This window comes from Mycobacterium sp. NGS63 (assembly GCF_059812295.1).
The window spans coordinates 506,979-622,321 of the sequence record NZ_JCALCJ010000001.1; the positions used below are offsets into that span (position 1 = coordinate 506,979).

Annotated in this window: 71 protein-coding genes, 1 tRNA gene and 6 pseudogenes (2 of these 78 cut by a window edge); 46 read left to right on the plus strand and 32 right to left on the minus strand. The window is 69.9% G+C overall.

Going from position 1 to position 115,343, the window contains the following annotated elements; genetic code table 11:
* Together AC5Y4Z_RS02390 and AC5Y4Z_RS02395 are read right to left on the minus strand one after the other, a co-directional pair.
* Nucleotides 1-783 carry the 5' portion of an Rv1490 family membrane protein gene (locus tag AC5Y4Z_RS02390; protein ID WP_499960644.1) on the minus strand. The gene continues 549 nt to the left of window position 1, outside the view, so the window shows 783 of its 1,332 coding nt (coding positions 1-783); it begins with the start codon at nt 781-783; its stop codon lies beyond the left edge, outside the window.
* Nucleotides 784-831: 48 nt separating this feature from the next.
* Nucleotides 832-10,500, minus strand: a complete 9,669-nt coding sequence (locus tag AC5Y4Z_RS02395; protein ID WP_499960645.1) for a fatty-acid--AMP ligase — start codon at nt 10,498-10,500, stop codon at nt 832-834.
* 305 nt (nt 10,501-10,805) lie between these two features.
* Between AC5Y4Z_RS02395 and AC5Y4Z_RS02400 the strand changes: the two genes are divergently transcribed.
* The 3 genes from AC5Y4Z_RS02400 (at nt 10,806) to AC5Y4Z_RS02410 (ending at nt 24,483) form a co-directional block, all read left to right on the plus strand.
* Complete coding sequence (locus tag AC5Y4Z_RS02400) at nt 10,806-11,930, plus strand: class I SAM-dependent methyltransferase (protein ID WP_499960646.1); 1,125 nt, start codon at nt 10,806-10,808, stop codon at nt 11,928-11,930.
* Nucleotides 11,930-13,198: a glycosyltransferase gene (locus AC5Y4Z_RS02405; protein ID WP_499960647.1), complete on the plus strand. Its 1,269-nt coding sequence runs from the start codon at nt 11,930-11,932 to the stop codon at nt 13,196-13,198. The genes AC5Y4Z_RS02400 and AC5Y4Z_RS02405 overlap by 1 nt, the downstream gene beginning before the upstream one ends.
* Nucleotides 13,199-13,413: 215 nt before the next feature.
* Nucleotides 13,414-24,483: a type I polyketide synthase gene (locus AC5Y4Z_RS02410; protein WP_499960648.1), complete on the plus strand. Its 11,070-nt coding sequence runs from the start codon at nt 13,414-13,416 to the stop codon at nt 24,481-24,483.
* Between the two features lie 76 nt (nt 24,484-24,559).
* On the opposite strand, the gene AC5Y4Z_RS02415 is transcribed toward AC5Y4Z_RS02410, so the two are convergent.
* Nucleotides 24,560-25,429 carry a class I SAM-dependent methyltransferase gene (locus AC5Y4Z_RS02415; protein WP_499960649.1) on the minus strand — a complete coding sequence of 290 codons (870 nt, stop codon included), beginning with the start codon at nt 25,427-25,429 and terminating at the stop codon, nt 24,560-24,562.
* A gap of 681 nt (nt 25,430-26,110) precedes the next feature.
* Between AC5Y4Z_RS02415 and AC5Y4Z_RS02420 the strand changes: the two genes are divergently transcribed.
* The 3 genes from AC5Y4Z_RS02420 to AC5Y4Z_RS02430 are packed head-to-tail and all read left to right on the plus strand — an operon-like array spanning nt 26,111 to nt 43,498.
* Complete coding sequence (locus AC5Y4Z_RS02420; protein WP_499960650.1) at nt 26,111-26,341, plus strand: MbtH family protein; 231 nt, start codon at nt 26,111-26,113, stop codon at nt 26,339-26,341.
* A 5-nt stretch (nt 26,342-26,346) separates the two neighbouring features.
* The gene (locus AC5Y4Z_RS02425; RefSeq protein ID WP_499960651.1) at nt 26,347-30,915 is read left to right on the plus strand and encodes an amino acid adenylation domain-containing protein; all 4,569 of its coding nucleotides are present in this window, start codon (nt 26,347-26,349) and stop codon (nt 30,913-30,915) included.
* Nucleotides 30,902-43,498 carry a non-ribosomal peptide synthetase gene (locus AC5Y4Z_RS02430; RefSeq protein WP_499960652.1) on the plus strand — a complete coding sequence of 4,199 codons (12,597 nt, stop codon included), beginning with the start codon at nt 30,902-30,904 and terminating at the stop codon, nt 43,496-43,498. Before AC5Y4Z_RS02425 ends, AC5Y4Z_RS02430 begins: the two co-directional genes overlap by 14 nt.
* 9 nt (nt 43,499-43,507) lie before the next feature.
* Here the strand turns inward: AC5Y4Z_RS02430 and AC5Y4Z_RS02435 are convergent, their stop codons facing one another.
* From AC5Y4Z_RS02435 to AC5Y4Z_RS02445, 3 genes are all read right to left on the minus strand, one after another.
* Nucleotides 43,508-44,182, minus strand: a complete 675-nt coding sequence (locus tag AC5Y4Z_RS02435; protein WP_499960653.1) for a methyltransferase family protein — start codon at nt 44,180-44,182, stop codon at nt 43,508-43,510.
* 167 nt (nt 44,183-44,349) lie between these two features.
* Complete coding sequence (locus tag AC5Y4Z_RS02440; protein ID WP_499960654.1) at nt 44,350-44,556, minus strand: hypothetical protein; 207 nt, start codon at nt 44,554-44,556, stop codon at nt 44,350-44,352.
* Nucleotides 44,557-45,179: 623 nt separating this feature from the next.
* Entirely contained in the window at nt 45,180-45,374 is a 195-nt protein-coding gene (locus AC5Y4Z_RS02445) for a hypothetical protein (protein ID WP_499960655.1), read from the minus strand.
* A gap of 182 nt (nt 45,375-45,556) precedes the next feature.
* Here AC5Y4Z_RS02445 and AC5Y4Z_RS02450 point away from each other — a divergent pair.
* From AC5Y4Z_RS02450 to AC5Y4Z_RS02475, 6 genes and pseudogenes are all read left to right on the plus strand, one after another.
* Nucleotides 45,557-45,778 (plus strand): annotated as a pseudogene (locus AC5Y4Z_RS02450) (PE family protein); the annotation flags it as partial.
* Nucleotides 45,779-46,087: 309 nt separating this feature from the next.
* A pseudogene (locus AC5Y4Z_RS02455) lies at nt 46,088-46,693 on the plus strand (PGRS repeat-containing protein); the annotation flags it as partial.
* Between the two features lie 490 nt (nt 46,694-47,183).
* A complete protein-coding gene (locus AC5Y4Z_RS02460) occupies nt 47,184-48,620 on the plus strand; it encodes a PE family protein (RefSeq protein ID WP_499960656.1) in 1,437 nt (478 codons plus the stop codon).
* 48 nt (nt 48,621-48,668) lie between these two features.
* Nucleotides 48,669-49,829 carry an 8-amino-7-oxononanoate synthase gene (locus tag AC5Y4Z_RS02465; protein ID WP_499960657.1) on the plus strand — a complete coding sequence of 387 codons (1,161 nt, stop codon included), beginning with the start codon at nt 48,669-48,671 and terminating at the stop codon, nt 49,827-49,829.
* A complete protein-coding gene (gene bioD, locus AC5Y4Z_RS02470; protein ID WP_499960658.1) occupies nt 49,826-50,500 on the plus strand; it encodes a dethiobiotin synthase in 675 nt (224 codons plus the stop codon). Before AC5Y4Z_RS02465 ends, bioD begins: the two co-directional genes overlap by 4 nt.
* Complete coding sequence (locus tag AC5Y4Z_RS02475; protein WP_499960659.1) at nt 50,500-51,006, plus strand: 2'-5' RNA ligase family protein; 507 nt, start codon at nt 50,500-50,502, stop codon at nt 51,004-51,006. The genes bioD and AC5Y4Z_RS02475 overlap by 1 nt, the downstream gene beginning before the upstream one ends.
* A gap of 434 nt (nt 51,007-51,440) precedes the next feature.
* Here AC5Y4Z_RS02475 and AC5Y4Z_RS02480 read toward each other — a convergent pair whose 3' ends face one another.
* The 6 genes from AC5Y4Z_RS02480 to AC5Y4Z_RS02505 form a co-directional block, all read right to left on the minus strand.
* Nucleotides 51,441-52,868, minus strand: a complete 1,428-nt coding sequence (locus AC5Y4Z_RS02480; RefSeq protein ID WP_499960660.1) for a mechanosensitive ion channel family protein — start codon at nt 52,866-52,868, stop codon at nt 51,441-51,443.
* Nucleotides 52,865-54,934 carry an adenylate/guanylate cyclase domain-containing protein gene (locus tag AC5Y4Z_RS02485; protein WP_499960926.1) on the minus strand — a complete coding sequence of 690 codons (2,070 nt, stop codon included), beginning with the start codon at nt 54,932-54,934 and terminating at the stop codon, nt 52,865-52,867. The genes AC5Y4Z_RS02480 and AC5Y4Z_RS02485 overlap by 4 nt, the downstream gene beginning before the upstream one ends.
* 144 nt (nt 54,935-55,078) lie before the next feature.
* On the minus strand, nt 55,079-56,434 hold the full coding sequence (locus AC5Y4Z_RS02490; RefSeq protein WP_499960662.1) for a hypothetical protein: 1,356 nt from the start codon (nt 56,432-56,434) through the stop codon (nt 55,079-55,081).
* The gene (locus AC5Y4Z_RS02495) at nt 56,431-56,784 is read right to left on the minus strand and encodes a hypothetical protein (protein ID WP_499960663.1); all 354 of its coding nucleotides are present in this window, start codon (nt 56,782-56,784) and stop codon (nt 56,431-56,433) included. Before AC5Y4Z_RS02495 ends, AC5Y4Z_RS02490 begins: the two co-directional genes overlap by 4 nt.
* A 1-nt stretch (nt 56,785) precedes the next feature.
* Nucleotides 56,786-58,603 (minus strand): hypothetical protein, encoded by a 1,818-nt coding sequence (locus AC5Y4Z_RS02500; RefSeq protein ID WP_499960664.1) that lies wholly within the window; start codon nt 58,601-58,603, stop codon nt 56,786-56,788.
* 81 nt (nt 58,604-58,684) lie between these two features.
* On the minus strand, nt 58,685-58,867 hold the full coding sequence (locus AC5Y4Z_RS02505; protein ID WP_499960665.1) for a hypothetical protein: 183 nt from the start codon (nt 58,865-58,867) through the stop codon (nt 58,685-58,687).
* Between the two features lie 145 nt (nt 58,868-59,012).
* On the opposite strand from AC5Y4Z_RS02505, the gene bioB reads away from it, so the two are divergent.
* Genes bioB through AC5Y4Z_RS02520 form a run of 3 tightly spaced genes read left to right on the plus strand, consistent with a single transcriptional unit; the run spans nt 59,013 to nt 60,953 of the window.
* Nucleotides 59,013-60,050 carry a biotin synthase BioB gene (gene bioB / locus AC5Y4Z_RS02510; RefSeq protein WP_499960666.1) on the plus strand — a complete coding sequence of 346 codons (1,038 nt, stop codon included), beginning with the start codon at nt 59,013-59,015 and terminating at the stop codon, nt 60,048-60,050.
* A 13-nt stretch (nt 60,051-60,063) separates the two neighbouring features.
* A complete protein-coding gene (gene bsaP, locus AC5Y4Z_RS02515; RefSeq protein ID WP_499960667.1) occupies nt 60,064-60,300 on the plus strand; it encodes a biotin synthase auxiliary protein BsaP in 237 nt (78 codons plus the stop codon).
* Entirely contained in the window at nt 60,249-60,953 is a 705-nt protein-coding gene (locus AC5Y4Z_RS02520) for a DUF2567 domain-containing protein (RefSeq protein WP_499960668.1), read from the plus strand. Before bsaP ends, AC5Y4Z_RS02520 begins: the two co-directional genes overlap by 52 nt.
* On the opposite strand, the gene AC5Y4Z_RS02525 is transcribed toward AC5Y4Z_RS02520, so the two are convergent.
* Nucleotides 60,919-62,259, minus strand: coding sequence for a lipase family protein (locus tag AC5Y4Z_RS02525; protein WP_499960669.1), 1,341 nt, complete (start codon nt 62,257-62,259; stop codon nt 60,919-60,921). The genes AC5Y4Z_RS02520 and AC5Y4Z_RS02525 overlap by 35 nt on opposite strands.
* A gap of 93 nt (nt 62,260-62,352) precedes the next feature.
* On the minus strand, nt 62,353-63,063 hold the full coding sequence (locus tag AC5Y4Z_RS02530) for an NUDIX hydrolase (RefSeq protein ID WP_499960670.1): 711 nt from the start codon (nt 63,061-63,063) through the stop codon (nt 62,353-62,355).
* Nucleotides 63,064-63,110: 47 nt separating this feature from the next.
* Here AC5Y4Z_RS02530 and nadA point away from each other — a divergent pair, with 47 nt between their 5' ends.
* Genes nadA through nadC form a run of 3 tightly spaced genes read left to right on the plus strand, consistent with a single transcriptional unit; the run spans nt 63,111 to nt 66,597 of the window.
* On the plus strand, nt 63,111-64,169 hold the full coding sequence (gene nadA, locus AC5Y4Z_RS02535) for a quinolinate synthase NadA (RefSeq protein WP_499960671.1): 1,059 nt from the start codon (nt 63,111-63,113) through the stop codon (nt 64,167-64,169).
* A complete protein-coding gene (locus tag AC5Y4Z_RS02540; protein WP_499960672.1) occupies nt 64,169-65,743 on the plus strand; it encodes an L-aspartate oxidase in 1,575 nt (524 codons plus the stop codon). The genes nadA and AC5Y4Z_RS02540 overlap by 1 nt, the downstream gene beginning before the upstream one ends.
* 2 nt (nt 65,744-65,745) lie before the next feature.
* The gene (gene nadC, locus AC5Y4Z_RS02545; RefSeq protein ID WP_499960674.1) at nt 65,746-66,597 is read left to right on the plus strand and encodes a carboxylating nicotinate-nucleotide diphosphorylase; all 852 of its coding nucleotides are present in this window, start codon (nt 65,746-65,748) and stop codon (nt 66,595-66,597) included.
* Nucleotides 66,598-66,797: 200 nt separating this feature from the next.
* Here the strand turns inward: nadC and AC5Y4Z_RS02550 are convergent, their stop codons facing one another.
* On the minus strand, nt 66,798-67,211 hold the full coding sequence (locus tag AC5Y4Z_RS02550) for a nitroreductase family deazaflavin-dependent oxidoreductase (protein WP_499960675.1): 414 nt from the start codon (nt 67,209-67,211) through the stop codon (nt 66,798-66,800).
* Nucleotides 67,212-67,257: 46 nt separating this feature from the next.
* Here AC5Y4Z_RS02550 and hisD point away from each other — a divergent pair, with 46 nt between their 5' ends.
* The 8 genes from hisD to hisI all read left to right on the plus strand — a co-directional run bounded on the left by hisD (nt 67,258) and on the right by hisI (nt 73,732).
* Complete coding sequence (hisD, locus tag AC5Y4Z_RS02555) at nt 67,258-68,604, plus strand: histidinol dehydrogenase (protein ID WP_499960676.1); 1,347 nt, start codon at nt 67,258-67,260, stop codon at nt 68,602-68,604.
* Nucleotides 68,601-69,731 (plus strand): histidinol-phosphate transaminase, encoded by a 1,131-nt coding sequence (locus AC5Y4Z_RS02560; RefSeq protein ID WP_499960677.1) that lies wholly within the window; start codon nt 68,601-68,603, stop codon nt 69,729-69,731. The genes hisD and AC5Y4Z_RS02560 overlap by 4 nt, the downstream gene beginning before the upstream one ends.
* Nucleotides 69,728-70,348 (plus strand): imidazoleglycerol-phosphate dehydratase HisB, encoded by a 621-nt coding sequence (gene hisB / locus AC5Y4Z_RS02565; protein WP_499960678.1) that lies wholly within the window; start codon nt 69,728-69,730, stop codon nt 70,346-70,348. Before AC5Y4Z_RS02560 ends, hisB begins: the two co-directional genes overlap by 4 nt.
* Entirely contained in the window at nt 70,345-70,965 is a 621-nt protein-coding gene (gene hisH / locus AC5Y4Z_RS02570; RefSeq protein WP_499960679.1) for an imidazole glycerol phosphate synthase subunit HisH, read from the plus strand. Before hisB ends, hisH begins: the two co-directional genes overlap by 4 nt.
* Before the next feature lie 85 nt (nt 70,966-71,050).
* On the plus strand, nt 71,051-71,794 hold the full coding sequence (gene priA / locus AC5Y4Z_RS02575; protein ID WP_499960681.1) for a bifunctional 1-(5-phosphoribosyl)-5-((5-phosphoribosylamino)methylideneamino)imidazole-4-carboxamide isomerase/phosphoribosylanthranilate isomerase PriA: 744 nt from the start codon (nt 71,051-71,053) through the stop codon (nt 71,792-71,794).
* Between the two features lie 8 nt (nt 71,795-71,802).
* The gene (locus AC5Y4Z_RS02580) at nt 71,803-72,603 is read left to right on the plus strand and encodes an inositol monophosphatase family protein (protein ID WP_499960684.1); all 801 of its coding nucleotides are present in this window, start codon (nt 71,803-71,805) and stop codon (nt 72,601-72,603) included.
* Nucleotides 72,603-73,388 (plus strand): imidazole glycerol phosphate synthase subunit HisF, encoded by a 786-nt coding sequence (hisF, locus tag AC5Y4Z_RS02585; protein WP_499960685.1) that lies wholly within the window; start codon nt 72,603-72,605, stop codon nt 73,386-73,388. The genes AC5Y4Z_RS02580 and hisF overlap by 1 nt, the downstream gene beginning before the upstream one ends.
* Nucleotides 73,385-73,732, plus strand: coding sequence for a phosphoribosyl-AMP cyclohydrolase (gene hisI, locus AC5Y4Z_RS02590; RefSeq protein ID WP_499960687.1), 348 nt, complete (start codon nt 73,385-73,387; stop codon nt 73,730-73,732). The genes hisF and hisI overlap by 4 nt, the downstream gene beginning before the upstream one ends.
* Here the strand turns inward: hisI and AC5Y4Z_RS02595 are convergent.
* Nucleotides 73,729-75,255 (minus strand): serine/threonine-protein kinase, encoded by a 1,527-nt coding sequence (locus tag AC5Y4Z_RS02595; RefSeq protein WP_499960689.1) that lies wholly within the window; start codon nt 75,253-75,255, stop codon nt 73,729-73,731. The genes hisI and AC5Y4Z_RS02595 overlap by 4 nt on opposite strands.
* Before the next feature lie 38 nt (nt 75,256-75,293).
* Between AC5Y4Z_RS02595 and AC5Y4Z_RS02600 the strand changes: the two genes are divergently transcribed.
* The 3 genes and pseudogenes from AC5Y4Z_RS02600 to AC5Y4Z_RS02610 all read left to right on the plus strand — a co-directional run.
* Nucleotides 75,294-76,400 carry a calcium:cation antiporter gene (locus AC5Y4Z_RS02600; protein WP_499960690.1) on the plus strand — a complete coding sequence of 369 codons (1,107 nt, stop codon included), beginning with the start codon at nt 75,294-75,296 and terminating at the stop codon, nt 76,398-76,400.
* A gap of 125 nt (nt 76,401-76,525) precedes the next feature.
* Nucleotides 76,526-76,814, plus strand: a pseudogene (locus AC5Y4Z_RS02605) (PE family protein); the annotation flags it as partial.
* 727 nt (nt 76,815-77,541) lie between these two features.
* Nucleotides 77,542-77,827: pseudogene (locus AC5Y4Z_RS02610) on the plus strand (PE family protein); the annotation flags it as partial.
* A 762-nt stretch (nt 77,828-78,589) separates the two neighbouring features.
* Here the strand turns inward: AC5Y4Z_RS02610 and AC5Y4Z_RS02615 are convergent.
* Nucleotides 78,590-79,054 carry a peroxiredoxin gene (locus tag AC5Y4Z_RS02615; protein ID WP_499960691.1) on the minus strand — a complete coding sequence of 155 codons (465 nt, stop codon included), beginning with the start codon at nt 79,052-79,054 and terminating at the stop codon, nt 78,590-78,592.
* A gap of 52 nt (nt 79,055-79,106) precedes the next feature.
* On the opposite strand from AC5Y4Z_RS02615, the gene AC5Y4Z_RS02620 reads away from it, so the two are divergent.
* From AC5Y4Z_RS02620 to AC5Y4Z_RS02650, 7 genes are all read left to right on the plus strand, one after another.
* A complete protein-coding gene (locus tag AC5Y4Z_RS02620) occupies nt 79,107-80,639 on the plus strand; it encodes an anthranilate synthase component I (protein WP_499960693.1) in 1,533 nt (510 codons plus the stop codon).
* Nucleotides 80,632-81,282 carry a TIGR02234 family membrane protein gene (locus AC5Y4Z_RS02625; protein WP_499960694.1) on the plus strand — a complete coding sequence of 217 codons (651 nt, stop codon included), beginning with the start codon at nt 80,632-80,634 and terminating at the stop codon, nt 81,280-81,282. Before AC5Y4Z_RS02620 ends, AC5Y4Z_RS02625 begins: the two co-directional genes overlap by 8 nt.
* 95 nt (nt 81,283-81,377) lie before the next feature.
* A complete protein-coding gene (gene trpC, locus AC5Y4Z_RS02630; protein ID WP_499960695.1) occupies nt 81,378-82,196 on the plus strand; it encodes an indole-3-glycerol phosphate synthase TrpC in 819 nt (272 codons plus the stop codon).
* 36 nt (nt 82,197-82,232) lie between these two features.
* Entirely contained in the window at nt 82,233-83,480 is a 1,248-nt protein-coding gene (gene trpB / locus AC5Y4Z_RS02635) for a tryptophan synthase subunit beta (protein WP_499960696.1), read from the plus strand.
* On the plus strand, nt 83,477-84,286 hold the full coding sequence (gene trpA / locus AC5Y4Z_RS02640) for a tryptophan synthase subunit alpha (protein WP_499960697.1): 810 nt from the start codon (nt 83,477-83,479) through the stop codon (nt 84,284-84,286). Before trpB ends, trpA begins: the two co-directional genes overlap by 4 nt.
* Nucleotides 84,283-86,067, plus strand: coding sequence for a prolipoprotein diacylglyceryl transferase (lgt, locus tag AC5Y4Z_RS02645; RefSeq protein ID WP_499960698.1), 1,785 nt, complete (start codon nt 84,283-84,285; stop codon nt 86,065-86,067). Before trpA ends, lgt begins: the two co-directional genes overlap by 4 nt.
* A gap of 123 nt (nt 86,068-86,190) precedes the next feature.
* On the plus strand, nt 86,191-87,552 hold the full coding sequence (locus AC5Y4Z_RS02650) for an HNH endonuclease signature motif containing protein (protein ID WP_499960699.1): 1,362 nt from the start codon (nt 86,191-86,193) through the stop codon (nt 87,550-87,552).
* A 23-nt stretch (nt 87,553-87,575) separates the two neighbouring features.
* Here AC5Y4Z_RS02650 and AC5Y4Z_RS02655 read toward each other — a convergent pair whose 3' ends face one another.
* Nucleotides 87,576-88,466: an alpha/beta hydrolase gene (locus AC5Y4Z_RS02655; protein WP_499960701.1), complete on the minus strand. Its 891-nt coding sequence runs from the start codon at nt 88,464-88,466 to the stop codon at nt 87,576-87,578.
* Nucleotides 88,467-89,020: 554 nt separating this feature from the next.
* On the opposite strand from AC5Y4Z_RS02655, the gene AC5Y4Z_RS02660 reads away from it, so the two are divergent.
* From AC5Y4Z_RS02660 to AC5Y4Z_RS02675, 4 genes and pseudogenes are all read left to right on the plus strand, one after another.
* Nucleotides 89,021-89,458, plus strand: coding sequence for a DUF2752 domain-containing protein (locus AC5Y4Z_RS02660; RefSeq protein ID WP_499960702.1), 438 nt, complete (start codon nt 89,021-89,023; stop codon nt 89,456-89,458).
* A 35-nt stretch (nt 89,459-89,493) separates the two neighbouring features.
* The gene (pyk, locus tag AC5Y4Z_RS02665) at nt 89,494-90,912 is read left to right on the plus strand and encodes a pyruvate kinase (RefSeq protein WP_499960704.1); all 1,419 of its coding nucleotides are present in this window, start codon (nt 89,494-89,496) and stop codon (nt 90,910-90,912) included.
* Nucleotides 90,913-90,914: 2 nt separating this feature from the next.
* Complete coding sequence (locus AC5Y4Z_RS02670) at nt 90,915-91,793, plus strand: acyl-CoA thioesterase II (protein WP_499960705.1); 879 nt, start codon at nt 90,915-90,917, stop codon at nt 91,791-91,793.
* 607 nt (nt 91,794-92,400) lie between these two features.
* Nucleotides 92,401-93,198: pseudogene (locus AC5Y4Z_RS02675) on the plus strand (bifunctional lysylphosphatidylglycerol flippase/synthetase MprF); the annotation flags it as partial.
* Between the two features lie 50 nt (nt 93,199-93,248).
* On the opposite strand, the pseudogene cydC reads toward AC5Y4Z_RS02675, so the two are convergent.
* The 7 genes and pseudogenes from cydC to AC5Y4Z_RS02710 all read right to left on the minus strand — a co-directional run bounded on the left by cydC (nt 93,249) and on the right by AC5Y4Z_RS02710 (nt 101,265).
* A pseudogene (gene cydC / locus AC5Y4Z_RS02680) lies at nt 93,249-94,966 on the minus strand (thiol reductant ABC exporter subunit CydC).
* On the minus strand, nt 94,938-96,515 hold the full coding sequence (gene cydD, locus AC5Y4Z_RS02685; protein WP_499960927.1) for a thiol reductant ABC exporter subunit CydD: 1,578 nt from the start codon (nt 96,513-96,515) through the stop codon (nt 94,938-94,940). Before cydD ends, cydC begins: the two are co-directional and overlap by 29 nt.
* A 68-nt stretch (nt 96,516-96,583) precedes the next feature.
* Nucleotides 96,584-97,633 carry a cytochrome d ubiquinol oxidase subunit II gene (cydB, locus tag AC5Y4Z_RS02690; RefSeq protein WP_499960706.1) on the minus strand — a complete coding sequence of 350 codons (1,050 nt, stop codon included), beginning with the start codon at nt 97,631-97,633 and terminating at the stop codon, nt 96,584-96,586.
* A gap of 27 nt (nt 97,634-97,660) precedes the next feature.
* Entirely contained in the window at nt 97,661-99,103 is a 1,443-nt protein-coding gene (locus tag AC5Y4Z_RS02695; RefSeq protein WP_499960708.1) for a cytochrome ubiquinol oxidase subunit I, read from the minus strand.
* Between the two features lie 67 nt (nt 99,104-99,170).
* The gene (locus AC5Y4Z_RS02700) at nt 99,171-100,499 is read right to left on the minus strand and encodes an adenylate/guanylate cyclase domain-containing protein (RefSeq protein WP_499960710.1); all 1,329 of its coding nucleotides are present in this window, start codon (nt 100,497-100,499) and stop codon (nt 99,171-99,173) included.
* Between the two features lie 32 nt (nt 100,500-100,531).
* Nucleotides 100,532-101,029 carry a DUF488 domain-containing protein gene (locus AC5Y4Z_RS02705; protein WP_499960711.1) on the minus strand — a complete coding sequence of 166 codons (498 nt, stop codon included), beginning with the start codon at nt 101,027-101,029 and terminating at the stop codon, nt 100,532-100,534.
* An 80-nt stretch (nt 101,030-101,109) separates the two neighbouring features.
* On the minus strand, nt 101,110-101,265 hold the full coding sequence (locus tag AC5Y4Z_RS02710; RefSeq protein ID WP_499960713.1) for a hypothetical protein: 156 nt from the start codon (nt 101,263-101,265) through the stop codon (nt 101,110-101,112).
* Between the two features lie 200 nt (nt 101,266-101,465).
* On the opposite strand from AC5Y4Z_RS02710, the gene AC5Y4Z_RS02715 reads away from it, so the two are divergent.
* Complete coding sequence (locus AC5Y4Z_RS02715; RefSeq protein WP_499960714.1) at nt 101,466-102,140, plus strand: hypothetical protein; 675 nt, start codon at nt 101,466-101,468, stop codon at nt 102,138-102,140.
* A gap of 1,766 nt (nt 102,141-103,906) precedes the next feature.
* Here the strand turns inward: AC5Y4Z_RS02715 and AC5Y4Z_RS02720 are convergent.
* Nucleotides 103,907-103,980, minus strand: a tRNA-Leu gene (locus tag AC5Y4Z_RS02720).
* Nucleotides 103,981-104,053: 73 nt separating this feature from the next.
* Between AC5Y4Z_RS02720 and AC5Y4Z_RS02725 the strand changes: the two genes are divergently transcribed.
* Nucleotides 104,054-104,668, plus strand: a complete 615-nt coding sequence (locus tag AC5Y4Z_RS02725; RefSeq protein ID WP_499960716.1) for an ANTAR domain-containing response regulator — start codon at nt 104,054-104,056, stop codon at nt 104,666-104,668.
* A 74-nt stretch (nt 104,669-104,742) separates the two neighbouring features.
* On the opposite strand, the gene AC5Y4Z_RS02730 is transcribed toward AC5Y4Z_RS02725, so the two are convergent.
* Both AC5Y4Z_RS02730 and AC5Y4Z_RS02735 read right to left on the minus strand, forming a co-directional pair.
* Entirely contained in the window at nt 104,743-105,945 is a 1,203-nt protein-coding gene (locus AC5Y4Z_RS02730; protein WP_499960718.1) for a lipid-transfer protein, read from the minus strand.
* On the minus strand, nt 105,942-106,385 hold the full coding sequence (locus AC5Y4Z_RS02735; RefSeq protein WP_499960719.1) for a Zn-ribbon domain-containing OB-fold protein: 444 nt from the start codon (nt 106,383-106,385) through the stop codon (nt 105,942-105,944). Before AC5Y4Z_RS02735 ends, AC5Y4Z_RS02730 begins: the two co-directional genes overlap by 4 nt.
* Nucleotides 106,386-106,519: 134 nt before the next feature.
* Here AC5Y4Z_RS02735 and polA point away from each other — a divergent pair, with 134 nt between their 5' ends.
* From polA to coaE, 4 genes are all read left to right on the plus strand, one after another.
* The gene (gene polA, locus AC5Y4Z_RS02740) at nt 106,520-109,180 is read left to right on the plus strand and encodes a DNA polymerase I (RefSeq protein ID WP_499960928.1); all 2,661 of its coding nucleotides are present in this window, start codon (nt 106,520-106,522) and stop codon (nt 109,178-109,180) included.
* Nucleotides 109,181-109,294: 114 nt separating this feature from the next.
* Complete coding sequence (locus AC5Y4Z_RS02745; protein ID WP_499960720.1) at nt 109,295-109,741, plus strand: DMT family transporter; 447 nt, start codon at nt 109,295-109,297, stop codon at nt 109,739-109,741.
* 130 nt (nt 109,742-109,871) lie between these two features.
* Nucleotides 109,872-111,317 (plus strand): 30S ribosomal protein S1, encoded by a 1,446-nt coding sequence (gene rpsA / locus AC5Y4Z_RS02750; RefSeq protein ID WP_499960722.1) that lies wholly within the window; start codon nt 109,872-109,874, stop codon nt 111,315-111,317.
* A 12-nt stretch (nt 111,318-111,329) separates the two neighbouring features.
* Nucleotides 111,330-112,508, plus strand: coding sequence for a dephospho-CoA kinase (gene coaE / locus AC5Y4Z_RS02755; protein WP_499960724.1), 1,179 nt, complete (start codon nt 111,330-111,332; stop codon nt 112,506-112,508).
* Nucleotides 112,509-112,518: 10 nt separating this feature from the next.
* On the opposite strand, the gene AC5Y4Z_RS02760 is transcribed toward coaE, so the two are convergent.
* The 4 genes in view from AC5Y4Z_RS02760 to ligD (AC5Y4Z_RS02775) are tightly spaced (at most 11 nt apart) and all read right to left on the minus strand, a layout consistent with a single transcriptional unit that may run on beyond the window.
* Nucleotides 112,519-112,935: a hypothetical protein gene (locus tag AC5Y4Z_RS02760; RefSeq protein ID WP_499960725.1), complete on the minus strand. Its 417-nt coding sequence runs from the start codon at nt 112,933-112,935 to the stop codon at nt 112,519-112,521.
* Nucleotides 112,936-112,946: 11 nt separating this feature from the next.
* Nucleotides 112,947-113,738 carry an Fpg/Nei family DNA glycosylase gene (locus AC5Y4Z_RS02765; protein ID WP_499960726.1) on the minus strand — a complete coding sequence of 264 codons (792 nt, stop codon included), beginning with the start codon at nt 113,736-113,738 and terminating at the stop codon, nt 112,947-112,949.
* The gene (gene ligD, locus AC5Y4Z_RS02770) at nt 113,731-114,618 is read right to left on the minus strand and encodes a non-homologous end-joining DNA ligase (protein WP_499960727.1); all 888 of its coding nucleotides are present in this window, start codon (nt 114,616-114,618) and stop codon (nt 113,731-113,733) included. The genes AC5Y4Z_RS02765 and ligD (AC5Y4Z_RS02770) overlap by 8 nt, the downstream gene beginning before the upstream one ends.
* Nucleotides 114,618-115,343, minus strand: the 3' portion of a protein-coding gene (gene ligD, locus AC5Y4Z_RS02775) for a non-homologous end-joining DNA ligase (RefSeq protein WP_499960728.1). The gene runs 285 nt beyond the window's last position; 726 of the gene's 1,011 nt are visible here — the last part of the coding sequence; its start codon lies off the right edge, out of view — the gene reads right to left on this strand; it ends in the stop codon at nt 114,618-114,620. Before ligD (AC5Y4Z_RS02775) ends, ligD (AC5Y4Z_RS02770) begins: the two co-directional genes overlap by 1 nt.

Consider the following 115,343-nt stretch of genomic DNA (forward strand, 5'->3'; position numbering starts at 1 on the left):
AATGGCCCTGTGCGGCAACCGATGACAGTGCGATGACACGTCCTGCCGCCGCAGCAGCGCTATCGCCAGCGCGACGGCCAGGCCCGGAGCCACGGCGAGCAGCGCGCTCACGCGCCGGATTTTGGTGGAGGTGCGCACCAGAACCACGATCGCCAGGATCGCGCCGAGCGCCTGCAGAAACGGAACCGCCTCGTGGATCAGCGTCAGCACCGCAATCGTCGCGCCATAGACGCCGCTCGCCACGGTGAGCGATCGGTCCGTCTTCGTCGAGGCGAGCACCACCGCGAACACCGCCAGGGCCGCCTCGCCGATGAGGTCGGGAGTCGGTAGCACGACGGCGTGCACGAAGCCCAGCGGCAGCATGGGGGTGAGCAGGGCCAGCATCAGCCGGCGTTCGGAGCGGCCGAATCTGACCGCCACCGTCCACGCCACCGCCGCGATGCCGATTCCGAAGAGCGTCGGCACCAGCCAGCGCAAAATCAACAGGCCGGTGAAGTAGAGGCTCGCGGGAAAGAGGTCCAGAAGCTCGCCGCCGAGTCCCCGCCGGACCAGACCGCCTTGGCTGTAATCGACGGCGTAGTAGGGAAAGAATTGCAAATTGGGTTGGTAGACGCTCGCGAATACGACCCACGAAGCCAGGTACAGCAGCACCAGCAGCCCGATGATCGCGTAGGCGAGTCCGCGCCGGGTGCTCGGCTCACCCGGCCGCGAAGCTCGTGTCGGTTCTTCGGTTTCGACCGCACCGGCGGCGTGCGGATCCAGCCGCTGTGCTTCAGCGCTCATGCCGGGGCCCTGAGCATGCGTTATGACGGGCCACGCGAATCATTAAGGCTAGCAATCGATTTCTGCAATCAGATCGAATTCGGCGAATGTTTGCGACACCATCTCCCGAAGCTCGTCGTGGGTGTTTGGCCGGCCGAGAACATATGCGGAGATCCTGAAGAAGATCTTCCCGCGGCTGCGCCCCGAACCCACGAACAGTTGTCCGCCGATGTGCTCGAGCGTGCTTTCCTTGATGTCGGGTTCGACGGATCTGATGTACGCGTAGCCGGCGTCGGTACCGTCGGGGCGGTTCACCGCCGGGGGCAGGTCGCCGACGTTGGAGACGGTAACCGGAACGCTCGCGCCGCCGGCCGCCAACGCCGCCAGCCTCCGGTTCAGCCGCCGCGGCACCAACGGTGCCAGCGGGAACGTCGACAAGTACTCCTCGTCGGGGTCCTTCATCGCCGCCAGGATTGCCCGCGTGATCTCGGCGTGCATGTCCCCGAGGTCCGTCGCCGCGTGCGTCGGGTCGACTGCCACGTCGACCACCGTGAGCGCGTTGCCCCGGGTGTCGTCTTCGGTCCGAAGCGTCACCGGAAATCGTAGGGTGACCGTTCCGTCGTCGTGCACGCGCCCCGCCCGCACCGCGAGCCGGCACGCGACCGCTGCCACCAGCGAGTTGCTGCTGGCGCCAAGGGCTTTCGCGCGCGCATCCCATTCCGCGAGGTCGACGTATGCGGTCAGACCGGGCACCTCTACTACCTGATCGTTGTAGACGGTCCTGGGGGCGGGTGGTGCCGCCTTGACCGAGGAGCTGAACTGTTTGCGGTCGCCCCAGATTTTTCCGGCCGCGGAGGCGAAGGCCTTCCTGATGGCGGGCAGTTCCTTGGCGGTGTGCCGCAGGTCCTCACGCACCGCGCGCCCGCGGGTGCGCGATCGCGCGGGCGGGTAGCCGAAGTCGCGCATCCTGCCCTCGGCGGCCTCGGCTATCGCCTGGCCGAGCCCGATCCCGTCGACGAGCGTGTGCGAGACCACCAGGCTTACCGCGGCCCCGCCGTCCTCGAGTGGAAGCACCCCGAGATGCCAGCCGGGTCCCCACTCGGGATCGATGGGGATGCGGGCCCGCTCGTCGAGCCAGGCGTTCACCTCGGCGCGCGGCCGTGGCGTCGCGGCGACAGCGACGTCGCCCGTCGCCGGAGCCATGACCCAGTGATCCCGCGCGAACGGTACCGGCGACCGTTCGATCAGCCGTCCCAACAACCCCTGTCCGAGGTTGCGGTGAAAACGCCGCAACGCGTCGACGTCGACGGCATGGTCATACAGCCACGTGAACTGAGTCAGCGTGTCGTGCACCGCCCGCATCGCGCGAAACATCGCCTGATCCACGTAGGCGAGCCTGTTGTCTACCGGCTCGTCGCTGCGCGTGCTGACCTCAGCGGCCGGAATCGGGGGCGCGGCGGTGTCGATCAACAGGTCGGCCAGGTGAGCGGCGAGCGTGGCCGGGGTGGGGTGGTCGAGGGCCACGGTTGCCGGCAGGGCCAGGCCGGTGTGTTGGTTGAGGGTGTTGCGCAGTTCCAGGGCGGTCAGTGAGTCGATGCCCAGGTCTTTGAACGGACGGTCGGGATCGAGGGCAGCCGGGTCCGGGTGGGCCAACACGGCGGCGGTGGTGGTGGTGACCATCGCGGTGAGGGCGTCGCGCTGCTGTTCGGGGGTCTGAGTGGCCAACTGAGCCTTGAGGCTGCGGGCGCTGGCCGCGCTGGCGCGGGGGCGGCTGGTGGTCAGCGTCGACAGGATCGAGGGCAGGGCGTTGTGGCGCGCCTGGCGGGTCAACGCGGCGACGTTGAACGGGCTGGCCAGCAGGTTCGGCCGTTGACTGGCCAGGGCGGAGTCGAACAGCGCCAGGCCGTGTTCGTTGGTGATGGGGGTCAGGCCGGTGCGGGCCAGGCGGGTCAGGTCGGCGGTGCCCAGGTGGGCGGTCATGCCACTGGGCGTTTGCCAGTAACCCCAGGCCATGCTGGTGGCCGGGAGTTGGGTGTGGCGGCGGTGGCGGGCCAGCGCGTCCAGGAACGCGTTGGCGGCCGCGTAGTTGGCCTGTCCGGGGCTGCCAAGTATGCCGGCGGCCGAGGAGAACAACACGAAGGCGGCCAGGTCGCGGTCGGCGGTGAGGCGATGCAGGTGCCAGGCGGCATCGGCCTTGGCGGCCAGGACCTTGTCGAGTTGTTCGGGTGTCAGCTCGCTCACCGCGGCGTCTTCGAGGAGCCCGGCGGCGTGCAGGACGGCCATCAACGGATGCTGAGCGGGAATGCCGTCCAGCACCGCGGCCAGATCGGTGGCGTCGGCGGTGTCGCAGGCGGCGATGGTGACTTGGGCGCCCAGCTGGCTCAGGCGCTGCCGAAGCTCCGCTGCACCGGAAGCGGCGGGGCCGCTGCGCGACAACAGCAGCAGGTGCCGGACGCCGTAGCGGGTCACGAGGTGTTCGGCGAACAACGCGCCCAACATCCCGGTACCCCCGGTGATCAGCACCGTGCCGTCGGGATCCAGCACCGGTCGCGGAATCAGGACGATCTTTCCGGTATGCGTTCCCTGGCTCATGTCGCGGAAGGCCTGGGGTGCGTTCACCAGGCCGTAGCTCGTGATGGGCAGCGGCTTGAGCACGTCGGCGGCGAACAGCTCCAGCAGCGCCGTCCATGCCGGCCGCAGGGATTCCGTTGGCGCACTGGACAAGTCGTAGACCCGATAGTCGACGCCGGGATGGGCCGCGGCGATGTCGCCGGCCACGCGGATGTCCGTCTTGCCGATTTCCACGAACGTGCCCCCGCGGGGCAGCAATTGCAGCGAGGCGTCGACGAAATCCCCGCTGAGGCTGTTGAGCACGACGTCCATGCCGTGCCCGTCGGTGGCCGCCTTGAAGGTGTCGACGAAATCCAGCGTGCGCGACGACGCGATGTGCCCCGCGTCGACCCCCAGCTCGGTGAGCACGTGCTGTTTGTCGGGGTGCGCGGTCGCGAAAACCTCGGCGCCGACGTGCCGCGCGATCTGGATGGCGGCCTGGCCGACGCCTCCGGTGCCGGCGTGGATGAGCACCCGCTGACCGGCCGACAGCTTGGCGATCTCGACAAGGGAGACGTAGGCGGTCAGATAGACGATCGGCGCGGACGCGGCCTGGGCGAACGACCATCCGGCCGGGACGGGGACCACCATGCGCGCGTCGGTGATCGCGGTGGGCGCGAACGCGTTGTGCGGGAACAGCCCCATCACCGCGTCGCCGGGACGCAGCGACGAATCGGGACCGACGTCGAGGACCACCCCGGCGGCCTCGTTGCCCAGGCCGTCATCGGCGATGGCGCCCAACGCCACGACCACGTCGCGGAAGTTCAGCCCGGCGGCGCGTACCTGAACGCGTATCTGCCCCGGCGCCAGCGTGTTCGGCGGATCGTTGGGCAGCAGCGTGAGGCTGTTCAAGTCACCCTTGCGGGTGGCCCCCAACTGCCAGTCCGGGGCATCCGGTGGGGCCAGGATCGGGGTTCGGCCGAGGCGGGGGATGCGGGCAACACCGTTGCGCAGCGCCAGCTGCGGCTCGCCGGCCGGTCGCGCCGCCGCGACGGCCAGCAGGCTGTCCCGGCTGGCGGCGGTGTCATCGGTGTCGAGCAACACGATCCGGTCGGGGTGCTCGTTCTGGGCGGTGTGGATCAGCGCCCAGACCGCGGCATGGGCCAGATCGGGGGCACCGTCGAAAGCGTTCACGCTGACCGCGTTTCGGGTGACGACCAGCAGGCGCGCGTCGCCGGTGTCGGGCCGGGCCAGCCAGCTCTGCAACTGAACCAACACGTGCTGGGTCAGGTTGTGCACCTGCCGCAGCGGGTCGGCCGTGGCTTCGTCGGGGGCGTCGGGCAGCAGCCAGATCACCGATTCGGGACATGAAGTCACGGCCGCCAGGTCGGTGTGGATGGGGCCGTTGTGCAGGCAGGCGGGAAGTCGACCGGGCGAGCCGGTGACGATCGCGCACTCGGCGGTTCCCGCCGCGGCCGGGGCGCCGTCGAGCAAGGGCGGCCAGCTCAGTTGGAACACGCTGTCCCGGGTTCCGGCCCCGGCGGTGAGCTGCCCGCCGATATCGGGCAGTTCACGCAAGGTGATCGTTCGGACGGTGATCACCGGGGCGCCGGTGGGGTCGGTGGCGCGCAGCTCGCACGTGTCGTCGGCGGTGCGGGTCAGCTGGACGTGCAGCTGGGTGGCGGCGGTGGCGTGAAGCGTGATCCCGTTGAACGCGTAGGGAAGTCGCAACGGGCCGTCGGCCGTTTCCAACGCGGATGCCAGCGCGTGCAGGGCGGCGTCGAGGAGCGCGGGGTGGATTCCGTAGCCGGCGACGTCGGTGCCGGTGGGCAGGGCGACCTCGGCATGGATGGTTTCGGGTTGGGCGGGGTCGGTGCCGAGTCCCCGCAGCGATCGGAACGGGCCGCTGTAGCCGTAACCCCGCTGGGCCAGCCGTTCGTAGAAGTCGTCCTGGTCGACGGCCGCGACGCCCGGCGCCGGCACGGGCGGGGGGGTGGCCGGTTGGTGGGAACTCAGCTCGCCGCTGGCGTGCAGCGTCCACCCGCCGGACGGGCCGCCGGTGCGCGAGTGCACGCTGAACGCGCGTCGCCCGGTGTCCTCGGCCGACTGCACGACGAGTTGCAGGTCGGTGGGCCTGTCGTCGTGCAGCCGCAGCGGGCTATGGAGAACCAGTTCGTCGATGACGGGGCAGGCGGTGTACTCACCGGCTTGCAGCGCCAGATCGATGAACCCGGTCGCGGGGAACAACACCGTGTCCCGGACTTGGTGGCCGCGCAGCCACCCCTGGGTGGCCGTCGACAACCGACCGGTCAACACGACCTGGTCCTGGTCGGCGAGGTCGACCACCGCGCCCAACAGGGGGTGGTCCGCCCGGTCCTGGCCGAGCCCGGAAGCGTCGCCGGCCGGAGCGGGGTTCAGCCAGTAGCGGCGGTGTTGGAAGGGGTAGGTGGGCAGCGCGACGGTGTGGGCGTGGGGATAGATGGCCGGCCACGACGGGCTGTGCCCGTGGTTGTGCAGCTGGGCCAGCGCGCTGGCCAGATTGTCTTGGTCGGGGTGGTCCCGGTGCAACGTGGTGATCACGCCGGACTGGGTGCGCCCCGGCGCCTGGGCCAGGGTGTCGGTGATCGCCGGGGCCAGCACCGGATGCGGGGACAGCTCCACGAAGGTGCACTCGCCGGCGGCCAGCCGCTCGACCACCCGGTCGTAAAACCCGACCGGCTCGCGCAGGTTGCGATACCAGTAGTCGGCGTCCATGGTGGTGGTGTCGAGCGGTTCGGCCGAAAGCGCTTGTCCCACCGTGGAATACAGCGGGACGCTGGACGGCATCGGTGTCACGTCGGACAGCTCGTCGAGTAGGCGCTCACGCACGGCTTCGACCTGGGCCGAGTGCGAGGCGTAGTCGACGGCGATCGTCCGCACGTGGACGCCGTCACGCTCACACGCCGCGGTGAACTCCTGCAGCGCGGTGGGGTCGCCGCTGATGATGGTGTGGGTGGGGCCGTTGATCGCGGCGACGCTCAACTTTTCGCCCCACGGTTGCAGGCGCGGGCGCAGCTGCTCGGCCTCCAACAGGACCGAGGCCATGCCCCCGGTGCCGCGCAAATCGCTCAGCGCCCGACTGCGCAGCGCCACCACCTTGGCGGCCTCGGGCAGCGACAGCGCCCCGGCGATGTACGCCGCGGCGATCTCGCCCTGGGAGTGGCCGATCACCGCGTCGGGAACAACGCCATAGTGGCCCAGCACCTCGGCCAACGACACCATCATCGTGAACAAAACCGGCTGCACCACGTCGACGCGGTCCAGCTCGGGGGCGCCCGGCTCCTGACACAGCAGCCCGCGCACCGACCAGCCCGTGAACGGTCGCAGCGCGTCGTCGCACGCGTCCACGGTGGCGGCGAACACGCGGTGGTGTTCGTAAAGCTCGCGCCCCATGCCCGGGTATTGACCGCCCTGGCCGGGCAGCACGAACACGGTCTTCCCGCGCAGGTGGGCCTGGTGGTGGTGCTGGGTCAGCTGCGGGTGGGATTGCCCGGCGCGCAACGCGTCCAGCGCGTCGAACAGCTCTTTGCGTGGATCCGCTGCGGCCACGGGCGCGGTGATCACCGCCCGGTAGGGGTGATGGGCGCGGGTGGTGGCCAGGCTGTAGCCCACGTCGGTGAGGGCCAAGTCCGGCTGGCTGCTGAGGTAGTGGTGCAGCCGGTCGGCCTGCGCGCCCAGCGCCGCGGGCGTGCGCGCCGAAACCGGCCAGATCGCTAGCGCGGCACCGTGATCGGGCTCCTCGGCCGGTTCGGCCGGCGGGGTGGGGGCTTGCTGCAGGATCAGGTGGGCGTTGGTGCCGCTGATCCCGAACGACGACACCGCCGCGGTGCGCGGATGCTCGTTGACCGGCCAGGGCACCGCCTCGGTGAGCAGGCGCACCGTGCCGGCCGACCAGTCGACGTGCGGGCTGGGCGCATCGACGTTCAGCGTCGGCGGCAGGGTGTCGTGGTGCAGCGCCGCGATCATCTTGATCACCCCGGCGACCCCGGCGGCGGCCTGGGTGTGGCCGATGTTGGACTTGATCGATCCCAACCACAATGGGCGCTCGGCATCCCGCGCGGCGCCGTAGGTGGCGATCAGGGCGCCGGCCTCGATCGGGTCGCCCAGCGTGGTGCCGGTGCCGTGGGCCTCGACCACGTCCACCTGATCGAGCGCGACGCCGGCATTGGCGGCGGCCTGGGCGATGACGCGTTGTTGGGCGGGCCCGTTGGGGGCGGTCAAACCGTTGGAGGCGCCGTCCTGATTGATCGCCGATCCCGCGATCACCGCCAGCACGGGATGGTTGTTGCGCTGGGCGTCGCTGAGCCGCTCCAGGACCAGCACCGCGGCCCCCTCACCCCAGCCGGTGCCATCGGCGTTGGCGGAGAACGCCTTACACCGCCCATCGGCGGCCAGCCCGCGTTGCCGGGCGAACTCGGTGAACACCGACGGCGTGGTCATCACCGTCACACCGCCGGCCAGCGCCAGGCTGGACTCGCCCTTGAGCAAGGACTCACACGCCCAGTGCGTGGCCACCAGCGACGACGAGCACGCCGTGTCGACGGTGACCGCCGGGCCCTGCAAGCCCAGCGCGTAGGCGACGCGCCCGGAGACCACGCTGGTCGACGAACCGGTCAGGCCGTAGCCCTCCACGCCGTCGGAGCCGCCCGCGCCGTATTGCTGTGACCACGCTCCGACGAATACGCCGGTTTCGGTGCGCACCAGCCCGGCGGGGTCAATTCGCGCGGTTTCCAACGCTTCCCAGGCCACCTCGAGCAGCAGCCGCTGCTGGGGATCCATGGTTTGGGCCTCGCGCGCCGAGATCCCGAAGAAGTCGGCGTCGAAGTCGGCCGCGTCGGCCACAAAGCCGCCGGAACGCGTGTAGGTCTTGCCGACGGCGTCGGGGTCGGGGTCGAACAGATCCGCCAGGTTCCAGCCGCGGTCGGCCGGGAAGGGCCCCATCGCGTCAGTGCCGCCGGCCACCAGATCCCACAGCGCCGCAGGGGAATCCACCCCGCCGGGAAACCGGCACGCCATCCCCACCACGGCCACCGGCTCGGTCACCCGCACGTGAGCGTCCACCGCTGCGGCGGACGAGGAGGCCCCGCCCAGCAGCTGACTCAGGCGGGTGGCCAACTCGCCGGGGCTGGGGTAGTCGAATGCCAGGGTGGGCGGCAGGTCCAGTTCGGTGACCGTTTTGAGCCGGTCGAGCAACTCGACAACCTTTACCGAGTCGAATCCCAGGTCCTGGAACGTGAGCTGGGGCTCGATGTGTTGAGCGTTGGGGTGGCCCAGCACCGTTGCCGCCTGCGTGCACACCTCCGCCACCAGCAGGTCATGCTGCTGGCGGTGCAGCGTGCGCAGGCGGTGGGCCAGTCCCGCGTCGGCCTGGGCGCCGGTGTCGTCGACGATGTGCTGCTGCTCGGGCGCGCGGATCGGCTCGTCGATGCGGGTGAACTGGTCGTGCAGGTACAGCTGTACGCAGTCGCGTCGCCTGACCTTGCCGCTGGTGGTGAGGGGAATCGAACCCGGTTGCACCAGAACGAGATCCGCCACACTCAAACCGTGCGCCTTTGATATCGCCGCGGTGAGGTCACGCCGGACGGCGCTTATCCTTTGCGCCGCGGCCTCTGCGGATTCGTCGCGCTGTTTGACTTCGACGATGGTGACCAGCTTGTCGGCGCCGTCGTCGTCGGCAACCGCGATGGCCACGCAGCGCCCGCGGGTGGTCTCCTGGATCGTGGCCTCGATGTCGTCGGGAGAGTGGTTGCGCCCGTAGACGATCAGAATGTCCTTGATGCGGCCCTTGATGAACAGCTCGCCGTCGGAGAAGAAGCCCAGATCTCCGGTTCTCAGCCACGGCCCTTCGGGGGTGCCGTCCGAAGGGCCGACAAGCGTTGCGCCGAAGGTGCGTTCGGTCTCTTCGGGTTTCTGCCAATAGGCCGGGGCGACGTTGCCGCCGTGCACCCAGAGCTCGCCGACCGTTCCCTCCGGGCATTCGACCCTCGTGTCCGGGTCGACGATGCGCACGGTCAGCCACCGCGGCATGCCGTAACCGATCAGCGGCATGCCTTCGCCGCTCGCGCACCGCTTCGCGCGGCCGGCGGTCAGTTCCTCGGATTCGAAACACACGATTTCCGGTGGATGACCCGATTCGCGGGTTGCCACGAAGACCACCGCTTCCGCGAGGCCGTACGACGGCCGTAACGCCTCGGGGTGCAGGTTGAAGCGGGCGAACCGCTCGGCGAAGCGTCGCATCGTCGCCGGTTGCACGCGTTCGGCGCCGTTGAGAATGTGGCGCACGTCGCCGAGGTCAAGCCCGGCAAGGTCGTCGTCCGAGGTCTTCAGCGCGGCCAATTCGAAAGCGACGTTGGGCCCCGCCGAAAACGCGCGAGTGTTGCTGGCCATCAACTGCATCCAGCGCGCCGGCCGCTGCAGAAACGACGCCGGGCTGGTGACCACCGCGCGCATACCCGCCAGAACCGGCAGGACGATTCCCACGATCAGGCCCATGTCGTGAAAGAACGGCAGCCACGACACGACGGTGGCATCCGGCGGAACGGCCCCCTCGTAGTAGGCGCAAAGGATCTGGTCGAAATTGGCCCGGATGTTCTCGTGCGTGATCACGACCCCGGCCGGGGTGCGCGTCGAGCCCGAGGTGTATTGCAGATACGCGATGTCCGGCGGGCTTTCGGGCTCGGCCAGGGGACCGGGCTCGGCGTCCAGGTCCAGCAAATCGAGCTCGATGATTGCCGGCCGGGTTTCGGCGGGCTGCGAGGAGATGTGGTGGGCGATGCTTCCCGCGACGGCGGACGTCGTGAGGATGACCGAGGGCGACGCGTCGGCCAGGACCGCGATCACCCGTTCGTCGGTCGCGCCACCCAGCGGTTCCGACAGCGGGACGGCGATCTGCCCGGCCTGCAATGCGCCCAGAAACGCGGCGACGTACTCGAGTCCTTGGGGCGCCGATATCACGACGCGGTCACCGGTCGACCCGCGAGCCCTCAGCTCCTTAGCGACATTCAGCGATCGCCGATACAGCTGCGACCACGTCAGGCTTTCCGCAACGCCGTCCCAGTCCCGCTGGTAATCGACAAACGTGTAGGCCGTCTCACCGGGCCGCAGACTGGCATGCTCCCGCAGCACCGCCGGAATCGAAAACTCAATCACGACGGCAGTCCTTCGATGGGCCAACGCCGTCGGTGTGCCGCAAGATCACCAACCTTGGGGGGAAGAGGAGGTTTCTACAAGTCGGGGAATTATTACACACCTGTCCAACCCATTGGGTATGTTGGCGAATCATCCCGCCATCGCCGTCGGCTCGGGCGGTTTTGGCTGTTGGGGCCAGCAAAGAGCCGACGGAAAGGCGGTCCTTTTGAGGGTGGAAGCCCGGCCGTCGCGCATGGCTTCCCCGCCGACGTGGAGGTGCACGAGATCGCGGAGTCGCGTGCAACCGAGCACCCGGAGGTGAACCAGTGAGCGTTGTCGACAGTCCGACGCTGGATCGTCCAGTCGCAGTGGATCGGACGAAGCTTCACCAGCTGTGGAAAGCGATTCTCGCCGGCATCGCGATCCTCGTGGCCGGGGCGTGTTACTTCGTGCCGGCGTTACTGGCCGGGATCGGCGCGCTGGTGCTGTTGCTCCTCGGTGCGCGCCTGGTTTATCGGGGTCGCGACCGCTACATCCCGAACTTGTATTCGCGGGATATCCGGGTTTACGACGACGCGTACCGCTCGTTCATCGGCCGCTCGCTGTCGAGTCTGCGCAAGTGCAAGGTGCGTGGTCACACGCTGTTGTGGGAAGCCTCGCAGCTGCCGGCACCAAGCCGCGAGAACTCCGACGAACTGCTGCTCGATCTGGGCGTCTGGCTCGGCTGGTCGACCCGGCTGACAGCCGACGCCTCCGGCCGCCGGGTGTACGGCTTCGATACCTTCGAGGGCCTCGTCGAAGACTGGCAAGTCGACGACGAAATCGTCTTCAAGCAGGGCACCTTTTCTTTGTCGGAACCGCTCGCGCAGCGTTCCATGCGCGATACCGGCGTGAGCCTGCACGACGGGGTGCCCGCGGCGCTCGGCCGCAAGGTCCAGTTCGTCAAGGGAAGCACCTACGAGACGCTGGCCCCGTTCCTCGCCGACCGGCCGGCGGCACCGATCCGGCTCTTCCACATGGACCTGGACACCTACGAGAGTTGCCTGCATGCGCTGGAAACCTGCAAGGACCGCTTCGTCGAAGGATCGATCCTCGTCTTCGACGAATACCTCGTCACCAATGCCGAGATGCGGGCGTTCTTCGAGTTCCAGCAGCAGTACGAGCTGCAATGGCGATACCGGGCCTGGGGCCTGGAAGTCATGGAGATGAACCTCGAGATGGTCGTCTCGCGCTGGAAGCGCGTGACCTACTACCTGCTCTGGATCGCGGCGTACTGGTTGGCGGGTGACGGCAGCTATGTCTGGAAGTTCTTCGGCAAGCGGTTTTGGCGGTTTTGGCTGGGCGCACCGATCGGCGACATCTTGTTCATGCTCGGCGCCGCCGGACAACGGAAGTCGGTGAGTCTCGAAATCACCGGCCTGGGCAAGCTGGACCGGACCCTGGGCCCGTAATGAAATTTGTCCTGGCGAGCTGGGGAAGTCGCGGCGACGTCGAACCGAACCTCGCTGCCGGGCGCGAGTTGGCGCGCCGCGGGCACGAGGTCTGCATGGCCGTCCCGCCCGACCTGGTCGGGTTCACCGAGTCGGCCGGCGTCGCGGCCGCCGGCTTCGGCCCCGAGGCGCAATCCATTCTGGACGCGCACCGCGAATTCTGGACGTGCTTCTTCCGCCGCCCGTGGCGGGTCCGGGATCTGATCACGTCGCGCGTCGACATCACCGGCCCCGTGTTGCGGGCCTGGCAGGACATGAGCACGACGCTGGTGTCGCTGGCCGACGGTGCCGACCTCATATTCACCGGCATCAATTTCGAGGACGCCGCCGCCAACGTCGCGGAGTACTACGACATCCCCTTGGCCACGCTGCATCACTTCCCCCTGCGGCCCAACGGCCAGACCCTGGCCTCCCTGCCGGCCCCGGTGGCCCGCGCGGCGGTGACGGCGTTCTGGTGGGCGTCGTGGCGCGCGACGAAGAAGGTCGAGGAAGCCCAGCGCCGCGAACTGGGTCTGCCGAAGGCAAAGGGATCGGCGCCGCGGCGGATCACCGAGCGTGGATCGCTGGAAATCCAGGGCTACGACGAGGCGCTGTATCCCGGGCTGGCGGCCGAATGGGCGCAATACGAGCGGCAACGCCCCTTCGTCGGCGCGCTGACGCTCGGGTTGGCCACGGATGCCGATGAAGAAGTCGCGTCCTGGATCGCGGCGGGCACACCTCCTATTTACTTCGGGTTCGGCAGCACCCCCGTCGCGTCTCCGGCGGACACGATCGCCATGATCGCCGCGGCCTGCGCGCGGCTGGGGGAGCGGGCGCTGGTCGCGGGTGCCGGTACCGATTTCGGCGCCGTTGCCGGTGCCGACCACGTCAAGGTGGTGGGCGCGGTGAATTTCTCCACCGTCTTTCCCGCCTGCCGCGCGGTTGTGCACCACGGGGGCTCGGGCACCACGGCCATCGGCCTGCGCGCCGGGGTGCCGACGCTGATCCTGCCGACGGACATCGATCAGACGCTGTCGGGATCTCGCGTCAAACGACTCAAGGTGGGCACGGCCCGGCGGTTTTCCACCGCGACCGAGGAATCGCTGGTTGCCGACCTGCGCACCATCCTCGCCCCGGAATACGCGGCCCGGGCCCGCGAGCTGGCCACCCGGATGACCGAATCCCCCAAGAGCGTCGCCGCCGCCGCCGATCTCTTGGAAGATTTCGCCCGCTCCGGGCGGGCGGGCTGAGCCACGATCGCGGGTCTCGCGTCCCTTGCCGCGCACCAATTGCCCATTCCCGTGACAGGCGTCTCACCAGGGAAGTATGGTCTAGGACTTGTTACACCCATGTCGAGTAATGGTCTGGAGACGCGGTTGAGCAGCAATCCGTTCGATGAACTGAGTGGCAGTTTCTTCGTCGTGGTCGACGGCGAAGGGCAGCACGAGATGATCGGCGTCCGGAAATGACCGATCTGCAGAATCGAGACGACACATCCAAGCCCGCGCGCGGCTCCCAGGGGACCGGCGAGAGTTTCGCGATCGTCGGCTACGCGGCGCGCGTTCCGGGTGCCGCCAACGCGGACGAGTTCTGGGACGTGCTGCAGCAAGGGCGCGACGCGCTCTCCGAGGTGCCGCCGGACCGGTGGGACGTCGACGAGTTCTTCGACCCGGACCCCGACGCGCCCGGAAAGATCGTCAGCCGCCGGGCCGGGTTCATCGACGACGTCACGGGGTTCGACGCGCCGTTCTTCGGGCTGTCCAACCGCGAAACCATGTTGATCGACCCGCAGCACCGGATACTGCTGGAGACGGCGTGGCAGGCGGTGGAGCATTCCGGCACCGCCCCGTCGGCCCTGGCGAACACCAAGACCGGTGTGTTCATGGGTCTGGGCACCCACGACTACCTCGGGTTGATCTCCGAACAGCTCAGCTACGAGGAGATCGAGGCCTACGTCGCGATCGGGACGTCGTCCGCCGCGGGAGCGGGCCGGATCAGCTATGGGCTGGGGCTGCAGGGCCCGGCGGTGTCCGTCGACACCGCGTGCAGCTCGTCGCTGGTGGCGGTCCATCAGGCGTGCCAGGCGCTGCGTTTCGGGGAATGTGACCTCGCGCTGGCCGGCGGCGTCAACGTGCTGCTCAGCGCCAAGACCGCGATGACCTTCTCGCACGCGCACATGCTGGCGCCGGACGGTCGGTGCAAGACCTTCGACGCGGCCGCCGATGGTTACGTGCGCGGCGAGGGCTGCGGCGTCATCGTCGTGAAACGGCTGGAGGACGCCATCCGCGACGGCGACCGGATCCGGGCCGTGATCCGCGGCAGCGCGGTCAACCAGGACGGCGCGTCGGGCGGGCTGACGGTGCCCAACGGCGTCGCCCAGCAGCGCGTCATCGCCGAGGCGCTGCAGTGCGCGGGTCTCTCGCCTGCCGACGTCGGATATCTGGAGGCGCACGGGACCGGCACCTCGCTGGGCGACCCCATCGAGGTCCAGGCCGCCGGTGCGGCGCTGGGCAAGGGGCGCGGCGCAGATCGGCCGCTGCTGATCGGGTCGGTGAAGACGAACATCGGGCACCTGGAGGCGGCCGCGGGGATCGCGGGCCTGATCAAGGTCATCCTGTCGCTCGAGCACGAGGTGTTGCCGAAGCATCTGAACTTCAGCAAGCCGTCGCCGCACATCCCGTGGGACCGGCTGCCGGTGCGGGTGGTGGACGAGGCGCTTCCCTGGGCGCGCGACGGACGGCCGCGCATCGCCGGGATCAGTTCGTTCGGATTCTCCGGAACCAACTCGCACGTCATCCTCGAAGAGGCTCCCGAGCTGGGCCAGGTTTCGCCGGCGCCGGCGCCGTCGGACGACCGGCGGTTCAGCCTGTTGCCGCTCTCGGCGCGCAGCCCGGTTGCGTTGACGGAGCTGGCCAAGGCGTACGGCGATTGGCTGGCCGACCAACCCGACGCCTCGCTGGCGGACGTGTGCTTCACCGCCGGAGCCGCGCGATCGCACCTCGAGCACCGGGCCGCCCTGGTGGTGAATTCGACGGAGTCCGCGCGTGAGCAACTCGCCGCGCTGGCCGACGACCGCCCGGCGCCGGGCTTGCTACGCGGCGACTGCGCGGACAAGCCGAGGACGGCGTGGTTGTTCACGGGCCAGGGCAGCCAGTACGCCGGCATGGCACGGGAGCTCTTCGAGACCGAGCCGGTGTTCGCCGAGACGATGAAACGGTGCGCGGCGGCGGTCGCCGACGTGCTCGAGAAGCCGTTGCTCGACGTCATTTTCGATACCGACAGCCCCGATGCCGAAGACACGTTGCGGCAAACCAGTTACGCCCAGCCCGCCCTGTTCGCGGTGGAGCTGGGCCTGGCCCGCCTCTGGCAGTCGTGGGGCTTCGAACCGGACGTGGTGATCGGCCACAGCGTCGGCCAGTACACCGCGGCCTGCGTCGCGGGCGTGTTCGGGCTCGAGGACGGAATGCTGCTGATGGCCGAGCGCGGCCGGCTGTTCGGCAGCCTGCCCGACGGCGGCCGGATGGTCGCCGTCTTCGCCGCCGCCGAGCGGGTCGAAGGCATCACCGACGAGTTCCCGAGCCTGTCCGTGGCCGCCTACAACGGCGCCAACACCGTGCTGTCGGGACCCGTGCAGGATCTCGACCAGGCGGTGGCCGCCCTGGAGGACGACGGGGTGCGCTGCGACTGGCTGGACACCAGCCACGCCTTCCATTCGGCGTTGCTGGATCCGGTCCTCGACGAGTTCGAGGCATTCGCCAACCGGTTCGAATTCGGCGCGCCGCAAAAGACATTGGTGTGCAACCGCACCGGCGCCGCCCTGGGCCGAAGCGCGAAACTGGACGGCGCCTACTGGCGCCGCCATGCGCGGCAGCCGGTCGAGTTCGCCAAGAGCGTGCGGACCCTGGCCGAACAGCGCTGCACGATGCTGCTGGAGATCGGCCCCCAGCCGATCCTGACCGCCGCGGCCATGCGGGCGTGGCCGGACCCGGCCACCGCCCCCCGGGCGATCGCGTCGATGCGCAAGAACATCGCCGATCACCGCCAGATCGCCGAGGCCCTGGCCAACGCCTACATCGTCGGGCACCGCCCCGACTTCGGTGCTCTCCAGCAGGGGACCGCGCGCAAGCTCGACCTGCCCACCTATCCGTTCCAGCATCGCCAGTACTGGTTCCGCGAGCAGAAGGTCGCGTCCACCCCGACCGCCAGCCAGGCGTCGGCCACGCGGACCGAGGCCGTCGGGCTCCTGGAGGACGGCCGGATCGAGGAGCTCGCGGCTCTGCTGGGCGGCGGGACCAGCAACCAGCAGACCGTCGATGTGCTGAAACAGCTTGCGGCTGAACACAACCAGCAGCGCAACGCCCAGTCCATCGCGGACTCCCGCTACGAGATCCGCTGGGAGAAATCCGCGGCTAAAGCCTCGGGCGCGACGGCGGGCGAGGGCACCGCGTGGCTGCTCGTCAGCGACGACGCCGAGGCCGTCGCGCCGTTGGCCGACGCGCTCACCGCGCGCGGGCACCGGCCCCGGATCGTGGGGCTGCCGGTGTCCGACGCCGACGCCGATCGGCTCCAGGAAACGTTGCGCGCCGCCGTAGCGGACGAACCGGCGCTGCGCATCCTGCATCTCGCGGCCCTCGGCCCGGACACGGCGCCGTCGACGCGATCGCTGTTGCGGATGCAGCATCAGGTCCTGAGTGGAACGCGGCGCCTGTTCTGCGCCGCGGCCGCCGCCGAACTGCGCGCCCCCATCTGGCTGATAACCCGTGGCGCACAACGGGTCACCGGCGCGGACAAGGTGTCGCCGGCGCAGTCGTGCCTGTGGGGTTTCGGTCGCGCCGCCGCGCTGGAACACCCCCGATTGTGGGGCGGACTGGCCGATCTGGCCGCGGGCGGCGCCCTGGACGGCGGGGTGTGGTCGCGGCTGGTCGACCAGCTGCTGGCGGCTCCCGCCGGTGAAGACCAGTTCGCGCTGCGCGACCAAGCGGTCTACGTTCCGCGGCTGACGCGGCGCTCGGGGCAGCCGGCCGGCACACCGCTGGCGCTGCGTGACGACGCGACATATCTGGTGACCGGTGGGCTGGGTGCGATCGGGCTGGAGGTCGCCGACTACCTGGCCGCGCACGGGGCGCGGCATCTGGTGTTGACCAGCCGGCGCGCCCCGGGTGACGCCGCGCAGCAACGCATCGCCGCCATCGGCGAACAGACCGGCGCCGAGGTCCGGGTCGTCACGGCCGACGTTTCCAACCCGCACGACGTCGCACATGTGCTGGCCACCGTGCGGGCCGAGCTACCGCCGCTGGCCGGGGTCGTGCATGCCGCGGGCGAGATCAGCACGACCCCGCTGCAAGCCCTGGACGACGCCGAGGTGGGTCGGGTGTTCGCCGGGAAGGTCTGGGGCGCTTGGAATTTGAGCGAAGCCACCACGGACCTGAAGCTGGACTTCTTCCTCAGCACCTCCTCGATCGCCGGGGTGTGGGGCGCCGGCGGGCAGACCGCGTACAGCGCGGCCAACGCTTTCCTCGACGGGCTGGCGTGGCGGCTGCGCGAGCAGAACGTCCCCGGGATCAGCGTCAACTTCGGTCCGTGGTTGAACGCGGGCATGGCCGACGAGGCCGCGCGCGCGGAGCTGGACAAGCGCGGGGTCAAGCCGTTGTCGCCGTCCGACGCGTTGGCCGGGATGGCCGAACTGGTGGCGTCCTCGGCCAAGGGCGTGTCGAACGGGGTGGTGGCCCGCATCGACTGGGCCAGCTTCCTGCCGCTGTACCAGATGGCGGGGAAGCGGTCGTTCTTCACGCAGTTGCAGCGGGAGGTGCCCGAGTCGGCGCAGGCCGCGTCGGAGTCCGGGACCACGCAATTGGTCGACCGGCTCACCGCGGCCCCGGTGCAGCAGCGCAAGAAGCTCGTCGTCGACTATCTGCGCGACGCCGTCGCGGACGTGACCCGCATCGACCCCGCGGAAATCCGCGAGGAGGCCGGGCTGTTCGACCTCGGCATGGATTCGCTGATGGCCGTCGAGCTGCGCCGCCGACTCGAGCGAGCGGTGGGCGCGGAGCTGCCGTCGACCCTGGCGATGGACTACCCGCGCATCACCGACGTCGCGAATTTCCTCGTCAACGACGTGCTCAGCCTCGACGCGCCGGCGCCCGCGAGCGCGGCGGCGCAGCCGGCGCCGGCAGCGGCCGCGGTGGCGGCGCGCACGGACGAGCCGATCGCGATCGTCGCGGTCGCCTGCCGCTTCCCGGGTGCGCCCGATCCCGAGGCCTACTGGGACCTGTTGTCCGGCGGTGTCGACGCGATCCGGGAGATCCCGGACGACCGCTTCGACGTCGACGAGTATTACGACCCGGATCCCGAGGCGCCGGGCAAGATCTACACCCGCTACGGCGGATACCTCGAAAGCATCGACGGGTTCGATCCGGAGTTCTTCGGCATTTCCCCGCGCGAAGCGGTGTGGATGGATCCCCAGCAGCGGTTGATGCTGGAGATCGCATGGGAGGGCCTGGAACGTGCCGGGTATGCGCCTGCGGCGTTGCGCGGCAGTCGAACCGGCGTGTTCGTCGGGGTGGCCGCCAACGAGTATTCACAGCTGCTGAACGCCAACTCGGTCGAGACCATCGAGGCCCACTTCATCACCGGCAACGCCCTCAACGTCATCGCGGGCCGGGTGGCGTTCGCGCTCGGCTTGGAAGGGCCGGCGATGGCCGTGGACACCGCGTGCAGTGCCTCGCTGGTGGCCGTCCATCAGGCCTGCCAGGCCTTGCATTCCGGTGACTGCGACATGGCGCTGGCCGGTGGCGTGAATGTCTTGGTGAGCCCGGCATCCATCGTCGCCACCTCGCGCGCCAGGATGCTTGCCGCCGACGGCCGATGCAAGACGTTCGACGCGGCCGCGAACGGTTACGCGCGCAGTGAGGGCTGCGGGATCCTGGTGCTCAAGCGGCTCAGCGATGCGCAGCGCGACGGCGATCAGGTCTGCGCGGTCATCCGGGGCAGCGCCGTCAATCAGGACGGCGCCTCCAGTGGCCTGACGGTGCCGAACGGCGGTGCGCAGCAACGGCTTATCGCCACCACGCTGGCTCGTGCCGGGGTCGAGGGGCGCGACGTCGATTACCTCGAGGCCCACGGCACGGGCACCTCGCTGGGTGACCCGATCGAGGTCCAGGCCGCCGCGGCCGTCTACGGTGCCGGCCGCGACCCGAACAACCCGCTGCTGATCGGATCGGCCAAGACCAACATCGGGCACCTCGAGTCGGCCGCGGGCATCGCCGGCCTGATCAAGGTCGTGCTGTCGTTGCAGCACGAGGTCCTACCGCAGAACCTGCACTTCGAGAACCCGTCGCCGAACATCCCATGGGACTCGCTGCCGGTCCGGGTCGTCGACCAGGCGATCCCGTGGCAGGCGAACGGCAGGCCGCGGCGCGCCGGGACAAGCTCGTTCGGATTCTCCGGCACGAACGCGCACGTCCTGATCGAGGAGGCGCCGTCGCCCTCCGCGGTGGCCGACGTCACCCCGGAAGGCGACGCGGTTCCGGACACCACCGGGGCGCCGGAGCCCGCCACCGACGACGACGCCGTCGGCGTGTTGCCGCTGTCGGCGCGGTCACCGGAGGCGCTGGTGGCGTTGGCGCAGCGGTATGGAGCCTGGTTGGAGGAGCACCCGGAGGCCGACGTCGCCGACGTGTGCTACACCGCGGGTGTCGGGCGTTCGCATTTCGAACACCGCGCCGCACTGGTCGTGGACTCGATCGCGGGAGCCCGCGAGCTGCTGGCCGGCCTGGCCGAGAACCGGCTGGGGCCCGGTGCGGTGCGTGGCGTGTGCGGCGACCCACCGAAGACGGCGTGGTTGTTCACCGGCCAGGGCAGCCAGTATCCGGGAATGGCGCGTGAACTGTTCGACACCGAGCCGGTATTCGCCGACACGGTGCGGCGCTGCGCCGAAGCGGTCGACCCGATGCTGCCGCGCCCGTTGCTCGAAGTGCTGTTCGACACCGACAGCGACGCCGGAGAAACCTTGCGGCACACCTCCTTTGCGCAGCCGGCGCTGTTCGCCGTCGAGATGGGCCTGGCTCGGCTCTGGCAGTCGTGGGGTATCGAGCCGGACGTGGTACTGGGGCACAGCGTGGGCCAGTACGCCGCGGCGTGCGTGGCCGGAGTGTTCAGCCTCGAGGACGGGGCGCGGCTGATCGCCGAACGCGGCCGGCTGTTCGGCAGCCTGCCCGCGGGTGGACGGATGGTCGCGGTGTTCGCCGACGCGCAAAAGGTGGACAGCGTCGCCGAGGAATTCCCGCGCATTTCGGTCGCCGCCTACAACGGCCCCAACACGGTGCTGTCGGGCCCCGGCGCGGACCTGGAGCAGATCGTCGCCAAGTTGACCGATGACGGAGTGCGCTGCACGTGGCTGGACACCAGCCACGCCTTCCATTCCGAACTGCTGGACCCGGTGCTGGACGAATTCGAGTCGTACGCAGGCGGGTTCGAATTCGCCGTTCCGACGCTGCCGCTGGTGTGTAACCGGACCGGCGCGCTCCTCACGGCGGAGACCCCGCTCGACGGCCAGTATTGGCGGCGGCACTCCCGCCAGCCGGTGCAGTTCGCAGAAAGCGTGCGAACCGTTGCTGCGCTCGGCTGCTCGGTGTTGATGGAGATCGGCCCGCAACCGGTTCTGACCAACGCCGCCGTGCAGGCCTGGCCGGAATCCTCGGCCGCTCCGCGTGCGATCGTGTCACTGCGCAAGGACGCCGACGCCCGGCACCAGGCGGCAGAGGCGCTGGCCGCGGCGTACGTCAGCGGCCATCGGCCGGTATTCGCTGCCCTGCACCATCGGCCGCACCGCAAACTCGAACTGCCCACCTACGCCTTCCAGCGCCGTCGCTTCTGGCCGAAGAACGCCGACATCCGCGGCATCGACGGACACGGCGCCACCGGGACCGGAATCCTGGGCAGCGCAAAGGATCTCGCCTCCGGCGACTCCGTCTACACCAGCCGGTGGTCGGTCAACACGCAGCCATGGCTGGCGCACCACGTCATCTATGGCGTCGTCGTCGTTCCGGGCGCGACGTACGCGGCGATGGCGCTCGCGACGATCGGGGCACCGGCGCAGGTGCGCGACGTCTTCTTCTACGAACCGATCATCATGGCCGACAAGGCTTCCCGGGAGGTGCAGCTGACCGTGCATCCGGTCGACGACGGCTGGACCTTCCAGGTGCACAGCCGCCCGTACGGTGATCGTGACGCCGAGTGGTCGTTGAACGCCGACGGCCGGATCGCCAGCGGTAGCTCTGATGTTCAAGACGAGCCCGCACTGGAGCCGGCGGAATCCATCGACGCGGCCTGCGAGCGGCTGGGCCGCACGCGCCCGCAGCAGCTGTTCGACACCTTCGCCGACATGGAGCTGGCATGGGGTCCCACCTGGTCCACGTCGCTCAAATCGCTGTGGGCCGGTGACGGCGAGGCGGTGGGCGACATCGCCATCGGCGACGAGCTCGCCGAACACCTCGGCGCCGAGCCGATTCACCCGGTGCTGCTCGACCTGTGCACCGGCATCGCCTTCCCGGCCCTGGAGGCGGCGCTCGCGGCGACCGAGGACGGCGGGGGTCTGAGCGACCTGTTCCTGCCGCTGCGGTACGGGCGGGTGGTGCTGCACGACGAGATGCCCCGACGCTTCTACTGCCGCGCGCGGTGGCAGCGGGGCGGTCTGGACAGCGAAACGCAGGCGTTCGACCTCGATTTCGTGGACCGTGACGGCCGCCAGCTGGGCGAAATTCGCGACTTCACGGTCAAGCGCGCGCCGCGGGAGGCGTTGCTGCGCGGGCTCGGCGGCGACGCCACCCGCAACCTGTACACCCTCGGCTGGGAGGAAGTGCCCGCGCCGGCATCGGCCGGCAGTGGCGGGGACGGCGCCTGGCTGATCGCCGGGTTCGACGAGCTGGCCGCCGTCGTGCCGGGTGCTGTCGCATTGGACGGTGCCGCGGTGGATCCCGAGCGCTGGAAGCGGGTGTTCGCCGAGGCTCAGGAGCGTGGGGCGCCGTTCTCGGGCGTCGTCTGGCGCAGCCCTGGGCGGCCCGACGCGGACGAGTCGGGCGCCGAATTCGCCGCGCGGCTGGAGGCCGAGATCGATGGGGTGCTCACGGTGGTGCGCACGCTGTTGGCCCAGCACGACCTGAAACTCACCGGCGGACTGTGGATCGTCACCGAACGGGCGGTGGCGACCGAGCCCGGCGAGTCGGTGGACCCGGCGCAGTCGGCGCTGTGGGGCTTCGGGCGGACCGTCATCACCGAGCAGCCGAGCCTGCGCTGCCGGCTGGTCGACTGCGACGGGGCCGACGACGCCGTGCGCTTGTTGGCGGGCCTGCTCGGCGCACCGGCCGACGAACCCGAAATCGCACTGCGACAAGGAAAGTACTTGGTGCCGAGGCTGCTGCCGTGGGCGCGCAGCGGCCACCTCCCGGTGCCCCGGGCTGCCGATTTCAACCTGGAGCCCACCGAGCGCGGCGCGATCGACAACCTTCATCTGGTCGAGACGCACGTGCCGCCGCCGAGCGCGGGCGAGGTGCAGATCCGGGTGGAGGCGGCGGGCCTCAACTTCCGGGACGTGCTGAACGTGCTCGGCCTGTATCCGGGCGACCCGGGGCGGGTCGGCGGCGGCGACCTCGCCGGCGTCGTCACCGAGTTGGGCGCCGGTGTCACCGGATTCGAGGTGGGTCAGCGCGTCTTCGGCTTCATGCCGGGCGGGTTCCCCACCCGGGTCAATGTGCCGGCCCAGTTCCTGGCGCCGGCGCCGAACGGGGTGACCGCGGTGGGCGCGGCGACCATACCCGCCGGCGCGCTGACGACGCGCCTCGCCTTCGACTGGGCGAAGGTGGGACCCGGTGACAAGGTTCTCATTCACGCCGCCAGTGGTGGCGTGGGCCTGGCCGCGATCCAGATAGCCCAGCAGCGCGGTGCGACCGTCTTCGCCACCGCCAGCACTTATAAGCGGGCGGCGCTGCGCAAAATGGGCGTGGAACACATCTACGACTCGCGCAGTACGGATTTCGCGGACCAGATCCTGGCCGACACCGGCGGCGCGGGTGTCGATGTGGTGCTGAACAGCCTCACCAACGAAGGGTTCATCGAGGCGACCGTGCGGGCGACCGCGCAGGGCGGCCGGTTCGCCGAAATCGCCAAGCGTGACATCTGGACTCGGGAGCAGATGGCCGCGGCCCGTCCCGATATCGCCTACGAGATCATCGCGCTGGACGCCTGCATCGAGCACGAACCCGAGCGGACGGGCAAGTTGCTGGCCGAGGTGGCCGACAGCATGGCAAGGGGCGAGTTGGCCCCGATCGCGGCCGAGGTCTACCCGGTGACGGAGGCGAAGACCGCGTTCCGCCGGATGCAGCAGGCCCGGCACATCGGCAAGATCGTGCTGCAGATGCCGGAGCCACTGCAGCCGCGCGGCGATCGGAGCTATCTGATCACCGGTGGTGTCGGTGCGCTCGGCCTGTACACGGCGGCCCACCTGGCCCAACTCGGGGCCGGTGACATCGTCCTGACCAGTCGGCGCCAGCCCGATGCCGAGGCTCAACAGGCGATCGACGACATCACCGAGCGCTACCGAAGCCGCATCCATGTGTTCGCGGCCGACGTCGGCGACGAAGCGCAGATCACCGCGGTGTTGGAGCGGATCCGGGCGGAGTTGCCGCCGCTGGCGGGGGTGGCGCACCTGGCGGGCGTCCTCGACGACGCGCTGTTGCCACAGCAGAGCCCCGAAGGCTTCCGGAAGGCGTTGGCCCCCAAAGCCTTCGGCGCCTGCCACCTGCATCGGCTCACGAAGGATGACGATCTCGACTTCTTCATCGTCTACTCTTCGGCGTCCAGCGTGATCGGTTCGCCCGGCCAGGCGAACTACGCGGCGGCCAATGCGCTGCTCGACGGGCTCGTTGCCGAGCGTAGGGCCCAGGGCCTGCCCGCGACCGCGATCAACTGGGGTCCGTGGGCAAAGGGCGGCATGGCCACTTCGCACGCCGCGCGCGCCAATCTCAGTGCGCAGGGGCTGATTCCGCTGGAACCCTCGGCCGCCCTCAACGCCCTCGACGAGATCCTCTCCCACGGAACCGGGCAGGCAACCGTCATCAAGGCCAATTGGCAGCGTGCGGCGAAGGGGCTGGGCGCCTCTCGCCCGGCGATGCTTGACCATGTGCTGCCGAGCGCCGTGACCGCGACACGCGGCGACAGCGAGTTGTTGCGGCAACTGCACGAGGTGCCCGAGGCGGAGCGCGGCAGCTTCCTCACGGAATACCTGCGGTACGAAGTCCAGAACTTCCTGAGGCTCGCGCAACCGCCGGCCGCCACCAGCCGGTTCCTGGAGCTGGGCACCGATTCACTGATGGCGGTCGAATTCAGCAACCGGTTGCTGCCGCAGTTCGGTGGCGCGTTCACGATCAGCGCGACCGCGGTATTCGACTATCCGACCATCGGGTCGCTGGCCGAGTACCTGGCCGGCCAGGTGCCCGAGACGGGTAAGGCGGACTCGGTCGGTTTGGTCGAGCCGACTTAATCCACCCCACGAAGCCTTTAAGGCGGCGTGCCGTCCCGCGATTGCGGACAGGAAGAGGCGGTTCGGCGCCGCGAATTTATGGCGCGGGTGCGGTCCGCAGTTGCGACCTCAGGATTCGGTACTCCAAGAGGCCGGCGCGCATCTGCTCGTAGATCGCGGACCCCGGTAGCGCAAGGAAGTTCGCGACCCGGGCATTTCGGTCGCCGTACACCTCGGCCCAGGTATCGCTTGCTTGGTCGCGCGAGGCCAGCACGTTGCCGGTGATGTCCCGGTCGCTTTCGGTGACGAAGCCCGATCGCTTCAAGCGCATCCTCACCTGGTCCCAGTCCTCGGGACTTAAAAAGTCGGTGTGCAAGAACCACCCTCCCGGACGGCTGATCCGGCGAACTTCACCGAGGAATTTCGGCAGGTTGCCATACGAATGTGAGGACTCGACATTGATAATGGCATCGCAGGACGCATCGGGCAGGGGGAGATTCAACGCATCGCCGACCCGGAAATCGATCGGACGCTTGACGTGCGTTTTGCTGCAGAAAGCGATCGCTTCCGAGGACATGTCAATCCCGATCACTTGTGCGCTGAATTTCTCCGCGACAAGCGCGGCGTTGCCGCCGCGGCCGCACCCTATTTCGACCACGGTGCGGTCATTCAGGTCGACCGGCCCGACCACCTCGAATACCAGCCGCACCGAGTTGGCGTTGAACGTGCCCGGGCGGATGGTGAACGCGGATTCGTCCTGGGCACCCGTGGAGAGGTATCCGTAGTTGAGGAAGAACGATGAGTCCGCGACCCCGACGTCCTCGAGGCGGCGGCTGAGCGAGTTGTAGAAGCTCTTCCAGCCACCGGCGGTCGTCGACAGGAGGTCGTCAGCGAGGTGCTCCGACATCGCAACTGAGGAATTGTCCTTCGATTCAACCTGCGCCGAAGGTTCGCTGTGGTTGTCCATTATCTCGCCCCAACCAGATCTGCTTTGACCCATGATCCGTCACATGGTGTCGTGAGTGTGGATATTTGTGTTCGGAATACACCGGGTTTGCTCCGCCGAATCGCGTTGCATGCTGCACGGGCAGCCGGTTGGGTTGCGGCCCAACCTGCACGCGTCAGGCGTCATGAATTCATGTAGCCCAGATGCCTCCAATTCCGGCCATTGGCCGGCCGTGTGCACGTCGCCGTCCTGAATTGCGCTGCCCACACAGTAGTCGGGATGGTTGCCTTCGCAAAGATCGCTGCCACGTCGCCTTCGGCACCTGTGCGCCGCCGCCGAACGCGCGGACTCGGACTCCCACCTAATACCTCTAATACCTAGGTGTGGGGAGCAGGCGATCGAGCTCCGGGTGCCGCACGGGGATGGGGTCAGCCGCCCCGATCGAGGAAAGGCCCGACCATCGTCCTGCCAGTCGCGGGCGCTTACGGCCGCGTAAGCAGACGGGCCCCAGGTGGCGAACCACGAGTAGAGGCGTTAGCTCCAAACCATACCTTTAGTTCGTCTAGGCAAGATTCCCGATGCGGCGATGTCGGCAGATCTTGGGTCATGGCCAATTCTGCGAAGGCTTAGACAAGCTCTGTGGGGCTCCAGTATGGTTTAGAACTTGTTATACCCATGTCCAGTAGACGGTCTGGAGACGCGGTGAGCAGTAATCCCTTCGACGACGACGCCGGCACTTTCTTCGTCTTGGTCAACGACGAGGAGCAGCACAGCCTGTGGCCGGCCTTCGCCGACGTTCCGGCCGGCTGGCGGGTGGTGTACGGCGAGGCCGACCGCGCGGCGTGCCTGGACTATATCGAACAGAACTGGACCGATATACGGCCGAAATCTCTGCGCGAAAGGTTAGCGGCGGCACAGGGCTTCGATAGGTAATCCGGATGGAACTTGATGACCGGGCTTTCCCGCTGACGCGGGGCCAGCTGGACATTTGGCTCTCACAGGAAGCGGCTCACTCCGGCACGGAGTGGCAGCTTGGCGTGCTGGTGCGATTCGACGGCGCGATAGACCGCGCGTTGCTGCAGCGGGCGATCCGGCACGTGATGGGGGAGGCCGAACCGGCCAGGGCCGCCGTCTTCGAGGTGGACGGCCAGGTCTTCCAGAGGGCGATCGATTACCCGGATTTCGAGCTGGCCTTCCACGACCTGAGCGACACGCGCCATCCGGTGCAGGAAGCCCGCCGGATGGCCCTGGAGATCCAACGCGCGCCATTGCCTTCCGCCGGCCCGCTTTTCAATTTTGCTCTGTTCCAGACATGGTCCGATGAATTCTATTTGTTCGGCTGCTTCCATCACATGGTCATCGACGGCACCGGAATTACGCTGATCGCCAACCGGATTGCCACCGTCTACGCCGCATTTGTTTCCGACGCGCCCATTCCTCCCGCCTTCTTCGGCTCGCTGCAGGATCTGGTTCGCTGCGAGTCCGAGTACGAAGCGTCCGCCGATTATCTGGACGATCAGGCGTACTGGGCCCAGAATCTTCCACCGGAAAGCGGACCACACAATGGGGCTGTCCCGGCGCGGGACGCGGGGGATCGGTCGCAGCCTTCCGCGCCGGTCCGGCTAGACCCCGTCGTGCTGCGGCGAGTTCAAGAGTTGTCCGACGCGTGGAACGTGCCCCGATCGTCGGTGATCACCGCGGCGTGCGCCCTGCTGGTGCGTGGGTGGTGCGCCGAGGGCTCAGAGGTGGTGCTCGAGTTTCCGGTCAGCAGGCGCGTGCGCCCGGAGTCGAAGACGCTTCCGGGCATGATTTCCGGCGTCGTGCCACTGGTGCTGAGCGTGTCGCCGCAATCGACGGTGGCCGGTTTTTGTTCCTACGTCGACGCGCGGATACGAGAAGCGCTGCAGCACCAGCGGTTCCCGGCGCACGCCCTGGAACGCAAGGCCGGCGCGAGCGGCCGCGGGCGGCCGGCCAATCGCGTGAGCGTCAATTTCATGCCGTCGAAAATGACGATGGACTTCGCCGGTGTCGCGGCATCGGCGTCGTTTACCAATCCCGTCCAGGTGGGCGACTTTGCGTTGATCTTCTCCGGCGGAGGCGACCAGGTTTTCCTGAGCACGGCGGGCGCCGAGGGCCCGCTTGCGAATTTCGACGTCGCGGAATTGGCGCGACGGTTGGGCCGGGTGCTGGTGGCGATGACCGCCGATCCGGGGCGGCGGCTCTCGTCGCTGGACCTGCACGACGCCGCCGAGCTCGACGGGCTGGACGCGTGGGGCAACCGTGCGGTGCTGAGCCAACCCGCACCCGCTTCGCAGTCGATTCCGGCGCTGTTCGCCGCGCAGGCTGCCCGCGCCCCGGAGGCGGTGGCGCTCACTTTCGGAGAATCTTCGTGGACCTACCGCGAGGTCGAGGACGCCGCCAACCGGATGGCGCACCTTCTGGCCGGCCACGGGGTGGGCCCGGGGCAGCGGGTGGCGCTGCTGCTGCCGCGTTCGGCCGAGGCGATCGTGTCGATTCTGGCGGTGCTCAAAACCGGGGCGGCCTATGTGCCGATGGACCCGGCGGTGCCGGCGGCCCGTATCGAGTTCATGCTCGACGATGCCGCGCCGATCGCCGCGATCACAGCCACCGGCTTGGCCGACCGGCTGGCCGGACGCGACCTGCTGATCATCGACGTCGCCCAGCTCGCGAACCCCGCCCCCGACGGCGAATCCAGCGCCGCGCTCCCGCCGCCGGAGCCGGACAACACCGCCTACCTCATCTACACCTCCGGCACGACCGGTGTCCCTAAGGGCGTCGCCATCACCCACCACAACGTCACCCGGCTGCTGGAGTCCCTGGACGCCGAGCTGGCCCCGGGGCAGGTGTGGTCGCAGTGGCACTCCCTGGCCTTCGACGTCTCGGTGTGCGAGATCTGGGGCGCGCTGTTGTCCGGCGGACGCCTCGTGGTCGTGCCTGAGTCGGTGGCCCGTTCGCCCGAGGACTTCCATGCGCTGTTGGTCAAAGAACAGGTCGAAGTCCTCAGCCAGACCCCCTCGGCGTTTTACGCGCTGCAGACCGCGGACGCGCTCTCACCCGAGCTCGGACGTCAGCTCCGGCTTCGGGCGGTCATCTTCGCCGGCGAAGCGCTGGAACCGCAGCGGTTGCGGCCATGGCTGGACCACCACCCGGAATCACCGCGGCTGCTCAACTTGTACGGCACCACCGAGACGACGGTGCACGCCTCGTTCCGGGAGATCTTCCCCGACGATGTCGACAGCGCCGTGAGTCCGATCGGCGTGCCGCTGGCCCAGTACGCGTTCTTCGTGCTCGACGGGTGGATGCAGCCGGTGCCGGCGGGGGTGGTGGGGGAGTTGTATGTGGCCGGCGGCGGCGCGGGGTCCGGGTACTGGCGCCGGCCGGGTCTGACGTCGACGCGGTTCGTGGCGTGCCCGTTCGCCGGCGCGCCGGGAACCCGGATGTACCGCACCGGGGACCTGGCCTGGTGGGGCGCCGACGGGCAGTTGCGGTACGTGGGGCGGGCCGACGAGCAGGTGAAGATCCGCGGATACCGCATCGAGCTCGGCGAGGTGCAGGCCGCGTTGGCCGGGCTGGACGGGATCGAGCAGGCGGTGGTGATCGCCCGCGAGGACCGCCCCGGCGACAAGCGCCTGGTGGGGTATGTGACCGGGACCGCCGAGCCGGCCGCCGCACGCGCTGCGCTGGCCGAGCGCCTGCCGGGATATATGGTGCCGGCCGCGGTGGTGGTGGTCGATGCGTTGCCGTTGACGGTCAACGGCAAGCTGGACAAGCGCGCCCTGCCGGCACCCGAATACCAGGATGGCGACCGGTATCGGGCCCCGTCCGATGCGGTGGAGGAGATCCTGGCGAGCATCTACGCGCAGGTCCTCGGTCTCGAGCGGGTGGGCGTCGACGAGTCGTTCTTCGAGCTGGGCGGGGACAGCATCCTGTCCATGCAGGTGGTGGCGCGGGCGCGGGCCGCCGGGGTGGTGTTCCGGCCGCGGGATGTTTTCGTCGAGCAGACCGTGGCCCGGCTGGCTCAGGTCGCCGGTGTGGCCACCGGTGACGCCGATGCGCCCGACGACGGCGTGGGTCCGGTGGTGGCCACCCCGATCATGTGCTGGCTGCACGGCGTCGAGGGCCCCGTCGATCAGTTCAACCAGACGGTGCTGCTGCAGGCGCCGGTGGGGGCGACCGAGGACGACGTGGTGGCCCTGCTGCAGGCCCTGCTGGATCGGCACGCCATGCTGCGCCTGCGCGTCGAGGAGGACGCCGGAGGCTGGTCGTTGACGGTCCCCGAGGCGGGGTCGGTCGACGCCCGCGGCTGCCTGCGCGCGGCGCAGGTGCTGTCCGAGGATGCCGTGGCGGAGGCGCGGTCGCGGTTGGATCCGGCGGCCGGGGTGATGCTGAGCGCACTGTGGGCGGCCCCCACGGCGCAGCTGCTGGTGATCGTTCACCACCTGGCCGTCGACGGGGTGTCGTGGCGGATCCTGGTCGAGGACCTCAACCTCGGTTGGGCCCAGCTTCGCGGCGGGCAGCAAATGGTGTTGCCGGCCGGCGGGACGTCGTTCGCGCGGTGGGCGTCGCTGCTCGCCGAGGATGCGTGCCGCCCGGAGGTCGTGGAGCAGGCGGCGGCCTGGCGACGGGTGGCCGCGGTCCCGGCGGCGCTGCCGGCGGTGCGCCCCGAGGCGGACACGTTCCTCACCGCCGGGAACCTGTCGGTGGATCTGGACGCCGAGACCACCCGCATGCTGCTCGGTGAGGTGCCGGCGGCGTTCCATGCCGGCATCCACGACATCCTGTTGATCGCCTTCGCCGTCGCGGTCGCCGAGTTCGTGGGCACCGACGGGCCGATCGGCATCGACGTCGAAGGCCACGGACGCGACGAGGACCTGGCCACCTCGAAAGAACACGTCGACCTGTCGCGCACGGTCGGCTGGTTCACCGCGAAATTCCCGGTGGCGTTGCACGTGGGAGGCCTGGACTGGGCCCAGGTGGTGGCCGGGGACGCCGCGCTGGGGGCGGTGCTCAAAGACGGCAAGGAACAGCTGCGGACCCTGCCGGACGGCCTGACCTACGGTCTGCTGCGCTACCTGAACCCCGATGTCGATCTGGGCGGGTCCGATCCGCCGATCGGGTTCAACTATCTGGGGCGCCTGGGTGCCGCCTCCGAGGTCTCCGGTGACGTGTGGGAAATCCGCCAGGACGGCTGGTCGGTCACGGGCACCGCCGCGGCCATCAGCATGCCGCTGATGCACACCGTCGAGCTCAACGCCGGCACGGTGGACACCGAGGCCGGCCCGCAGCTGCGCGCCGGCTGGACGTGGGCGCCATCGGCGCTGGACCGCGTGCAGGTCGGCCGGCTGAACCGGTTGTGGTTCGAGGCCCTGGCCGGCATCTGCGCGCACGTGCGCGGCGGCGGGGGCGGGCTGACCCCGTCCGACATCGCTGTGGGTCTCAGCCAGCAACAGATCGACGAGCTTCAGCGGCAATATGCGGATAGCTGACGTCCTGCCGCTGACACCCCTGCAGCGGGGGCTGCTGTTTCACGCCACCGCCCAGGATGGCGACGACGTGTATGCGGTCCAGCTCGACATCACGTTGAGCGGTTGGGTCGACCAGCACCGCCTGCATGAAGCCGTACACAGCGTGGTGGCCCGGCATCCGAACCTGGCGGCCCGCTTCTCCGACAAGTTCGAGCAGCCGGTCCAGATCATCCCCGCCGATCCCGGCGTGCCCTGGCGGTATGTCGACCTCACCGGCGGGGACCCGGATCTCTCGGACGTCGGCGCCCAGGTTGCGCAGGTGTGCGCCGCCGAACGCGCCGCGGTCCGCAACCTCGCCGAACAACCGGCCTTCCGGGCCGCCCTCATTCGCACCGCCGACGACGAGCACCGCTTTGTGCTGACGAATCACCACATCGTGCTCGACGGGTGGTCGCTGCCGATCCTGCTCGGCGAAATCTTCGCCAGCTACTACGGGAAGCGGCTGCCCCTCGCGGGGTCGTATCGCAGGTTCGTCACCTGGCTGGCGGGCCGCGACCTCGATGCCGCCCGCGCGGCCTGGGGTGAGGTGCTGGCCGGTTTCGACACCCCGACATTGATCGGTCCGCCAGGCCGGTTGCGGATGGGACGGCGCGGCGTGGCGTCCTTCCGAGTGTCGGAGCCGACCACCCGGGCGCTCGCCGAGTTGGCGCGCTCCCGCCACACCACCGTCAGCACCGCACTGCAGGCGGCCTGGGCGCAGCTGCTGATGTGGCTGACCGGCCGCCATGACGTTGCCTTCGGCACCACCGTCTCGGGCCGGCCCACCGAGGTGCCCCACGCGGACTCGATGATCGGGCTGTTCATCAACACCGTGCCGGTGCGCGCGCACGTCACCGCGACCACCACCACCGCCGAGCTGCTCGACCAGCTGCAAAGCGCGCGCAACCACACGTATGACCACGAGCACCTCGCGCTCAGCGAGATCCACCGCGTCACCGGCCAGGACGTCCTCTTCGACACCTTCTTCGTGTACGAGAACTACCCGCTGGACACCGCGGCGCTGGCGGGCGAGGACGGGTTGGCCGTCACCGGGTTCGCCCACCGCGAGTACAACCACTACCCGCTCGCGATCCAGGCCGTGCCGGGCGACGAACTGGGCCTGCGCGTCGAATTCGACACCGACGTCTTCGACGACGGCGACATCGAAACGCTGGTCGCGCGGTTCGAGCGGGTGCTGGCGGCGATGACGACGGATCCGGACCGGCGGTTGTCGTCGATGGATGTGCTCGATGCCGCCGAGCACGCCCGGCTGGACGGGTGGGGCAACCGGGCGGCGTTGAGCCACCCGGTGCGGACCGCGTCGATTTCGGCGGTCTTCGCCGCGCAGGCGGCGCGCACGCCCGATGCGGTCGCGGTGACCTGCGACGGCCGGTCCATGACCTACCGCGACCTGGACGAGACGGCGAACCGATGGGCGCACCTGCTGACCGCTCGGGGCGTCGGGCCGGGCCGGCGGGTGGCGCTGCTGTTGCCGCGTTCGGTCGAGGCGGTGGTGGCGATCACGGGCGTGCTGAAGACGGGGGCGGCGTATGTGCCGATCGACCCGTCGGTGCCCGAGGCGCGGATGCAGTTCGTGCTGGGTGACGCCGCGCCGGCCGCCGTGATCACGACTGCCGAATTGCGGCCCCGCCTGGACGGCTGCGACCTGTCCGTCATCGACGTCGAAGATGTGCGGGATCCCGCCGTCAACGCGCAGCCCGGCACCGAATTGCCGGCCCCGAGCCCCGACGAGATCGCCTACCTCATCTACACATCCGGGACCACCGGCACCCCGAAGGGGGTGGCCATACCCCACCGCAATGTCACCCGGCTGCTGGAAACCCTGGACGCCGACCTGGGCTTGGCGGGCCAGGTGTGGTCGCAGTGCCATTCCATGGCGTTCGACTTCTCGGTGTGGGAGATCTTCGGCGCGCTGCTCTACGGCGGGCGGGTGGTGGTGGTGCCCGACGCGGTGGTGCGCTCACCGGAAGACCTGCACGCGCTGCTGGCCGACGAGCGGGTCACGATGCTCAGCCAGACCCCGTCGGCGTTCTATGCCCTGCAGTCCGCCGACGCGGCGCAGGCCGAGCACGATCGGCAGCTGTCCCTGCAGGCGGTGGTGTTCGGTGGCGAAGCCCTTGAGCCCCAGCGTCTTTCGGCGTGGTTCGCCAATCATCCCGGCTCGCCGCGGCTGATCAACATGTATGGCATCACCGAGACGACGGTGCACGCCTCGTTCCGCGAGATCCTGGCCGCCGACGTCGACGGCACGGTCAGCCCCATCGGGGTGCCGCTGGCGCATCTCGGTTTCTTCGTGCTCGACGAGTGGTTACGTCCGGTGCCGACGGGGGTCGTCGGCGAGCTGTATGTGGCCGGCGCCGGAGTGGCCGCCGGCTACGTGGGCCGCGCCGGCCTGTCGGCGACGCGGTTTGTGGCGTGTCCGTTCGGGGTGAGCGGCTCACGCATGTATCGCACCGGGGACCTGGTGTGGTGGGGCGCCGACGGCGAGCTGCGGTATGTGGGGCGCGCCGACGAGCAGGTGAAGATCCGCGGGTACCGCATCGAGCTCGGCGAGGTGCAGGCGGCGCTGGCCGCGATGGACGGCGTCGGCCAGGCGGTGGTGATCGTGCGCGAGGACCGCCCCGGCGACAAGCGCCTGGTGGGGTACGTCACCGGCGACGCGGACCCGGACCAGACGCGCGCCGCCCTGGCCGAGCGGCTGCCCGCCTACATGGTTCCGGCCGCGGTGGTAGTCGTCGCGGCTGTGCCGTTGACGGTCAACGGCAAGCTCGACAAACGCGCGCTTCCCGCACCCGAATACCAGGACGGCGATCACTACCGCGCGCCGGCCACCGCGGTCGAGGAGATCCTGGCCGGCATCTACGCCCAGGTGCTGGGCGTGGAGCCGCCCCGGCTGGTCGGGGTGGACGATTCGTTCTTCGATCTCGGCGGCGACTCGCTGTCGGCGATGCGCCTGATCGCCGCGGTCAACACCGCCCTGGACGCCGGCCTGTCGGTGGGCACGTTGTTCGAGGCGCCCACCATCGCCCAGCTGGCGCCCCGCATCGGCCGCGGCCAGGGCCGGCTCGAGCCGCTCACGGCGATCGAGCGCCCCGCGGTGGTGCCGCTGTCGTTCGCCCAGAGCCGGCTGTGGTTCATCGACCAGTTCCAGGGCCCCTCACCGATCTACAACATGGCGGTCGCGCTGCGGCTGAGCGGGCGCCTGGACGCCGACGCGCTCGGCGCCGCGCTGGCCGACGTGGTGGCCCGCCAGGAGACACTGCGCACGCTGTTCGCCGCCCACGAGGGGGTGCCGCGCCAGCTGGTGGTGCCCGCCGAGGACGCCGACTTCGGTTGGGCCGTCGTGGACGCCGCCGGCTGGCCGGAAAGCCGACTGGCCGAGGCCGTCGACGCCGTGGTGAGTCACCCCTTCGACCTGGCGACCGAAATCCCCATGCGGGCAAGCCTTTTCCGCGTCGCCGATGACGAGCACGTCCTGGTGTCGGTGGTGCACCATATCGCCGCCGACGGCTCGTCGATCACCCCGCTGGTGAACGACCTCGGGGTGGCCTATGCCAGCCGGTGCGCGGGGCAGGCCCCCGCCTGGCAGCCGCTGGCCGTCCAATACGCCGACTACACGCTGTGGCAGCGCGCTCAGCTGGGGGATCTCGGAGACAGCGACAGCCGCATCGCCGCGCAGGTGGCCTACTGGGAGGACGCCCTGGCCGGCATGCCCGAGCACCTGCAGCTGCCCACCGACCGGCCCTACCCGCCGGTCTCCGACCACCGCGGCGCCAGCGTCTTCGTCGACTGGCCCGCCGAACTCCAGCGGCAGGTCGCCCGCGTGGCCCGCGAGCACAACGCGACCAGCTTCATGGTGTTGCAGGCCGCCCTGGCCGTGCTGCTGTCGAAGCTCAGCGCCAGCAGCGAGGTGGCCGTCGGGTTCCCGATCGCCGGGCGCGGCGACCCCGCGTTGGACGATCTCGTCGGCTTTTTCGTCAACACCCTGGTGCTGCGGGTCGACCTGGCCGGCGACCCCACCGTCGCGGAGCTGCTGGGCCAGGTGCGAGGGCGCAGCCTGGCCGCCTACGAGCATCAGGACGTGCCCTTCGAGGTGCTGGTCGAGCGGCTCAACCCGACCCGCAGCCTGACTCGACACCCGCTGGTCCAGGTGATGCTGGGCTGGCAGAACTGGCAGGCCAACGGTCCCGACGAGCCCGCCGTCGGGGCGGCCCTGGGCGATCTGCAGGTCGCTCCGCTGCCGGTGGAGACCCGCACCTCCCGCATGGACCTGTCCTTCTCCCTGGCCGAACGCTGGAGCGACGCCGGCGAGCCCGCCGGCATCTGGGGTGGAGTCGAGTTCCGCACCGACGTGTTCGACGCGGCCAGCATCGAGACGCTGCTCGAGCGGTTCAGGCGGGTGCTGGTTGGCATGACCACCGACCCGCGGCGCCGGCTGTCGTCGATCGATGTGCTCGATGAGGCCGAGCGCGCCCGGCTCGACCAGCTGGGCAACCGCGCGCTGCTGAGCCGGCCCGCGCCGGTCGCGGCGTCGGTTCCGGCGTTGTTCGCCGCGCAGGTGGCGCGCGCCCCGGAAGCGGTGGCGGTCACCTCCGCGGACCGGTCGCTGACCTACCGGGAACTCGACGAGGCGGCAAACCGGCTGGCGCACTTGCTGTCTGGCTACGGTGTCGGCCCGGGCGCGCGGGTGGCGTTGCTGTTGGAGCGCTCGGCCGACGCCGTCGTGGCCATGCTGGCCGTGCTGAAGACCGGGGCGGCGTACCTGGCGATCGACCCGGCGCTGCCCGACGCGCGGATCGAGTTCCTGCTCGCCGATGCCGCACCGACGGCCGCCGTCACCGCCACCGCTCTGGCCGATCGGCTGGACGGGTACGACCTGGCGGTCATCGACGTCGCGGATCCCGCCGTCGGGCGCCACCCCTGCACGCCGCTGCCGCCACCGCACCCCGACGACATCGCCTACCTCATCTACACCTCGGGGACCACCGGCACCCCCAAGGGCGTGGCCATCGCCAACCACAACCTGGCCCACCTCGCGGAGTCGACGCCCGCCAGTCTTCCGGCGGCGCAGGTGTGGACGCAGTGCCACTCGTATGCCTTCGACTTCTCGGTGTGGGAGATCTGGGCCGCCCTGCTGGGCGGAGGGCGGCTGGTGGTGGTGCCCGACTGCGTCGTCGGCTCACCGGACGACTTCCACGACCTGCTGGTCCGCGAACACGTCAACGTGCTCACCCAAACGCCGTCGGCGGTGACCGCGCTCGACCCGGACGGGCTGGAATCGGTGGCGCTGTTGCTCGGCGGTGAGGCCTGCTCGGCCGACGTGGTGGATCGGTGGGCGCCCGGGCGAGTGGTGCTCAACGCCTACGGCCCCACCGAGGCCACGGTGTACGCGTCGATGAGCGCGCCTCTGCAGACACAGGCACACGCCGACACCGTCGAGGCCGGCGCGGCGCCGATCGGCGCGCCGGTGCCGACCAGCGCGCTGTTCGTCCTCGACGAGTCGTTGCGGCCGGTGCCGGCGGGGGTCATCGGCGAGCTGTACGTGGCCGGCCGCGGCGTGGGCGTCGGGTACGTCGGCCGGGCCGGCTTGACCGCGTCGCGGTTTGTCGCCTCGCCGTTCGGCGGGCCCGGGACGCGCATGTACCGCACCGGGGACTTGGTGCGCTGGCGCCCCGACGGGCAGCTGCAGTACCTGGGGCGCGCCGACGAGCAGGTCAAGATCCGCGGCTACCGCATCGAGCCCGGCGAAGTCCAGGCCGCGCTGGCCGCGCTGGACGGGGTCCAGCAGGCGGCCGTCATCGCCCGCGAGGACCGCCCCGGCGACAAGCGCCTGGTGGGGTACGTCACCGGGGCCGTCGATCCGGGCAAATTGCGCGCCGCCCTGGCCGAACGGCTGCCCCCCTATATGGTCCCGGCCGCCATCGTGGCGCTGGACGCGCTGCCGTTGACGGTCGGCGGCAAGCTCGACCGGCGGGCGCTGCCGGTGCCGGAGTACCAGGACATCGCAACCTACCGCGCCCCGGCCACCCTCACCGAGGAGATCCTGGCCGGCGTCTTCGCCGAGGTGCTGGGTGTGGCGCGCGTCGGGGTGGACGACTCGTTCTTCGACCTGGGCGGGGATTCGCTGTCGGCGATGCGCCTGATCGCCGCGGTCAACACCGCCCTGGACGCCGGGCTTTCGGTGCGTGCCGTGTTCGAGGCGCCCACCGTCGCCCAGTTGGCGCCCCGCGTCGGCGGGGACGAGGATCGCCTGCAGCCGCTGGCGGCGATCGAGCGCCCCGCGGTGGTGCCGTTGTCGTTCGCCCAGAGCCGGTTGTGGTTCATCGACCAGTTCCAGGGCCCCTCACCGATCTACCACCTCCCGGTGGCGTTGCGGTTGCGCGGGCGCCTGGACGCCGACGCGCTTGGTGCCGCGCTGGCCGACGTGGTGGCCCGCCAGGAGAGCCTGCGCACCCTGTTCCCGGCGATCGAGGGCATACCGCGCCAGCAGGTGGTGCCCGCCGGGGACGCCGACTTCGGTTGGGCGGTCGTGGATGCCGCCGGATGGTCGGAGGCCCAGCTGGGCCAGGCCATCGACGCGGTGGTGGGTCACCCGTTCGACCTTGCGACCGAGATCCCCATGCGCGCAAGGCTTTTCCGCGTCGCCGAGGACGACTACGTGTACGTGTCCGTGGTGCACCATATCGCCGCCGACGGTTGGTCGATCACCCCGCTGGTGAACGACCTCGGGGTGGCCTACGTCAGCCGGTGCGGGGGGCAGGCCCCCGGCTGGGCCGATCTGGCCGTGCAGTACGTCGACTACACGCTGTGGCAGCGCGCGCAGCTGGGGGATCTCGACGACAGCGACAGCCGCATCGCCGCGCAGGTGGCCTACTGGGAGGACGCCCTGGCCGGCATGCCGGAGCACCTGCAGCTGCCCACCGATCGGCCCTACCCACCGGTTGCCGACTATCGCGGTGCCACCGTGGAGGTGGAGTGGCCGGCCGAGCTGCAGCGGCGGGCCGCCCACGTGGCGCGAGAGCACAACGCGACCAGCTTCATGGTGTTGCAGGCCGCCCTGGCGGTGCTGCTGTCGAAGCTCAGCGCCAGCAGCGAGGTGGCCGTCGGGTTCCCGATCGCCGGCCGGCGCGACCCCGCGCTGGACGAGCTGGTGGGCTTTTTCGTCAACACCCTGGTGTTGCGGGTCGACCTGGCCGGCGATCCCACGGTCGCCGACCTGCTGGCCCAGGTGCGCCGGCGCAGCCTGGCCGCCTACGAGCACCAGGACGTGCCGTTCGAGGTGCTGGTGGAGCGGCTCAACCCGACCCGCAGCCTGACCCATCACCCGCTGGTGCAGGTGATGTTGGCGTGGCAGAACTTCGCGTGGCAGGACACCGACGCCGCCGGGTTGGCCCTCGGCGATCTGCAGGTCACGCCCCTGCCGGTCGACACCCACACCGCCCGCATGGACCTGACCATCAACCTGGCCGAACGCTGGAGCGAATCCGGTGAGCCGGCGGGGATCGGCGGGCTGGTGGAATTCCGCACCGACGTGTTCGACGAGGCGAGCATCCACACCTTGATCGCGCGGTTCGAGCGCGTGTTGGCGGCGATGACGGCGGATCCGGGGCGGCGGTTGTCGTCGATGGACGTGCTGGATGAGGCCGAAAGTGCCCGGTTGGACGGGTGGGGCAACCGGGCGGTGCTGAGCGAGCCGGCACCGGCCGCGCAGTCGATCCCGGCGGTGTTCGTCGGACAGGCGGCGCGCACGCCCGATGCCGTGGCGGTCACCTGCGGCGACCGGTCCATGACGTATCGAGACCTGGACGAGGCGGCCAACCGGTGGGCGCGGTCGCTGGCCGCCCGGGGCGTGGGGCCCGGGCAGCGGGTGGCGCTGCTGTTGCCGCGTTCGGTGCAGGCGATCGTGGCGATGCTCGCCGTGGCCAAGACCGGGGCGGCGTATGTGCCGATCGACTCGGCGGTGCCGGAGGCGCGGATGCAGTTCGTGCTGGGTGACGCCGCGCCGAGCGCGGTGATCACCACGGCCGAGTTGCGTCCGCGGTTGGACGGGCGTGACGCGCTGGTCCTCGACATCGATGACTGCGACGTTGCCGCGCAACCCGGTGCGGCGCCGGCGGGTCCGGCTCCGGATGACACCGCGTATCTCATTTACACCTCGGGTACCACGGGCACCCCGAAGGGGGTGGCGATCCCGCATCGCAACGTGATCCGGCTGCTGCGGACCCTGGACGGCGACCTCGGGCTGGCGGGGCAGGTGTGGTCGCAGTGCCATTCGCTGGCGTTCGACTTCTCGGTGTGGGAGATCTGGGGCGCGCTGCTCTACGGCGGGCGGGTGGTGGTGGTGCCCGACGCGGTGGTGCGCTCGCCGGAAGACCTGCACGCGTTGCTGGCCGGCGAGCGGGTCACGATGCTCAGCCAGACCCCGTCGGCGTTCTATGCGCTGCAGTCCGCCGACGCGGCGCAGGCCGAGCACGATCGGCAGCTGTCCCTGCAGGCGGTGGTGTTCGGTGGCGAAGCCCTTGAGCCCCAGCGTCTTTCGGCGTGGCTGCGCAACCACCCGGAGCTACCGCGGCTGATCAACATGTATGGCATCACCGAGACGACGGTGCACGCCTCGTTCCGGGAGATCCTGGCCGCCGACGTCGACGGCACGGTCAGCCCCATCGGGGTGCCGCTGGCGCATCTCGGTTTCTTCGTGCTCGATCAGTGGTTGCGGCCGGTGCCGATGGGTGTGGTCGGGGAGTTGTATGTGGCCGGCGCCGGGGTGGCCGACGGGTATGTGGGCCGGGCGGGGCTGTCGGCGACGCGGTTTGTGGCGTGTCCGTTCGGCACGAGCGGCTCGCGCATGTATCGCACCGGTGACCTGGTGTGGTGGGGCGCCGACGGGCAGTTGCGCTACGTGGGGCGCGCCGACGAGCAGGTGAAGATCCGCGGATACCGCATCGAGCTCGGCGAGGTGCAGGCGGCGCTGGCCGGGCTGGACGGGGTGGGCCAGGCGGTGGTGATCGCCCGCGAGGACCGCCCCGGCGACAAGCGCCTGGTCGGGTACGTGACCGGGGCCGCGGACCCCGCCGAGCTGCGGGCGACGCTGGCCGAGCGGCTGCCGTCGTACATGGTGCCGGCCGCGGTGGTGGTCGTCGACGCGCTGCCGCTGACGGTCAACGGCAAGCTCGACACCCGCGCCCTGCCGGCACCCGAATACCAGGACATCGATCACTACCGCGCCCCCACCGACGCCGTCGAGGAGATCCTGGCGAGCATTTACGCGCAGGTGCTGGGTCTCGAGCGGGTCGGGGTCGACGAGTCGTTCTTCGAGCTGGGCGGGGACAGCATCTTGTCCATGCAGGTGGTGGCGCGGGCGCGCGCCGCCGGCGTGGTGTGCAGGCCGCGCGACATCTTCGTCGAGCAGACCGTGGCCCGGCTGGCCCGGGTGGCCGGCGTCGCCGACGACGACGCCCACGTGATCGACGAGGGCGTGGGTCCGGTGGTGGCCACCCCGATCATGTGCTGGCTGTACAGCGTCGAGGGCCCGGTCGACCAGTTCAACCAGACGGTGTCGCTGCAGGCGCCCGCCGGGGCCGGCGAGGACGACGTGGTGGCCCTGCTGCAGGCCCTGCTGGATCGGCACGCGATGCTGCGCCTGCGCGTCGACGAGGACGCCGGAGGCTGGTCGTTGACCGTGCCCGAGGTGGGGGCGGTCGACGCCCGCAGCTGCCTGCGCGCGGTGGAGGTGTTGTCCGACGCGGCGGTGGTCGAGGCGCGGTCGCGGCTGAACCCGGCGGCCGGGGTGATGCTGAGCGCGCTGTGGGTGTCCTCCACGAGCCGGTTGGTGCTGATCGTTCACCACCTGGCCGTCGACGGGGTCTCGTGGCGGATCCTGCTGGAGGACCTCAACCTGGCCTGGGCCCAGCGCTGCGCCGGCCAACAGGTGGTGCTGCCGGCGCCGCGGACGTCGTTCGCGCGGTGGGCGTCGCTGCTGGCCGAGCACGCGGGCCGCCCGGAGGTGGTGGAGCAGGCGCGGGCGTGGCGGCAGATCGCCGCGACCCCCCCGGCGCTGCCGGCGGTGCGCCCCGAGGTGGACACGTTCCTCACCGCCGGGAACCTGTCGGTGGAGCTGGACGCCGAGACCACCCGCATGCTGCTCGGCGAGGTGCCGGCGGCGTTTCACACCGGGATACAGGACATCTTGCTGATCGCGTTCGCCCTGGCGGCCGCGGAGTTCGTGGGCGGCGGCGGCCCGATCGGCATCGACGTGGAGGGCCACGGGCGCCAGGAGGAATTGGTCGCCTCGAAGGAACAGCTGGACCTGTCCCGGACCGTGGGGTGGTTCACCACGAAATACCCGGTGGCGCTGGCCGTCGGCGGGCTGGACTGGGCGCAGGTCACCGCGGGTGAGGCGGCCCTGGGGGTGGTGATCAAGGATGCCAAGGAGCAGCTGCGGGCACTGCCGGACGGCCTGACCTACGGCGTGTTGCGCTATCTGAACTCCGACGTCGACGTGGCCGATGTGGCCGGGTCCGATCCGCCGTTCGGATTCAACTATCTGGGACGCCTCGGGGCGGGGACCGACGCCTCCGGCGAGGTGTGGCGGATCTGCTCGGACGGCGGGTCGGTCGCCCGGGTTGCCGCGACCACCCCGATGCCGCTCATGCACACCGTGGAGCTCAACGCCGGCACCGTGGACGCCGACAGCGGCCCGCAGCTGCGTGCCGGCTGGACGTGGGCGCCGTCTGCCGTCGACCACGAACAGGTCAGCCGGCTGAGCCGGTTGTGGTTCGAGGCGTTGACCGGCATCTGTGCGCATGTGCGCAGCGGGGGAGGCGGGCTGACGCCGTCCGACATCTGGCCCGCCCGCCTGAGTCAGCAGCAGATCGACGAACTCGGCCGGCACCACCAGCGCATCGCCGACGTGCTGCCGTTGACCCCGCTGCAGCAGGGTCTGGCGTTCCACGCCAACGCCACGCGGGGTTGCGATGACGTGTATGCGGTGCAGCTGGATATCGCGTTGAGCGGCCGGCTCGATCAGCACCGCCTGCGCGAAGCGGTGCACATGGTGGTCAACCGCCACCCCAACCTGGCTGCTCGATTCTGCTCACAGTTCGACGAGGCCGTGCAGGTCATCCCGGCCGATCCCGTGGTGCCGTGGCACTACGTCGTCGCCGACGGGGCCGACGTCGACGTCGAAGCGCAGATCCGGGAGGTATGCGCTGCCGAACGCGCCGCGGTCTACGACATCGCCAACCAGCCGGCCCTCCGGGTGGCCCTGATCCGCACGGCGGCGGATCGGCACCGATTCGTGCTGACGAACCACCACATCGTGCTCGACGGCTGGTCGCTGCCGATCCTCTTGGGGGAGGTCTTCGCCAGCTACTACGGACACTGGCTGCCCACGGCGGTGCCGTATCGCAGGTTCGTGACCTGGCTGCACGGCCGGGATCGGATCGCCGCACGCGCGGTCTGGCGGGAGATGTTCGCGGGATTCGACACCCCCACACTCGTCGGCCCGGCCGATCGGTTCGGGCTGGGGCGGCGCGGCGTCGCGACGTTCCGGGTGTCCGAGCCGACCACGCAGGCCGTCACCGAACTCGCACGTTCGGGTCACACCACGGTCAGCACCGTGCTGCAGGCCGCGTGGGCGCAGGTGCTGACGTGGCTGACCGGTCAGCACGACGTCGCCTTCGGCGCTGTCGTCTCGGGGCGGCCGGCCGAGGTGGACGGGGCGGACTCGATGGTGGGCCTGTTGATCAACACCGTGCCGGCGCGGGCGACGATCACCCCGGCCACCACCACCGCCGAGCTGCTCGACCAACTGCAAAGCGCCCACAACTACACGCTCGACCATCAGCACCTGGGACTCAACGAGATTCATCGCGCCACCGGTCACGAACGGCTCTTCGACACCGTCTTCGTCTACGAGAATTACCCGACCGACGCCGCCGAATTGTCGGGCGAGGATGGGTTGGCCATCACCGCGATCACCAACCGCGACCACTACCACTACCCGCTCACGGTCCAGGCCCTGCCGGGCAGCGAACTGGAACTTCACCTCCAATATCGCGCGGACCTGTTCGACGCCGCCGACATCGAAGCCGTGCTCGAGCGATTCAACCAGGCGCTGGTGGCCATGACCGACGACCCGGCGCGCCCGTTGCCGTCGGCGGACGCGCGCGACGTGGGCAAGCACGCCCGGACGAACGGGAACGGGGCGGCGCCGAGCCAACCGGCGCTGTCAGATCTCGAATATCACCGCAACGGCAACGGTGATGGCGCCCCGGCCAATCTGGTCGAACAGATCCTGGCCGGCATTTACGCCCAAGCGCTCGGGACGGACGGCGTCCCGGTGGACGAGTCGTTCTTCGACCTGGGCGGGGATTCCATTTCCGCGATGCGCGCGATCGCCGCGATCAACACGGCCCTGGACACCCACCTCCCGGTGCGGACGCTCTTCGACGCGCCCTCGGTGCGAAGCTTCGCTCGGAGGTTGAGCGGGCCCGCCTCATCGGAGGAAGAGGTTCCCGCGGTGAGCCCGGCCAGCGATCTGTAGACCAGTCGCTCACCACATAGCCGGCACCAGGCGATAGCGAACCTTCTGCGTGTACTCGCGATACCCGTCCAACTCGTTTCGGAGCAGCTTCTCCTCGTCGCGGATGCGCCACGCCAGCACGGTCACGCCGGGCGCGACGAAGACGAGGCCCCAGTAGGAACCGAGCGCGAGGGGGATGCCGATCATCATGATGACGTTGCCGGTGTACATGGGGTGGCGCACCAGCCCGTACAGGCCCGTGGAGACGACCTGCTGGCCCTCCTTGACCCGGACGGTCGCCGCGGCATAGCTGTTCTGAATGATCACGAGCGCCACCACGCCCAACCCGGTGGCCACCAAGACGTCACCGACCAGACAGATCGCCGTCGGAACGGGCGACCATCCGAAGCGATGGTCGAGGGCGCTGACCACGACCATCGCCGCCAGCGACAGGTACAGGCCGGCGATGACGATCTTCTGCGCCAGCCGGGTCTCCGCGGCCGGCCCGCCGCTCATCCGCGCTTGCAGCGCAACGGGATTCGTGCGCAGCAGGTAAATGCTGGGAATCCACGCCGGAACGGCAACCGCCACGAGAAACACCCAGGCCTGCCAGTAATCGAAGGTGCCCGCCGGAACGAACAGCATCGAGCCGAACACCACGAACTCGACAAGCGCGAAGACCAACAGCTTGGGAATGGCTTTCACCGATCCTCCTTCGTCGTCCCGCACCGCGCATCGCGGCGCCGGAAAGCCGCTATTCCCGGCCTATACGGGCGGCGCAGCACTGAAACTACCGTCGCCTACCCCGACGACGTGGGCGAATCCGGCATTTGCCGCGCGCCAGTGGCGCCGCCGCGCATCCGGGCCGGGGCTTACCAGCTGTTCTGGCAGCCGCAGGGTTTGAGGGCGGCTATCGCCGCAAGCACTTGGTTGCCGACCGACCGTTGGTACTCACGCAAGTATTTCACGCGGCGCGGGTCATCCTCTTCGAGGTGGTGCGTGAGGGGATGCTCCGTTGTCCACACCGCGTCCTGCGCCGCCTCGCCCACGGCCGCCTCGAAGTCCTCGTCCTTGTTCATCGTTCCCCCATTACGCACGACGGAGGGTCACCGGCAATTTTAAGATACCAACCTGATTTCACAGCCATTGTTCCCTGTGTGTCAGAATATAATTGTTTTTGCGGGCCCGCGCCTCGGCATCCAGCGTATCCAAGCGAGAGACCTGATGCGTTGAGTCGCAACGGATTTGGGTGGTTGTATTCGCTTTTCCGAATGTGGGCGGTGCGGATAACGAAAATTGTGATTCTCGACGGCGAATTGGCATTCGTGGGGAGGACGTCCGCGGCGACATAGCCGTTTTCAGCAAACTTCGCAATCGAAGGCCGTGCCCGCCGGCGCCACATGAGTAATCATCGGTTCTGCGCGCCCCATGCCGCCGGCGACGTGCCCGCACGGCGGGCCGCGCCGGCGATCCGTGGATAGCGGCATCCGCGCTGGTGGCGCCCAGCAATCCGGCATGCGTGTGGTTCGTTCACGGCCTGCTTTCTTACTCGTCAGTAGGGTAGAAGTTACTCGCTGGTAGGTGCAAATGTCACGCGCCGGCGCCACGTATTTCTCGGTGCGGCCCGACCACGACGGTTCCGGGCCGGAACGGATTGTTTGCCGCGCGACATTCCGCGCGCTTTGCGGTAGGCGCGGAACTGCTATGACGCCATGCGGGGCCGCAGCGTCGTTATCGCCGCGAGCACCTGACGTCCGACCGACTGTTGATAGTCACGCAGGTATTCGGCCCGACGGGGGTCGTCGTCGGACAAGTGATGGGTGAGCGGGTGCTGCGTCCCCCACACCGCGTCCTGAGCCGCCTCACCCAAGGCCACCAGAAATTCGCTCTCGTCCATCGTGTCCCCCAATCGCGCCGGATCTGCATACCCGGAACGGTCCGCTGCGAAACCGGCCCGGGGCGGCGACGAAAATCTGCTAAAACGCAGATATACAGGTGTGCAACAAGATAGTTTTTAGCCACTCGCAAGCGTGACCGTGATGCGGGGCGCCCGCCCGCGACGGTCTTCGGAGGTCAGCAATGTCGTATGTGTTCGTCGCGCCGGACGTGGTGGCGACGGCGGCGGCGAACGTGGCGGCAATCGGCTCGTCGCTCAACGCCGCGCATGCCACGGCGGCCGCGTCGACCACCGCGGTGTCGGCCGCCGCCGGTGACGAGGTGTCGGCGGCGGTCGCGTCGGTGTTTTCCGACGTGGGCAGGCAGTTTCAGGCGCTCAACAACCAGGCGGCGGCGCTGCAAGCCCAGTTCGTGCAGGCGCTGACGGGCTCGGGCGGCGCGTACACGGCCGCCGAGGCGACCAACGCGTCGCCGCTGACCGCGGCGGCGAGCTCGCTGGTATCCGCCGCGGGCGTCCCGTCGCCATTGCAGATCTTGATGAACGCGGTGGCCGAGGCCTCACAGGGATCGCCGCCGCCGCGGACGGAACCGCTGGCGACGGTGATGTACGAGCTCAACCAGACCGGCCTGCGGCTGTTCGGGCAGCCGTTCTTCTTCAACGGTGCCGACGGGACATCGCAGAGCAACCCGAATGGGCAAAACGGCGGCTTGTTCCTGGGCAACGGCGGCAACGGCTGGAACTCCACCGTCGCGGGCGTCAACGGCGGTAACGGCGGGCAGGCCGGGCTCATCGGCACGGGCGGCACCGGCGGGTCGGGTGGCCAGGGCGCGGTCGGCGGCAATGGCGGGGCGGCCATTTGGGTGGGCAACGGCGGGACCGGCGGGGCGGGCTTCATCTCCAATATTTCGGGCGTCCCCGGCGGTAACGGCGGTAACGGCGGGGCCGGCGGACTTTTCTGGGGCATCGGTGGCACGGGCGGGGCCGGCGGGAGCGCGACCGACGCGGCCGGCGGCACCGGCGGGGCCGGCGGCTACACGGGCTTTCTCGGGGGCACGGAATTGGGCATGAGCGTTCCGACCGGCGCCACCGGCGGGGCCGGCGGCGCCAGCGTCAGCGGCGCGGGCGGCACCGGTGGGGCCGGTGGGGCCGGCTTCGGGCTCGGCGGCACCGGCGGGGTCGGCGGCAGCGGCGCCACCGGCGGTGACGGTGGCACGGGCGGCATCGCGTTCAACCTCGGCTGGGGAACCGTCACCGGCGGGGCCGGCGGCGCGGGCGGCGCCGGCACGGTCGGCGTCGGCGGCAACGGCGGCCACGGCGGCAGCGCGTGGATGGGGCCGTTCAACATCGCCGTGGACAACTTCGACGGCCTGCTGACCTATCTCCCGGTCGACTGGGGTACCGCCTACGGCGGCGTCGGCGGCGTGGGCGGCAGCGGCGCGACGGTCGGCGGCGTCGGCGGGACCGGGGGGACCGCGTACAACTTCTTGAGCACCGGAGCCTCCTTCGGCGGCACCGGCGGAACCGGCGGCACCGGTCCCACCGGCGGCAACGGTGGCAACGGAGGCAACGTGTTCGCGACGCTGCCGACCGGCGCCCACGTCGGCAGTGGCGGCGCGGGCGGGACCGGCACCGTCACCAACGGAGGCACCGGCAACCCCGGAAACGTCATCACGCCGTAGCGAGGCCACCGGCGGCCGTGCCGCGATTCCCCGAAACGGAGATCTACACGTGTGCAACAGGATAGGTTTATAGTGCCCTAGTCATGGCCGGCGGAGGGGCGCACACCTCTGCGGTCTCGGGAGGTCAGCAATGTCGTATGTGGTCGTCACGCCGAATGCGTTGACGGCCGCGGCGGCGAACGTGAGCGCGATCAACTCGTCGCTCAGCGCGGCGAATGCGACGTCGGGCCTGCCGTTCGTCTGGGTGCCGGGATCCGCCGGTGACCAGATAACCAAGGCGATGGCCACGCTGTTTTCCGAGGTCGGCCAGGAATTCCAGACGCTCGTCCAGCAGGCCACGGCGGTCGGCAACCAGATCTCGCAGGCGTTGAACCAGGCGGGGGCGGCGTTCCAGGAAGCCGAGGTGCTCGCCACCCAGCTGTTCAATCCGTCGTTGTGGCCGGCCGCGGTGGCCGACGCCTCGGGGGCGTCGCCGCCGCCCAGGACGGACCCGCTCGGCACGGTGATGTACGAGCTGAACCAGACCAGCCAGCGGCTGATCGGGGCGCCGCTTTTCCTCAACGGCGCCGACGGGACATCGCAGACCAACCCGAATGGCCAAAACGGCGGCTTGTTGATGGGCAACGGCGGCAACGGCTGGAACTCCACCGTCGCCGGGGTGAACGGCGGTAACGGCGGGCTGGGCGGGATCCTCGGCAACGGCGGCAACGGCGGGTCCGGCGGCCAGGGCGCGACCGGTGGCAACGGTGGGTCCGCGGTGTGGGTGGGCAACGGCGGGACCGGCGGGGCCGGCTTCATCTCCGGCATCTCGGGCGTAAACGGCGGTAACGGCGGGGCCGGTGGCAACGGCGGCTTCTACTTCGGCAACGGCGGCGCCGGTGGGCCCGGTGGTAGTGCGACCGACGCCACCGGCGGCACCGGCGGGGCCGGCGGCAACGTGGGCTTCCTGGGGGGCGCCGACTTCGGCTTCGGCGTTCCCTCCGGCGGCACCGGCGGGGCCGGCGGGGCCAGCGCCACCGGCACGGGAGGCACCGGTGGGGCCGGCGGGGCCGGCTTCGCGCTCGGCGGCATCGGCGGTGCCGGCGGCACCGGGGCCATCGGCGGTGACGGCGGCGCCGGCGGCGTGGCGTACAACCTGGGGTGGGGAACCGCCGTCGGCGGGGCCGGCGGAATGGGCGGCACCGGCACGGTCGGCGCCGGCGGGAATGGGGGCCACGGCGGCGCCGCGATCATCGGGCCGTACAACTTCGTCGACACGTTCGACGGCCTGTTGCAATACCCCGCTAACTGGGGCACGACGACCGGCGGGGTCGGCGGCGCCGGCGGCAGCGGCGCGACCGTCGGCGGTACCGGCGGGACGGGCGGGACCGCGTACAACTTCATGCCCACCGGGATCGCCTTCGGCGGCACCGGCGGCGTCGGCGGCACCGGTCCGACCGGCGGCACCGGCGGCACCGGCGGCAACGTCTTCGCAATCACCCCGGGCAACGCCAATGTCGGGAGCGGCGGAGCGGGCGGCGCCACCGGCGGGGGGACCGGCGCGTCCGGCTCGGTCATCTCGCCGTAGCGGGTCGCCCCCCGGCGACGCTCGCACGTTCTCGTAGGCTCTAGGTTCATGAACACCCCCCGGCAGGCCCCGACCGGCGTGTCCCCGCTGGCCTGGCTGGACGAGGTGGAACGACAGCGCCGCGAGGCCGGCCTGCGCCGCTCGCTGCGGGCCCGACCGGCCGTCGCCACCGAGCTGGACCTGGCCTCCAACGACTACCTCGGCCTGTCCCAGCACCCCGACGTCATCGACGGCGGCGTGCAGGCGCTGCGCATGTGGGGGGCCGGGTCCACCGGTTCGCGCCTGGTCACCGGGGACACCGAGCTGCACCACGAGTTCGAATCCGAGCTCGCCGAATTCGTCGGCGCCGCCTCGGCCCTGCTGTTCTCGTCGGGCTACACCGCCAACCTCGGGGCCGTCGTCGGCCTGTCCGGCCCCGGCTCCCTGCTGGTGTCCGACGCCCTGTCGCACGCCTCGCTGGTGGACGCCTGCCGGCTGTCGCGCGCCCACGTCGTCGTTGCGCCGCACCGCGACGTCGACGCCGTGGCCGCCGCCCTGTCCTCCCGCGACGAGGAGCGCGCCGTCGTCGTCACCGACTCGGTGTTCAGCGCCGACGGCTCGCTGGCCCCCGTGCGCGAACTGCACGAGGTGTGCCGCCGCCACGGCGCGCTGCTCATCGTCGACGAGGCGCACGGCCTCGGGGTGCGCGGCGGCGGCCGCGGGCTGCTGCACGAGCTCGGCCTCGCGGGCGCGCCCGACATCGTGATGACCACGACGCTGTCCAAGGCGCTCGGCAGTCAGGGCGGTGTGGTGCTGGGACCGGCGCCGGTGCGCGCACACCTGATCGACGCCGCCCGGCCGTTCATCTTCGACACCGGCCTGGCGCCGGCGGCGGTGGGCGCCGCGCGGGCCGCGCTGCAGGTCCTGCGGGCCGAACCCTGGCACGCGGACGCGGTGCTGACGCATGCCCGCTTCCTGGCCGAGGCCTGCGGGGTGCCCGGGCAGCCGCAGTCCGCCGTGGTGTCGGTGATCCTGGGCGATCCGGAGGTGGCGCTGGCCGCCGCGACCGCCTGCCTGGACGCCGGCGTGCGGGTGGGCTGCTTCCGGCCGCCGACCGTGCCCGCCGGGACGTCGCGGCTGCGGCTGTCCGCGCGCGCGTCGCTGGACGCCGCCGACCTGGACATGGCGCGACGCGTGCTGACCGACGTCCTGGTAGCAGCGCGCCGTTGACCATCCTGGTCGTCACGGGGACCGGCACCGGGGTCGGTAAGACCATCGTCACCGCGGCGCTGGCCTGCCACGCTCGCCAGGCCGGCATCGACGTGGCGGTGTGCAAGCCGGTGCAGACCGGCACCGACGCCGGCGACGACGACCTCGCCGAGGTGGCCCGGCTCTCCGGCGTGACCGAATTAGCCGGGCTGGCCCGGTATCCCGAGCCGCTGGCGCCCGCCGCGGCGGCCGCGCGGACGGGGACCCCGCTGCCCACCCGCGATCAGCTGCTGGGTCTCATCGGCGGGCTGGACCGCCCCGCGCGGCTGACCCTCGTCGAGGGCGCCGGGGGGCTGCTCGTCGAACTCGGCGCTTCGGGTGTCACGCTGCGCGACCTCGCCGCCGAGCTGGGCGCGGCGGCGCTGGTCGTGGTGGGCGCGGAGCTGGGCACCCTCAATCACACCGCGCTGACGCTGGAAGCCCTTGCCGCGCAGGGGGTTTCGTGTGCCGGGCTGGTGATCGGCAGCTGGCCGGCCCGGCCCGGGGTGGTGGAGATTGGTAACCGGTCGGCGTTGGCGGCGATGGCTCCGGTGCGGGCCGCGCTGCCCGCCGGGGCGGGATCGCTGGACGACTTCGCGGCCATGAGCGCGGCGGCGTACGACCGCGACTGGGTGACCGCGCTGGTGCGCTGATGGTCCACTCGATCGAGCTGGTCTTCGACCCCGACACCGAGGCGACGATCCGGCGCGTGTGGGCCGACCTTTCCGGTGCCGGGATCCCCAGCCAGGCGCCGGCCAGCCGGCCGCACGTGACCCTGGCCGTCGCCGAGCGGATTGACGCGCGCGTCGACGAGCCGCTGCGGCCCGTCGCTCGGCGGCTGCCGCTGCGCTGCGCGATCGGCGCGCCCGTGCTGTTCGGCCGCGCGAACGTGGTGTTCGCGCGGCTCGTCGTCCCGACCAGCGAGCTGCTGGACCTGCACGCCGAGGTGCACCGGCTGTGCGCTCCTTATTTGGATCCCGGCCCGATGCCCAACAGCCTGCCCGGCCAGTGGACCGCGCACACCACGCTGGCCCGCCGGGTGGGCGGTCACCTGCTGGGGCGGGCGCTGCGGGTCGCGGGCCGCCCCGGGCAGATCGACGGCAGCTTCGCCGGCCTGCGCCGCTGGGACGGCAACAAGAAGGTCGAGTACCTGCTCTAGGTGCCGGGTTGTTCTGGGTGTGAATCGTGGGCGATAAATCTGCGCCCAGATCCCGCCATAGCCTCACACTGAAACCCGGAAGCGGCTGCTCCGGCTGAGGTCCGGGTGTTTGGGTGTGAATCGTTGGCTTTGGTTGTGAATCGTGGGCGATAAATTCGCCCAGATCCCGCCATAGCCTCACACTGAAAGCCGTGGGTTCACACTGAAACCCGGAAGCGGCTGCTCGGCTGCCGTCACGGTGTTTGGGTGTGAATCGTTGGCTTTGGTTGTGAATCGTGGGCGATAAATTCGCCCAGGGCCCGCCATAGCCTCACACTGAAAGCCGTGGGTTCACACTGAATCCCGGAAGCGGCTGCTTGGCTGCCGTCATGGTGTTTGGGTGTGAATCGTTGGCTTTGGTTGTGAATCCAGGGCGAAAGCTGAAAGCCGTCGCCTCACACTGAAACCGGCCCGCGCAGGTCGTCGGCCCGCGCGGCTTCCGTGGCTTCGTGCACCCGGGCGCGCCGCTCGTCGATGCTGCGGCCCAGTTCCTGCAGCAGCAGCGGCTTGCTCATCACCAACTCGACGAGGTGGTCGCGGTCGATCTCCAGCGCGGTGACTTCCTCGACGGCGCGCGCGTCGGCCAGGTTGGGCTGGCGGGTCAGGGCGGTCACGCCGAGGAACGAGCCCTCGTCGAGTTCGCCGGCCGCGACGACGGATCCGTCCCGGGCGACGGCGGCCAGCCGCACGGCGCCCGCGATCACGAACGTCAGCTTCGTCGGTACCCGCCCGGCATGCTCGACGAGCTCGCCAGCCCCGTAGCGGACGATTTTCGCGTGCGGCGCCAACGACTGCTGGTCGGGCGGGCCGAGCCGCAACGCGGGGGCCACCACGGTCCGCAGCGCCTTTTCGATGCGTTCGGGCGTCGAGATGTCGTCGGCGGTGCCGTCGAGGTGCAGCCCCTCGCGCCGCGCGGCATACCAGAGCCAGCGCAGGAAATCGGCCTGCGCGGCGGCATCGTCGGCGGGCGAGCGCAACCCGACCGTGACGCGATACTCGGCACCGCCGGCGGGTGCCGACACCGCCGCGGCGTCGGCCCGGCGCTGCGGCAGCGCGTCGGCGACCCGCTCCAAAAGGGCGCACACCCGGTCGGGCGGGTCGGTCTCGGAAAACGTTGTGGTGAGCGACAATCGGTGCCCGCCGGGCGGGCGGCTGAGGTTGGTGAACGACGTGGTCGCCAGCACCGAGTTCGGGGTGATCTGCAGCCCGTGGCCCGTCTCGATGTGGACCGAACGCCAGTTCGCCTCCACGATCCGGCCCCGGGCCGCCGCGGTGTCCAGCCAGTCGCCGATGCGAAACGGCTGCTCGAACAACATGAACAGCCCCGACACGATCTGCCCGACGGAGTTTTGCAGCATGAGGCCGATGACCACCGAGGTCACCCCCAGCGCGGTGAACAGACCGCCGACGCGCACGCCCCAGACGTAGGAGAAGATGGCCGCGAGGCCGGCACCGATCAGCAAGAACCGGGTCACGTCGAGGAAGATGCCCGGGACCCGCCGGCGCCAGGATCCCTGTGGTGCCCGCTCGAACATGGTCGCGTTGAGCCCCGACAGCACCAGCACCAGCACCACGAAGCCGAACGCCGTCGCGAGCATGCGCACCGACGTGAACTGCGCGGGCATCCTCGCCACGTTCACCAGCAGCGCCAGCAGGGCGCCCAGCGGGATGAGATAGTTGCGCAGCAGCACGACCGGCCGCGCCAGCGGGCTGCGCCGGCGGACCAGGCTGTGGTGCCACTCGGTGACGGCGATCAGCAGCAGCGGCAGGCCGAACACCAGGCCGGCCGCCCAGTAAAGCGTCGACGCGTCAAGGGTTTTCACGTGGTTCCCTCTGCCAGCCGCCAGATCTGCTGTTCGGTGCCGGCGACGGTGATGGTGCCCGCCGGCGTGAAATCGCGGACGTCGCGCATGGCCTCGTACACCTGCGCCGTGACGTACACCCCGGGCTGCCCGGATTGCATTGTGCTGGAACGCATCTGGTGGGCCAGGTTGACGGCCGCGCCCCACATGTCGTAGACGATGCTGGACCGCCCCACCAACCCGCTGATCACGTTGCCGGTGTTGATGCCGGCCCGCAGGGTCAGGTGGTAGCCCGTCCTGGCGTTGAACCGCGCGAGGATGCCCTGCATCTCGACGGCGAATTCGACGGTGCGGTGGACGCTGTCGAGACGGGGAACGTTCAGGCCGCAGCTGGCCAGGTAGCCGTTGTGCAGCGTGCGGATCGGCTCGACGCCCAAAGATTCGGCAGCGGAGTCGACCTCGCGGATCAGCTCGTCGACCATCCCGACCAGTTCCCGCCCCGGCAGCGCGCTGGAAATCTCGTCGAGGCCCACCATGTCGGCGAAGATGACGGTGACGTCCTGGTGCTCCAGGGCGATGGTGTGCTCGCCCTCGCGGTAGCGTTCCGCGACCGGCTCGGGCATCAAAGACCCGAGCAGCCGGTCGTTTTCCTTGCGTTGTTCGGTCAGCAGCTCCTCTTTGATCTGCAGGTTGCGACTCATGTCGTTGAAGGCGGCGGTGAGCTCCCCGATCTCGTCGCGGGAGGTGACCGGGATGGTCACGTCGTAGTTGCCCGCGCTGATCTCCTGGGTGCCGGCCTGCAGCCGCCGGATGGGCCGCACGAACATCTGAGCGACCAGCAGCGCGGCCACGCAGATGACGAAAACCATTGCCGCGGTGGTGATGACGAGTGTCTGGGTCAGTGACACCACCCGCGCGTTGGCCTCGGCTGTTTCCCTGGTCGCCACGATCGACCAGTGCAGGTCGGAATTGGGTACGGACAGCGGGGCGTAGGCCACCAGCTCCCGACGGCCGAGATAGCTGGTGTCGGTCATGGTTCCGGTCTCGCCGCGTTCTGCGGCGTGGACGGCGGCGGTGGCGACGGGCTGGACCAGCGTGGTGCCGCCGAACCGGATCGCCGCGTCGGCGGTGTCGGACCGGGTGCCCGCGGCCACGGCCTCGCTCTTGTATCGCTGTGGGTCTTCGAGGAACAACCGCGAATCCGATCGCATCAGGTTGTCCGGGCCGGCCAGATAGGTCTCGGCGGTCTGGCCCATCCCGGCGCGCTCCCACTGCTTGTTTGCGGTCATGACCCGATTCACCTTCGCGATCGGCAGCGGCAGCGCCAGCACCCCCGTCGGCCTGCCCGGCGGACCGATCGGGGCGACCAGCCAGGCGGTGGGCGCACCGAGTGCCGGCTGATAGGCCTGAAAGTCGGTGATCCACACGAAATTCAGCGAGTTCGCGGCCATCGCCTTCTCGTAGGCTTCGCGCAGGTTGGATTGGCGGTACGGGCCGGTGAGGATGTTGGTGCCGAGCGACGCGCCCTTGCGCACGCTGTACACGACGTTGCCGCGGGTATCGAGCAGCAGCGCGTCCCGGTATTCGAAGCGGGTCGCGATCTCGCGAAAGTAGTCGTTGAAGCGGACATTGGCGGCCGACCACGTGCTGCCGTCGCCGGCGTCGTCGGGTGCGGATCCCGCCGCGACGGTGTAGTGCGCCTGCAGGTATCGCTGCGCGTTGCTGCTGGGCAGCACGGCGTCCAGGGCCAGCTGCGTGCCGGTGGCGCGCTCGATCGGCTTGATCAGCCGCTCGTTGTAGAAGTTCACCAGCGCCTGCTGTTGCCCGGGGTCCACCGGCGCGTTGGCCAGTTGGTCAAACCCGCTCGTGAACGCCTGCACCGCGTCGGCGGCGGTGGACCCGCGGCTGTAGATGACCAGCGAATCCGACAGGTCCGAGAACAGCGTCTCGACGGCCCGTTTCTGCGCCTCGCGCAGCGAGGTCATGCGCTCGGCCGCGGCGGGTTGCAGCGCGTTGCGGGCCGCGACGTACTCGACCACCCCGATCACGCCCAGCGACGCGAGGCTGGACACCAGCAGCATCACCATGACCTTGGACTGAATGCTGATCGCCGACAGAGTGCGCGGGCGTCGCCACCTCAATCGACTTCGCACGCCCGCACGCCTACCCCACGGCGAGCAAATACAAACCGCCGCAGGTCCCGCCGACGGGCAGTGTGAGCTAACGGCGGCCTAGCCCCCGAACAGCAAATACAGACCGGTGAACGTGTAGCCGACCATGACCAGCATCATCGTGAGCTGGCCGGTGAGCTGATGGCCCGCGGGCAGCAGGCGCAGCGCCTTGTCGTGGGCGGCGATCACCGCCACGATGTGCCCGGTGACGACGCACGCCACCTTGATTCCGGCCAGCACCGGCGGATGCATGGACAACACGTAGGCCACGTGTAAGTGGGCCAGCCCCAGCAGGTTCCAGCCGCGGCCGAACGGGTCGGCCAGCGCGAAGACGGCTTGCTGCCCGCGCTCGACGAGATAGGTCAGGTAGTGCGCGAAGATGTAGCCCACCACGATCGGGATCAACGAATGCGCCATCTGGCCGGGCAGCGCGCGGCGTTGCTCGCGATCCACGCCGCCGGTGGCGCGTGCGGCCAGCGAAAACGTCACGGCCACAACCGAAATGAACACGAGCAGCCCCACGGTTCGCAGCGCCGACGACGACACCGTCGCCGGGAGGCCGAGGCCGCGCGAAACCCCGTCGGCGAAGTTGCGCCACGTCGCCGACGACGAGAAGCTGTCGAACGCCGTCGACCCCAGCAGCACCGCCAGCGTCACCACCACGCCGGGCCGCACCGGCAGCGACGGCAGGTGGTCGAAAGGGTTGCCGACGACGACCTGCCCGGTGACGGCGTTGCGGCGAAACGGCGACAGCCGCGACACCGCCATGCTGTACACGCCGAACGGGTCGGCCCGGGCCAAAAACCGCTGCCCGCACAGCCACGCGCCCACCAGCATGACCACGCCATAGGTCAGCAGCCACGCCATGACCCACGCCAGCGCCGCCGGGTTCGGGCTGGCCAGCTCCATCCAGACGAACGCGAACAAACCGACCGCGGCCGGACGGTACCCCCAGCTTTCGGGATACGACCGGCGCGCCCGGCCCGGCAGCCAACGCCTCAGCAGCACGTACACCGTGCGCATCGGCGACAGCACCCGCCAGACCGGCCCGAACGCCAGCGACAGCGCCACCAGCCCCACCCACAGCAACACGTAGAACACCCCGAGCAGCGCGTTCGAGTCCGACTGCGGCCCCCACACCCCGGCCGCCACCACCCACGCCGCGAACGCCAGCGCCAGCCCCGCGGCCGCCCACCGGGTCACCCGCGCGTCGACCAGCGCCGTCACCACCATCGGCAGCGGGCGCCCGGGCTTGTCCGGGTCAAACCGCGGCCGGCGCCACGCAAACGCGACCAGCGCGAAGGTGAACGTCAGCGCCCACGCCGCGCCGACCATCGCGTACAGGTAGGGGACCGGAAGGTCGCCCGAGCCGCCCAGGCCGTGCGCGAGCACCACCGTCGCGCGCTCGGCGCTCACGGCTGGACTTGGATCGTCGCGATCGTGCGGTCCAGGTGGTGCAGCTCGACCTCGACGTTGCCCGGCACGTCGACGCTGAACTGGAACGTTTGGTTGGGCGCGGCCGCGACCTGGAACTTGTGATCGGGCGTCGAGTGCACGTGCAGCTCGTCGGTGGCGTCGCTACTGACCCGCAGGGTGATCGGCTGGTGCACCCTGGCCTGCAGGACGGCGTTGGTCGGGGTCACCTGTCCCTTGGCGATGGCGACGTCGACGACCAGGCCCGTGGCGGGGGACTCCGGCGCACCGCCGCACCCGACCAGGGCCCACAACAGCGCCGCCACCCACACGCCGAGGGCGCCACGAACCACGTCAGGCCGCCCGGGGCATCGGCTGCTTGTCCTCCACCGGCTCCGGCGCGGTCTCGGCGTTGTTGAGCCGGCCGGCGCCCCACGTCAGCGCGGCGATCACCATCAGCGTCAGGACCAGCACGACGATCGAGCCGGCGGTGAACAGCCAGACCGGCGCGTTCTGGTCGCGCTCGCGCTGCAGGATCGTGATCTCCTGGACGAACGGCCGCGTGCTGGACGCCAGCGCGGGCACCTCGGGCGCCGGGATGGCGTCGTCGGCCGGCTCGTAGATCGGCACGGCCGTCATCGTGTAGCCGTCCTGGACCCGCAGCAGGGTCTTCCACGATCCCCACACCGGGACCGGCTGGGTGGACCGGAAGTGCCCGGGCCCGACCTTCGCCAGCCGGTCGATCACCAGGCCGCGGTCGTTCTCCATCCGGCCCTGCCACGACAGGATCGTCAGCCACTCCGGGTGGTCGCTGACCATCGTCGGCGGTGTGAGCAGCACGTCCGCGGTCACCATGCGCTTGCCCGCGGGGCTGGGCTGGTCGGTCAGCGTGATGGTGGCGGTGTCCTGGCGCGGCACGACGATGTGCAGCCCGTTGGCCACCGCGCCGCCGATCACCACGACGGTCAGCGCGACGAGGGAGATGCCGACCTTCCGGCCGGGCAGGCGCTGCCCGGTGAGCACCATGCCGAAAAGCGCCCCGCAGATGCCGGTCAGCACCGCCACGGGCACGGCCATGGCCAGCGCCTCGCCCCACATCTTCACCGGCCAGGGGTAGTGGTACACCGCCCCGATCCACAGCGACTCCAGCCACAGCCCGACGGTGGCCACGAGCAGGCCGGAGACGGCGCCAAAGGCGATGGGGCGCTTGAGCAATGGCGTCAGCGCCACCAGCTCGACGACCACCGCGGGCCCCAGGTACAGGGGGAACCAGTTGATCGGCGCGCCCAGAATGGGCCCGACGAGCAGCGCGACCCCGCCGCGCAGCGCGATGGCGAACAGGGCGGCGATGATCGCGGCCCCGCGCCCCAGGGTCACGCGGGCGGCGACGGCGGCCAGCGCGGACGCCGCGGCGATCATCATCGGCTGCAGCACCAGGCGGAACTGTTCGACGCCGAAGTCGTATTCGATCTGATACACCGACAGCCCGATGAACATGCCGCCGAAGGACAGGTAGCGCAGGAACGTGATGAACGCGCCCTGGGCCGCCTCGATGGGCTGCTGCGACTCACCCTCACGCTCGAGCATCAGCACCGCGAACAGCGAGAAGCCCGCGCCGCCGATCATCATCAAATGCGTTGGGCCCCAAAGCGTCACGTCCTGGCCGAAGATGCGGTGCCAGATGTCGTCGAGCGGGAAGCCGATCATCGCGTACAGCCCGCAGCCGGCCATCAGCACGCCGCCCACCGGGGCGTGCCAGTTCTGCGTGATGCGCACCGCCGCCGGGCCGGGCTTCTCGAACGGCAGCACCACCGCCAGCATGCCGCCGACGAAGATGCCGAACAGGCCGATGATGATGAAGTAGTGCGCCGGGTTGGCCAGCGGGCCGGGGTCGCGTCCGTTGCCGATGTGCCAGCTGACGTCCCAGATGAACCCGAACAGCGCGCAGATGATCGAGGTGGTGAACACCAGCACGGGCAGGGCCACCCAGTTGGGCCGGTGGAACTTCTCGCCCATCTTGTCGGCGACCCGGGTCAGCCAGCTGATCCGGCGGGTGCGATGGGCGTGCCCGACCCACAGCATGAGCGCCGCGATCACCACCGCCGCGATCGACAGGCCGATCACCTGGTTCAGCCCGGCGCCGCGCGCCGGTGCTTCGGCAACGAACGTCATCGTCAAAACCCTCCCAACCCACGCGCTCCAGCGAGATGTGATCGATCTCGCAGCAACCGGAATGCCCCGATCGCGGCGACGTCAATCACGCTTTTCCCCGGCCGCGTCGTCCCGCCCGCCGGCCTCGCCGGGTTTGCCGCGGTTGCGGCGGTCTTTCAGCGCGACGTAGAGGATCACGGCGACGACGAGGATGGCCGGCAGGAACGCCGGGACCGCCAGCAGCAGCATGTGGTGGCCCAGGTATTCGACGTGCGGATCAGTCATTGTCGTGGCATACCCCGGCGGGCTCCCTTTCCCGAGGCCGTTACCCTTCTTTGGACACCGATTTGTTCAGGCTGCCACGACCGCGTGGCGGGTGCGGCTGCGACGCGCACGCACGAACACGCACAAACATGCAGGGGAGTACCTGGTGACTCAAGCGGCAACCCGGCCGACGACCGACGCCGACACGAACGACGACATTCTTGCCGTGGCGCGCCAACAGGTGCTGGAGCGTGGCGAGGGGTTGACCAAGGACCAGGTGCTGCGGGTCCTGCAGCTGCCCGACGACCGGCTCGACGAGCTGCTGGCGCTGGCCCACGAGGTGCGGATGCGTTGGTGCGGCCCCGAGGTCGAGGTCGAGGGCATCATCAGCCTCAAGACCGGCGGCTGCCCCGAGGACTGCCACTTCTGCTCGCAGTCGGGCCTGTTCTCGTCGCCGGTGCGCAGCGCCCGCCTGGACATCCCCAGCCTGGTCGAGGCGGCCAAGCAGACCGCCAAGTCCGGTGCCACCGAGTTCTGCATCGTGGCCGCCGTGCGCGGGCCCGACGAGCGGCTGATGGCGCAGGTCGCGGCCGGCATCGAGGCGATCCGCGACGAGGTCGACATCAACATCGCCTGCTCGCTGGGCATGCTGAGCGCTGAGCAGGTGCAACAGCTCGCGGCGATGGGCGTGCACCGCTACAACCACAACCTCGAGACCGCCCGCTCGTTCTTCACCAACGTCGTCACCACCCACACGTGGGAGGAGCGCTGGGAGACGCTGTCGATGGTGCGCGACGCCGGCATGGAGGTGTGCTGCGGCGGCATCCTCGGCATGGGCGAAACCCTCGAACAGCGCGCCGAATTCGCCGCCGAGCTCGCCGAGCTGGCCCCCGACGAGGTGCCGCTGAACTTCCTCAACCCCCGGCCCGGCACCCCGTTCGGCGACCTGGAGGTGCTGCCGGTCAGCGAGGCGCTGAAGTCGGTCGGCGCGTTCCGGCTGGCCCTGCCGCGCGTCATGCTGCGGTTCGCCGGCGGCCGCGAGATCACGCTGGGCGACCTGGGCGCCAAGCAGGGCATCCTGGGCGGCATCAACGCGGTGATCGTCGGGAACTACCTGACCACGCTGGGTCGCCCCGCCGAGGCGGACCTCGAGCTGCTCGAGAACCTGCAGATGCCGCTCAAGGCGCTCAACGCCAGCTTGTAAGAGACTGGGAGCCGTGGCCGACAAGCTGGGCGATCTGGGCGCTCCCGTCAGCGCGGGCGTCTACAACGTCTACACCGGGGAATTGGGGGGCACCGCGATGCCGACCGCCGCCCAGCTGGGTCTCGAGCCGCCCCGCTTCTGCGCGGAATGCGGGCGCCGGATGGTGGTCCAGGTACGCCCGGACGGCTGGCGGGCGCGGTGCTCGCGGCACGGCGAGGTGGACTCGGCCGACCTGGAGCCCCAACGGTGACGGGCGTGTCCCGCCAGGCGCGGCTGCGCGCGGTCGCGATCGCGGCGCTGGGCACGACGGTGGCGGGCGTGCTGCTCGGCGGGCTGTGGGCGTGGATCGCCCCGCCGATCCACGCCGTGGTGGCGATGACGCACGCCGGCGAGCGCGTCCACGACTATCTCGGCAACGAGTCCGAGCACTTCTTCGACGCGCCCTGTCTGATGCTGGGCCTGTTGACGGTGCTGGCGGTGGTCGGCACGGTGCTGGTGTGGCAGTGGCGCGAGCACCGCGGTCCGGCGATGGTCCTCGCGCTGTCGGCGGGCATGGCCGCCGCCGCGGCCGCCGCGGCGGCGACGGGCGCGGCGGCGGTCCGAATCGCTTACGGCGCAGTGGATTTCGACGCGGTGCCGCTGTCGGGCAAACCCGCGGTCGCCTATCTCGTGCAGGCGCCGCCGGTGTTCTTCTCCCAGGCGCCGCTGCAGCTGGTGCTGACCCTCGTCTGGCCCGTCGGCATCTCGGCGCTGGTGTACGCCCTGATCGCGGCGGCCGACGCCCGCGACGACCTGGGGGGCCTGCCGGTCGCCGGTGCGTCCGACGCGCAGGCGACGGAGCCCGAGGAGGCCGCCGTGTCGTCGGGGGCTACAGCGGACGACGCGGGATCTTCCGGCCGGTAACCACCTTGGCGGCGATCTTGACCAGCCGCGCCATGCCGACATAGGTCATCGGGTTGAACATCGTCGGCCACGTGGTCCGGATCAGGTGCTCGCTCAGTGGCCGCCCGGCGAACCGGTCGGTGAGCCAGCGCAACGTCATCGGCGCGGACAGCGGGTGCAGGCACAGGTGCTCGTTGAACGCGTCGCGGTGGTAGGTGACGCTGGCGCCCCCGGCGGTGTAGGCGTCGGCCAGCGCGTCGATGTCGTGCACGTCGATCAGGTAGTCGTGCACGGCCTGCACGATCAGCACCGGCGGCGTCGGCACCGCGGCGCCCAGCTTGATCGCGTCGAAGACCTGCGTGACCTCGGGCGTGGACAGGATGTCCTCGAGCGGCTCGTCGAGGTAGTCGCCCATGTTCTTGCCGGCCATCCGCAGGACGGCCTCGACGGTGGTCATGTCCTCGAGCGCGTCGAGCAGGGCGCGGCCCTCCTCGTTGGTGTGCTCCCTGATCACCCGGTCCAGGTCGGGGTAGATGTGCGAGAGCGCCGCGACCACCAGCGCGGGCAGGCCGGCCAGGAAGCTCCCGTTGAGCCGGCGGAAGGTGTGGCCGAGGTCGCCCACCGGGGAGCCCAGCACGGCCCCGACGACGTCCAGGTCGGGGGCGTAGTCGGCGCAGATCTCGGCGGCCCACGCGCTGGCCAGGCCGCCGCCGGAATAGCCCCACAGCCCGATCGGCGCCGTCGGCGACAGCGCGAGGCGTTCGCAGTTCAGCGCGGCCCGGACGCCGTCCAGGACGCGGTAGCCGGGCTCATAGGGCGCGCCCCACGAGCCGTGGATGCCCTCGTGGTCAGGCACCGACACCGCCCAGCCCTCGGCGACGGCGGCGCTGATCAGCAGGAACTCCAGCTGGCTCAGCGAGCCCAGCGCCTTGGCCCGGCGCCGCAGCGCGTACGACGGGAAGCAGCGCGACGTCATGGCGTCGATCGCGCACTGGTACGACAGCACCGGGCAGGACTGCCCCGGCGCGCGCCCGGCCGGGGCGATCACGGTGGTCACCGTGGCCTCGGGGGCGCCGTTCATGTCCATCGTGCGGTACAGCAGCTGCACGGCGGTGACGGACTGCGGGATCAGGCCCAGAAACGCCAGCTCCACCTCGCGGGAGCGCAGCACCGTGCCGGGCTCGGCGTGCTGGTAGCCGGGCGGCGGCTGGTAGAACGGGTCGTCCGAGGGCAGCAGCGGACGCACCTTGCGCTGCAGTTCTTCGTGGGGAGGGCGTCCGATCCATTGCGCGCCGTGTGCCCCCGCGAGATTGCCGAGCTCAACCATTCAGGATCCCTTCTTGGCCACCCGGCATTCTCGCGCATGAACGGGCGGTAGCCAAAACGCAATCGCCGCATTGTGAGCGACTTCTCCCCGGGCTCAGACCTGGCCGGGCGGGCGGAACGCGGCGAATTCGTCGGTGACCCGCAGCCGCGAGTCGGTGAAGTGGTACAGCGCCGCCGGCCGCCCGCCGCTGCGGCCGGACTGGGCGATGGTGCCGGTCTGGCTGATGACCCCCCGGCGCACCAGCACCCGTTGCAGGTTGGTCGCGTCGACCTGGTAGCCGAGCGCGGCGCCGTAGATGTCGCGCAGCGTCGACAGCGCGAATTCCCTTGGTGCCAAGGCGAAGCCGATGTTCGTGTAGGACATCTTGGCGACCAGCCTGGTCTGGGCGTGGGCCACCATCGGGCCGTGGTCGAAGGCCATCGGCGGCAGCGCGCCCACCGGATGCCAGCGGGTGTCCGGCGGCAGCTCGGGCGTGGCGGGGGAGGGCACCAGGCCCAGGAACGTCGACGCGATCACCCGCTGGCCGGGCACCCGCTGCGGATCGGAGAACACCGCCAGCTGCTCGAGGTGGGCGAGCTCCTTGAGGTCGACCTTCTCGGCCAGCTGGCGGCGCACCGACGTCGTCATGTCCTCGTCGCTGCGCAGCCGCCCGCCCGGCAACGACCAGGCGCCCCGCTGCGGGTCCTTGGCGCGCTGCCATAACAGGACGTTCAGCTGCGGTTTCTCTCCCCGTGTGGCGGGCGTCACCTGGCGAACCTGGAACACGACCGCAAGCACCTCGTGGGCGGTGCTAATATGGGCCATGTTTTCGATTGTAAGTCGAAAACCTCCTGGATGCGAAAGGGGCCTCCGTGACGGTGCTGAATCGCATGGACACGCTCACCGAAAGCGGGGCCGACCTCGCTGCCCGTATCACTGACACCCCCGCCGGGTATGCCGGCGTGGCCGGGGACGAGCAGTGGGCGGCCGGGGTCCGGCGACTGGCGAAGCTTCGCGGGGCCACCCTGCTCGCGCACAACTACCAGCTGCCCGCCATCCAGGACGTCGCCGACCACGTGGGCGACTCGCTGGCGCTGTCGCGGATCGCCGCCGACGTGCCCGAGGACACGATCGTGTTCTGCGGCGTGCACTTCATGGCCGAGACCGCCAAGATCCTGTCCCCGGACAAGACCGTGCTCATCCCGGACCAGCGGGCGGGCTGCTCGCTGGCCGACTCGATCACCCCCGAGGACCTGCGCGCCTGGAAGGACGAGCACCCCGGTGCCGTCGTCGTGTCCTACGTGAACACCAGCGCCGCCGTGAAGGCGCTCACCGACATCTGCTGCACCTCATCCAACGCCGTCGACGTCGTCGAGTCCATCGACCCCGACCGCGAGGTGCTGTTCTGCCCCGACCAGTTCCTCGGCGCGCACGTGCGCCGGGTGACCGGGCGGCAGAACCTGCACGTGTGGGCCGGCGAATGCCACGTGCACGCCGGCATCAACGGCGACGAGCTCTCCGAGCAGGCGCGGGCCAACCCCGACGCCGACCTGTTCGTCCACCCCGAATGCGGTTGCGCCACTTCCGCTTTGTACCTCGCCGGCGAGGGCGCGTTCCCGGCCGAGCGGGTGCACATCCTGTCCACCGGCGGGATGCTCGACGCCGCGCACCAGACCCGGGCCCGCAAGGTCCTGGTCGCCACCGAGGTCGGCATGCTCTACCAGTTACGCCGGGCGGCGCCGCAGGTAGACTTCCGCGCGGTCAACGACCGAGCCTCGTGCAAGTTCATGAAGATGATCACCCCGGCCGCCCTGTTGCGCTGCCTGGTCGACGGCGCCGACGAAGTCCACGTCGACCCGGACATCGCCGCCGCCGGCCGGCGCAGTGTGCAGCGCATGATCGAAATCGGGCAGCCGGGCGGCGGCGAATGATGGCCCGCCCCAACTGGACCCACACCGCCGACGTCGTCGTCATCGGCACCGGCGTCGCGGGATTGGCCGCCGCGCTGGCCGCCCACCGCGCCGGCCGCCGCGTCGTCGTGCTGTCCAAGGCCGGCCAGGCGCGCGGGGCGACCGCCACCCACTACGCGCAGGGCGGCATCGCCGTGGTCCTGCCCGGCAACGACGACTCCGTCGACGCCCACGTCGCCGACACGCTGGCCGCGGGCGCGGGCCTGTGCGACGCCGACGCCGTGTGCTCGATCGTCGCCGACGGCTACCGCGCGGTGTCCGAATTGGTCGGCGACGGAGCAAGATTCGACGAGGCCGTGCCCGGGCGCTGGGACGTGACGCGCGAGGGCGGCCACTCACGCCGCCGCATCGTGCACGCCGGTGGCGACGCCACCGGAGCCGAGGTGCAGCGCGCCCTCGACCACGCCGCGGCCATGCTCGACATCCGCACCAGCCACGTGGCCCTGCGGGTCCTGCACGACGGGGCGGCGGTGACCGGGGTGTGGGTGGGCACCCCCGACGGGTTCGGGATCATCAGCGCGCCCTCGGTGATCCTGGCCTCCGGCGGGCTCGGACACCTCTACGGCGCGACCACCAACCCCGACGGCTCCACCGGCGACGGAATCGCGTTGGCGCTGTGGGCGGGGGTGGCGGTCAGCGATCTCGAGTTCATCCAGTTCCACCCCACGATGCTCTACTCCGCTGCCGGCGGCGGGCGGCGCCCGCTGATCACCGAGGCCATCCGCGGCGAGGGCGCGATACTGCTTGACCGCCAAGGCAATTCGGTCACCGCAGGCGTTCACCCGATGGGCGACCTCGCCCCGCGCGACGTCGTCGCGGGCGCCATCGACGCGCGCCTGAAGGAGACCGGCGACCCGTGCGTCTTCCTCGACGCGCGGGGCATCGCGGGCTTCGCGGCCCGGTTCCCCACGGTCACCGCCGCGTGCCGGGCCGCCGGGATCGACCCCGTCCGCCAGCCCATCCCCGTCGTTCCCGGCGCGCATTACAGCTGCGGCGGGATCGTCACCGACGTGTACGGGCAGACCGAGTTGCCGGGCTTGTTCGCCGCGGGCGAGGTGGCCCGCACCGGGATGCACGGCGCGAATCGCCTGGCGTCCAACAGCCTGCTGGAGGGCCTGGTGGTCGGCGGTCGCGCCGGAAAGGCCGCGGCCGCGCACGCCGCGTCGGCCCGCCGGCCGCGGGCGGTCGCGCCCGAGCCGATCGCCCATACCGCCCCCCAGCGCGCCGAGCTGCAGCGCGCGATGAGCCGGGACGCGTCGGTGGTGCGCGACGTGGCCGGCCTGAATCGGTTGTCCGCCAAGCTGTCCGGGGCGCCCGCGCGCGGCGTGGCCGGCCGTCGCGACTTCGAGGACGTCGCGCTGACGCTGGCCGCGCGGGCGGTCTCGGCGGCGGCCCTGGCGCGCACCGAGAGCCGCGGCTGCCACCACCGCGCGGAGTACCCCGCCGCCGCACCGGAGCAGGCCCGCAGCAGCGTGCTACGACTGGCCGACGACCACAATTCCGTGCTGGTGGAGGCGCTGGCGGCGGTGGGCTGACGATGCTGTCCGACAGCGAACGCGACGCCGCCCGCGACGCCATCCGGCGGGCCCTGGACGAAGACCTGCGCTACGGGCCCGACGTCACCACGCTGGCCACCGTCCCGGCCGGCGCGGTGGCCACGGCGTCGATGGTGCCCCGCGAGCCGGGCGTCGTCGCCGGCGTGGACGTCGCCCTGCTCGTCCTCGACGCCGTCCTGGCCAACGGCTACGAGGTGCTCCACCGCGTCGACGACGGCGCCCGCCTGCGCCCGGGCGAGCCCGCGCTGACGGTGCGGGCCGAGACCCGCGGCCTGCTGACCGCGGAGCGGACCGCGCTGAACCTGATCTGCCACCTGTCGGGGATCGCGACCACCACCGCGGCCTGGGTCGACGAAGTGCGCGGCACCAAGGCGAAGGTCCGCGACACCCGCAAGACGCTGCCCGGGCTGCGGGCGCTGCAGAAATACGCGGTACGTCTCGGCGGCGGCGCCAACCACCGGCTGGGTCTGGGCGACGCGGCGCTGATCAAGGACAACCACGTCGCGGCGGCGGGATCGGTGGTCGAGGCGCTGCGGGCGGTGCGCGAGGCCGCGCCCGGCCTGCCGTGCGAGGTGGAGGTGGACTCGCTCGAGCAGCTCGACGAGGTGCTGGCCGAAAAGCCCGAGCTGGTACTGCTGGACAACTTCCCGGTGTGGCAGACGCAGACGGCGGTGCAGCGCCGCGACTCCCGCGCGCCCGCGGTGCTGCTGGAAGCGTCCGGCGGGCTCAGCCTGGACAACGCCGCGACCTACGCCGCCACCGGCGTGGACTACCTGGCCGTCGGCGCGCTGACGCACTCCGTGCGCGCGCTCGACATCGGCCTGGACATGTAGGCCTTTTCCGCTCACCCTCCGCCGCGAGAGTGCGACTACCGACGCCGCCACTCGGGAAACGTCTCGCCAACCGCACTCTCGCCGATCAAAGAAGCCGCCAGACGATCACAGAGGCTGCCCCCTTCGCGAGAGTGCGACTACCGACGCCGCCACTCGGGAAACGTCTCGCCAGCCGCACTCTCGCGAACGCGCGTTACGGCTCAAGCGACGTCGCCGACGAAGATCCCCATCCTGCGTAGCTGCACGCGCGCCATGAACGGCAGGCCTGCACCGTCGGAGCCGGCCGGCAGGATCCGCGGGTTGGTGATGTGCACCACGCGGTTGCGGCCGAACTGCACGTCCGCCGAGCCGGCGGCCAGCACGTTCTTCGCCCAGTTCGTCTTGCCGTGGGCCAGCGCGATCGCCAGGACGTTGCCCTTGCGGTAGGGCGTGATGATGGTCTCGTAGTCCTTGCCGGACGTGCGCCCGCGATGCTTGATGGTCGCGGTTCCCGGCAGGAAACGGGCGATCGGCTTGATCGCCGAATTCAGGTACTTGACCTGAAGGTTCTCAAACCAGACCGGAAAGACCATCGGGACGCCCGGGGCGTTGTTGGGATGATCCTGTTTGGACATGACCGCACTGTACCGGTCGGTTATTGACTTGAGCTGCTCTGGGACAATGGACAACGTGAACCCCGCCCCGCCGTCGCCGATCGCCCGCATTGACCTGCGCGGCGCGGAGCTGACGGCGGCCCGGCTGCGTTCGGCGCTGCCGCGCGGCGGCGCCGACGTGGACAGCGTGCTGCCCCGGGTGCGCCCGATCGTGGAGGCCGTCGCCGAGCGCGGGGCCGAGGCGGCGCTGGAGTTCGGGGCGCAATTCGACGGCGTGCGGCCCCCGGCCGTGCGGGTGCCCGCCGCGGCGCTGGGCAAGGCGCTGGCCGGGCTGGACGCCGACGTGGTCGAGGCGTTGCAGGTGATGATCGAACGCACCCGCGCCGTGCACGCCGACCAGCGGCGCGACGACGTCACCACCACGCTCGGCCCCGGGGCGACGGTCACCGAGCGTTGGGTCCCCGTCGAGCGGGTCGGCCTGTACGTGCCCGGCGGCAACGCGGTGTACCCGTCCAGCGTGGTGATGAACGTGGTGCCGGCGCAGGCCGCCGGGGTCGGCTCGCAGGTGGTGGCCAGCCCACCGCAGGCCGCCTTCGACGGACTGCCGCACCCGACGATCCTGGCCGCGGCCCGGCTGCTGGGCGTCGACGAGGTGTGGGCCGTGGGCGGGGCGCAGGCCGTGGCGCTGCTGGCCTACGGCGGCACCGACACCGACGGCACGGAGCTGGCGCCCGTCGACATGATCACCGGGCCCGGCAACATCTACGTCACCGCCGCCAAGCGGCTGTGCCGCTCCCGGGTGGGCATCGACGCCGAGGCCGGGCCGACGGAGATCGCGATCCTGGCCGACCACACCGCCGATCCCGCGCACGTTGCCGCCGATCTGATCAGCCAGGCCGAACACGACGAGATGGCCGGCAGCGTGCTGGTGACCCCGAGCGAGAAGCTGGCCGCCGCCACCGAACGCGAACTGGCCGCCCAGCTGGACACCACCGTGCACCGCCAACGGGTGAGCACCGCGCTAGGCGGCCCCCAATCGGCGATCATCCTCGTCGACGACCTCGACGCCGGGGTCACGGTCGTCAACGCCTACGCCGCCGAGCACCTGGAGATCCAGACCGTCGACGCGCCGCGGATCGCCGACCGGATCCGTTCGGCCGGAGCGATTTTCGTCGGCCCCTACGCGCCGGTGAGCCTCGGGGACTACTGCGCCGGGTCCAACCACGTGCTGCCGACCGGCGGGTCCGCCCGCCACTCCAGCGGCCTGTCAGTGCAGACGTTCCTGCGCGGCATCCACGTCGTCGACTACACCGAGGCCGCCCTCAAAGACGTTTCCGGGCACGTGGTCACGCTGGCCAAGGCCGAGGACCTGCCCGCGCATGGCGAGGCGGTGCGGCGGAGGTTCGAGCGATGACCGACAAGCCCACCCTGGCCGACCTGCCGCTGCGCGACGACCTGCGCGGCAAATCGCCCTACGGCGCACCGCAATTGGCGGTCCCGGTGCGGCTGAACACCAACGAGAACCCGCACCCGCCCACCCGGGCGCTGGTCGACGACGTGGTGCGCTCGGTGGCCGACGCCGCCGCCGACCTGCACCGCTATCCCGACCGCGACGCGGTGGCGCTGCGCGGCGACCTGGCCGCCTACCTCACCGCGCAAACCGGAACCCGCCTGACCGTCGAAAACCTCTGGGCCGCCAACGGTTCCAACGAGATCCTGCAGCAGCTGCTGCAGGCGTTCGGCGGGCCGGGGCGCACCGCGATCGGGTTCGTCCCGTCCTACTCGATGCACCCGATCATCGCCGACGGCACCCGCACCGAATGGCTCGAAGCCGTCCGCGCCGACGACTTCGCCCTCGACGTGGACACCGCGATCGCCGCCGTCGTCGAACGCCGGCCCGACGTCGTCTTCATCGCCAGTCCCAACAACCCGTCCGGGCAAAGCGTTTCGCTGCCGGACTTGCGGCGACTGCTCGACGTGGTGCCGGGCATCCTGATCGTCGACGAGGCCTACGGCGAGTTCTCGTCGCAGCCCAGCGCGGTGTCGCTGGTCGAGGAGTATCCGACCAGGCTCGTGGTCACCCGCACCATGAGCAAGGCGTTCGCGTTCGCCGGCGGGCGCCTCGGCTACCTGATCGCCACGCCGGCCATGATCGACGCGATGCTGCTGGTGCGGCTGCCGTATCACCTGTCGTCGGTCACCCAGGCCGCGGCCCGCGCCGCGCTGCGCCACGCCGACGACACCCTGAGCAGCGTGGCGGCGCTGATCAGCGAACGCGAGCGGGTCAGCAAGGCGTTGAGCGGCATGGGCTTTCGGGTCATCCCGAGCGACGCCAACTTCGTGCTGTTCGGGCAGTTCGCCGACGCGCCGGCCGCCTGGCAGCGCTACCTGGACGCGGGCGTCCTGATCCGCGACGTCGGGATCCCCGGCTACCTGCGCGCCACCACCGGCCTGGCCGACGAGAACGACGCCTTCCTGCGGGCCAGCGCCCCGATCGCCGCGACCGACCTGGTCCCGGCCACCCCAGTAGGAGCCCCATGACAGCCACCGCAACGCGTCGCGCACGAATCGAACGGCGCACCAAGGAATCCGACATCGTCGTCGAGCTCGACCTGGACGGCACCGGGCAGGTCCACGTCGACACCGGGGTGCCGTTTTACGACCACATGCTGACGGCGCTGGGCAGCCACGCCAGCTTCGACCTGACCGTGCGCACCCAGGGCGACGTCGAGATCGAGGGGCACCACACCATCGAGGACACCGCGATCGCGCTGGGTCAGGCGCTCGGGGAGGCGCTGGGCGACAAGAAGGGCATCCGCCGGTTCGGCGACGCGTTCATCCCGATGGACGAAGCGCTGGCCCACGCCGTGGTCGACGTGTCCGGCCGCGCCTACTGCGTGCACACCGGGGAGCCGGATCACCTGCGGCACATCACGATTGCGGGCAGCTCGGTGCCCTACCACACCGTCGTGAACCGGCACGTGTTCGAGACGCTGGCCGCCAACGCCCGCATCGCGCTGCACGTGCGGGTGCTGTACGGGCGCGACCCGCACCACATCACCGAGGCGCAATACAAGGCGGTGGCCCGCGCGCTGCGCGAGGCGGTCGAGCCCGACCCGCGGGTATCCGGCGTGCCGTCCACCAAAGGTGTTCTGTGACTTCGAAATCAGTGGTGGTGCTCGACTACGGCTCGGGCAACCTGCGGTCGGCGCAGCGCGCGCTGCAGCGGGCCGGCGCGTCGGTCGAGGTGACCGCCGACGCGGGCGCCGCCGCGGCCGCCGACGGGCTGGTGGTGCCGGGCGTCGGCGCCTTCGAGGCGTGCATGACCGGCCTGCGCAAGATCGCGGGGGAGCGCATCATCGCCGAGCGGGTGGCCGCCGGGCGACCGGTGCTGGGCGTGTGCGTCGGCATGCAGATCCTGTTCGCCCACGGCGTCGAATTCGGGGTCGACACCCGAGGCTGCGGGCAGTGGCCGGGGGCCGTCACCCGGCTGGACGCGCCGGTGATCCCGCACATGGGCTGGAACGTGGTCGACGCCGGGGCGGGCAGCGCGCTGTTCAAGGGGCTGGACGCCGGCACCCGGTTCTACTTCGTGCACTCCTACGCCGCCCAGCGCTGGGAGGGCGCCCCGGATGCGGTGCTGACCTGGGCCACCCACCGGGTGCCGTTCCTGGCCGCGGTGGAGGACGGGCCGCTGGCCGCCACTCAGTTCCACCCGGAAAAGAGCGGCGATGCCGGTGCGGCCGTGTTGAGCAATTGGGTTGAGGGACTGTGAACAACTTCGCGAAAGTGCAACCAGCGACACAAAACCCGAGAAGCGGCGTCGCCAGATGCACTTTCGGCAGGCGCGGGAGGAACCGATGCTGACTTTGTTACCCGCGGTAGACGTGGTCGAGGGCCGCGCCGTGCGCCTGGTGCAGGGCAAGGCGGGCAGCGAAACCGAGTACGGCACGGCGCTGGACGCCGCGCTGGGCTGGCAGCGCGACGGGGCCGAGTGGATCCATCTCGTCGACCTGGACGCCGCGTTCGGCCGCGGCTCCAATCGGGAGCTGCTCGCCGAGGTGGTGGGCAAGCTCGACGTGGCGGTGGAGCTGTCCGGCGGGATCCGCGACGACGACTCCCTGGCCGCCGCGCTGGCCACCGGCTGCGCCCGTGTCAACCTGGGCACCGCGGCCCTGGAAAACCCGCAGTGGTGCGCGCGCGCGATCGCCGAGCACGGCGACAAGGTCGCCGTCGGGCTGGACGTCCAGATCGACCCTAGCCACCCAGACGGCCGGCACCGGTTGCGCGGCCGCGGCTGGGAGACCGACGGCGGCGACCTGTGGGAGGTGCTGGAACGCCTTGACGCTCAAGGGTGTTCGCGGTACGTGGTCACCGACGTCACCAAGGACGGGACGCTGGGCGGCCCCAACCTCGACCTGCTGTCCGCCGTGGCCGACCGCACCGACGCCCCGGTGATCGCGTCGGGCGGGGTGTCCAGCCTCGACGACCTGCGCGCGATCGCCACCCTCACCGGCCGCGGCGTCGAGGGCGCCATCGTGGGCAAGGCCCTCTACGCCGGGCGGTTCACGCTGCCGCAGGCCCTGGCCGCGGTACAGGGGTGAGGGCCGGCATGGACCTGACCGCGCTGACGTCGGTGGCGTCCACGATCCTGGACGCCGCCGTGCCGCGCTTCGTCGAGGGCCACCGGGCCGACTCCGCGGTCGCGAAGAAGGGCAACGACTTCGCCACCGAGATCGACCTCGCCATCGAACGTCAGGTCGTCACCGCGCTGCAGGCCACCACCGGGATCGGCGTGCACGGCGAGGAATTCGGCGGCACCGACGTCGATTCGCCATGGGTGTGGGTGCTGGATCCCATCGACGGCACTTTCAACTACGCCGCGGGATCGCCGATGGCCGCGATCCTGCTGGCGCTCTTGCACGACGGCGATCCGGTCGCGGGGCTGACCTGGCTGCCGTTCGTCGGCGAGCGCTACACCGCCGCCGCCGGCGGCCCGCTGATCAAAAACGGTGAGCCACAACCGGCGTTGGAGACCACGGAGCTGGCCGACAGCCTGGTCGCGGTCGGAACGTTCAGCGCCGACTCGCGGGGCCCGTTCCCCGGCCGCTACCGGATCGCGGTGCTGGAGAACCTGAGTCGGGTGTCGTCACGGCTGCGCATGCACGGGTCCACCGGCATCGACCTTACCTACGTCGCCAGCGGGATACTCAGCGCCGCAGTCACATTCGGCGGCCACGTCTGGGATCACGCGGCGGGAGTCGCTCAGGTCCGGTCGGCGGGCGGCATCGTCACCGACCTGGCCGGCAAACCGTGGACCCCCGAATCCAATTCGGTGCTGGCCGCGGCGCCCGGCGCGCACGGCGAGGTCCTCGAAATCCTGCGCGCCGTCGGCGAACCGGAGGACTACTGATGCCCGCCGACACCCGCCTCGCCGTGCGCGTGATCCCGTGCCTGGACGTCGATGCCGGCCGGGTGGTCAAGGGCGTCAACTTCGAAAACCTGCGCGACGCCGGCGATCCGGTGGAGCTGGCCGCGGCCTACGACGCCGAGGGCGCCGACGAGCTGACCTTTCTGGATGTGACGGCGTCGTCGTCGGGCAGGGCGACCATGCTCGAGGTGGTGCGCCGGACCGCCGAGCAGGTGTTCATCCCGCTCACGGTCGGCGGCGGGGTGCGCACGGTCGCCGACGTCGACACGCTGCTGCGCGCGGGCGCCGACAAGGTCTCGGTCAACACCGCGGCGATCGCCCGGCCCGAGCTACTGGCCGACATGGCAACGCAATTCGGGTCGCAGTGCATCGTGTTGTCCGTCGACGCCCGCACGGTGCCCGCCGGATCGGCACCGACACCGTCGGGCTGGGAGGTGACCACCCACGGGGGCCGGCGCGGTACCGGGATCGATGCCGTCGAGTGGGCGGCCCGCGGCGCCGAACTCGGGGTCGGCGAGATCCTGCTCAACTCGATGGACGCCGACGGCACCAAGACGGGCTTCGATCTCGCGATGCTGCGCGCGGTCCGCGCGGCGGTCACGGTGCCGGTGATCGCCAGCGGCGGCGCCGGCGCGGCCGAGCACTTCGCGCCCGCGGTCGCCGCCGGCGCCGATGCGGTGTTGGCGGCCAGCGTCTTTCACTTCCGCGAGCTGACGATCGGGCAGGTGAAGGCGGCCATGGCCGCGGAAGGGATCACCGTACGATGACGCTCGACCCCGGCATCGCCGCCCGCCTGAAGCGCAACGCCGACGGGCTGATCGCCGCGGTCGTGCAGGAGCGCGGCAGCGGCGACGTGTTGATGGTCGCCTGGATGGACGACGCGGCGCTGGCCCGCACGCTGGAAACCCGTGAGGCGACGTACTATTCGCGCTCCCGCGGCGAGCAGTGGGTCAAGGGGGCGACGTCCGGCCACACCCAGCGCGTCCACTCCGTGCGCCTGGACTGCGACGGCGACACCGTGCTGCTGACGGTCGACCAGGTCGGCGGCGCCTGCCACACCGGCGACCACAGCTGCTTCGACGCCGACGTGCTGCTCGAACCCGACAACTAGCTGGGCGCGACGTCCAGCCCGTTGGCGGCGGCGATGGCCGCGCGCGCCCACTCGTGGCGGTAGACGGCCGGCGAGATCCGGTCGCGGCGAATGATTTCCAGGTCGATGGCCTTGCCCTGCAGCACCGCGTTGGGCACCCGGAAGGAGAACGACGGCGCGTCGGTGGCGACGGCCAGGATGGCGTCGGAGTCGGTGAAGTTGTTCGCGCGCATGGCGTCCTCGGCCCACCGGAACGGCTTGAGGCCACCGAAGTCCCTGACGTACACCACCCACAGCTTGGTGCCGCGTTCGGTGTAGAGCTTGTTGAGCGCCCGGTTCACCGCCTGCTGCTCGAGCGGGCCCAGCACGCCCGACTGATCGGTGATCTGAGCGGTGAGCGTGATCGCCGGGGCCGGCACGGGCGGGGCGACGGTGCCGGGCGCCGGTGGCGCGGCCGACTGCGCCACGGCGCCGGCGTTGTGTTGCTTGTGGCCCCCGCCGCCGAGCATGCGGACGCCGACGTAGGCGCCGACCGCGACCACCGCGACGGCGACGAGCGCCGCGATCACCACCGCCGGCCCGCGCCCACGGGCGGAAGCCTCAGCAGGCGGTGCGCCGGGGGGCTTCGGCTTCGCGATCACCTCCGTCGGCGCCGGAATGACCTGCGTCGGGCCCGGGCTCACCTCGGCGGGGACGGTCGTCAGCTGGCTGGACAGGGCCGCCGCGAAATCGGAGCACGTCGGGTAGCGATCGTCCGCCCTCTTCGCGAGCGCCTTGGCCAGCGGCCCGTCGAGGCTGGCCAGGTCGGGCCGGCGCTCGCTGATCGGCGGCGGCGGCGCCGACAGGTGCTGCGTGATGACCACCGCCGGGTTGGAGTGGCGAAACGGCGCGGACCCGGCCAGCAGGTCGAACGCGGTGCAGCCCAGCGCGTACTGGTCGGCCCGCCCGTCGAGATCCGATCCCTGCAGTTGCTCGGGCGCGCAGTACGCGGTGGTGCCCACCAGCATGTTGGTCGCGGTCAACCCGCTGATGTCACCGAGTTCGCGCGCGATCCCGAAGTCGGCCAGCAGGATCCGTCGGCGCGGGTTGGCCTCGGTCAGCAGGATGTTGGCCGGCTTGACGTCCCGGTGCAGCAGTCCCCGCGCGTGGGCGTAGTCCAGCGCGTCGGCGACGGCCGAAATGATCTCCACCACATCGGCTTTCGGCATCCCGGACGGATACTTGGTGCGCAGCAGCTTCGCGGCGTCGGTGCCCTCCACGTAGTCCATCGAGATCCACAGCTGCCCGTCGTATTCGCCGCGGTCGTGGATGCCGACGATGTGCTCGTTGTAGAGGCTGGCCGCCAGGTCGGCCTCGCGGTTGAAGCGTTGGCGGAACTCGTCGTTCGCGGTCAGCTCGCTCGGCAGGATCTTCAGGGCGTCGCGGCGCGGCAGCCGCGGGTGCTGCGCCAGATACACCTGGCCCATGCCGCCGGTCCCCAGCCGCCGAATGATCGTGTAACCGGCGAACACCTGTCCCTCTGCCAGGCTACCGCTTTCGGGCATGTGAGCATGCTACTGAGGCCACGGCAGAATGGCGGGCAATGTTGAAAAGGCTGCCCTGGACCTCCTGGGCCACAGTGGTGCCGTTGATCGCCGTCGTCGTGCTGACGTTCACGTGGGGAGAACACGCCGGGCCGGTGGCGGTGGCGCTGCAGGCCGCGCTGTTGGTCGGCGCCGTGCTGGCCGCGGTCCAGCACGCCGAGGTGGTCGCGGCCCGCGTCGGCGAGCCGTTCGGGTCGCTGGTGCTCGCGGCCGCGGTGACGATCATCGAGGTCGCCATCATCGTCGAATTGATGGCCACCGGCGGCAACGAGGCCGCCACGCTGGCCCGCGACACGGCGTTCGCCGCGTTCATGATCACCACCAACGGGATCGCGGGACTGTCGCTGTCGTGGGGATCCCGGCGCTACGGCGTGACGCTGTTCAACGCCGAGGGCAGCGGGGCCGCGCTGGCCACGCTCACGACGCTGGCGACGCTGAGCCTGGCGCTGCCCGCGTTCACCGTCAGCCATCCCGGCAAGCAGTTCTCACCCGGCCAGCTCATCTTCGCCGGGGCCGCGTCGCTGCTGCTGTACCTGCTGTTCGTGTTCACCCAGACCGTGCGGCACCGCGACTTCTTCTTGCCCGTCGCGCAGAAGGGCCAGAAGCGGCTGTTCGACGATTTCGAGGAGAGCCACGCCGAGCCGCCGACCAACCGCGAGGCGCTGACCAGCCTCGTGCTGCTGCTGGTCGCGCTGGTGGCCGTGGTGGGTCTCGCCGAACAGGAGTCGCCGGCAATCGAGCGCCTGGTCACCGCGGCCGGGTTTCCCCAGACGTTCGTCGGGGTGATCATCGCGATGCTGGTGCTGCTGCCCGAGACGCTCGCGGCGGTGCGCGCCGCGCGGCGCGGCCGCATCCAGACGAGCCTGAACCTGGCCTACGGCTCGGCGATGGCCAGCATCGGGCTGACCATCCCGACGATCGCGCTGGCCAGCATCTGGCTGAAGGGGCCGCTGGTGCTGGGCCTGCAGCCCACCCAGCTGGTGCTGCTCGCGCTGACCGTGGTGATCAGCATGCTGACCGTGGTGCCCGGCCGGGCCACCCGACTGCAGGGCGAGGTGCACCTGGTGCTGCTCGCCGCCTACCTGTTCTTGGCCGTCATTCCCTGACTCGAGACCGCGCCGCTGAGAGGTCGCTGAGAATCGCTGGAATTTATACCAGGGCGGCTTATAATTTTGCGCGCGTCTAATAGCTGGAACCGACGGTCGCCGAGCCGATTCGTTGGGAGGAAGCGATGTCGTATCTGATTGCCGCGCCGGAGGCGCTGACGGCGGCCGCGGGAGACTTGGCGAGTATCGGAGCGGCGGTGCAGGCGGCCAAGGCCGCCGCGGCGGCGCCGACGACGGGGGTGCTGGCCGCGGGCGCCGACGAGGTGTCGGCGGCCGTCACGGCGGTGTTCGGGCAGCACGCGCAGGCGTTTCAGGCGGTCGGCGCGCAGGCGGCCACGGTCCATGAGCAGTTCGTGCAGGCCTTGAGCGCCGGCGCGGGCTCGTATGCGAGCGCCGAGGCGGCCGCCGCGCAGGCGTTGCCGGGTCCGTTGCAGAACTCGGCGCTCTCGGTCAGCGGCTTCCAGGTGTGGCAGTCAGGGTCCGCGCAGGCCACCTCGAGCTTCGGCGACATCTCGTTTGCGATGGGCGCGAACAGCAACGCCTTCTCTGGCGGCAGCGTCCTGGCGTTCTCCTCCGCCGTCGGCACCAGTGCCTCCGCCTCGGCCAACGGAACGCTCAACACGGCCTTCGTCATCGGCAACAACTCGACCGCCACCACCAGCGTCCTCAAGCCCGGCATCCTGCAAACCGCCTTCGTCCACGGCAACAACAGCGTCGCCGTCACTGCGGGCGGCTTCAACGACTCCGCCAGCGTTTTCGGCAACACCTCCGGTGCGTTCGCGCTGGCGGGCAACAGCAATACGGCGGTGGTCTTCGGCAACTTGAGCAGTGCCAACGCGGGTGGGGGACTCAACGGTACGGGCGGGTTCGACACGGCGATGGTGGCGGCCAACAACAGCAACGCCTTCGCCGGCGACGGCTCCGTCGACGTCGCCGCCATCCTCGGCGGCACGGGCCAATTTGCCCAAGCCGGCGGCAATGTGTTCACCGGCACGGCCGCCAGTTTCAATCTCGCTTTTGTCAACGGGCTGCTCGGCAACAACCTCTCGGCGAGCGCCACGGGCGGCTTCTCCGTCGCCCACGCGCCGTAGTGGCGAGCAGGCCGCAGATTATCTGCCGGGCTGAATTATTGGAGGAAGCGATGTCGTATCTGATTGCCGCGCCGGAGGCGCTGACGGCCGCCGCGGGAAACCTGGCGAGTATCGGTGCGGCGGTGCAGGCCGCCAAGGCGGCCGCCGCGGCGCCGACGACGGGGGTGCTGGCCGCCGGTGCCGACGAGGTGTCGGCCGCCATCGCGACGGTGTTCGGGCGGCACGCGCAAGCGTTTCAGGCGGTCAGCGCCCAGGCGGCGGCGTTTCATCAGCAGTTCGTGCAGGCGCTGAGCGCCGGCGCGGGCTCGTACGCGGCCGCCGAGGCGGCCGCCGCCCAGGCGCTGCCGGGCCCACTGCAGAACTCGGCGCTGTCGGTCAGCGGCTTCCAGGTGTGGCAGTCAGGGTCCGCGACGGCCACCTCGAGCGGCGGCGACATCTCGTTTGCCATGGGCGCGAACAGCAACGCCTTCTCGGGCGGCAGCGTCCTAGCCTTCGCCTCCGCCATCGGCACCAATTCCGCCGCGCAGGCCAACGGCACCCTCAATACGGCTTTCGTCATCGGCAACAACTCGACCGCCACCACCAGCCTCAACAGCCCCGGCATCCTGCAAACCGCCTTCGTCCATGGCAGCAACAGCACCGCTACCACGTCGGGCGGTTTCAACAACTTGGCCAGCATCTGGGGCACCAACAGCATTGCCGGGGCCGGGTTTGGTAACAATGACTCGGCCCCGGTTTTCGGCAACACCAGCGTTGCGGCCGCGGGCGGGGACGGCGTCGCCACCGGCGGATTCGACATGGCCATGGTCGCCGGGAACAACAGCAACGCCGGCGCCGGCGCCAACGGGCTCGTCAACAGCAACTTCAACGTCGCCGACTCCCTGTTTGCCAACAACAGCAACATCTTTGCCGGCAACGGCACCGTCAACCTCGCGACAGCGATCGGCGGCACCGGCCAGACGGCCCTGGCCGGTGGCAACGTGTTCACCGGCACGGCCAGCAGCTTCAACCTCGCCGCGGTCTTGGGGTTCCTCGGCAACAACCTCACCGCCACGGCCACGGGCGGCGGCCAATTCGTCGTAGTGCCTTAAGCGCCGATCAGCCCGACGACCGCGCCCGCAACACCTGCAGCGCCTTATCGGCGTGGGTGTCCATGTTGAACTCGCTGGAGATCACGTCGAGCACGGTGCGGCTGGTGTCGATGACGAACGTGGTGCGCTTGACCGGCATCAGCTTGCCGAGCAGGCCGCGCTTGACGCCGAACTGCGCGGCGACGGTGCCCGCGGTGTCCGACAGCAGCGGGTAGTCGAACTTGCGCAGGTCGGCGAACTTGGCCTGCTTTTCGACGGGGTCGGCGCTGATGCCGACCCGGTTGGCGCCGACGGCGGCGAATTCGGCGGCCAGGTCCCGGAAGTGGCAGGCCTCCTTGGTGCAGCCGGGCGTCATCGCCGCGGGGTAGAAGAACAGGACGACGGGCCCGTCGGCGAGCAGGGCGCTGAGCTTGCGGGGCGTCCCGGACTGGTCGGGAAGTTCGAACTCGGCCACCGTGTCACCAGTTTTCATGGGCGTCACGCTACGCGCGAAGGCGCCCAACCACATCTGGGAGGATGGGTCGGTGCCCGACCACCTCGCCGCCACCACCTCCCGGGAGGAGTTCCGCCACCTGGCAGCGGAACACCGCGTGGTTCCGGTGACCCGCAAGGTCTTGGCCGACAGCGAAACCCCGCTGTCGGCCTACCGCAAGCTCGCCGCGAACCGGCCCGGAACGTTCCTGCTGGAGTCCGCCGAGAACGGGCGATCGTGGTCGCGGTGGTCGTTCATCGGCGCGGGCGCGCCGTCGGCGCTGACCGTGCGCGACGGCGAGGCGGTGTGGCTGGGCGCCGTGCCGCAGGACGCGCCCACCGGCGGCGACCCGCTGCACGCGCTGCGGGCCACCCTCGAGCTGCTGGCCACCGGCCCGCTGCATGGGCTCCCGCCGCTGTCGGGCGGCATGGTGGGATTCTTCGCCTACGACCTGGTGCGGCGCCTGGAACGGCTGCCCGAACTGGCCGTCGACGACCTCCAACTGCCGGACATGGTGCTGCTGCTGGCCACCGACCTGGCGGCCGTCGACCACCACGAGGGCACCATCACGCTGATCGCCAACGCCGTGAACTGGAACGGCACCGACGAGCGCGTCAACGAGGCCTACGACGACGCGGTCGCCCGGCTTGACGTGATGACCGCGGCGCTGGGCCAGCCGCTGCCGTCGACCGTGGCCACCTTCAGCCGCCCCGAACCCCAGCACCGGTCGCAGCGCACCGTGGAGGAGTACGGCAAGATCGTCGACTACCTCGTCGAGCAGATCGCCGCCGGCGAGGCCTTTCAGGTGGTGCCCTCGCAGCGCTTCGAGATGGACACCGCCGTCGCGCCCATCGACGTGTACCGGATGCTGCGGGCGACCAATCCCAGCCCCTACATGTACCTACTGCACGTACCCAATGACGCTGGGACAACGGACTTTTCGATCGTCGGGTCCAGCCCGGAGGCGCTGGTCACCGTCGCCGACGGCTGGGCCACGACACACCCGATCGCCGGGACCCGCTGGCGCGGGCAGACCGACGAAGAGGATCAGCTGCTGGAAAAGGAACTGCTGGCCGACGACAAGGAACGCGCCGAGCACCTCATGCTGGTCGACCTGGGCCGCAACGACCTCGGCCGCGTCTGCACCCCGGGCACCGTGCGCGTCGACGACTACAGCCACATCGAGCGCTACAGCCACGTCATGCACCTGGTGTCGACGGTGACCGGGATGCTCGGCGAGGGTCGCACGGCGCTGGACGCGGTGACGGCCTGCTTCCCGGCCGGCACGCTGTCCGGCGCGCCCAAGGTGCGGGCGATGGAGCTCATCGAAGAGGTGGAGAAGACGCGTCGCGGCCTCTACGGCGGCGTGGTCGGCTACCTCGACTTCGCCGGCAACGCCGACTTCGCGATCGCCATCCGCACCGCGCTGATGCGCGAGGGCACCGCCTATGTGCAGGCCGGCGGTGGGGTGGTGGCCGACTCCAACGGGCCTTACGAATACACCGAGGCCGCCAACAAGGCGCGCGCCGTGCTCAACGCGATCGCCGCCGCCGAGACGCTGACGGCCCCGAGCGGCGATGGCTGACTCCCGTCCGGGCCGGCGCACGATCGTCGTCGCCCAACTGCTGCTGGTGCTCGCGGCGGGCGCGCTGTGGGTGGCGTCGCGGCTGCCGTGGGTGGTGATCCGCTCGTTCGACGGGCTCGGCCCGCCCAAGCAGGCGACCCTGTCCGGGGCGACCTGGTCGACGGCGCTGCTGCCATTGGCGCTGCTCATGCTGGCCACCGCCGTCGCGGCGCTCGCCGTGCGCGGCTGGCCGCTGCGGGTGCTGGCGGCGCTGCTGGCCGCGGCCAGCCTGGCCGTCGGCTACCTCGGGGTCAGCCTCTGGGTGGTACCGGAGGTGGCGGTGCGCGGCGCCGAGCTGGCGCATGTGCCGGTGATGTTCCTGGTCGGAAGCGAGCGCCGGTACGTCGGCGCCGCGATCGCGGTGGCCGCCGCGGTGTGCACGCTGGCGGCGGCCGTTTTGTTGATGCGCTCGGCCCGCGGCAGCGCGGCCAAATATGCGAGGCCCGCAACCCGTCGCTCGAATGCGCCACGCGAAGACGCCGACGGGGCGATGCTGGACGGGCAAGGGAAGCCGGAGATGTCGGAGCGGATGATCTGGGATGCGCTTGACGAGGGATGCGACCCGACCGATCGGGCCCGCGGGTCTGACACCGAGGGTCGGTGAACGGCCGTGCGGTGACGGTCGCTACCCTTCAGTGACGTCATCGGCTAAGTAATCGTGGCGGGCAGTGGGATGGCAGTGGGAAGGGAACGACACGCATGAGTCCGGCGTCCGTGCTTGACTCCATCCTCGAGGGAGTCCGGGCCGACGTTGCCGCGCGCGAAGCCGTTATCAGCCTGACCGAGATCAAGGCGGCCGCCGCCGCCGCGCCACCACCGCTGGACGTCATGGCCGCGTTGCGCGAGCCCGGCATCGGCGTCATCGCCGAGGTAAAGCGCGCCAGCCCGTCGGCGGGTTCGCTAGCGCCCATTAGCGATCCGGCGAAGCTGGCCCGCGCCTACGAGGACGGCGGCGCCCGGATCATCAGCGTGCTGACCGAGCAGCGACGGTTCCGCGGGTCGCTCGACGACCTCGACGCGGTGCGCGCCGCGGTCTCAATCCCGATCTTGCGCAAAGACTTTGTGGTGCAGCCCTATCAGATCCACGAGGCGCGCGCCCACGGCGCCGACATGCTGCTGCTGATCGTTGCCGCGCTGGAACAGTCGGCGTTGGTGTCGATGCTGGACCGCACCGAATCACTCGGCATGACGGCGCTGGTCGAAGTGCACACCGAGGAGGAAGCCGACCGGGCGCTGAAGGCGGGGGCCACCGTGATCGGCGTCAACGCCCGCGATCTCACCACCTTGACCGTGGACCGGGATTGCTTCGCGCGCATCGCCCCCGGGCTGCCCAGCAAGGTGATCAGGGTCGCCGAGTCCGGCGTGCGCGGCACCGGGGACCTGCTGGCGTACGCCGGCGCCGGCGCCGACGCCGTGTTGGTCGGTGAGGGTCTCGTCAAAAGCGGCGACCCGCGCGCGGCGGTCGCCGATCTGGTCACCGCGGGCACCCACCCGTCCTGCCCGAAACCGTCTCGCTAGCCCGCCGATGAGCCGTTCCTTCGTCGAGCATTGGTGATGGTAGGTCTGTCCCGCCCGGAGCTTCCGCTTTCGAGTGCGGCCATCGCCGAACCCACCCGTCACGACCCCGACCCGGGTGGGCATTTCGGTGTGTACGGGGGCCGCTACGTGGCCGAGGCGCTGATGGCGGTGATCGAGGAGGTCACCGCTGCCTACGAAAAGGAGCGCGTCAACCCCGACTTCCTGGACACGCTCGACGAGTTGCAGGCGAACTACGCCGGCCGGCCGTCCCCGCTGTACGAGGCCACCCGGCTGTCCGAGCACGCCGGCTCGGCGCGGATCTTCCTCAAACGAGAAGACTTGAACCACACCGGTTCTCACAAGATCAACAATGTGCTCGGGCAGGCGCTGCTGGCCAAGCGGATGGGCAAGCACCGGGTGATCGCCGAGACCGGGGCCGGCCAGCACGGCGTGGCGACGGCGACGGCGTGCGCGTTGCTCGGGCTGGAGTGCGTGGTCTACATGGGCGCCGTCGATACCGCGCGCCAGGCGCTCAACGTGGCCCGAATGCGGCTGCTGGGCGCCGAGGTCGTCTCGGTCGAGACCGGCTCGCAGACGCTCAAGGACGCCATCAACGAGGCGTTCCGCGACTGGGTCACCAACGCCGACAGCACCTACTACTGTTTCGGCACCGCCGCCGGGCCGCATCCGTTTCCGGTGATGGTGCGTGACTTTCAGCGCGTCATCGGCTTGGAGGCGCGCGCCCAGGTCCAGGCGCAGGCCGGCCGGCTGCCCGACGCGGTCACCGCGTGCGTCGGCGGCGGCTCCAACGCGATCGGGATCTTTCACGCGTTCATCGACGATCCCGGCGTGCGGCTGATCGGGTTCGAGGCGGCCGGCGACGGCGTCGAGACCGGCAGGCACGCCGCGACGTTCACCGGCGGGTCGCCCGGGGCGTTCCAGGGCTCGTTCTCCTACCTGCTGCAGGACGAGGACGGCCAGACCATCGAATCCCATTCGATCTCAGCCGGTCTGGACTATCCGGGGGTGGGCCCCGAACACGCGTATCTGCGGGAGACCGGCCGCGCCGAGTACCGGCCCATCACCGACGCCGAGGCGATGGAGGCGTTCGGCCTGCTGTGCCGCGCGGAGGGCATCATCCCGGCCATCGAATCCGCGCACGCGGTGGCCGGTGCCCTGAAGCTGGGCAGCGAATTGGGCAGTGGCGCCGTGATTGTGGTGAACCTGTCCGGCCGCGGCGACAAGGACGTCGAGACGGCCGCGAAGTGGTTCGGGTTGCTATGACGGTGCAGCAGAGCCAGGCCAGCCGGCTGGGGCCGGCGTTCGAGTCCTGCCGCGCGGACAACCGCGCGGCGCTGATCGGCTACCTGCCCACCGGTTTCCCCGACGTCCCCACCTCCGTGGAGGCGATGGTCGCCCTCGTCGAATCCGGTTGCGACATCATCGAAGTCGGTGTGCCGTATTCGGATCCGGGCATGGACGGGCCGACCATCGCCCGGGCGACGGAGGCCGCGCTGCACGGGGGAGTGCGGGTGCGGGACACGCTGGCCGCCGTCGAGGCGATCAGCGAGGCGGGCGGGCGCGCGGCGGTGATGACGTACTGGAATCCGGTGCTGCACTACGGCGTTGACGCGTTCGCCCGCGACCTGGCGGCCGCCGGCGGGCATGGCCTGATCACCCCGGACCTCATCCCCGACGAAGCCGGGCAGTGGCTGGCGGCATCCGAGGAGCATCGGTTGGATCGCGTATTCCTGGTCGCGCCGTCGTCGACGCCGCAGCGGTTGGTGACGACGGTCGAGGCCTCGCGCGGATTCGTCTACGCGGCCTCGACGATGGGCGTGACGGGCGCGCGCGACGCGGTGTCGCAGGCGGCGCCGGAGTTGGTGGGCCGGGTCAAACAGGTGTCCGACATCCCGGTCGGCGTCGGCCTGGGCGTGCGGTCGCGCGAGCAGGCCGCGCAGATCGGCAGCTACGCCGACGGCGTCATCGTGGGGTCCGCGCTGGTGTCGGCGCTGGGCGACGGGGGATTGCCCGCGTTGCGCGCCCTCACCGAGGAACTCGCCGCCGGTGTGCGGGGAGCCGCGTCATGACGCGGTTGCTCGCCTATTTCCCCAGCCCGCCGCGGGGGGTGTGGCATTTGGGGCCATTGCCCATTCGCGCGTACGCGCTGTTCATCATCATCGGCATCGTGGCGTCGCTGGTGATCGGCGACCGGCGCTGGGCGGCGCGCGGCGGCCAGCGCGGCGTCATCTACGACATCGCCCTGTGGGCCGTGCCGTTCGGATTGATCGGCGGGCGGCTCTACCACCTGGCCACCGACTGGCGGACGTATTGGGGTCCGGGCGGCGCCGGGTCCTTCGCGGCGCTGCGGATCTGGGACGGCGGCCTGGGCATCTGGGGCGCGATCGCCCTCGGCGGGGTGGGCGCCTGGATCGGCTGCCGGCGGCGTGGGATTCCGTTGCCGGCCTTCGCCGATGCGCTGGCGCCGGGAATCATCCTGGCGCAGGCCATCGGCCGGTTGGGGAACTATTTCAACCAGGAGCTCTACGGCCGGGAGACCACGCTGCCATGGGGTCTGGAGATCTTTTACCGGCGTGACCCCTCCGGTTACGTCGACCCGCATTCGCTCGACGGTGCGTCAACCGGACAGGTCGCGCTCGTCGTACATCCGACGTTCCTCTACGAATTGCTCTGGAACCTCCTGGTTTTCGTCCTGTTGCTCTACGTGGACCGCCGGTTCAAGTTCGGTCACGGCCGGCTGTTTGCGCTCTATGTCGCCGGCTACTGCGTCGGGCGGTTCGGCGTCGAGCTGTTGCGCAACGACACCGCGACGCTCATCGCCGGGATCCGGATCAACGTCTTCACGTCGACTTTCGTGTTCATCGGCGCCGTGGTGTACATGATCCTGGCGCCGAAGGGCCGCGAGGATCCATCGACGCTGGGCGGCGATTATGTCGAGGTGGCGGAGCCCGAGCCCGCGACGGTGGCTGCTGCGGCTGCTGTCGGGGCAGGCGGGGCGGCGGCGGCTGGCGGTGGGGACGACGAAGACACCGAAGTCCGGGAGGCCGAGGCCGAGGAGCCCGAAGCGGAGGCTGCAGAGCCGGAGCTCGAAGGCGAGGAGCCGGAGGCCGAAGAACCTGAGGCCGAAGCCGAGGAGCCCGAGGGTGAGGAGCCGGAGGCCGAGGAAGCCGAGGCCGAAGAAGCGGAAGCCGAGGTTGCAGAGGCGGCGGCCGAAGTCGAGGAGCCGGAGGAAGAGCCCGAAGAAGCAGAGGCCGAAGCGGCAGAGGCCGAAGCCGAGGCCGAAGAAGTAGAGGCCGAGGAGCCTGACGCCGAGGTAGCGCAGCCGGAGGAGGAAGCTGAAGCGGCTGAGGGGGAGGAGCCGGAGGCCGAGGCTGACGGGATTGACGAAGACGAGTCGGATGATGAAGCCGATGCGGCTGAGGAGGAAGAGCCGGAGGCCGAGCCCGAAGATGCTGACGTAGCAGAACCGGAAGAGGCCAAGGCTGTCGAGGCCGAAGTAGAGGAACCGGAAACGCCGGAGCCCGAAGACGACGAGCCTGAAGTCGCTGAGGCCGAAGCCGCTGTCGCGGAGGACGTCGAGAGCGAAGCCGCGGAGCCGGAGACCGCGGAAGCGGAAGCCGTGGCCACGGAGGCCGCGGAGGCTGACGCCGCCGAGCCCGAACCCGAAGAGCTGGAAGCCGAGCCCGAGCCGGAAGAGCCCGAAGCCGATTCAGAACTATCTGAGCCCGAAGAGGCGGCCGAGAAGCCGCGCGTGGACTCCTCCGTCGATGACGCGAGAACATCGGACACTGCCGCTGTAACCCGGCGGCGATTCAGCTTCCGGGGGCTGAGGAATCGAAGGAATCGCTGACGCCCGAGCTCGTCCGGCTTGAGAAGCGTCACGCGCCGATTTTCTGTAATCCCTTGTGTCACTTTGGTTTCTGTGGTCACATTCGGGGGTTTCTTGTCGGTGGTGGTTCGTAGTGTCGGGGGCATGGGTTGCAGCAGTCGTGAGGAGATCGTCGAAGCCTTCGACGCGCTCGACGCTGGCCTGGACCGGGTGGGCGCGTTGTCCTTCGATGTGCTCACCACCCCGGAGCGGTTGCGGGTGCTGCAGCGCCTGGAGCGCGCCGCGCGGCGGCTGCGCTCCCCCCAGCACACGCTGATCAACGAGCTTGACGCCCAGGCCGGCCCCGCCGAGTTGGGTGGCAGCCTGCGCACCGCGCTGGCCGACGGGTTGCGCATCACCAAGGCCGAGGCCTCTCGGCGCCTCGCCGAGGCCGAGGATCTCGGCCAGCGCCGCGCGCTGACCGGTCAGCCGTTGGCGCCGCGGCTTGCCGCGACCGCGGCCGCCCAACGCCAGGGATTGATCGGCGATGGGCATGTGAAGGTGATCCGCAGTTTCTTCGCCCATCTGCCCGACGAGGTGGACGTGGCGCTGCGCGAGGCCGCCGAGAAGGATTTAGCCGGCAAGGCCACCCAGTACCGGCCCGACGAGGTGGCCCAATACGCCCAGCGAATCATGGACTGGATCCACCCCGACGGCGACTTCAGCGACCGCGAGCGCGCCCGCCGCCGCGGCATCGTCTTCGGCAAGCAGGAATTCGACGGCATGTCACGCATCAGCGGGCTGGTCACCCCGGAGCTGCGCGCGGCCATCGAGGCCATGTTGGCCAAGCTGGCCGCCCCCGGCGCCTGCAACCCCGAGGACGACACCCCCGTCGTCGACGACACCCCCGACGACGAGGCGGTGCGCCGCGACACCCGCAGCACCGCCCAGCGCAACCACGACGCGTTTGTGGCCGCGCTGCGCGCCCTGTTCGCCTCCGGGAAGCTGGGCAGCCATAACGGGCTACCGGTGGGGATTGTGGCCATCGCCTCGCTGCGCGAGCTGGAGGCCGCCGCCGGCAAGGCCCTGACCGCCGGCGGGAGCCTGCTGCCGATGGCCGACGTGATCCGCATGGCCTCCCACGCCCGTCACTATCTGGCGATTTTCCATGACGGCAAGCCGCTGGCGCTGTATCACACCCAACGCCTGGCCAGCCCGGCGCAACGAATCATGTTGTACGCCAAAGATCGCGGGTGCACCAAACCGGGCTGCACCGCCCCGGCCTACCACAGCCAGGTCCACCACCTCAAAGGCTGGCAGACAACCCACCGCACCGATATCGACGACCTCACCCTGGCCTGCGGCCCCGACAACCGACTCGCCGAACAAGGCTGGACCACCCGCACCAACGCCCACGGCCAAACCGAATGGATCCCACCCGCACACCTGGATCACGGACAGCCCAGGACCAACGCCTACCACCACCCCGAACGCTTCACCGACAACGAAGACGACGACGACCCGTAACCGCTGACGTCAGGGGAGTCGCGTTAAGGCTTCAGCGTGCGGACGAGAAAATCAGTCTGATCGGCGACCGCTCGCTCCCAGTCCTCACCTACGTAGATGTCGAAGTGGCCGATCGGGTAGTGCTTGATCTCGTTTCGCGGCCCGCGCGCGGCCAGCTTGGCGGTCTGTTGAGCCGGCGCGAGCGAGTCCTTGTCGGTGATGCAGAACAGCGCCGGGCAGGGGAGCTTCGCTGCCTTGAGTCCCGGGCGGTACATCCCGGCCCGCAGCATGATCCGGGCGGCGACGCGGTTGTCCCACTGCGCGTCGACCGACTGCTCGGCGATAGTGGTCATGCCGGACAGCGAATCGTCGGTGTTCATCACGCCGATGCTGCCGGGGGGCGCTGCGGCGGGGATGTAATAAGGCTCGCCGCGACGCAGTGCGGTGAGCTGATCGCGCAACCCGGCGACAGTGGCCTGCATGACCGTCTTCAGCCCAAGCGCGCGGAGGGTCGCGAGGCCGTCGGTGAACGGGCACTGCGAGACGATCGCCGCGACCCGCCCGTCCGCCGCCCCGACGGCCAGCACGTGGCCGCCGGAGAACGAGCTGCCGAACAGGCCGACGCGCGCTGGATCGACCCAGTCGAGATCGCGTGCGTAGGCCAGCGCGCTACGGAAGTCAGTGTGCTGGCGGGGGATGTCGATCAACTGGCGGGGCTCGCCGCCGCTCGCGCCGAAGTGGCGGTAATCGAAGAGCAGCACCCCGATCCCGGCCGCGCAGAAGCGCTCGGCGTAAGCGGGAAGGCGCAGTTCCTTGGTCGCGCTGAAGCCGTGCGCCATAACCATGAGCGGCCGCTCTTGTCCAAAGCCCTCGGGCCGGTACAGCCAGCCGGCGCACCAATCGTCGCCGGAGCGGAATGTGACCTCGGTGCGCATCGGGGATCTCCTCGGGATTCGGCGTGGGTGTCCAGCGGCGCCGCCCCCCGGCAGCGTATATAGGTTGTTGAGTCTCCGCCCGCGACGGCTCGCGCGGTGCGAAAATGGTTCCCGGATTGCCCGCGAGGACTGGAGCAGAATGTGAAGTACTACGCGGCGGACGTAGGCCCCGCTATTGCGGGTATCGCAAAGCTTCTCGCGTTCTTGGGACGTGTTTTTGCTCAAAATGGCCCGGCGGCGGCCGGTTGGCTGCTCTTGGTCCTTGCCGTGGTTCTTGGCGTGATCTGGCTCGTCCGTCGGCGCACGAGCAACGAGGAAGACGCACCGCCTCAGGGCGCGGATTCCGCCGAGCCCACAAAGGTCAGGTGTCACCACTGCCAACATGTACAGGCGGTGCCGGCGAGCTTATCGAGCTTCGAGTGCGAGCAATGCAACGCAAAGCTGAAACGATCAGGTTAGGCCGAAACACCTTGTGGCGGCGTCGAAGCCATACGGCCGCGCGGGAGGGCCGGAGACGGGCGACACGTAGCCGCGGATCTGGCATGCTGAAAAACGTGACTGACCGGCCGTGGAACGGCAACGCGCCGCCGCAACACCGTCCGCATCGCCACCGCGCCTACCTCGCGGCGGGCACCGGCGCGTTGCTGGCCGGCGCGCTCGGCTACGTCGGCCTGGTCGACCCGCACGACACGCACTCGGTTTATCCGCTGTGTCCGTTCAAATGGCTCACCGGCTGGAACTGTCCCTTCTGCGGCGGGCTGCGGATGACACACGACCTCATCCACGGTGACCTCGCGGCCGCCATCAACGACAACATCTTCCTGCTGATCGGGATCCCGATCCTGGCCGCATGGATCCTGTTCAGGCTCCGGCGCGGCCGCCCGCCGATGCCGATACCGGCAACGGTGACGATCGTGCTCCTCACCATCGGCTGGACCGTGGTGCGCAATCTCGGCGGTTTTCCGCTGGTTCCGACCGTCCTCGGTGGATAACAGGCCCCCGCCGCGCGCGACTATGCTGGTTCGCCGTGAGTAGACGCGGGAAGATCGTCTGCACCCTCGGCCCTGCGACTAATTCCGACGAGCTGATCCTGGCGCTGGTTGAGGCCGGAATGGACGTCGCTCGAATGAACTTCAGCCACGGCGACTACGCCGACCACAAGGCCGCCTACGACCGGGTGCGGGCCGCCTCCGACACCACCGGCCGCGCGGTCGGTGTGCTGGCCGACCTGCAGGGCCCCAAGATCAGGCTGGGCCGCTTCGCCACGGGGCCCACGTTCTGGGCCGACGGGGAAACGGTGCGGATCACCGTCGCCGACTGCGAAGGCAGCCACGACCGCGTCTCGACCACCTACAAGAGGCTGGCCAAGGACGCCGTGGTCGGCGACCGCGTCCTGGTCGACGACGGCAACGTCAGCCTGGTGATCGACGCCATCGACGGCGACGACGTGGTGTGCACGGTCGTCGAGGGCGGCCCGGTCAGCAACAACAAGGGCATGTCGCTGCCCGGGATGAACGTGTCCGCGCCCGCGTTGTCGGACAAGGACATCGAAGACCTGACCTTCGCGCTGAACCTCGGCGTCGACCTGGTCGCGCTGTCGTTCGTTCGCTCGCCGTCCGACGTCGAACTCGTCCACGAGGTGATGGACCGCATCGGTCGGCGGGTGCCGGTGATCGCCAAGCTCGAAAAGCCCGAAGCCGTCGACAACCTTGAGGCGATCGTGCTGGCCTTCGACGCCATCATGGTCGCGCGCGGCGACCTCGGCGTCGAACTGCCGCTCGAAGAGGTCCCGCTGGTGCAGAAGCGGGCGATCCAAATCGCCAGGGAGAACGCCAAACCCGTCATCGTGGCGACCCAGATGCTCGACTCGATGATCGAAAACTCGCGCCCCACCCGCGCCGAGGCGTCCGACGTCGCCAACGCCGTGCTCGACGGCGCCGACGCGCTGATGCTCTCGGGGGAGACCTCGATCGGCAAGCACCCGATGGCGGCGGTCCGCACGATGTCGCGCATCATCTGCGCGGTCGAGGAGAATTCCACGGCCGCCCCGCCGCTGACGCACGTGCCGCGCACCAAGCGCGGCGTGATCTCGTATGCCGCCCGCGACATCGGCGAGCGCCTCGACGCCAAGGCGCTGGTGGCGTTCACCCAGTCCGGCGACACCGTCAAGCGACTGGCGCGCCTGCACACCCCGCTGCCGCTGCTCGCCTTCACGGCGTGGCCCGAGGTGCGCAGCCAACTCGCCATGACCTGGGGCACCGAGACGTTCATCGTCCCGATGATGACCTCCACCGACGGCATGATCCGCCAGGTGGACAAGTCGCTGCTGGAACTAGGTCGCTACAAGCGCGGCGACCTGGTGGTCATCGTCGCCGGCGCCCCGCCGGGCACCGTAGGATCCACTAATTTGATCCACGTGCACCGGATTGGGGAGGACGACGTCTAGCCGTGACGACAACCACGTCCGACTTCGAGCAACTGCTGGCGATACTCGACGTCAAGCGCGTCGCCGAGCATCGTTTCGTCGGTACGCATCCCAGCAAGAACCCCATGCGCACTTTCGGCGGCCAGCTCATGGCGCAATCCCTCGTCGCCAGCAGCCGCACGCTGAAGACGGACGAACTCCCGCCCAGCTCGCTATCCGTGCACTTCATCAACGGGGGAGACACCGGCAAGGACATCGAATTCCATGTGGTGGCGCTGCGCGACGAGCGTCGCTTCGCCAACCGGCGCGTCGACGCCGTGCAGGACGGCACGGTGTTGTCCTCGGCGCTGATCTCGTACATGTCCGGCGGTCCCGGCCTCGAACACGCCGTCGACCCGCCGCAGGTGGCCCGGCCGCACACGCAGCCGCCGCTCCCGGAGTTGTTGCGCGGCTACGAGCAGACCGTCCCGCACTTCGTCAACGCGCTGCAGCCCATCGAATGGCGCTTCACCAACGATCCGTCGTGGGTGATGCGCGACAAGGGCGAGAAGCTGCCGCATAACCGGGTCTGGATGAAGGCGCTCGGCGCGATCCCGAACGACCCGGTGCTGCACACCGCGGCCATGGTGTACTCCTCGGACACCACGGTGCTGGACTCGGTCATCACCACCCATGGGCTGTCGTGGGGGTTCGACCGGATCTTCGCCGCGTCCGCGAACCATTCCGTGTGGTTTCACCGGCAGGTCAACTTCAACGACTGGGTGCTGTACTCCACGTCGTCGCCGGTGGCCGCGGATTCGCGCGGCCTGGGCACCGGGCACTTCTTCGACGGCTCGGGGCAGATCGTCGCCACGGTGGTGCAGGAGGGCGTGTTGTTATATTTTCCGTCCTCCGGCCGATAAGGAATCGACGGGATACTCGCAGGACAAGCGCCCGATTTCGGCCGAGCGTGCCCGCGATCGGCGTAAATTGCTATCCAGCCGGGTATTCGGTGCAGAGGCGACACACGTCGCCCAGCTGCTTTGTCAGCGCATCGGGAGGTGATAAGTGAACGGCACACCGGTCGACGTCGCAACCAAACCCCGCGCGCGCGAACGCGTTGTCGTCCACGTCGATTCGCTGGCCGCCCGCTGGATCGGCGCCCTGGCCCTGGTCTGCGCGGCGGGCTGGCTCGTCGCCATCCTGGCCCGCTACCACCACCAGCCGGCGTGGCACTACAGCGACCGGCTGGGCTGGTCGCTGGCGATCCTGGGGGCGGTGGCTTTTATCGCCCGGGGCATCTTCCTGGGCCGCCCGGTGACGGCCCTGCACGCCGTCGCCGCCGCCTTCTTCGTGCTGGCGGGGCTCGGCTCGCACGTGCTGTCCTTCGACCTGCTCGGCGATTTGCTGATCGCCGGCTCGGGGTTGGTCCTGATGTGGCCCACCTCGTCGCGCCCGCGACCCGCGGACTTGCCCCGGATCTGGGCGCTGATCGACGCTACCTGTGACGACGCGCTGGCGCCGTTCGCCATGCAAACCGGCAAGTGCTACCACTTCACCGCCGACGGCCGGGCCGCGCTGGCGTACCGGACCCGGCTGGGGTTTGCCGTGGTGGGCGCCGACCCGGTCGGCGACGAGGACAAGTTCCCCGAGTTGGTCGCCGACTTCGCCGCCATGTGCCACGCCCACGGCTGGCGGATCGCGGTGGTGGGGTGCAGCGAGCGGCGAATCGAGCTGTGGAGCGACCCGGCGGTGATCGGGCGGTCGCTGCGCGCCGTCCCGATCGGCCGCGACGTCGTCGTCGACGCGCCGAGCTTCGAGATGGTGGGCCGCAAGTTCCGCAACCTGCGCCAGGCCGTCAAGCGCACCCACAACTGCGGGATCACCACCGAGATCGTGGCCGAACAGGAACTCGACGACAAGCTGCTCGCGGAGCTGACCGACGTGGTGCGTGCGTCCCCCAGCGGCGCGCACCACGACCGCGGCTTCTACATGAACCTCGACGGCGTGCTCGAGGGCCGGTTCCCCGGAATCAAGCTCATCATCGCCCGGGACGCCGACGGGCGCGTGCAGGGCTTCCACCGCTACGCGACCGCCGGCGGCGGCAGCGACATCACCCTCGACATTCCGTGGCGGCGCCGCGGGGCGCCCAACGGCATCGACGAACGACTCAGCGTCGACATGATCATGACCGCCAAAGAGACTGGGGCGCAGCGGGTATCGCTGTCGTTCGCGGCGTTCCCCGAGATCTTCGACGACAAGAACCGCGGCTGGACGCAGCGCGTGTTCTACCGGTTGATCCACATCCTCGACCCGCTGATCGCGCTGGAGTCGCTGTACCGGTACGTCCGCAAGTTCCATGCGCTGGACGCCCGCCGCTACGCGCTGATCTCGATGACCCAGCTGGTTCCGTTGGCGCTCGTGCTGTTGACGCTGGAGTTCATGCCGCGCCGGCGACACCTGTGAGCGCCAGCTCGCGACACCCAATTCCGTTGGGCAGGTGGTGAGTAGCGACGACGACGGTCCGTTGCGCGGACATCAGCGCGGAGTCCGGTCCCAGCAGATCCCATAGCACCCGTTCGGCGTCGGCCGAGTCGAGGTGCTCGGTGGGCTCGTCGAGCAGCACGACGCGGGCGGGGGAGATCACCGCCCGAGCCAGCAACAGCCTCCTGCGCTGTCCCGCCGAGACCGCCTGCGCGCCACCGGTTAACACCGTCGACAGGCCGTCGGGCAGGCCGGCCAGCCACCCGCCCAGGCCGACCGCCTGCAGCGCGGCCGTCAGCTCGTCGTCCGGGCAATCGCCTCGGGCGACCAGCAGGTTGTCGCGGACCGTGGTGGCGAAGACGTGCGCGTCCTCGGCGAAAAAGCTGACGCTCCGGTGCAATTCGTCGTCGTCGAAACGACGGACGTCGGTCCCGCCCAGCGTCACGCGCCCGTCCAGCGGGGGCATCAGCCCCGCGAGCGTCATCAACAGCGTCGTCTTGCCGGAACCGCTGGCGCCGGTGACGGCCAGGCGGGCGCCGGGCGGCAGGTCGAGCGTCACCCGGGTCGGCCGCGCGGCGCCGGGGTGACCGGACGTGACATCGGCCGACAGCACGCCGGCGGGCACCGGTTCGCGCGGCCCGCTCGGGGCCTCCGGCGGCGCCAGGTCGAGCAGGCGGCGCGCGGCGATGCGCGAGCGTGTCAACTGAACCGCGGCGGCCGGCAGCGGCGTCGTGGCCTCGAAGGCCGACAACGGCAACAACATCAGGATGGCCAGCGTGGTGGGTGCGACCGCGTGCGCCAACCCGATCCCGGCCGCCACCGCGCCCAGCACGCTGGCACCGATCGCCGCGGTCGGCATCGCCTCGGCTATGGCCGCCGGTCGCGCGGCGGCGTCGAGGGCGCGGGCCCAGTCGTGGTGGCGGCGTCGCGAATCGGCGATGACACCGGGTAGCGCGCCGGCGACGCGCAGCTCCGGCGCGTGTTCGAGCGCTACTATCGCCGACGTGTCGCGGCCGGAATGGTGGTGTCGGGCAACCTCTTCCTGCGCCGCGGCCGCCCGGCCGGCGAGCAGGGGGGCGGCCAAGCCGGCGACCAGCAGGCAGCCCGCCAGCACTGCGGCGGCCGGCAGCGAGATGACCGCCACCGCCGCGGTCGCGGCCAGCCCCAGCACCACCGCGACCCCGATCGGCACCACGGCGCGCACCAGCACGTTGGCCAGCTCGTCGACGTCGGCACCGACCCGCGCCACCAGCTCGCCGCCCGGCAGGCGCACGGCGGCGCTCGCCGACCCACGCGCCAGCCGGCGATAGATCTCGGCCCGGGCGGCGCCGGCCGCACGCAGCGCGGTGTCGTGGGTGGCCAGCCGTTCGCAGTAGTGCAGCACGCCCCGGGATATCGCGAACGCGCGCACCGCGACGACCGCGACGGACAGGTCCAGCACGGGCGGCATCTGCCAGGCCCGCGTGATCAGCCACGCCGAAAACCCCGCCAGGGCAAGGGCGCTGCCCAGCGACAGCACGCCCAGCGCGACGGCGCCCAAAACCCGGGGCAGCCGCGGACGCAACAGACCCATGGCCGCGAGGTCAGACCGGCGCATGGCACACCCCGACATCGACCACGCGGTCACCGATGGCGACGACGGGCTCGCGGTGGCCGACGACCACCACCGTCGCGCCGGCGTGGGCCCGCTCGACGATGGCCCGCAGGACCCGCTCCTCGGTGCGCGCGTCCAGGTGCGCGGTCGGCTCGTCGAGCAACAGCACGGGCGCCGTCGAGCCCAGCGCGCGGGCCAGGCCCAGCCGCTGGCGCTGGCCCAGGGACAGCCCGACGCCGCCGCGCCCGAGCACGGTGTCCATCCCGTCGGGCAGCTCGGCCAGCACCTCGTCGAAACCCGATGCGGCGCAGGCGCCCTGGAGGTCGTCCAGCGGGCCCAGTAGCAAAAGGTTGTCGCGCACGGTGCCGGGGACCAGCACCGGGCGCTGTGGCAGCCACGACAGCTGTCGCCACCACGCGGCGGGGTCGAGGCCGGCGACGTCGACGCCGCCGACGGTGACCCGCCCCGACGACGCCGCGGCGAGCCCGGTGATCGCCTGCAGCGTGGTGCTCTTGCCGGCGCCGTTGCGTCCGGTCAGCACCGTCGCCCGTCCGGGGTCGATCACGACATTAAGGCCGCGCGGCGCAGCACCGTCGCGGCCCGCCACGCTGAGGTCTTCGACGCGGATCTGCTCGCCGCGCGCGTTCACCGCCCGGGTTCGCGCCGCGGGGGCGGCCGGCTCGCCGATGAGGGCGAACGCCTTGTCGGCGGCGGTCCTGCCGTCCTGGGCGGCATGGAATTCCACGCCGATGCGGCGCAGCGGCCAGTACACGTCGGGCGCCAGCAGCAGCACGGTCAGCCCGGCGGTCAGGGTCATCTCGCCGAACACCAGGCGCAGCCCGATGCCGACCGCGATCAGCGCCACGCCCAGCGTGGCCAGCAATTCGAGCACCAGCGCCGACAGGAACGCGATCCGCAGCGTGGCCATCGCCGAACGCCGGTGCGCGGTGGCCAGTTCGGCGATCCGGCGCTCGGGACCCCGGCCACGTCCCAACGCCCGCAGCGTCGGGATCCCGGCGATCAGGTCCAGCAGCCGGGCCTGCAGGGTCGTCATGGCTTCCAGCGCGGCCGCCGACCGTTCAGCCGTCGCCAGCCCGATCAACACCATGAAGACCGGGATCAGCGGCAGCGTGATCGCCACGACCGCCACCGATTTCAGGTCGTAGAACGCGATCACCGCGACCGTCGCCGGGGTGAGGATCGCGGCGAGCAGCAGCGTGGGCAGGTATCCGGTGAAGTAGGGGCGCAGCCCGTCCAGGCCGCGGGTGACCACCACCGCGGCGGCGGCCCGCTGTGCGGCAAGCGTTCTCGGGTCGCGCGCGGTGACCGCGGCCAGCACCTGGCCGTTGAGGTCGGCGATGACCGCGCTGGCCCCGCGCTGGCCCAGGCGGGCCTGCAGCCAGTGCGCCACGGTGCGAACGGCCCACAGCCCCACCAGGAGTGACAGCGGGCCCACCCATGCGCGCGGCGGACCGCCGACCAGCCCCGCGACGATGTCCGCCAGCACGATCGCCGCCCCGATCGCACAGGCGGAGATCACGACCCCGCAGCCCACCACGGCGCCCAGGTAGCGCCGTAACGCGGCCGATGCCCGCCACAGTCGCGGGTCCAGCGGCGCGCGGGACTCCTTGGCGGTCAGGACGCCCGCCGCGCGAGGCCGATCGGCGGCGGTATCCGTTCGGACGAGATCCGCTGCCGGAACACCCAATACGTCCACGCCTGGTATGCGACCGTCAGCGGGGCCATGATCGCCGTCACCCAGGTCATGATCTTCAGCGTGTAGGGGGTCGACGAGGCGTTGTAGATCGTCACGCTCCACGCGTCGTTCAGCGTGGACGGCACCAGGTTGGGGTACAACGCGCCGAACAGCAGGACGACGACCGCGGCGACCACCACCGCCGTGCACGCGAATGCCCAGCCGTCCGAGGTGCGCCGCCAGACCGAAAGCACCGCCGCCAGCTGCGCGACCACCGCGACGCCCAGCGCGACCCACGTCCAGGCCTTGCCGTGCGCCAGCTGCGTCCAAAGCCCAAATCCCGCAACCAGTCCCGTCACCGGAAGCGACAACCACACCGCGAACCGGTGCGCGTCGTCGCGGATCGTGCCGGAGGTCTTCAACGCGACGAACACCGCGCCGTAGAGCAGGAACAGCCCGGCGGTGGCCAGCCCGCCCAGCACGGTGTAGGGGTTGAGCACGTCGGTGATCGACAGGTGGATGCGGCCGGCGGCGTCGACCGGCAGGCCGCGCACCAGGATGGCGAACGCGACGCCCCACAGCACGGCGGGCAGCCACGAGCCGGCCGCGATCCCGAAATCGGCCCAGCCGCGCCACTTCGTGTCGTCGATCTTGCCGCGCCACTCGATCGCGACGGCGCGCAGGATCATCCCGAACAGGATCGCCAGCAGCGGCAGGTACAGCGTCGAGAACACGGTGGCGTACCAGCCGGGGAACGCGGCGAACATCGCCGCGCCGCCGGTGATCAGCCAGACCTCGTTGCCGTCCCAGACCGGCCCGATCGTGTTGAGCGCGGTGCGGCGGTGCAGCTCCGGATCGCCGGTGCCGGAACGGCTGAAGCGCGCCAGGGGCTCCATCAGCATGCCCACGCCGAAGTCGAAGCCCTCCAGGATGAAGAACCCGAAGAACAGCACGCCGATGAGGCCGAACCACAACTCCTGCAGTCCCACGGGTCAGCTCCTTTCCGGGTCGGCGCCCTAGTACGCGAAGGACAAGGGCGCGACCTCGTCGTCGCCGGGCGCGTTGGGCGGCGCCGGTTCCGCGTCGTGCTCCTGCGGTCCTTCGACGATGTAGCGCCTGAGCAGGAAGACCCAGACGACCGCGAGCACCGCGTACGTCAGGGTGAACGTCACCAGCGAGGTGACGACCATCGCGGGGGCGTGGTCGGAGACGCCCTGGGCGACGGTCAGGCGCACCTGCTGGTCGCCGGTCGGGTTGGGCACGACGATCCAGGGCTGGCGCCCCATTTCGGTGAATATCCAGCCGGCGCTGTTCGCCAGGAACGGGGTCGGGATGGTCAGCAGCGCGAACCACGCGAACCAGCGCCGGCGGGGCAGGCGGCCACCGCGGGTCAGCCACAACGTCGCCAGCGCGAACAGCACCGGGACCGCCATCAGCCCGATCATCGCGCGGAACGACCAGTACGTGACGAAAAGGTTGGGCCGGTAGTCGTTCGGCCCGAATCGGTGCTGGTAGTCCTGCTGAATGTTGCGCACACCCTGCAGGGTGACGTCGCTGAATCGGCCCTCGGCGAGATACGGCAGCACGTAGGGCACCTCGATCACGCGGGTGAGGGCGTCGCAGTTGTTCTGCCGGCCGATCGTCAGGATGGAGAACTGCGGATCGGTTTGGGAGTCGCACAACGATTCCGCCGACGCCATCTTCATCGGCTGCTGAATGAACATCAGCTTGCCCTGCCGGTCGCCGGTGAAGAACAGGCCGACGGCGGCGAGCAGCGCGACCCAGCACCCCAGGATGGCCGCCGGGCGAAACAGGGTGCGCGGATCAGTGCGCGAACGCACCAGCGACCACGCGCTGACCGCGGCGACGAACGTCCCGGCGGTCAGCAACGAACCCGCCACCGCGTGCGAAAACGCCGCCTGCGCAGTGTTGTTCGAGAGCAACGCCATGATGCTGTCCAGCTCGGCGCGGCCGCTGACGGGGTTATAGTGGGCGCCGACCGGGTGTTGCATGAACGAGTTCGCCGCGATGATGAAGAACGCGGAAACGTTGACCCCGATCGCGACGATCCAGATGCACGCCAGGTGGACCAGCCGCGGCAGCCGGCTCCAGCCGAAGATCCACAGGCCGATGAACGTGGATTCGAAGAAGAACGCGGCCAGGCCCTCCATCGCAAGCGGTGCCCCGAAGATGTCGCCGACGAACTTCGAGTAGTGCGACCAGTTCATCCCGAACTGGAATTCCTGGACGATGCCGGTGGCCACGCCGATGGCGAAGTTGATCAAGAACAACTTGCCGAAGAACTTGGTGAGGCGATACCACGCGGTGTTGCCGGTGGCCACCCACACGGTCTGCATGATCGCGATGAGCGGGGCCAGGCCGATGGTCAGCGGCACGAAGACGAAGTGGTAGACGGTGGTGATACCGAACTGCCACCGTGAAATGTCGACGACATTCATCTGTCATCTCCCCGAGTATGGCAAACTACGACACAGTGTAGTAGATCGGTTTCGCTAGCGCCACGGGTCAGACGCGCGCCGTGCGGGGTTCGTCGGCGAGCAGGTCGGCGGGCTCTTCGGGCGCCTTGCGGCCGATCAGGTACCAGGTGCGCATCGTGCCCTTTCCCTTGACGTCGATGCGGCCGCGCTCCTGCAGCACGAACTCGTCCTTGAGGCGTGCGTACATCGCCTCAGGCACCTGGATGCGTCCCGCCGAGTCGGTGGATTCCATCCGGGAGGCGACGTTGACGGCGTCGCCCCACACGTCGTAGAAGAACCGGCGCGCGCCCACCACGCCGGCGACCACGGGCCCGCAGGCCATGCCCACCCGCAGCGGCACCGGCCGGCCCTCCGGATCCTTCAGTCCCGCCGCGACATTGGCCATGTCGAGCGCGAAATCCGCCAAAGCCTGGGCGTGATCGGGACGCGGGCGCGGGACCCCGCTGACCACCATGTAGCAGTCGCCGCTGACCTTGATCTTTTCCAGCCCGTGCTTGTCGACCAGCGCGTCGAATGCGCCGTACAGGCGGTCGAGGCCGCGCACCAAGGAGGCGGGCGACATGGTGCTGGCCCGCTCGGTGAACCCGACGATGTCGGCGAAGAGCACCGAGGCGTCGTCGTATTTGTCGGCGATGACGCTGTGGCCGGGTTCCTTCAGCCGCTCGGCGATGCTGGCGGGCAAAATGTTTTGCAGCAACGCCTCGGAGCGGTCGTACTGGGCTTCCATGACCGCCTCGGCGCGCGCGGTGTCACGCAGGGCGAACCACACCGTCACGACCACCACCACGATGCTGGAGACGGTCGAGATGACGAAGCCCGCCGAGACGGCCCAGGCCGGCTGCAGCCCGGTGTCGCGCGGGAGCAGGAACTCCACCGCGATGATCAGGCCGGCCGCGACGGTCGCCAGCGCCGAGGCCAGCACGATGTGTTCGATGCCCAGCAGCAGCACCACCAGACAGGCCCCGACGAGGAAGAACAGTTCGGCTCCCGAACCGGTGCCGGTGTCCCAGGCGGTGGCGAAGACCGTGACGTAGGCCGCGCCGATAAAGGTAAGTGGCGCAACCAATTCCCCGAACCGCTGCAACCACGGGACCGCCGCAAACGTCGCCATGGCGGCGGCGTTGACGCCGCTGATCTGCCACGTCCAGGTTCCGGTGACGACCTGCATGACCATGAACGTGGCGCTGACCAGCACCGCCAGCCACGAGGCGATCGTGAGCGCTCGGGCCCGGCGGGCGGCGCTGTCGGCGTAGTGCTGATTGCGGTCACGGGTCTGGGCCCGCACCGCGGCGACGCAGTCCGGGCGATTCGGCGAGCCGTCCGACCGAGGTGGGGCTCCGCATTTCTTAGCCGCCACGATTCACAGCGTAACCGTTGTTCGGGGTGTGCCTATTCCTTCTCTTGGGCGAGCCAGTCCGACTGTCGGTGCAACGACAGCGTGCCGTTGGGCATGATGTGCTGCACTTCGCGGCCGTCGCGGCTGGCCAGGTCGGCGATCATGCGCCGGTGGCAGCGCCACCAGGTCGGCTCCCCGCACATCACGGCCACGTTGGCGGTCTCGGCGTCGTCGAGCAGCCGGCGGTACGCCTCCTGGAATTCGGGCGTGCGGGTGTGCGCGGCGTAGTTGGCGAACGACGCGTTCTCCCACCACTGGTCGCGCGGTATCGGGGTCTTCGGCGGCTTGCGCCGCCCGCCGAGGTCCGGCTCGTGCCGGTAGGCGATGCCGGCGGCGTTGAGCCAGTCCGGCATGGCCTGCTTCGACACGTCGGGGTTCCGCCGCGAGCCCGGGAAGCTGCGCACGTCGACCAGCAGCGTGATGTCGTGGCGGCGCAGCGCGGCGGTGAGTTCCTCGGCGGTTTTCGCGCCGTGGCCGATGGTGTACAGCATGATCGCGGTGTGGCGGCGCCAGGGAACGGGCGGCTAATCGTTGTTCGGCGGCCGGCCGGAACCGTCGCGCCTACCAGTCTTCAGTCGGTCGGGTGTTCGACGAGAGCCTGCTCGACTTCTCTGCTCACGCGGTCCCTTTCGTCGCGAAAGTACCCGGCGGGGTCGCGCAGGATCCGCTGCTCAACGTACTCCGCCTCGCGGCGCTGATCTTCGCGCTGTTCGATCTCGACTGCCATCGCTATCACCCCTTCCGCGACCGTGTGGCATTACCGTACGTCCAACCCAGTGTAGGCGGAGTCAGGTGACATCGAGATGCCTTGAGATCACCCGTGCCCACGAAAATTGTGGGCAAAATGTGGTCACGGGAGCCCTAGTGGCCCGCTGAAAGCGCCGAACTTCGCACGCACGGTCTCACGCGGTTCTACGATCGCGGATTGTGGCGAACCCTGCGCAACTCTTGCTGAGTCAACTCCAGGCATGGAAGGGCTCCACACAACAAAATCCGGCGGGGATCCGAGGATTGAACAATCCCGGCCATGAGTGGACAGCACACCGGATCGCCGTTCGCCACCTCGACTCGATCGACGAGCTGCTCAACCAGATGGCGGTCGCCGGGCGAAACACGGCCGTTTTCCGTCGGCATTATCAGACTTGGGGCGACCTTGTATTCGCCTATCCACATGGCTGGTCCCAGAACGGCACAGCCACTATGGATCAGACGGCCCTTGACCATCTTGAGAACCTCGCCGATCGCTTGGAGGATTTCGTTCCGGTTTTGAATCCCGGTGGTCTGGACGACATCCGGGCGTACGCTCAAGGAATTCAGGACCTGCTCGATGAAGATCAATCGATCAACAACGTGCTTAAAATGCACGTCAGGCAGGTCATCGCGCACCTGAATTGGTGTATCGACAACTACGATGCTGTTGGCGACTTCGACCTGCAGGAAGCCCTTGAACGCCTAGCGGCGGCGGTCATCCACGCCGGATCGGTGAGCACAATGACGGGCCAGTGGAGGGCGCGCATGAATGCCTTCGTGTGGCCGTTTGTAATAAACGTAATAGCGGCGATCCCAGGCAACGCTTTAGCTCAGCTGGCGTTAGGCCACTGAGGACTCCCAGCTATGGGCTAGCTATGGGCCGTAATCATATCTTTACGGAGTCAAACACGACCGCGGCCTTGAACTGACGTTTCGCAATATGTCGGCTCGAACCATCCGAATAGGGTGCCGTGGCATCTTGCTGGCCACGGTAGCCATCGTGGTGTACTTGCAGAAACGCCTGCGCCGGCGCAGATTGGCGACCAAACACGGGGGCCTGAGAACGCTGGAAGCGTGGAAGGAACCTTGTGGAAATCAATACTTGCGGCGGCCAGCAGCGTTCTGTCTTTACCGCTCCCTTCCGCTGGGATCGCACACGCGGATTACTCCGATCAAGAATTCATGTCGCTCCTCGCCAACCAAGGCATAACCGGACACGACGCATCCACGCTCATTGGGACAGGCCGGGTGTGTGCACGGAAATCGAGACAACCAGTCGTTCGCTGGGTTTGATCGGAGCCGAAATTCTCAACCTAGGCCAAGCGTACGGGTCAGGTGACAGCTTGGCCGACCCGCAAAAGTGGAATACCTCGTGGGCGCCGCGATCGCAGTCTATTGCCCGCAATTCAAACACGCGTCGGGCAATAGAACAAAACATCAGTGCCAATTAAGGCGGCGGCGGTGGTCCTAGTGGTGGGATCAGCGGCGGTCCTGTTGGGATACCGGGCGGCGGCCCTGGCTGAGCCGGCCAATCTGTGCACTGCCCCTGACCCAGGAAGCCGCCGTACCGGCATACCGTGTAGCTGCCGTCTGGGTGCGTACAGATTTGCCTAGTCACACCGGTCGGAATCAGGTCGAAATACTCCGGCATACGAATGCATTGATCGTCCGCACGAACTGCAGCACTACCAACTAATGCGCTGGCCAGCATCGCCAAGGCACCAGCTAACGCCGCAGCCAACTTCTTGGTGGCGGCTCGGAGCACGGCATTCATACCGGATGATGCTACGTCTTCGTTAATGCGGATGCTACGGTTCTCGTAGCCGCTTCATATATAGACTTTTGGGCTAGTGAGTTAGCGTTCTATCGGCCGAAATCGTCGTCCCGGCCTCCTCCGCGCTCGGTGATCTCGGTGATCTCGGTACCGGCCGTGGATGGGCTGAATTCTGGATCGGGATCATCTACGCCGCACTATCTGTCCAAGGTGGTGGGCCCCTGATCTGGGCAGCGCGTACGTCTATTGCTCCCAAAACGGGAAAGAATGAAGAAGCTTTGATGTCGTTTTCAGCGGGAGTCCGGGCGAAGGGTCCATGATTACGGCAACCGGCGATCGCAGTCTATTGCGCGCAATTCCAACACGCATCGGCCCGTAGTACGGCGGAACTAACGCCAACGCGACTTCAGCAACGGGACTCAGCGATACAAACGTCGCGGAAAACTCCATTCGTACGCTGGCGCTTCTCATCGACGATGGCCCTGGGAACGGCGGCACGCTCACATTCGGCTACGCACTAAGCGCGTCCACGACTCAATATTGCATCGTTCTTCCGCTGGTTGGCTAGATGGGTTCCCGCGGTCGGCGCGGGGATGAAACGCACGCGGACAATCTGTCATGATTCACGCGTTTGCTGGCGAGGACGTTGACGCGGGGGGCTTGGTCCCCGACAACGCCGATTGCGTTGGTGAGGGCCTTGCTGTCGTGGAAGTCTCCGTTCAGGCGACCGTACGCTTGCCGCGGAGTTTTCCTAGCTGAATCCCGACGGCCAGACCACAATTCGGTAGCTTGACCGGGTATGCGGGTGGCACAAGCCGGGATACTTTTGCTCGTACCCGCGCGGTGCCCTCGGTGAGATTCGAACTCACACTGTACGGGTTTTGAATCCGTTTCCTCTGCCAGTTGGGATACGAGGGCTCGATCCGGCCTCCCACCTTAGATGAAGCCCCCGGGGTTCCTGGCCACAGCCGCCCACGACACAATGTCGGTCATGGCAGGCCCCACGACCGACACCGACGCCGCTGTACAGCGCCGGGTCCTGATCGCCGAAGACGAAGCGCTCATCCGCATGGACCTGGCGGAGATGCTCCGGGAGGAGGGTTACGAAATCGTCGGCGAGGCCGGCGACGGGCAGGAGGCCGTCGAGCTGGCCGAGCGTCATAAGCCGGACCTGGTGATCATGGACGTGAAGATGCCCCGCCGCGACGGGATCGACGCGGCCTCGGAGATCGCCAGCAAGCGCATCGCGCCGATCGTGGTGCTGACCGCGTTCAGCCAGCGCGACCTGGTCGAGCGGGCCCGCGACGCCGGCGCGATGGCGTACCTGGTGAAGCCGTTCACCATCAGCGACCTGATCCCGGCCATCGAGCTGGCCGTCAGCCGCTTCAGCGAGATCAGCGAGCTGGAGCGCGAGGTGGCGACGTTGTCCGACCGGCTGGAGACCCGCAAGCTGGTCGAACGCGCCAAGGGCGTGCTGCAGACCAAGCAAGGCATGACCGAGCCCGAGGCGTTCAAGTGGATCCAGCGTGCGGCGATGGACCGGCGGACCACCATGAAGCGCGTGGCCGAGGTCGTCCTGGAAACTCTCGACACCCCCGCCGAATAGCCGCGAGCGGCCGCGTCTGTACGCCGACACGCCGTCAAGTGCGTACATTTGCGGGCGCTCGCGCCCGGAAAGAACTAGCGCGCGACGATCACCGACGAGCCGTGACCGAACAGGCCCTGGTTGGCCGTGACGCCGACGGTGGCGTTCTCCACCTGCCGGCCGGTGGCCTGACCGCGCAGCTGCCACGTCAGCTCGCACACCTGCGCGATGGCCTGCGCGGGGATGGCCTCGCCGAAGCAGGCCAGCCCGCCCGACGGGTTGACCGGGATCCGGCCGCCGATCGCGGTGGCGCCGCTGCGCAGCAACGACTCGGCCTCGCCCTTACCGCACAGCCCCAGGTGCTCGTACCAGTCGAGCTCCAAAGCCGTGGACAGGTCGTAGACCTCGGCCAGGCTCAGGTCCTCGGGCCCGATGCCCGCCTCGGCGTAGGCGGCGTCGAGGATCTGGTCCTTGAACACCCGGTCGGGCGCCGGCACCGCCGCGGTGGAATCCGTTGCGATGTCAGGCAATTCGGGCAGATGCTGGGGGTAGCGCGGGGTGACCGTGCTGATCGCGCGCACCGACGGCACGCCCGCCACCGAGCCCAGGTGCTTCTCGGCGAACGACTTGCTCGCCACGATCAGCGCGGCCGCACCGTCGGACGTCGCGCAGATGTCAAGCAGCCGAAGCGGATCCGAGACGACGGGGCTGGCCAGCACGTCGTCGATCGAATTCTCCTTGCGGTAGCGGGCATTCGGGTTGTTCAGGCCGTGCCGGGAGTTCTTGACCTTGACCTGAGCGAAGTCCTCGAGCGTGGCGCCGTAGAGGTCCATCCGCCGCCGAGCCAGCAGCGCGAAGTACACCGTGTTGGTCGCGCCGATCAGATGGAACCGCTGCCAGTCGGGGTCATTCTTACGTTCGCCCCCGACCGGCGCGAAGAAACCCTTGGGCGTGGTGTCGGCGCCGATCACCAGCGCGACGTCGCAGAAGCCGGCCAGGATGTGGGCCCGCGCGCTCTGCAGGGCCTGCGAGCCGCTGGCGCACGCGGCATAGCTTGAGCTGACCGGAATCCCGTTCCAGCCCAGCTTCTGCGCGAACGTGGCGCCCGCGACGAACCCGGGGTAGCCGTTGCGGATGGTGTCCGCGCCGGCGACCAGCTGGATCTGGCGCCAGTCCAGGCCGGCCTCGGCCAGGGCGGCGCGGGCGGCCACGACGCCGTACTCGGTGAAGTCGCGCCCCCACTTGCCCCAGGGGTGCATCCCGGCGCCGAGGATGTACAGCGGTTCGGGCGCGCTCATGAGGAGACCTTCCATGCGTGCACGACGCGCACGACGCCGTCGTCGTCGGTGAACAGCGGCATGGTGGTCAGCTCCATCTCCATGCCGACCTTGAGGTCGGCGGCCAGCGTGCCCTCGACCACCTTGCCCAGCACGATCAGTCCCTCGTCGGCCAGCGAGACCGCGGCGACGGCGAACGGCTCGAACGGGTCCGGCGAGGGGTAGGGCGGCGGTGGTGCGTACCGGTTTTCGGTGTAACTCCACAGCGTGCCCCGCGTCGACAGCGCGACCGACTCGAGCGCGTCGTTGGCGCAGCCCGGGTTGGGGCAGTTGTTCTCCCGCGGCGGGAAGACGTAGGTGCCGCACTGCGGGCATTTGGCGCCGATCAGATGCGGGTTTCCGGCGTCATCGGCGGCGAACCAACCGTCGATCGCGGGCTGTGGGCTGGTGACCTCTGGCACCGGGCCAGCCTACCCAGCGCGGCCACAAAACTGAAACGTGTTGCAGTTCCGTTGACGGCGGAAGCGCGTCACACCGAGTGCTTAGAGTGAAACCCGTGCCGATCGCCCCCGCGCAAGAAACCAAGCCGACCCTGATGCTGCTGGACGGCAACTCGCTGGCGTTCCGGGCGTTCTACGCGCTGCCCGCCGAGAACTTCAAGACCCGCGGCGGCCTGACCACCAACGCGGTCTACGGATTCACCGCCATGCTGATCAACCTGCTGCGCGACGAGGCGCCGACGCACATCGCGGCGGCGTTCGACGTCTCGCGGCAGACGTTCCGATCCGAGCGCTACCCGGAGTACAAGGCCAACCGGTCGTCGACGCCCGACGAGTTCCACGGGCAGATCGACATCACCAAGGAAGTGCTCAACGCGCTGGGCATCACGGTGCTCTCCGAGCAGGGCTTCGAGGCCGACGACCTGATCGCCACCCTGGCCACCCAGGCGGAGAACGAGGGCTACCGCGTGCTGGTGGTCACCGGGGACCGCGACTCCCTGCAGCTGGTCAGCGACGACGTGACCGTGCTGTACCCGCGCAAGGGCGTCAGCGAGCTGACCCGGTTCACCCCCGAGGCCGTCGTCGAGAAATACGGGCTGACCCCCAAGCAGTACCCCGACTTCGCCGCCCTGCGCGGCGATCCCAGCGACAACCTGCCCGGCATTCCTGGGGTCGGGGAGAAGACCGCGTCGAAGTGGATCGCCGAATACGGCTCCCTGCAAAGCCTGGTCGACAACGTGGATTCGGTGCGCGGCAAGGTGGGCGACGCGCTGCGGGCGAACCTGGCCGGCGTCATCCGCAACCGCGAGCTCACCGACCTGGTCAAGGACGTGCCGCTGGCGCAGACCCCGGACACGCTGCGGCTGCTGCCGTGGGACCGCGACCAGATCCACCGCCTGTTCGACGACCTCGAGTTCCGGGTGCTGCGCGACCGGCTGTTCGAGACCCTGGCCGCCGTCGAGCCCGAGGTCGACGCGGGTTTCGACGTGCGCGGCGGCGCGCTCGAGGCCGGGGAGCTGGCCGCGTGGCTGGCCGAGCACAGCTCGGGGCGGCGCTTCGGCCTGGCCGTCGTCGGCACCCACCTGGCCTACGACGCCGACGCCACCGCGCTGGCCATCGTCTCCGCCGACGGCGACGGCCGCTACCTCGACACCTCGGCGCTGGATCCCGACGACGAGGCGGCGCTGGCATCATGGCTGGCCGACCCGGGGCCGCCCAAGGCGCTGCACGAGGCCAAGCTGGCGATGCACGACCTGGCAGGGCGGGGCTGGACGCTGAACGGCATCACCTCCGACACCGCGCTGGCGGCCTACCTGGTGCGTCCGGGGCAGCGCAGCTTCTCCCTCGACGACCTGTCGCTGCGCTACCTGCGCCGCGAGCTGCGCGCCGAAAACCCTGAGCAGCAACAGCTTTCGCTGCTCGACGACACCGAGGGCATCGACGACCAGGCGGTGCAGACGCTGATCCTGCGGGCCGTCGCGGTGCTGGACCTGGCCGACGCGCTCGACGAGGAGCTGGCCCGCATCAACTCCACGTCGCTGCTATCCGGCATGGAGCTGCCGGTGCAGCGGGTGCTGGCGGGCATGGAAAACGCCGGCATCGCAGTGGATCTGGAGTTGCTCGGCGAGCTACAAAGCGATTTCGCCCACCAGATCCGCGACGCGGCCGAGGCGGCCTACGCGGTGATCGGCAAGCAGATCAACCTGGGCTCGCCCAAGCAATTGCAGACGGTGCTCTTCGACGAGCTGGAGATGCCGAAGACCAAGCGCACCAAGACCGGCTACACCACCGACGCCGACGCCCTGCAGAGTCTTTTCGACAAGACCGGCCACCCGTTCCTGCAGCACCTGCTCACCCACCGCGACGTCACGCGGCTCAAGGTCACCGTCGACGGGCTGCTGAACTCGGTGGCCTCCGACGGGCGCATCCACACCACGTTCAACCAGACCATCGCGGCCACGGGCCGGCTGTCGTCGACCGAGCCGAACCTGCAGAACATTCCGATCCGCACCGAGGCGGGCCGGCGGATCCGCGACGCGTTCGTCGTCGGCGACGGCTACAGCGAGCTGATGACGGCCGACTACAGCCAGATCGAGATGCGCATCATGGCCCACCTGTCCCGCGACGAGGGCCTCATCGAAGCCTTCAACACGGGGGAGGACCTGCACTCGTTCGTCGCCTCGCGGGCGTTCGGCGTGCCGATCGAGGAGGTCACCGCCGAGCTGCGGCGCCGGGTCAAGGCGATGTCGTACGGGCTGGCCTACGGGCTGAGCGCCTACGGGCTGTCGCAGCAGCTCAAGATCTCCACCGAAGAGGCGAAGGAGCAGATGGACGCCTACTTCGCCCGGTTCGGCGGGGTGCGCGACTACCTGATGGACGTCGTCGAGCAGGCCCGCAAGGACGGCTACACCGAAACGGTGCTGGGCCGGCGGCGCTACCTGCCCGAGCTGGACAGCAGCAACCGCCAGGTGCGCGAGGCCGCCGAGCGGGCCGCGCTCAACGCGCCCATCCAGGGCAGCGCCGCCGACCTCATCAAGGTGGCGATGATCGAGGTCGACAAGGCGATCACGGAGGCCGGGCTGGCCTCGCGCATGCTGCTGCAGGTGCACGACGAGCTGCTGTTCGAGATCGCGCCCGGCGAGCGCGAACGGCTCGAAAAGCTGGTGCGCGACAAGATGGGCGGCGCCTATCCGCTCGACGTCCCGCTGGAGGTATCGGTGGGCTACGGCCGCAGCTGGGACGCGGCGGCGCACTGACCATGCGCCCGGTCAAGCGCGGTCGCGGTATCTGCGGCGTGCGGGGGGTTTGCGGCGGCCGGCCCCGGGGCAAAACGCACACGACCACGTGTGTGCCCCATAGTCAGGAGTTTCGTGAACGCCGGCTGGATCATCCCCGTCATCGTCCTGGGCGGCGCGCTGCAGACCTGCGGGGCCGCCATGAACGGTCAGCTTTACCGGCACATGGTCAACCCGTGGCTGGCATCGGCGATCTCGTTCGTCGTGGTCACCGTTTTCTTCGTTATCGCGTTCCTGGTGTGGCCGAAACCGCTGCCCACGGCCAAGGACGTCGCGTCGATGCCCTGGTGGGCCGTGATCGGCGGCCTGGTCGGGGCCGTCCAGGTCTACGCCGGCCTCACGCTGGTCAACCGGGTCGGGGCGGGCGCGTTCATGGGTTTCACCGTCTCGTCGGCGCTCCTCATGTCGCTGGCAATCGATCACTTTGGCTGGTTGCGGGTGGACCCGCATCCGATCACCCCGTTGCGGGGCCTCGGCGGAGTTTTGCTGGTGTGCGGAGTAGTGCTGATCGCCAAGTTTTGACGGGCGGACGTCGCGGCGACATCGCCTCGGTGGTTGGCCGGTTTGTCCAGGTTGTGCCATGTCGAGTAGCCTCGATGGGTAAATCCCGATTTGTCCCTACGACCCAACCTGTCCGGAGCAACCCAACAACATGCCGAGTCCCGCCGTCACCTCGCCCCAAGTAGCCGTCAACGACATTGGCTCGAGCGAGGACTTTCTCGCCGCAATAGACAAAACGATCAAGTATTTCAACGATGGCGACATCGTCGAGGGCACGATCGTCAAAGTGGACCGGGACGAGGTGCTCCTCGACATCGGCTACAAGACCGAAGGGGTCATCCCCGCCCGCGAGCTCTCCATCAAGCACGACGTCGACCCCAACGAGGTCGTTTCCGTCGGTGACGAGGTCGAGGCCCTGGTTCTCACCAAGGAGGACAAAGAGGGCCGGCTGATCCTGTCCAAGAAGCGCGCCCAGTACGAGCGCGCCTGGGGCACCATCGAGGCGCTCAAGGAGAAGGACGAGGCCGTCAAGGGCACCGTCATCGAGGTGGTCAAGGGTGGCCTGATCCTCGACATCGGGTTGCGCGGCTTCCTGCCCGCCTCGCTGGTCGAGATGCGCCGGGTGCGCGATCTGCAGCCGTACATCGGCAAGGAGATCGAGGCCAAGATCATCGAGTTGGACAAGAACCGCAACAACGTGGTCCTGAGCCGCCGCGCCTGGCTGGAGCAGACCCAGTCCGAGGTGCGCAGCGAGTTCCTCAACCAGCTGCAGAAGGGCAGCATCCGCAAGGGTGTGGTCTCCTCGATCGTCAACTTCGGCGCGTTCGTCGACCTCGGCGGGGTGGACGGCCTGGTGCACGTCTCCGAGCTGAGTTGGAAGCACATCGACCACCCGTCCGAGGTGGTCCAGGTGGGCGACGAGGTCACTGTCGAGGTGCTCGACGTCGACATGGACCGCGAGCGGGTGTCGTTGTCGCTCAAGGCAACCCAGGAAGACCCGTGGCGGCACTTCGCCCGCACCCACGCCATCGGCCAGATCGTGCCGGGCAAGGTCACCAAGCTGGTTCCGTTCGGCGCGTTCGTCCGCGTCGAGGAGGGCATCGAGGGTCTGGTGCACATCTCCGAGCTGGCCGAGCGCCACGTCGAGGTGCCCGACCAGGTGGTCGCGGTGGGCGACGACGCGATGGTCAAGGTCATCGACATCGACCTGGAGCGTCGCCGGATCTCGTTGTCGCTCAAGCAGGCCAACGAGGACTACACCGAGGAATTCGACCCGGCGAAGTACGGCATGGCCGACAGCTACGACGAGCAGGGCAACTACATCTTCCCCGAGGGCTTCGACTCCGAGACCAACGAGTGGCTCGAGGGCTTCGACGCGCAGCGCCAGGAGTGGGAAGCCCGCTACGCCGAGGCCGAGCGGCGGCACAAGATGCACACCGCGCAGATGGAGAAGTTCGCCGCGGCTGAGTCGGAGGCGCACGCCGCCGGTGAGTCGTCGCCGGCCAACGGCACGTCGTCGGAGAAGGCGGCGGGCGGTTCGCTGGCCAGCGACGCGCAATTGGCCGCCCTGCGCGAAAAGCTCGCCGGCAACGCCTAATAGCGCTTACTGATGCTGCGCATCGGGTTGACCGGCGGCATCGGCGCCGGCAAGTCGGCGCTGTCGGCCACCTTCGCGAAGTGCGGTGCGGTCATCGTCGACGGCGACGTCATCGCGCGCGAGGTGGTCGAGCCGGGCACCGAAGGGCTCAAGGCGCTGGTCGACGCGTTCGGCAGCGACATCCTGCTTCCCGACGGCGCGCTGGACCGGCCGGCGTTGGCCGCCAAGGCGTTTCGCGACGACGACACGCGCGGCGTGCTCAACGGGATCGTCCACCCGCTGGTCGGCAAGCGTCGCGCGGAGATCATCGCGTCAGTGGCACCGGATTCGGTTGTGGTGGAGGACATTCCGCTGCTGGTGGAATCCGGGATGGCGCCGCTGTTCCCGCTCGTGGTCATCGTGCACGCCGACGTCGAGGTGCGGCTGCGGCGGCTGGTCGACCAGCGCGGCATGCCCGAGGAGGACGCGCGCGCCCGGATGGCCGCGCAGGCCGGCGACGAGCAGCGCCGCGCGGTCGCCGACATCTGGCTGGACAACTCCGGCAGCCAGGAGGAGTTGGTCGAGCGGGCACGTGAGGTGTGGGACGACCGCATCGTGCCGTTCGCGCACAACTTGTCCGCACACGAGGTCGCCGCGGCGCCCGCGCGATTGGTGCCGCCCGACTCGGCCTGGCCGGAGCAGGCGCTGCGCATCGTCAACCGGGTGAAGACCGCGTGCGGCCACCGCGCGCTGCGGGTCGACCACATCGGTTCGACGGCCGTGCCGGATCTCCCGAGCAAGGATGTCATCGACGTCCAGGTCACCGTCGAGTCGCTCGACGCGGCCGACGAACTCGCCGAGCCGCTGCTGGCGGCCGGCTATCCCCGCATCGAGCGCATCACGGGCGACGTCGCCAAGGGCGGCGATCCTGCCCTGTGGGGCAAGCGGATTCACGCCTCGGCGGACCCGGGCCGGCCGACCAACGTGCACATTCGGTTGGACGGCTGGCCCAATCAGCGGTTCGCGCTGCTGTTCGTGGATTGGCTGGCGGCCGACGCCGACGCCCGCGCCGACTACCTGGCCGTCAAGCGTGCGGCCGAAGAGGCTGCGGGCGGCGACATTTCGGCGTATGTGGCCGCAAAGGAGCCGTGGTTTGCCGACGCCTACCGGCGCGCGTGGGAATGGGCGGACGCAACCGGGTGGCGGCCGTGACCGGCCACGCCTAGCCCGGCAGCGGCGCCCCGCACGGCAGCACACCGTTCTGCGGGCCCGCGTTTCCGGGGGCGGGCCGAACGACCTGGTCGACCTGGACGAAAACGTTGTCGTCCACGTCGATCTCGCAGTGCACGTTCGCCGAGTACGGCCAATGCACCACGATCCGCATGCCGGCCTGCTGGGGGTCGGGCAGCACGGTGTCGGCCTCGAAGACGTTGCCGGGCATCGTGCCCAGCCCGGCCGTGTTCGTCTGGCCGCCGTTGATCACGAACGTGGCCTGGCTGCCGGTGGTCATCCCGTCGATCCGGGCGCGGTAGGTGATGTTGTGCAGCTCCGCCCGCGCGGTCGCCGGGCTTAGCTGGGAACCGGCCGCGATGGCGGTCAGGGCGGCTATCGCGATCCACTTGTGGTTGCTGGGGCTCATAACTGCCGAGATTACTCGGACTGGCGCTCGGATTGACAGCGCGGACACCACAGCGATGTCCGGCCGCCGATCCGGCCGTGCGCGAGGCGGGCACCGCAGCGCGGGCAGGACGGGTCCGGTTCGTCGCGCACCCGGGTCAGCCACCGCGGCAGCCCGGGCACCCGGCCGTGGCGCACCGACGTGCGCAGCACGCCGGTCATCGCGCGGTGCAGGCGGCCGACGTCGTCGGGGCTCAGGTCCGCGACCGGCCGGGTCGGCGAAACGCGGGCGCGCCAGCAGATCTCGTCGGTGAGCAGGTTGCCCAGGCCCGCGACCACCGACTGGTCCATCAGGGTGGGCTTGAGCCGGCCCCGCCGCCCCCTCAGCACGTCACGGAACGCCCGCAGCCCGAGGCCCAGCGCGTCGGGACCCTGCGGCCCCGTCACGTGCGCGACGTCGTTGTCGTCGTCGGCCAGCCACACCCCGCGCAGCTTGCGCAGGTCGGCGTAGCGCAGCTCGCCCCGGTCCAGCTCGAGCACCAGCCGCTCGAACGGCTCGCGGTCGGCGGCTTCGGCCGCGTAGTACGGGTGGCCCGTCATCCCGCTGTGCACCAGCAGTGTCGGGCCGTCCGTCGGCAGGATCAGCCACTTGCCATGCCGGCGCGGGTGATCGAAGCGCCGGCCCGTGAGCCGCCGGCCCAGCGCCGCGGCGGTGGTATTGCGCAGGATGCCGGGGTCGCGCACCCGCACGCGCAGGATCCGGCGGCCCGGCAGCGTGCCGGCCAGCGCGCGCCGGAACCCCTCGACGTCGGGCAGTTCAGGCACGAAGCTTCGCCAGGCGCCGCGCCGGACCGGCCAGCGAGCGGGCGTGCCGGTACATGCCGGCCCACGGGTCACGTTGCCCGGCAAGACGCTTGGGCAGATCGCGGATGGTGAACCGGTCGGCGCGCAGGCCGCGCGCGTCGAGCTCGTCCCACTCCAGCGGGGTGGCCACCGGCGCACCCGCGCGGGCCCGCACCGAATACGGCGCAACGGCGGTCTGCGCGTAGGCGTTCCGCATGATGTCGAGATAGACGCGGGTGCCGCGCTTGCCCTTGCGGGCCTCGACGGTGCGGTGTGCGGGGTCGTCGGCCGCCACCACCTCGGCGAGGTCGCGGGCGAACTGCCGGGCCGTGTCGAAGTCGGCGCCGGGGCGCACCGGCGTCACCACGTGCAGGCCGCGCGACCCGGTGGTCTGCACGTAACACGCCAGCCCGAGGTCGTCGAGCAGCCCGGCCACGGTGCGGGCGGTCGCCCGCACGACGGCGAAGTCGCTGTCGGACGGGTCGAGGTCGAAGACCAGCCGGTCGGGGTGGTGCAGCCGGTCGCGCCGCGACTGCCACACGTGCAGGGTCACGCAGCTCTGGTTGGCCAGCCACCGCAACGCCTGGGGGCTGTCGGCCACCGGGTGGACCAGTGTGCCGCCCTCTTTGTCCACCTCGACGCCGCTCATCCAGTCCGGCAGCGAATCGGCGAAATCCTGTTGGACGAACCCCTTTTCGCCGATGCCGCGGGGGAACCGCTGCACGGTGAGCGCCCTGCCCCGCAGGTGCGGCAGCATGCTGTCGGCGACGTCGGCGTAGTAGTCGGCGAGTTCGCCCTTGGTGATCCCGTCCGCCGGGAACACCACGCGGTCGGGGTGGCTGATCTCGACCCTCGGCGCCATCAGCGCGTCTCCCGCACCACGTCGGCGGGATCCTTGTCGGTGCGCAGGCCGAGGTAGCGCGGATGGCGCAGCCTGCCGTCGCACGTCCACTCGCTGAACCCGACCTCGACCACCAGCTCCGGCCGCACCCAGCGGGCGCCGTTCTCGCGCACCAGGCCCCGGGTGAACGGCGTCGACCCCTGCTCGAGGGGCGACAGCGACTCGTGCAGGCGGCGCAGCGTGGCTTCGTCGAAACCGGTTCCCACCTTGCCGGCGTAGACGAGGTCGCGGCCGTCGTGGTAGCCCAGCAGCAGCGCGCCCAGCTCGATCCGGCTGCCTTTGGGACCGGTGTAGCCGCCGACGACGAATTCCTGGTCGCGGACGCATTTGAACTTCAACCAGTTCGGCGAGCGGCGGCCGTCGTAGCCCGAGTCGGCCAGCTTGGCGATCACGCCCTCGTCGCCGCGCTCGCATGCCGTGCGGTAGGCCGTGACGCCGTCCTCGCGGCGGTGCGGCGCGAATCGCAGCGGATCTTCGAACTCGATCGCCTTGCGCAGCAGCCGCTTTCGCCACAGCAGCGGCACGTCGACGGTCGACTTCCCGTCCAGGTGCAGCAGGTCGAACACGTAGTAGAACACGCGCACCGGTGACGCGCGGGCGACCTCGGGGTCGGTGATGCCCAGGCGTCCCTGCAGCCGGGCGAAGCTAGTGCGGCGTCCCTCGAACGCCACCACCTCGCCGTCCAC

Bases quoted from the DNA above. Each gene is read 5' to 3' on its own strand.
- AC5Y4Z_RS02415 (WP_499960649.1), bottom strand. From the start codon at position 25,429: ATGGACAACCACAGCGAACCTTCGGCGCAGGTTGAATCGAAGGACAAT.
- AC5Y4Z_RS02695 (WP_499960708.1), bottom strand. From the start codon at position 99,103: ATGAATGTCGTCGACATTTCACGGTGGCAGTTCGGTATCACCACCGTC.
- trpC (WP_499960695.1), top strand. From the start codon at position 81,378: ATGAGTCCGGCGTCCGTGCTTGACTCCATCCTCGAGGGAGTCCGGGCC.
- AC5Y4Z_RS02425 (WP_499960651.1), top strand. From the start codon at position 26,347: ATGGAACTTGATGACCGGGCTTTCCCGCTGACGCGGGGCCAGCTGGAC.
- AC5Y4Z_RS02410 (WP_499960648.1), top strand. From the start codon at position 13,414: ATGACCGATCTGCAGAATCGAGACGACACATCCAAGCCCGCGCGCGGC.
- hisI (WP_499960687.1), top strand. From the start codon at position 73,385: ATGACGCTCGACCCCGGCATCGCCGCCCGCCTGAAGCGCAACGCCGAC.
- AC5Y4Z_RS02475 (WP_499960659.1), top strand. From the start codon at position 50,500: ATGGTCCACTCGATCGAGCTGGTCTTCGACCCCGACACCGAGGCGACG.
- nadC (WP_499960674.1), top strand. From the start codon at position 65,746: ATGCTGTCCGACAGCGAACGCGACGCCGCCCGCGACGCCATCCGGCGG.
- AC5Y4Z_RS02655 (WP_499960701.1), bottom strand. From the start codon at position 88,466: ATGCGCACCGAGGTCACATTCCGCTCCGGCGACGATTGGTGCGCCGGC.
- AC5Y4Z_RS02405 (WP_499960647.1), top strand. From the start codon at position 11,930: ATGAAATTTGTCCTGGCGAGCTGGGGAAGTCGCGGCGACGTCGAACCG.
- hisF (WP_499960685.1), top strand. From the start codon at position 72,603: ATGCCCGCCGACACCCGCCTCGCCGTGCGCGTGATCCCGTGCCTGGAC.
- AC5Y4Z_RS02550 (WP_499960675.1), bottom strand. From the start codon at position 67,211: ATGTCCAAACAGGATCATCCCAACAACGCCCCGGGCGTCCCGATGGTC.
- AC5Y4Z_RS02600 (WP_499960690.1), top strand. From the start codon at position 75,294: ATGTTGAAAAGGCTGCCCTGGACCTCCTGGGCCACAGTGGTGCCGTTG.
- AC5Y4Z_RS02625 (WP_499960694.1), top strand. From the start codon at position 80,632: ATGGCTGACTCCCGTCCGGGCCGGCGCACGATCGTCGTCGCCCAACTG.
- ligD (WP_499960727.1), bottom strand. From the start codon at position 114,618: ATGGCGCCGAGGGTCGAGATCAGCCACCCCGACCGCGTGGTGTTCCCG.
- AC5Y4Z_RS02615 (WP_499960691.1), bottom strand. From the start codon at position 79,054: ATGAAAACTGGTGACACGGTGGCCGAGTTCGAACTTCCCGACCAGTCC.
- AC5Y4Z_RS02705 (WP_499960711.1), bottom strand. From the start codon at position 101,029: ATGCTGTACACCATCGGCCACGGCGCGAAAACCGCCGAGGAACTCACC.
- AC5Y4Z_RS02525 (WP_499960669.1), bottom strand. From the start codon at position 62,259: ATGGTTGAGCTCGGCAATCTCGCGGGGGCACACGGCGCGCAATGGATC.
- AC5Y4Z_RS02445 (WP_499960655.1), bottom strand. From the start codon at position 45,374: ATGGACGAGAGCGAATTTCTGGTGGCCTTGGGTGAGGCGGCTCAGGAC.
- AC5Y4Z_RS02650 (WP_499960699.1), top strand. From the start codon at position 86,191: ATGGGTTGCAGCAGTCGTGAGGAGATCGTCGAAGCCTTCGACGCGCTC.
- AC5Y4Z_RS02595 (WP_499960689.1), bottom strand. From the start codon at position 75,255: ATGCCCGAAAGCGGTAGCCTGGCAGAGGGACAGGTGTTCGCCGGTTAC.
- AC5Y4Z_RS02485 (WP_499960926.1), bottom strand. From the start codon at position 54,934: ATGGTGATGCTGCTGGTGTCCAGCCTCGCGTCGCTGGGCGTGATCGGG.
- AC5Y4Z_RS02430 (WP_499960652.1), top strand. From the start codon at position 30,902: ATGCGGATAGCTGACGTCCTGCCGCTGACACCCCTGCAGCGGGGGCTG.
- AC5Y4Z_RS02460 (WP_499960656.1), top strand. From the start codon at position 47,184: ATGTCGTATGTGGTCGTCACGCCGAATGCGTTGACGGCCGCGGCGGCG.
- AC5Y4Z_RS02530 (WP_499960670.1), bottom strand. From the start codon at position 63,063: ATGGCCCATATTAGCACCGCCCACGAGGTGCTTGCGGTCGTGTTCCAG.
- AC5Y4Z_RS02500 (WP_499960664.1), bottom strand. From the start codon at position 58,603: ATGACGTTCGTTGCCGAAGCACCGGCGCGCGGCGCCGGGCTGAACCAG.
- AC5Y4Z_RS02465 (WP_499960657.1), top strand. From the start codon at position 48,669: ATGAACACCCCCCGGCAGGCCCCGACCGGCGTGTCCCCGCTGGCCTGG.
- AC5Y4Z_RS02560 (WP_499960677.1), top strand. From the start codon at position 68,601: ATGACCGACAAGCCCACCCTGGCCGACCTGCCGCTGCGCGACGACCTG.
- trpB (WP_499960696.1), top strand. From the start codon at position 82,233: ATGGTAGGTCTGTCCCGCCCGGAGCTTCCGCTTTCGAGTGCGGCCATC.
- AC5Y4Z_RS02580 (WP_499960684.1), top strand. From the start codon at position 71,803: ATGGACCTGACCGCGCTGACGTCGGTGGCGTCCACGATCCTGGACGCC.
- AC5Y4Z_RS02440 (WP_499960654.1), bottom strand. From the start codon at position 44,556: ATGAACAAGGACGAGGACTTCGAGGCGGCCGTGGGCGAGGCGGCGCAG.
- AC5Y4Z_RS02710 (WP_499960713.1), bottom strand. From the start codon at position 101,265: ATGGCAGTCGAGATCGAACAGCGCGAAGATCAGCGCCGCGAGGCGGAG.
- polA (WP_499960928.1), top strand. From the start codon at position 106,520: ATGCTGCTGGACGGCAACTCGCTGGCGTTCCGGGCGTTCTACGCGCTG.
- AC5Y4Z_RS02730 (WP_499960718.1), bottom strand. From the start codon at position 105,945: ATGAGCGCGCCCGAACCGCTGTACATCCTCGGCGCCGGGATGCACCCC.
- rpsA (WP_499960722.1), top strand. From the start codon at position 109,872: ATGCCGAGTCCCGCCGTCACCTCGCCCCAAGTAGCCGTCAACGACATT.
- AC5Y4Z_RS02760 (WP_499960725.1), bottom strand. From the start codon at position 112,935: ATGAGCCCCAGCAACCACAAGTGGATCGCGATAGCCGCCCTGACCGCC.
- AC5Y4Z_RS02725 (WP_499960716.1), top strand. From the start codon at position 104,054: ATGGCAGGCCCCACGACCGACACCGACGCCGCTGTACAGCGCCGGGTC.
- trpA (WP_499960697.1), top strand. From the start codon at position 83,477: ATGACGGTGCAGCAGAGCCAGGCCAGCCGGCTGGGGCCGGCGTTCGAG.
- hisD (WP_499960676.1), top strand. From the start codon at position 67,258: ATGGACAACGTGAACCCCGCCCCGCCGTCGCCGATCGCCCGCATTGAC.
- AC5Y4Z_RS02505 (WP_499960665.1), bottom strand. From the start codon at position 58,867: ATGACTGATCCGCACGTCGAATACCTGGGCCACCACATGCTGCTGCTG.
- priA (WP_499960681.1), top strand. From the start codon at position 71,051: ATGCTGACTTTGTTACCCGCGGTAGACGTGGTCGAGGGCCGCGCCGTG.
- lgt (WP_499960698.1), top strand. From the start codon at position 84,283: ATGACGCGGTTGCTCGCCTATTTCCCCAGCCCGCCGCGGGGGGTGTGG.
- hisB (WP_499960678.1), top strand. From the start codon at position 69,728: ATGACAGCCACCGCAACGCGTCGCGCACGAATCGAACGGCGCACCAAG.
- AC5Y4Z_RS02540 (WP_499960672.1), top strand. From the start codon at position 64,169: ATGGCCCGCCCCAACTGGACCCACACCGCCGACGTCGTCGTCATCGGC.
- coaE (WP_499960724.1), top strand. From the start codon at position 111,330: ATGCTGCGCATCGGGTTGACCGGCGGCATCGGCGCCGGCAAGTCGGCG.